Source organism: Variovorax brevis, assembly GCF_030317105.1.
In the GTDB taxonomy this organism is placed as follows: Bacteria; Pseudomonadota; Gammaproteobacteria; order Burkholderiales; family Burkholderiaceae_C; genus Variovorax; species Variovorax brevis.
This window is the reverse complement of sequence record NZ_JASZYG010000002.1, coordinates 114,088-229,430: the sequence shown is the minus strand read 5'-3', so window position 1 is coordinate 229,430 and position 115,343 is coordinate 114,088. Positions and strand designations below refer to the sequence as shown.

Genomic DNA, 115,343 nt, shown 5'->3' with positions numbered 1-115,343 from the left:
TACGGCGAAGCCGGATTGATCATGAAGGCGATCGATCAAGTCTGCCTCATGTACGGCGTGGATCGAACACGCATCGCAGTGGCGGGACTCTCGGCCGGCGCCAGCATGGCGGCCTTGCTGGTGACCAGGCACCCGGAGCGCTTCGGCGCGGTCGTGATGCACTCGGGAATTCCGCCGTGGTCTGCGCGCTCAGCCCTCTCGGCGCTGGGTGCCATGCACGGCCATCGCTCCACCAAGCCCGTGCCGGTCACGCTCGCGACCATCACCGCCGCGTGGCCGCCCTTGATGGTGATTCACGGCGCCCTCGACAGGGTGGTCGTGGCGTCCAACGGCAATGCTGCAGCCCAGGCGTGGGCCGACGCGGCGGGGGCGACATCCAACACCGTGCGCAGTGTGCAGCGCGGGAATCGGTATCCGACGAGCGTGACCGATTTCAAGCGCAGGGGCAAAACCGTCGCGACCCTGGTGGAGGTTGACCGGCTGGGGCACGCGTGGAGCGGCGGCGCGGCGCAGGCCTTCAGCGACGGCAAGGGGCCGGATGCGTCACGGATGGTGTGGGCGTTCGCTGCGAAGCAGTTTCGCAAATGAGCTGCGTGATGCGGCATGAAGACATTCAACGTGCCGCACCGGCAACTTACGAAGCAGCCTCCTGCTGCTTGAACGTCAGCGCCACGAAATCAACAAACGCCCGCACCCGCGCCGCCAACTGATGCCGTTGCGGATACACCGCATGGATGTCCGCATCCGGCGTGAAGTATTGAGGCAACACCTGCACGAGCCGGCCGTTGCGCAGGTAGCGTTCGATGTCCCACTCCGCACGCATCAGGATGCCGTGGCCATCGAGCGCCCAGTTCACCGCGATCTCGCCGTCGTTCGTGGCGAGGTTGCCGCGCGTCTTGACGGCTTCGACGCTGGCGGTGCGGCCGCGCCCGCTGGACAGGCGCCACACGCCGTAGGCTTCTTCGCCTTGGCGGATGCCGATGCAGTTGTGCTTCGTGAGGTCGTTGGGCACCTTGGGGATGCCGTGCCTGGCCAGGTAGGCCGGCGCCGCGCTGAGCAGCCGTCGATTGGCCGCGATGTACCGCGCGATCACGCGCGAATCCGGCGGCGCGCCAAATCGGATGCACACGTCGAACGAATCCTCCGTCAAGGGCGGAGGGTTGACCGACAACTGCAACTGCACCTCGACCTGCGGGTACTTGCGAACGAACTTCGAAATCAGCGGCGCCACATGGCTGCGACCAAAGCCGAGTGTTGCGTTGACGCGCAGCAAGCCCTTCGGCGTCGCCCTCGACGCGCCCAGCAACTCGCCCATGCTGTCGATGTCGCTGAGGATGCGGCGCGCGTGTTCGAGGTACAGCTCGCCCTCGGGCGTGAGGCTCATGCGCCGTGTGGTCCGGTTGATCAGCGACACGCCGATGCGCGACTCCATCAGCGCCAGGTGCTTGCTCACCGCCGGCGTGGTCACGCCCAGCTCGCGCGCCGCCGCGCTCAGGCTGCCGGCACTGGCCAGCGTCGAGAAGAAGCCGAGGTCGACCGGCTGCACTTCAGCGGACTTCGTCGTCGTCATTGTTGAATCCAGGTTAACGGTGGATTCACTTTAGGCCCGGTTGGAAAGGATGTCGAGTTCTTACATTTACTCCACCCCCAACCACCCGGAGACACACACCATGAAGACGTACAAGATCGCAACCATCCCTGGCGACGGCATCGGCAAGGAAGTCGTTCCTGCCGGCCAGCAGGTGCTCGAAGCCCTGGCCGCAGGCAGCGGCAACTTCAAGTTCGAATTCGAAAACTTCGACTGGGGCGGCGACTACTTCCGCGAGCACGGCGTGATGATGCCCGACGACGGCCTGAACGCACTGCGCGACAAGGACGCGATCCTGTTCGGCTCGGCCGGCGACCCGCACATCCCCGACCACATCACCCTCTGGGGCCTGCGCCTGAAAATCTGCCAAGGCTTCGACCAGTACGCCAACGTGCGCCCGACGCGCATCCTGCCCGGCATCGATGGCCCGCTGAAGCGCTGCGGCCCGGATGACCTCAACTGGGTCATCGTGCGCGAGAACTCGGAAGGCGAATACTCCGGCGTCGGCGGCCGCGTGCATCAGGGCCATCCAATCGAGGCCGCCACCGACGTGTCGATGATGACCCGCGCCGGTGTCGAACGCATCATGCGTTTTGCCTTCAAGCTGGCCCAGTCGCGTCCCCGCAAGCTGCTGACCGTCATCACCAAGAGCAACGCCCAGCGCCATGCGATGGTGATGTGGGACGAGATCGCGCTGCAGATCAGCAAGGAGTTCCCGGACGTCAAGTGGGACAAGGAACTGGTCGATGCATCGACGGCCCGCATGATCAACAACCCGGCCTCGCTCGACACCATCGTCGCGACCAACCTGCATGCCGACATCCTGAGCGACCTGGCCGCAGCACTGGCGGGCAGCCTGGGCATCGCACCCACCGGCAACATCGACCCCGAGCATCGCTATCCCTCGATGTTCGAGCCCATCCACGGCTCGGCCTTCGACATCATGGGCAAGGGCCTGGCCAATCCGGTGGGCACCTTCTGGTCGGTCGTGATGCTGCTGGAGCACCTCGGTGAAACGGAAGCCGCGCAACGCGTGATGGCCGCCATCGAGAAGGTCACCGCCGACAAGACGCTGCACACGCGTGACCTGGGCGGCACGGCCACCACGGCCGACGTCACCAAGGCGGTGTGCGGCCAGGTCGCCGCCAGCGGCCAGCGCAAAGCTGCCTGACCCGACCTGCCCCAAGGCCTGACGCCGGGGCTTTCAACCTTTCCTGAAGAGGCCGGTGCCGCGCGCCGCGCCTCGACCCGAAGCGGCCGCCAAGCGCCGCAGGGGCCTGCTCGCGCCAACACCCCCTCATCCGGAGACAAATCATGCGCCGCTTCCTTGGAAAACTTTACGTGCAAGTGCTCATCGGCGTGTTCGCCGGCGTGCTGCTTGGCGTCTTCATGCCCAACATCGCGAGCGACTTCAAACCGCTCGGCGATGTGTTCATCAAGCTCATCAAGATGGTCTTCGCACCGATCATCTTCGCGACGGTGGTGCTCGGCATCGCCCGCATGGAGAACATGAAAGAGCTCGGCCGCGTCGGCGTTCGGGCGCTCATCTATTTCGAGGTGCTGTCGACCTTTGCGCTGTTGCTCGGCCTGGTCGTCGTCAACGTGTTCCAGCCCGGTCACGGCATGAACATCGATGCCACGCAGCTCGACACCAAGGCCATCGCGAGCTACACGGCTGCCGCCGCCAAGCCCGAAGGCTTCATCGAGTTCGTGCTGCACCTGGTGCCGACCAGCATCGTCGATGCGCTGGCCAAGAACGACATCCTGCAGATCCTCGTGTTCGCCACGATGTTCGGCGTGGCGCTCTCGCACATCGGGCCGCGTGCCAAGCCGGTGGTGGACTTCCTGGACTCCTTCACGCACGGCGTGTTCTCGGTGGTCGGCATGATCATGCGGCTCGCACCGCTCGCCGCTTTCGGCGCGATGGCCTTCACCGTGGGCAAGTACGGCCTCGGCTCGGTGCTGTCGCTGGGCAAGCTCATGGGCACGATGTACCTCACCTGCTTCCTGTTCGTGACGCTGGTGCTCGGTGCCATCTCCAAGATCTCCGGCTTCAGCCTGTGGAAGTTCCTCAAGTACATCAAGGACGAACTCTTCACCGTGCTCGGCACGAGCTCATCGGAATCTGTGGTGCCGCAACTGATGCGCAAGCTCGAGCATGCGGGCGTGTCGAAGCCGGTCGTGGGCCTGGTCGTGCCGGCCGGCCTGACCTTCAACCCCGACGGCCAGTGCATCTACTACACGATGGCCGCGATCTTCATCGCCCAAGCCACCAACACGCCGCTGACGATGACCGACCAGTTCGTCGTGCTGGGTGTGCTGCTGCTGACCTCCAAGGGCTCGGCGGGCGTCACCGGCTCCGGCTTCATCACGCTGGCCGCGACGCTGGCCTCGATGGGCAAGATCCCGGTCGCCGGCATGGTGCTGCTGCTGGGTGTCGACCGCTTCATGTCCGAGGCCCGCGCCATCACCAACACGATCGGCAATGCCGTGGGCACCGTCGCCATCGCCCGCTGGGTGGGCGCCGTCGACCGCGAAAAGCTCACGCAAGTGCTGGACGGCAAGAGCGACCCCGAAGACCTGCACGAGCTCTACGAAGGCGATGACGACGACAAGGTGCGCCCGCTGCTCGCGCCGGCCGAAGCGGCGAACCCGTCCGCTGTCCGCATCGCAGCCTGAAGCCGGCCCAAGGATCCGCGCCATGAACGCCGCCGAGACACGAAGCCTGCTGCGCGCCATGTTCGACGCCGCGGTGGCCGCCGCGCAGCCCGCGCTGTGCGTGCCGCGCCACCTGCCGGCCGCCCCCAAGGGCCGGCTGGTGGTGATCGGCGCCGGCAAGGCTTCGGCCGCAATGGCCCGCGCCGTCGAGGATCACTGGCAAGGCCCGCTCAGCGGCCTGGTGGTCACGCGATACGGCTACGCCGTGCCCTGCGAACGCATCGAGATCGTCGAAGCCGCGCACCCGGTGCCCGACGCAGCCGGCGAGACGGCCGCACGGCGGGTGCTGGACCGGGTCCAGGGGCTGACGGCCGATGACCTGGTGCTGTGCCTGATTTCCGGCGGCGGCTCTTCACTGCTGCCGCTCGCGCTGCCGGGCCTCACGCTCGCCGACAAGCAGGCGCTCAACCGCGCGCTGCTGGCCAGCGGCGCCAGCATCACCGAGATGAACTGCGTGCGCCGGCACCTGTCGGCCATCAAGGGCGGACGGCTTGCGGCGGCCTGCCATCCGGCGCGCGTGGTCAACCTGCTGCTGTCGGATGTGCCGGGCGACGATCCCATCGACATCGCCTCCGGCCCGACGGTGCCGGACCCGACCACTTGCGCCGACGCGCTGCAGATCCTGAAGCGCTACGGCATCGACGTGCCGCCGCGCGCATTGGCGCTGCTCGAAAGCGGGGAGGGCGAAACGCTGAAGGCCGGCGACCCGCGCCTGCCGCCCATCGAAACGCATTTCATCGCCACGCCGCAAATGGCGCTGGAGGCGGCAGCGCGGGTGGCACGCGATGCCGGGGTGCAGCCTTTCATCCTGGGCGATGCCATCGAAGGCGAGGCACGGGAGGTGGCCAGGACGCTGGCCGGCATCGCCCTGCAGGTGGCACGCCGCGGGCAACCCGTCGCGCCGCCCTGCGTGCTGCTCTCGGGCGGCGAAACGACGGTGACGCTGCGCGGCAAGGGCCGGGGCGGACGCAACGTCGAGTTCCTGCTCGCGCTCGGCATCGCGCTGAACGGCGAGCCGGGCATCCACGCACTGGCCGGCGACACCGACGGCGTCGACGGCCAGGAAGAGATTGCCGGCGCATGGCTGGCACCCGACACGCTGGCCCGCGCCTGGGCGCAGGGCCTGAGGCCGCGTGAGCGCCTCGACGACAACGACGGGCACGGCTTCTTCGAGGCGCTCGGCGACTCGGTGATCACCGGCCCGACCTTGACCAACGTAAACGACTTCCGCGCCATCGTGATCACCGACGGCGCCCATTGAAAGAACCGACATGCGCAGAAGCAAGCAAGCCAAGATCGTCGCGACCCTCGGGCCGGCGAGCGACGACTACCAGACCATCCAGGCGCTCTTCGACGCCGGCGCCGACGTGTTCCGGCTGAACTTCAGCCACGGCAAGCACGAAGACCACAAGCGCCGGCTCGAGCTGATCCGCGAGGTCGAGCGTGAGAGGGGCAGGCCCATCGGCGTGCTGCTGGACCTGCAAGGGCCCAAGCTGCGCATCGGCACCTTTGCGCAAGGGCCGGTGACGCTGGTCGAAGGCGCGGCCTTCCGGCTCGATCTCGACGCGAAGACGCCCGGCAATGTGGAGCGCGTCGCCTTGCCTCACCCGGAAATCTTTGCCGCACTGGAAACCGGCACCGACCTGCTGCTCGACGATGGCCGGCTGCGCCTGCGCGTCGAGAAATTCGGCAAGGACTTTGCCGACACCCGCGTGGTGAACGGCGGCAACCTGTCCGAGCGCAAGGGCGTGAACGTGCCGGGCGTGGTGCTGCCATTGTCGGCCCTGACCGAGAAGGACCGCACAGACCTGGCCTACGGACTGACGCTCGGCATCGATTGGGTGGCGCTCTCGTTCGTGCAGCGCGCCGAAGACATCATCGAGGTGCGCGATCTTGTCGGTGGCCGTGCCGGCATCGTGGCCAAGCTGGAGAAGCCGGCCGCCATTGCGTCGCTCGATGCGATCGTGGCCGAGACGGATGCCGTCATGGTGGCCCGCGGCGACCTCGGCGTCGAGATGCCGGCAGAGCAGGTGCCATCGATCCAGAAGCGGATCATTCGCGCCTGCCGACGTGCAGGCAAGCCGGTCATCGTCGCCACGCAGATGCTGGAGTCGATGGTCGCCGCGCCGGTGCCCACGCGCGCCGAGGCCTCGGACGTCGCCACCGCGATCTACGAAGGCGCCGATGCGGTGATGCTGTCCGCCGAATCGGCCAGCGGCCGCTACCCGGTCGAGGCGGTCAAGATGATGAGCAGCATCATTACGCACACCGAGAGCGATGCGAACTACCGCACCGCGATCGACTCCTCGCGTGCCGCGCCCTTGTCGCACGCGGCCGATGCCATCGGCTGCGCGATGCGCGACATCACGGGCCTGCTCAATGCGGCCGCCACCGTGGCCTACACCAGCTCGGGCTACTCGGCGCTGCGCATGGCGCGCGAACGGCCACGCGCGCCCATCATCGGCATGACGCCGCGCCTGGCCACGGCCCGGCGCCTGGCCCTTGCCTGGGGCGTGCATGCGGTGCTGTGCCACGAAGTCGTCGACGTGCCGGAGATGAGCGAGCTGGCCAGCCGCACCGCGCTGAAAGAAGGCTTCGGCGAGGCCGGACAGACCATCGTCATTTCGGCCGGCATGCCCTTCGGCACTTCCGGCACCACCAACCTCCTGCGCATCGCGCAGATCTGAACGGACGCTTCACACATGACGACAACGATTCAACAGGTTCGAGGCTTCGAGCTGCTCGACTCGCGCGGCAATCCCACGGTCGCCGCGGAAGTGCTGCTGTCCGATGGCTCGCGTGGGTTCGCGGCCTCACCCTCCGGCGCATCCACCGGCGCACGCGAAGCGATCGAGCTGCGCGACGGTGATCCGAAGCGCTACTTCGGCAAGGGCGTGACGAAGGCGGTGGGCCACGTCAACCACGAACTGCACCAGGCGCTGGTGGGCCGCGTCGCGCACGACCAGGCCGCCATCGACGGCGCGATGATCGCGCTCGACGGCACGCCGACGAAGGCGCGCCTGGGTGCCAACGCCATCCTCGCCGTGTCGCTGGCGCTGGCCAAGGCCTCGGCCGCGTCGAGCGGGCAAGCGCTGTATCGCCAGCTGGGTGGCGCGCGCGCACCGGTCCTGCCGATGCCGATGATGAACATCATCAACGGCGGTGCGCATGCCGACAACAACGTCGACATGCAGGAGTTCATGATCGTGCCGGTCGGCGCGCCGCGCTTTTCCGAAGCCATGCGCTGGGGCGTCGAGGTCTTTCATTCGCTCAAGGCGCTGCTCAAGAGCCGCGGCCTGTCCACCGCGGTGGGCGACGAAGGCGGCTTTGCGCCCGACCTTCCCTCGAACGAGGCGGCCATCGAAGTGATCCTGGGCGCCATCGAGCTTGCCGGGTTCAAGGCCGGGCAGGACATCGCGCTGGGCCTGGACGTTGCCAGTTCGGAGTTCCACAAGAACGGCTTCTACGAACTCGCGTCCGAGGGCAAGCGCTTCGATTCCGCCGCGTTCGCGGACTACCTCGGCAAATGGGTCGACGCGTACCCGATCGTCACCATCGAGGACGGCATGGCCGAGGCCGACTGGGACGGATGGGAACTGCTGACCGCCAGGCTGGGTCGCCGCGTGCAACTGGTTGGCGACGACCTGTTCGTCACCAACACCGGGATCCTGCAGCAAGGCATTGCGCGCGGCGCGGCCAACTCGATCCTGATCAAGCCGAACCAGATCGGCACGCTGACGGAGACGCTGGCGGCCATCGCGATGGCGCAGGAGGCGGGCTATTCCTCGGTGGTGTCGCATCGCTCGGGTGAGACCGAGGACACGACGATTGCCGACCTCAGCGTGTGCACCGCGGCGACGCAGATCAAGACGGGGTCGCTGTGCCGCTCGGACCGCATGGCCAAGTACAACCGGCTGCTGCTGATCGAGGCGGAGTTGGGGGAGGCGGCCGCGTTTGCGGGGCGTGCGGCGCTGGCGCTTGTACGGTCCTGAACGCCGGGGAGACCCTCGACCCAAACGCGAGATGGAGGTTGGGGCGCGTGCCGAGGCCCCCGGGTATTCCCCTCCGCGAATGTCCCCCGCCTTCGGCTCCTCCTTGATTTCGCTGCGGGGAACACCCGATGCCCTCGTCCCCGGACACGCCGCGTTGTGCGGGTAGATCAACCACTGCGCGTCCGGATCAGGCCGGCGGTGTGCTCCACGCAGCGAAATCAAGGAGGAGCCGGCAGCCGCGGGCTGACGGCGGGGGACATTCGCGGAGGGGAGTACACCGTCGGCGTGATCTCGCCCAAGGCGCCCAGCCCATGTCTTTTTGACGGCGAGAAGCCAAACCCTTGATCGTCGAGACAGTTTCATATCGAAAGGAAAGATCTCGACTCCTGGCATGCCGTTTGCAACGAAGCGACGGCCGCTTGGCAGCAACTTGTATAGACAGCATAATGGTGCACTTTCCTAATGGCGGCGCACCGAAAGCGCACACAGGGCTTACCCTGTATAGACAAGTTGAGGCAAGCGGACACAATCCGCTCACTTTCTAGTCAGAACCCAGGAGATTCCATGGTCAAAACGGTTTTTTTCAAAGTTGCCACCCTTCTTGCCGCGGGCCTGTGCGCCGCGGGCGCCGTGCACGCGCAAGAGACAAAGATTGCGCTCGGCATGTCCGGCTGGACGGGCTTTGCGCCCCTCACGCTGGCCGACAAGGCAGGCATCTTCAAGAAGAACGGCCTGGACGTGGAACTCAAGATGATTCCGCAAAAAGACCGCCACCTGGCCCTGGCGTCGGAAGCCATCCAGTGCGCCGCGACCACGGTTGAAACGCACGTCGCCTGGAACGCCAACGGCGTGCCCATCGTGCAGATCTTCCAGATGGACAAGTCCTACGGCGCCGACGGTCTGGCCGTGCGCAATGACGTCAAGACCTTCGCCGACCTGAAGGGCAAGGCGATCGGCGTCAGCGCCCCCGGCACCGCGCCGTATTTCGGCCTGGCCTGGATGCTGAGCAAGAACGGCATGTCGCTCAAGGACGTGAAGCTGGTTTCGCTGGAACCGCAACCCGCCGCCACCGCCTTCGTCGCCGGCCAGAACGACGCGGCGATGACCTACGAGCCCTATCTTTCCACCGTGCGCGCCAACCCGGACGCGGGCAAGATCCTTGCGACCACGCTCGACTACCCGATGGTGATGGACACGGTGGGCTGCGCGCCGACCTGGCTCAAGGCCAACCCGAAGGCGGCGCAGGCGCTGACCAATTCGTACTTCGAGGCGCTGGACATGATCAAGGCCGACCCGGCCAAGGCGAATGAAATCATGGGCTCGGCCGTGAAGCAGAGCGGCGAGCAGTTCGCCAAGTCGTCGGCCTACCTGCGCTGGCAGGACAAGGCGGCCAACCAGAAGTTCTTCGCGGGCGAACTCACGGCCTTCATGAAGGATGCCGAGAAGATCCTGCTGGAGGCAGGGGTGATCCGCAAGGCACCGGACAACCTCGCGGCGACATACGACGCCTCATTCATCAAGTAAGGAAAGCCGCGAGTCTTTCTACTGCGGCCGCCGATCTCGGGCCTGCGGTGCTCACCGTACTGGAGTACGGCTCCGCTCCTCGACCCGACCTCGGCGCCCTCGCTACGAAATCCTCACGACTTCCTCCACGCCCATGAATACCACTACTGCCATGAAGCCGCCCGTTCAGGCGTCCGCCCCCGCCATCGCCGTACGCCGCCGCCGGCCGGTGGCACCTCTGGAGCCCGTCAGCAGCCGCGCACGCTGGGTGCTCGGCATCGGCTTCTTCGTGCTGTTCGTCGCCGTGTGGGCCGTTGCCACGCTGGGCGGCTTCGTCAAGCCGACCTTCCTCGCGAGCCCGGTGACGATGGTGAAAGAGGGCTATCTGCTCTTCACCGAGTTCAACTTCATCCACGACATCGGCATGACGGTGTGGCGGGTGTTCGGCGGCTTCGTGCTGGCCGCGATCATCGCGGTGCCGCTGGGCATCGCGATGGGGGCGTGGAAGCCGGTGGAGGCTTTTTTCGAGCCCTTCGTTTCGTTCTGCCGCTACCTGCCGGCGTCGGCTTTCATTCCGCTGCTGATCTTGTGGGCGGGCATCGGCGAGACGCAGAAGCTGCTCGTCATCTTCATCGGCTCGGTGTTCCAGATCATCCTGATGGTGGCCGTCATCGTCGGCGGTGCGCGCAAGGACCTGGTGGAGGCGGCGTACACGCTGGGCGCCAACAGCAGCGGCATCGTCAAGCGCGTGCTGATTCCGGGCGCCGCGCCGGGCATCGCGGAGACGCTGCGGCTGGTGCTGGGCTGGGCGTGGACCTATGTGATCGTGGCGGAGCTGATCGGCTCGTCCTCGGGCATCGGGCACATGATCACGGACAGCCAGGCGCTGCTGAACACGGGGCAGATCATCTTCGGGATCATCGTGATCGGGGTCATTGGTCTCGTCTCCGACTTTGCGTTCAAGGCGCTCAACCGCCGCCTGTTTGCATGGAGCACGATATGAGCGCGTTTGAATTTACTCCCTCCCCTCTCGGGGGAGGGTTGGGGTGGGGGCACGCAGCCTTTGCAATCGCACTGCCCGCACTAACCGCCCATGCCCCCATCCCAACCCCACGTGCCAGCGCCAGAGGCGCAGGCCCTTCCAGCCGTCCAAGCCCGCGCGGGCGGGCTTGGAGCCGCGGCTCTCAGCCCCGGAGGGGGAAGGAGCAAGACGAAAGCGTCGTATGAGCATCAACCAACTCTCCATCCAGGGCGTCTCCCGCGTCTTCGAAGGCACCAAGGGCCAGCGCACGCAGGCGCTTCTTCCCATCGACTTCGAAGTCAAGGAAAACGACTTCGTCACCATCCTCGGCCCCTCGGGCTGCGGCAAGTCCACGCTGTTGCGCATCGTCGCCGGCCTCGACTTCCCGACCACCGGCCAGGTGCTGCTCGACGGCCAACCCATCGACGGCCCCGGTGCGGACCGCGGCGTGGTGTTCCAGAGCTACACGCTGTTCCCCTGGCTCACCATCGCGCAGAACATCCGCTTCGGCCTGCGCGAGCGCGGCATGAGCGAGGCTGAGCAGAAGGAGCGCAGCGAATTCTTCATTGCCAAGGTGGGCTTGCGTGGTTTCGAGAACCACTTTCCCAAGCAGTTGTCGGGCGGCATGCAGCAACGCACCGCCATCGCACGGGCCTTGGCCAACGACCCCAAGATGCTGCTGCTCGACGAGCCCTTCGGCGCGCTCGACAACCAGACCCGCGTGCTGATGCAGGAACTGCTGCTCGGCATCTGGGAGTCAGCGCAGAAGACAGTGCTTTTCGTCACGCACGACATTGACGAAGCCATCTTCATGGCCAACCGCGTGGCCGTTTTCAGCGCGCGCCCGGGCCGCATCAAGACCGAGATCGCGGTGGACTTTCCGCATCCGCGCCACTACACCATCAAGACCTCGCCGGAGTTCATGGAAATCAAGGCGCGGCTGACCGAGGAAATCCGCGCCGAATCGATGGCCGCGGCGGAGCATTGACCATGAAACGCGATTTGCCGGCGCTCGCCCTGTACGAACAGGTCAAGCAGCACATCACCCGCAAGATCCAGGACGGCTCGTGGCCCGCGGGCCATCGCCTGCCCTCGGAGAACGAGTTGGTGACGCAGTTCGGCATTTCGCGCATGACGGCCAACCGTGCATTGCGCGAACTGGTGGAGCAGGGCCGCATCGTGCGCGTGGCCGGCGTGGGCAGTTTCGTCGCGGAAGACAAGCCGCAATCGACGCTGCTGCAGATCGCCAACATCGCCAGCGAGATCCGCGCGCGGGGGCATGACTACGGCTACCAACTCGTGACGTCGGAGCGCATCGCTGCGTCAACGGACGTGGCGGCGTGGCTGGACGTGCGCGCCGGCGAGTCGGTGTTCCACACCGTGTGCCTGCATCTGGAAGACGGCGTGCCGGTGCAACTGGAAGACCGGTACGTGAATCCGCGCGTCGTGCCCGACTTCATGGAGCAGAACCTCGCGACGACGCCGCCAAGCGAATACCTCGTGCGGCACGTGCCGTTTGACCAGATCGAGCATCTGGTCGATGCTGTGTTGCCGACGGTCGAGCAGGCCCTGCGCCTCGCGATGCCGGCTGCCGAACCCTGCCTTCTGCTCACGCGCCGCACCTGGACGCGCACGGTGCCGGTGACGCTGGTGCGTTGCCTGCATCCTGCATCGCGCTACCGGCTGGGCAGCCGGTTTCGTGCGGATGGCAATCCGACTTCGGGGTGACGCAGTGACGAAAGCCCGCAGATCTTTTTTCTTTCTCCTTCCCCCTCCGGGGGAAGGTTGGGATGGGGGCATGCGGCCGTTGAACACCGTGCACCTTCACAACCGCCCCGTGCCCCCACCCCAACCCTCCCCCGGAAGGGGAGGGAGCTAAACCACGCGCCGCGTTCTTTCGTGCCGCCCTACCTGTATAGACAGCCTATGACCACCATCACCCTCACCCCCGGAAAAGTCGACCTCGCCCTCCTTCGCCGCATCCACGCCGGCGGCGTCACGCTGGCGCTCGATCCTTCCACCCTCCCTGGCATGACCGCAGCCCAAGCCGCCGTCCAGCACATCGTCGACAACGACGAAGTCGTCTACGGCATCAACACCGGCTTCGGCAAGCTCGCGAGCACGCGCATCGGCAACGACCATCTGGCCGAACTGCAACGCAACCTCGTGCTCTCGCACAGCGTCGGCACGGGCACGCCGCTGGATTCAGCCGTGGTGCGTCTCGTGCTCGCGACCAAGGCGGTGAGCCTGGCGCGCGGGCATTCGGGCGTGCGGCCTGCCTTGGTCGAGGCGCTGCTGGCGCTGTTCAACGCCGGCATCACGCCGAGCATTCCGTGCAAGGGTTCGGTCGGCGCATCGGGCGACCTCGCGCCGCTGGCGCACATGGCCTGCGTGCTGATTGGTGAGGGCGAAGCCGTCACCGCCGAAGGCAAGACGGTGAGCGGTGCCGAGGCGATGCGCCTCGTCGGCCTCGAACCCTTCGTGCTGCGACCGAAGGAAGGGCTGGCGCTGCTCAACGGCACGCAGGTGTCGACCGCACTCGCACTCACCGGCCTCTTCGGCGCGGAGAATGTTTTTGCATCGGCCTTGATGTCGGGCGCACTGTCGCTCGAAGCAATCCAGGGTTCCATCAAGCCCTTCGACGCACGCATCCACGCCGCGCGCGGCCAGCCCGGGCAAATCGCCGTGGCCGGCGCCGTGCGCACCCTGCTCGACGGCAGCGAGATCGTGCCTTCGCACCCCGACTGCGGCCGCGTGCAAGACCCGTATTCGATCCGCTGCATCCCGCAGGTCATGGGCGCGTGCCTGGACAACCTCACGCACGCGGCACGCGTGCTGGTGATCGAGGCGAATGCCGCGTCGGACAACCCGCTGGTCTTCACCGACACGGGCGAAGTCATCTCGGGCGGCAACTTCCACGCGGAGCCGGTGGCTTTCGCGGCCGACATCATTGCGCTGGCCATCTCGGAGATCGGCGCCATTTCGGAGCGCCGCCTGGCGCTGATGCTCGACACGGGCTTGTCGGGCCTGCCGCCTTTCCTCGTGCACGAGGGCGGCCTCAACTCCGGCTTCATGATTGCGCAGGTCACGGCCGCGGCGCTCGCCTCGGAGAACAAGTCGATGGCGCATCCGGGCAGCGTCGACAGCTTGCCTACTTCCGCCAATCAGGAAGACCACGTGTCGATGGCGACCTACGCGGCGCGCCGGCTGGGCGACATGGTGAACAACACGGCGGTGGTCGTTGGCATCGAAGCCATGGCTGCAGCGCAAGGCATCGAGCTCAAGCGCGGGCTGAAAAGCTCAGCGCTCGTCGAAGCCGAATTCGCAACCATCCGCACGAAGGTCGCCTACCTCGAACGCGACCGCTACCTCGCACCCGACATCGAAGCCATGCGCCTGTGGGCCCTGGAAGCCGCGATGCCCGCCGCACTGCTGGACATCCTGCCCAGCCACGCCGGCTGAGCGGAGCGCATCGCTCTCAAGTCGACGTGGCTCGGCCATCTCCGACTTGAGACTTCGCAAGAAGCGAGCCGGCCAAGTCCCGGCCGCGCCGGCTCAAAAACTCCCGGTGAACTGGTAGCGCGAAGCCGGATGCCAGAGCGCCGACACCGTGGCGACCTGACCCTGAGACAGCGTCTTGCGCCGCAGCACCAGGCAGGGCTCCATGGCCGCCATGTGCAGTTGCTCGGCCACTTCGGCGGGCGGCAGGCAAGCCTCGATCGAGAACTCCACGCCCTGCAAGGGCGCCACGCGCATCAGGTAGGCATTGGGCGTCTGGCTGGAGAAGTCCTGCGCCATGTAGTCCGCCGCCACGGCCGGGTTGACATACCGGTCTTCCAGCTGGATCGGCACGTTGTTCTCGAAGTGAATCACCACCGAATGGAAGAGCGCCGGATGCCCCGGCAGGTTGAACTGGCGCGCCAGCGCGGGATCGGCCTTGCAGCGCTCCAGCCGTTGAAGTTCGCCCCGGTGCACGTGGCCGCGCGCCGCGATCTCCTCGGCGATGTTGCGCAACTGGATCAGCGTGGCCTGGTACTTCTGCTGCGCCACGAAGGTGCCCGACCCCTGCACGCGCACCAGCGTCTGGTCGTCGCTCAACTCGCGCAGCGCGCGGTTCACCGTCATGCGCGACACGCCGAACTGCCTGGCCAGCATCGCCTCGCTCGGAATGGCCTGCCCCTCGACCCACTGCCCCGTATGGATCTGGTGAAGCACGTGGTCCTTGATGCGCTGGAACGCGGGCACGCCGGCATCGGCGTCCGCTGCGGAAGGCGTCGAAACGATGGTGTTCATAGGGTTTACCTGAGGGTTTGGCGTCGGCAAACGTATTGACGTCTGCGAGAGTAAACCACACAATTGGTATATACAACTTAGACAAGTAAATCGCCAAGTTGTACAGTCCAGCAACCGGGGGGACAAGGAAAGCACCACATGCACATCGAAGCGGAATCGCCCCTCGGCGGCGTTGAAACCCGAACCATCGACATGGTTCCCGAGCACGAGCGCCACGGCGCGCCGCGCAGCCAGTTCACCCTCTGGTTCGGCGCCAACATGCAGATCACGGCCGTGGTCGACGGCGCGCTGGCCATCGTGTTCGGCGCGGAGGCGCTCACGGCCATCATCGGATTGCTGATCGGCAACGTGCTCGGCGGCATCGTGATGGCGCTGCATTCGGCGCAAGGCCCGCGCCTGGGCCTGCCGCAAATGATCTCCAGCCGCGTGCAGTTCGGCGTGCGCGGCGCGGCCTTGCCGCTGGTGCTGGTCATCCTGATGTACCTGGGCTTTGCCGCCACCGGCACCGTGCTGTCGGGGCAGGCGATCAACCGCATCTTCGGCGTCAGCGCGCCGGAGTTCGGCATCCTGGTGTTCGGCTCGCTCACCGCGCTGGTAGCGGTGGTGGGCTACCGGCTGATCCACGTGGTCGGCCGCATCGCCACCGTGGTCGGCATCCTGGGCTTCGGCTACCTGGCGTTCCAGCTGTTCGCGCAGCACGACGTTGCCAGCGCCTTCGGCCAGAAGCCGTTCACGGTGTCGACCCTGCTGCTGACCATCGCGCTGTCGGCCGGCTGGCAGATGACCTTCGCGCCCTACGTGGCCGACTACTCGCGCTACCTGCCGACGCGCACCACCATCGCCTCGACCTTCTGGACCACCTTCTCGGGCAGCGTCATCGGCGCGCAGCTGGCCATGACCTTCGGCGTGCTGGTCGCAGCCCTGGGCGGCAACTTCCTGAAGAACCAGGTCGGATTCATGGGCGACCTGGCCGGTCCCACGGTCGCGGTGCTGATCTACGTGGTCATCGTCACCGGCAAGCTCACGGTCAACTGCCTGAATGCCTACGGCGGCTTCATGACCATCCTCACCACGGTGAGCGCCTTCAACAACAAGTCGCAGATTTCGTCGCGTGCCCGCATGCTCTACATCGTCGGCTTCGTGCTGGTGTCGATGGGCGTCGCGCTGCTGGCCAGTGCCGACTTCCTCAACAACTTCAAGAACTTCGTGCTGCTGCTGCTGGCGGTCTTCGTGCCCTGGAGCGCGGTGAACCTGGTCGACTACTACCTGGTCTCGAAGGAAAAGGTGGACATTCCCGCCCTGTACGACTGCAATGGCCGCTACGGCGCCTACAACCCGGTGGCGCTGGGCTGCTACGTGCTGGGGGTGGTGGTGCAGATTCCGTTCCTGAACCAGGCGATGTACAAAGGCCCGATCGCCACGATGCTCGGCGGCGCCGACGTGTCCTGGATCGTGAGCCTGGTCGTCACCTGCCTCGTGTACTACCCGCTGGCCAAGCGAACGATGAAGGTTCCGGCCAGCATGATCTATCCCACCGACGCGGCAATGCCTGGCAGCGCTGCGATCCGCCCGGCGGCAACCGCCATCGCAGGCGATGCGCGTCAACCGGCCTGACATCGCCACACGCAATATTTGCCACCCCACATCAAGACTTCTTCCAAGGACATCACCATGAACGCACCCGACAAGTTCCTCGCCAAGACCGCAGCGCTGAGCGACCCGCGCCATGACGCCAGCCGCGTGATCCGCGCCCCGCGCGGCAGCGAACTGAGCTGCAAGAGCTGGCTCACCGAAGCTGCCTACCGCATGCTCCAGAACAACCTCGACCCCGAAGTGGCCGAGCGCCCGCAAGACCTGGTGGTGTACGGCGGCATCGGCCGCGCGGCGCGCAACTGGGAATGCTTCGACCAGATCCTCGCGTCGCTCAAGGAACTCAACGATGACGAGACGCTGCTGATCCAGTCGGGCAAGCCGGTCGGTGTGTTCAAGACGCACGCGAACGCACCGCGCGTGCTGCTGGCCAACTCCAACCTCGTGCCCAAGTGGGCCAACTGGGAGCACTTCAACGAGCTCGACCAGAAGGGCCTCTTCATGTACGGCCAGATGACGGCCGGCAGCTGGATCTACATCGGCAGCCAGGGCATCGTGCAGGGCACCTTCGAGACTTTCGTCGAAGCGGGTCGCCAGCACTACAACGACGATCTGTCGGGCAAGTGGATCCTCACGGCCGGTCTCGGCGGCATGGGCGGCGCGCAACCATTGGCTGCCACGCTGGCGGGCGCGGTGTCGCTCAACATCGAATGCCAGCAGTCGAGCATCGACTTCCGCCTGCGCACGCGCTACGTCGACAAGCAGGCGCGCGACATCGACCACGCGCTGGAACTAATCGCGCAGCACACCGCCGCGAAAGAGGCCGTGTCGATCGCGCTGCTGGGCAACGCGGCCGACATCCTTCCGGAACTCGTGAAGCGCGCGAAGGCCGGCGGCATCAAGCCCGATCTCGTGACCGACCAGACCTCGGCGCACGACCTCATCAACGGCTACCTGCCCAGCGGCTGGACCGTGCCGCAATGGCAAGCCGCGATGAAGGACCCGTCGCAGCACGCCGCGCTGACGGCTGCTGCCGCGAAGTCCTGCGCCGTGCACGTGCAGGCCATGCTCGACTTCCAGTCGATGGGCATCCCGACCGTGGACTACGGCAACAACATCCGCCAGGTCGCGTTCGACGAAGGCGTGAAGAACGCCTTCGACTTCCCCGGCTTCGTGCCCGCGTACATCCGGCCGCTGTTCTGCGAAGGCAAGGGACCGTTCCGCTGGGTGGCGCTCTCGGGCGACCCGGAAGACATCTACAAGACCGACCAGAAGATCAAGGAGCTGTTCCCCGAGAACAAGCACACGCACCGCTGGCTCGACATGGCGCGCGAGCGCATCAGCTTCCAGGGCCTGCCGGCGCGCATCTGCTGGCTGGGTCTGGGCGAGCGCGACAAGGCCGGTCTGGCGTTCAACGAGATGGTGAAGAACGGCGAGTTGAAGGGCCCGATCGTGATTGGTCGTGACCACCTGGACACGGGTTCCGTTGCGAGCCCGAACCGCGAGACCGAATCGATGAAGGACGGCACCGATGCGGTGAGTGACTGGCCGTTGCTGAATGCGTTGCTCAACACTTCGGGCGGCGCGACCTGGGTGAGCCTGCACCACGGCGGTGGCGTGGGCATGGGCTACTCGCAGCACTCGGGCATGGTGATCGTGGCCGATGGCACTGATGCGGCGGCTGAGCGTTTGGCGCGCGTGCTGGTGAACGACTGCGGCTCGGGTGTGATGCGGCATGCGGATGCGGGTTATGACGTTGCCGTCGCCACGGCGAAGAAGCACGGCCTGAAGCTGCCGATGATCAAGTGACTCCGACTTCTCTTTCCCCTCTCCCTCCGGGAGAGGGCAGGGTGAGGGCACTCGGCGATGGATCGGGCGATGGTCTCAGCCAAGGCCCGGTGCCCTCACCCCAACCCTCTCCCGGAGGGAGAGGGAGTGAAGACCTATGACTGCACACCATCGCTTCTCCGTCGCGAGCCTGCCCTCCACCCCTTGGAAGAACGGCGGCGGCACCACGCGCGAGATCGCGTGCTGGCCACCAGGCGCAGGCATCGAGCACTTCGACTGGCGCGTGAGCATCGCGACCATCGCCGCGAGCGGACCGTTCTCGATCTTCGCGGGGGTGGACCGGACGATCATGTTGCTCGACGGCGATGGGGTGCGACTGCATTCCAACGACCACATCGACCATCGCCTCGACAAGCCCCATGAACCCTTCGCATTCAGCGGCGACGTGGCGCTCGATTGCACCTTGCTCGGCGGCGCATCGAGCGACTTCAACGTCATGAGCCGGCGTGCGACGTGTGCTGCTGATGTGCGAGTGATCCGGAGTCCGCAAACGCTGGATGCCGCACGCGATGGCCTGCTGATGTGCCTCGATGGCCAATGGCGTGCAGGTGACGAAACGCTGCACAAAGACGAAGGCCTGTGGTGGGCGCAAAGCCCTCTTGCGTGGACGCTGGAGCCCCTGACGGCTGGCGCCACCCTCGTAGCAGTGCGCTGGTCGCACTATCCGAAGAAGAGCTGATCCGATGAACATGAAACCGTTCAACTCGCTTCCCTCTGCCGATGGCCTGTGGACTGGCCTGCGCGACACGGCCGGCACCGACACCGCCATCGTGGTGGAGCAGGGCGTCGTCCGATGGGTCGGCGAGCGCGCAGCCACGCCAGCGTCAGACGCCCACCTGCAGGCGCATCACGGCGGCGGCGCACTCGTCACGCCGGGACTCGTCGATTGCCACACCCACCTCGTCTACGGCGGCCAACGCGCCAACGAATTTGCGATGCGCCTGGCCGGCGCAAGCTACGAAGAAGTCGCGAAAGCCGGCGGCGGCATCGTCTCCACCGTGCGCGCGACCCGCGAGGCCAGCGAAGACGACCTCTTCGAAAGCGCCGCAGCGCGCCTCGTCAACCTGCTGGCCGAAGGCGTCTGCGCCATCGAGATCAAGTCCGGCTACGGCCTTGCCCTGGAGCACGAACGCAAGCAGTTGCGCGTCGCGCGTCGCCTGGGTGAGCATTTCGGCGTGACGGTGCGCACCACCTTCCTCGGTGCGCACGCATTGCCGCCGGAATATGCGGGCCGCAGCAGCGAGTACATTGACCTTGTCTGCACCGGGATGCTGCCCGCGCTCGCCGCGGAAGGCCTCGTCGATGCCGTCGACGTGTTCTGCGAACGCATCGCCTTCACACTCGATGAAACAGAGCGCGTCTTCAAGGCTGCGCAACAACTCGGCTTGCCCGTCAAGCTGCACGCAGAGCAACTGTCCGACATGGGAGGCGCTGCATTGGCCGCGCGCTATGGGGCGCTGTCCTGCGACCACATCGAATACCTGTCGCAAAAGGGCATCGACGCCATGCGCGAAGCCGGCACCGTTGCGACCCTTTTGCCCGGCGCCTACTACACGCTGCGCGACACCCATCTGCCGCCCATCGAAGCGCTGCGCGCAGCCGGCGTGCCGATGGCCGTGTCCACCGACCACAACCCCGGCACCTCGCCAACGCTGAGTCTCTTGCTGATGATGAACATGGCCTGCACGCTGTTCCGCCTGACGGTGCCCGAGGTGCTGGATGGCGTCACCGTTCACGCCGCGCGCGCCTTGGGACTTCAGCAGACGCACGGCACGATCGCTGTCGGACAGCCCGCCAACTTCGTGCTGTGGAAGGTGCGCGAAGCGGCCGAGCTGGCGTACTGGTTCGGGCAGCGGCCCGTGCGCGCCGTCGTGCGCCAGGGCCGCATCGCCGAGGGCAGCGTATGACGCGCGGCAGCCTCTTCGCCAAGGATGCGTTGCTGCCGCAAGGCTGGCGGCGGAACGTCCTGCTGCAGTGGAACGAATCGGGCCAACTCACCCACGTGCAACCCGACGCCGATGCACCCGCAGGCACAACCGTCGTCAACGGCCCCGTGATCCCCGGCATGCCCAACCTGCACTCCCACGCCTTTCAGCGTGCGATCGCAGGCCTCACGGAGTTCCGCGGCGAGGCGCAGGACAGCTTCTGGAGCTGGCGCACGCTGATGTACCGCTTCGCCTCGCGCCTTGACCCGACCCAACTCGAAGCCATTGCGCTGGCCTTGTATGTCGAGATGATCGAAGCGGGCTACACGTCGGTCTGCGAATTCCACTACGTGCACCACGACGTCGACGGGCGCCCCTATGCCGATGACGCCACGCTCGCGCACGCCCTATTGCGCGCCGCGCAACGTGCCGGCATCGGCATGACTTTGCTGCCCGTGCTCTACCAGACCAGCGGCTTCGGCGGCCTGCCGCCGAACGACGGCCAGAAGCGCTTCATCCGCTCCACCGATTCGATGCTGCGCCTGCTCGAACGCCTCAAGCCCGCCTGCGATGAGCAAGGCGCACGCCTCGGCTTGGCGCCGCATTCGTTGCGCGCCGTGCCGCCCGAAGGCCTGCGCGAGGCACTCGCAGGCTTGAACGCCATCGACGTCAGCGCGCCCATCCACATCCACATCGCCGAGCAGACCAAGGAGGTCGACGACTGCGTCGGCTGGAGCGGTCAGCGCCCGGTCGCATGGCTGCTCGATCATGCGGACGTCGATGCACGCTGGTGCCTCGTGCACGCGACCCACATGGACGCCGACGAATACCGCCGCGGCGCAGCGAGTGGCGCCGTCGCCGGCTTGTGCCCGACCACCGAAGCCAACCTCGGCGATGGCATCTTCGACCTGCCGCGCTGGGAAGGCGCATGGGGCGTGGGCTCGGACAGCCACATCTGCGTCAACGCGGCCGAGGAGTTGCTGATGCTCGAATACAGCCAGCGCCTGGGCACGCGCCAGCGCAACGTCGCGGCCAGTGCGGCGCATCCGCAGGTCGCCACATCGATGACGCTGGCGGCCGTGCAGGGCGGTGCGCAGGCCGCGGGCCGCCCTGTCGCCGGCCTCGCCGTGGGACAGCAGGCGGACTTCGTCGCGCTCGACGCGAATCACCCCGCGCTCGCGGGACTCGATGCGAGCAACATGCTGTCCTCGCACGTCTTTGCGAGCCACCGCACCAGCGCGATCGACGGTGTGTGGACTGCCGGACGCCACCGCGTTGTCGCAGGACGCCATCCGCTTCACGACAGCGCGGCCGCCGGCTTCGTCGCCGCACGCCGCCAATTGCTTGAGAACAAGGCATGACTTCCATGAGCCTCTTCGACACCACCGAGCCGCCTTTCCGCTTTCATCAGGGCACGCGCCCCTTGCTGATCTCGATGCCGCATGTCGGCACGCACGTTCCTGCGGCGCTGGCGGCACGGCTGACCGATGAAGCGCGCCATGTGCCCGACACCGATTGGCACCTCGACAAGCTCTACGACTTTGCAGTGAAGGAGCTCGGTGCCTCGGTGCTCATGGCCACGCACTCGCGCTATGTGATCGATCTCAACCGTCCGCCCGATGGCGCGAGCCTGTATCCCGGCCAAAGCGTGACGGGCCTGTGCCCGGTCGACACCTTCGACGACACACCGCTGTATGCCAACGGCGACGTGCCGGGCGAAGAAGAAATCGCCGCACGCCGCGAAGCCATCTGGCGGCCGTATCACGCGAAGCTGGCAGAAGAACTCGTACGCATCAAGGCGCAGCATGGCGTTGCGGCGCTGTGGGACGCACATTCGATCCGCTCCGTGCTGCCGCGTTTTTTCGAGGGCAAGTTGCCCGACCTCAACCTCGGCACCGCCGATGGCGCAAGCTGCGACCCGGCGCTGGCCGCGCAACTCTTGGCGATCGCGAAAGAAGCGACGGGCTACACCGGCGTTCTCAACGGCCGCTTCAAGGGCGGCCACATCACGCGCCACTACGGCCAGCCGGGGCAGGGCGTGCATGCGGTGCAACTGGAGATGACGCAGTGCAGCTACATGCAGGAGCAGTTGCCCTTCGACTACCTGCCTGAGGTGGCGGCCGGTGTGCGGCCGCATGTGCGGCGAATGCTGGAGGCGGTGCTGGGCTTCGTCGAGAGGCGCTGAAGCGAGTGCGGCAATCGCGGCCGCAGCAAAACGGGGCCAGTCGCCGCACAATGCGCGCCATGCCCCAGCACATCGGAATCGTCGCCTGTTCCGCCGAAGGCGCGGCGCTTTGCTACCAGACCATCTGCGTCGAGGGTGCGGCGCTGCTCGGACCGCACGCCCATCCAGAAGTGTCGATGCACACGCCCTCGCTCGCAGACTACATGGGCCGCATCTACCGCAACGACTGGCAGGGCGTGGGCGAACTCATGCTGCGTTCGGCCGACAAGCTGGCGCGCAGTGGCGCCGACTTCCTGATCTGCCCCGACAACACCATCCACCAGGCCTTCGACTTCGTGATGCCGCGCTCGCCGCTGCCGTGGCTGCACATCGCGCAGGAAGTGGCGGCCGATGCGGCGCGGCGTGGTCTCAGGCGCATCGGCGTGACGGGCACACGATGGCTGGTCGACAGCGAGGTCTACCCCGACAAACTGGAAGAACTCGGCCTCGACTTCGTTCGCCCCAGCGACGCGGAGCGTGATGAAATCAACCGCATCATCATGGACGAACTGGTCTGCGGCATCTTCAAGCCCGACGCCATCGTGACCTTCCGCCGCGTGTTCGGGCGCATGAAGGACGCTGGGTGCGATGCCGTGGTGTTGGGCTGCACCGAGATCCCGCTCATCATGAACGACACCAACTCGCCGCTGCCCACGCTCGATTCCACGCGGCTGCTGGCGCGTGCGGCATTGCGGCGCGCCGTAAGCAAACAAACGCCAACTTTCTGACCGATGCCAGGAAGTCAGCTCAACTAGTACATCGTTCCGTTAAAACATTTACGTAACTGTGATCATGTGCGATCATGCGTGCCCAGCGATTCCTTTTGGAGGCTGGCATGGCACGACGGACTGGGCGAGCAGCGTTGACGCTGAGCGAGGAGCACAAAGCGATGCTCGAGGAGCTTGCGGGCTCGCGCACGGCGCCGGCGCGCGAAGTCGAACGAGCCCGGGTGCTGCTGGCGTATGCCGATGGGCAATCGCCCACCCAGATACAGCGCGCGCTGGGCACGTCCCGGCCGACGATCTACAAGTGCATCGACAAGGCCCTGGCAACGGGTGTGGCGACGGGGTTGCGGGATCGCTACCACCGACCGCACCCGCCGCAAATCACCGATGACGCTCGCGCCTGGGTGGTGGACCTGGCCTGTAGCAAGCCCAAGGACTTGGGCTACGCCGCGGAGCTTTGGACGCTGTCGGCGTTGGCCGCGCACGTCAGCGCGTACGCGCACAGCGCGGGCTTCGAGCGACTGGCTCGGGCGGGCAAGACCACGGTATGGCGCATCCTTGACGCCCATGAGCTCAAGCCGCACCGGGTGCGCTACTACCTCGAGCGGCGCGACGCGCAGTTCGAGCGCAAGATGGCCGAAGTGCTGATGGTCTATCGCGACGTGAACCTATATCGCGTCGATGCGGCCCACGACGCGCGTCCCACGGCGATCTATACCGTCAGCGTCGATGAGAAGCCGGGCGTGCAGGCACTGGGCGTGACAGCGCCGGATCTACCGCCGGTGCCCAGTGCGCACCCCGGGGTGGGGCGTGATCACGAATACGTACGCCATGGCACCTTGTCGATCATTGCGGCACTGGACCTGCATAGCGGCGAGATCATCGCCAACGTCGAGGCGCGCCATCGCAGCCGCGAGTTCATCGCACTGCTCGAACGCTTGCATGCGCACTACCCGAGCGAGGCAGTCATCCGCATCGTGCTGGACAACCATAGTGCCCACATCTCCAAGGAGACGATGGCCTACTTGGCCAGCCGCCCGGGACGCTTCGAGTACGTGCACACCCCAAAGCACGGCTCTTGGCTCAATCTCGTCGAGTCGGCCTTCTCGAAGATGGCTCGGTCGTTCCTGCGTCACATCCGGGTTGCCTCAGTCGACGAACTCAAGCAACGCATCCTCAAAGGCATCGACGAGATGAACGCCCAGCCCGTTCGCTTCCAGTGGAAGAGCTTCGACTTCCAGATGACAGAAACGTAAAGCTTTTACAGGAACGGAGTACTAGGTAGGTGAGCCAAGCAGCCAAAAACCATCAGGTTGTTTGATAAACGTGTAGGTATCGTTCGAACTTTCGCCGCTCGCATCCGAGGTGTAGACCGCACGGAACTGAAGTGCATTTTTCGCCTGCATGCGCCATCCATCAAGTCTTGTCACCGTCAGGCACTGACTCTTCGGGTGGTAACGCATTGTCCCGGCAGGGGGCGGGTACAGGGTCACATTGGCGCCCGGCGCCGCCATTGAATTCAAGTAACGCTGGGGATATTCGCCTTGTGGCGTGCACGACATGATTCTGAGCAGCTTTGAAATGTTGGATGAAGCTTCTCTTCGCGCTTCTGCAATGGCCCGGTCTCCTATTGCTGTATTCAAGTTGGAATCAACCGCCGCCGCTTGTGCCGGACTTGGCTGTCGTCCACCGATCCCCAATTGACCGCTGGAAGTTTGCGGGTTGCTTATGGCTGCAAGTGCCTGATTGACCTGCTTTACCTGTTCCAACTGCTGCGCACAGCCGCTCAAAAGCGCCGCGCCTGCAAGCGCAGAAATCAATCCAATATTGCGCACGATCTTCTCCCTGATAGTTTGTTGTGAGCAAGGCGCCCGTGCTGACCGCCTGCTGTACCTATTGTTGCGCAACCGACGTGCACCTACCGGCGCCAGCCGTAAGGTGAGTGCATCCTTTGCCGAAAATAAACCTTGCGCCCACCGGCCAAAGCCCGCTTTCTACAATCGAGGCATGAAGCCCATCGCCTACACCCGCGGCCAGGCCCTGCCTGCCATCCTCGCCTCCCGCATCGCCATCCTCGACGGCGCCATGGGCACGATGATCCAGCGCTTCAAGCTCACGGAAGAGCAGTACCGTGGCGAGCGCTTCAAGGACTTCGAACGCGACGTCAAGGGCAACAACGAGTTGCTCTCGCTCACCCGCCCCGACGTCATCCGCGACATCCATGAAGGCTACCTCGCGGCCGGTGCGGACCTCATCGAAACCAACACCTTCGGCGCGACCCGCATCGCGCAGGAAGACTACAAGATGGCCGATCTGGCGCGCGAGATGAACCTCGAATCCGCCAGGCTCGCACGCGCGGCCTGCGACAAGTTCAGCACGCCTGACAAGCCCCGCTTCGTCGCCGGCGCCTTGGGCCCGACGCCCAAGACCGCCAGCATCAGCCCCGACGTGAACGACCCCGGTGCGCGCAACGTCAGCTTCGAAGAACTGCGCGCGTCCTACTACGAGCAGGTCGAGGCACTCGTGGAAGGCGGCGCCGACGTGATCCTGGTCGAGACCATCTTCGACACGCTCAATTCCAAGGCCGCACTCTTCGCCGTCGACGAATACTTCGAGGCCAGCGGCGAGCGATTGCCGATCATCATCAGCGGCACCGTCACCGATGCGTCGGGCCGCATCCTGAGCGGACAGACCGTGACCGCGTTCTGGCACAGCGTGCGCCACGCGCAACCGCTGGCCGTCGGCCTGAACTGCGCCCTGGGCGCTGCGCTGATGCGCCCCTACATCCAGGAACTGGCGCGCGTGGCGGGCGACACCTTCATCAGTTGCTACCCCAACGCCGGCTTGCCCAATCCGATGAGCGAAACGGGTTTTGACGAAACGCCCGACGTGACCTCGCGCCTGCTGCACGAGTTCGCATCCGACGGCCTCGTGAACATCGTTGGTGGCTGCTGCGGCACCACGCCGGAGCACATCGCCGCCATCGGCGCGGCCGTGTCGCCACTGCCCGGCCGCAGCTTGAGCCGCCAACCCTTCTACCGCGAAGCGGCCTGAAGCAGGGCTTAAATCTCCGTGAAGGCGCTGTAAATCCCCGACACGGAATGTTGCCCGCGTGCACCTCGCGGTCAACATTGGCGTTGCATGGATAACGACGCCAGATCGCTGACAGTTCTGGCGCCAGTCGCCCGTTGGTCCGGGCTCACTCGTACTGGAGATTCAATGCAGCAGCAGCAACAAGAACAACAGCACCGGCCCGGCTGGCTTCGCGCCGGCGTGGTGACCCTGGCGCTTGCCGTGCCGATCCTGGCGTCGGCGCAGCAGGCCATCACGCGGGGCGGCAACCTGCGCGCCGGTCCGGGCGGCGGCTATCCGGTGGTGGCGGTGCTGGGCGCGGGTCAGCCCCTCAATGTGGTGGGCTGCACGCGCGGCTATGGATGGTGCGACGTCATCCTGCCCGACGGCCTGCGGGGATGGCTCTACGCGTCCAACCTCGATTTTCCGTACCAGGGCACGACCGTGCCGCTCTTGAGCTACGGCGCCATCATCGGCGTGCCGATCATCGGCTTCACCATCGGCAACTACTGGGGCAACTATTACCGCGACCGGCCTTGGTACAACGAGCCGCGCTGGTGGGGTGGGCGGCCCCCGCCGCCACCACCGCATGCCGGCTGGCGTCCACCGCCCCCGCCGATGCCGGGGTGGCAGCCGCGTCCGCCGCCGCCGAATTTCCGTCCCCCGCCGCCCGGCGGATGGCATGGCAACCATCCCCCGGGATTCGCGCCCAATCCGGGCTTCAGGCCGCCTCGCGATCCGGGCATGCGACCGCCGGGGGATGGTGGCCGGCCACCCGGGCAGGGCGGGCGTCCGCCGGGTGCTGGAGGGGGCGGCGGGAACCACGGGGATGGTGATCGGCATGGCGGGGGTGGAGGTGGTGGACACGGCGGTGGCGGACACGGCGGGGGTGGTGGCCATCGCGGCGGCGACGGTCATTAGCGTTGGCTCGAACGCCCTCTCGCTCCGGGAGGGTCGGGGATAGGGAACGGGGCGGTAGGCAAGTCGCAGGGTATCCAGCGCCCGTCCCCTCAGGGAGCAAAAGCGCTGGCTCCAACAATTGCGGCGATCTGGTGCCACGGCCATGCGCCTCCGGCCAATAACCTGCGTGCATCGCATCGAAACACGCACGGAGACACCGCATGACCCCGCCCGACAACACCCGACCCGACGCCGCATTCCTGCGCGCATTTGCAGATGCCTGGAACGCCCACGACATCGACGCACTGATGTCCTTCATGGCCGACACCTGCGAGTTCCACGCGGTGGGTGGCCCCGACGTACTCGGCCGCAGCTTCATCGGCCGCCAGGCCGTTCGCGAAGGCTTCGAGCTCGCGTGGAAGAACTTCCCCGACGCCGCCTGGCTGGACGGCGACCACTTCGTCAGCGGCGACCGCGGCGTGTCGGAATCGACCTTCCGTGGCACCAGGGCCGACGGCTCGCGCATCGAGGCGCGCATGGTCGACGTCTTCACCTTCCGCGATGGCCGCATCGCCGTGAAGAACGCCTACCGCAAGGATCGCCCGGCCGTCGCGGCCGTCGCGGTCGTCCAGGCCGTACCGGCCGCGTGACCGCCAGGAGCCCATCATGGAAATGAGCGCGCGGCACCTCTCGCCCCTGAACCCCTACGACCCGCAGTACGACCCGCTGGTCGCGCCCAACCCCGGCCGCGGCCGCGACTACGCGCCGACCTACTGGGTCGGCACGGCCGGAACGCCCCCGCCGGACGACGGCCCCATCCTCGCCGACACCGATGCCGACGTGGTCATCGTGGGCTCGGGCTTCACGGGCCTGGCCACCGCGCTCTTCCTGGCGCGCGAGCATGGCATTCGCGCCACGGTGCTGGAAGCCAACCAGAGCATCTGGGGCTGCACCAGCCGCAACGGCGGCCAGGGCCAGAACGCGAGCGGGCGGCTGTACCGTTCGCAATGGATCGAGCGCTGGGGCAAGAAGACCGCGCTCGCACTCGACGCGGAGATCCGCGCTGGCTACGAGACCTTCAAGAGCCTGGTGGCCGAAGTGCCGTGCGACGCTCAGCCCGGCGGCCACTTCTACGTCGCGCACCGCGAGAAGAAGATGGAGTTCCTGCGCCAGGAGGCCAAGGTGATGCGCTGGGTTTTCGGCTACGACACACGCATGCTCAGCGCCGAGGAACTGCGCAGCAACCACTTCAATGAAGCCGAGGCGTGCGGCGCGATGCTCGAGCCCGACGGCATCGGCGTGCACCCGCTCAAGCTCGCGCACGGCTACCTGCGCATGGCGCGCGCCCTCGGCGTCAAGGTGCATCCGGCCAGCCCGGTGCTCGGCATGGAAACGCGCAACGGCGTGCACTACCTGAAGACCCCCGGCGGCACGGTGCGTGCCCGCGCCGTGGGCCTGGCGACCGGCGGCTACACCAGCAACGGCCTGCACAAGAGCCTGGATTCCAAGATCATGCCGATCCTGTCGAATTCGCTGGTGACGCGCCCGCTCACGGCCGAAGAGCTGGAAGCGACCAACTTCCGCACCACCACCTTCATCACCGACACGCGCACGCTGCGCTTCTACTACCGCAAGCTGCCGGACAACCGCGTGCAGATCGGCAGCCGCAGCGCCATCACCGGCGCCGACGCGCCCGATCCGCGCCACATGCAAATGTTGGTCGCTGGCCTGCACCGCAAGTTTCCGGCGCTCAAGGGCATCGACATCGACTACTCCTGGTGGGGCTGGGTGGACGTGAGCCACGACATGATGCCGCGCGTCATGCAGCCGGACCCGAAGGAAAGCGTGTTCTACGCCCTGGGCTACGGCGGCAACGGCGTGAGCTTTTCCGCGCACGCCGGACGCCGGATGGCCGAGCGCATCGCCGGCAAGAAGAGCAAGGTTTTCGACCTGCCGATCTACAACTCGCCGCTGCCTTATCCGAACGTGCTCAACCTGGTCGAGTCGCGTGCCTTTGCACCGTTTCGCCGGCTCGGCCAGCGCGCGCTCTATCACTGGTACCACGCCCGCGACGAGCGGCGATAGATGGGCACCGGGGCCGACGCCGGCCCCCCACAGCCTCCACGGCCGGCCGCACCAAGGCCTCACAGCCGCAAGAGGGTCCCTGGCATATTCGGCAGGCGGAGCGCATCATTGTGCGGCGCCGTCCTGCACCCGACATGAAACGCAAGCAGGAGACATCCATGCAACCGCACAAAGATTCGACGTCTTCCTCGGGGCTGCAGTGCAGCCTCAAGCAAAGACACATGACGATGATCGCCCTGGGCGGCGTCATCGGCGCCGGCCTGTTCGTCGGCAGCTCGGTCGTCATCCAGTCGGCTGGACCGGCCGCCATCCTCTCGTTCCTGATCACCGGCGGGCTCGTCGTGCTGGTCATGCGCATGCTGGGTGAAATGGCGGTGGCCATGCCGGCCGTCGGCTCCTTCTACGAGTACGCGCGGCTCGCCTTTGCCGACCGGCGCGGCGGCGGTGCGCTGGCCGGCTTTCTCACCGGGTGGATGTACTGGTATTTCTGGGTCATCGTGGTGGCGGTCGAGACGGTGGCCGGCGCCAAGCTGGTGTCCTTCTGGCTGCCGGACGTGCCGCAGTGGATGCTGGGGCTGGGCCTGATCGTGCTGCTCACCATGACCAACCTGGTCTCCGTGAAGTCCTACGGCGAGTTCGAGTTCTGGTTCGCCTCGATCAAGGTCGCGGCGATCATCGTGTTCCTCTTTTTGGCCACGCTCTTCGTGCTGGGCCTGTGGCCGACGACCGTCACCGGCACCGTGTCGCCCGGCTTCGTCAACTTCACGGCGCATGGCGGCTTTGCGCCGAATGGCATCGTGCCGATCCTCACCGGCGCGGTGGCGGCCACGGGTTTCTACTTCGGCGCGGAGATCGTGACCATCGCAGCCGCCGAAGCGGCGGAGCCCGAGAAGGCGGTCGCCAAGGCCACCAATTCGGTCATCACCCGCGTGCTGGTGTTCTACGTCGGTTCGATCCTGCTGGTGGTGGCCATCGTGCCGTGGAACTCCAGCGCCATCACGACGCCCTACGTCAGCGCCTTGGCTGCCATGGGCATTCCCGGCGCGGCCACGGTGATGAACGCCATCGTGCTCACGGCCGTGCTCTCGGCATTGAACTCCGGCCTCTACGCTTCGTCGCGGATGCTGTTCGCGCTGACCAAGCGCGGCGATGCGCCCAAGAGCCTGACCAAGCTCAGCCGCAATGGCGTGCCGGTGCGCGCCATCCTGGTCGGCACCTTGTTCGGCTATGCCTCCGTCGTCATGTCGTACGTGTCGCCGGATCGGGTCTTCCAGTTCCTGGTCGACTCCTACGGCACCGTGGCCATCTTCGTCTACGTGCTGATCGCCGTGTCGCAGTTGCGCCTTCGCGCCAAGCTCGAACGCGAGAGCCCGGAACGCCTGCGCGTTCGCATGTGGTGCTACCCCTACCTGACCTGGGTCGCGATCGTCGGCATGGTCGGCATCGTGGTGGCCATGGCCTTCATTCCCGAGCAGCGCCAGCCCCTGTTGCTGGGTGTCGCGAGCCTCGGCGTGCTGCTCGTTGCCTACGGCGTGCGAGCCCTCTTCGGACGCCGGTCCACCGCGGCCGTGCCGATCGCCACAGCGCTCGAGCGCTGAAACGCCCAGGGCCGCCACCGGCCTTGGCTCCATCGAAGGTTGCGCCCTGGATCCACAGCGCCAGGGGAGGCCTTCATAGCATTCAGGAACCCACCCGCGCTTCCCATTCCTGGCGCGTCAGGCGCCGCTTTTTTCCCTTTCGACCACCAGACCATTTGGAGACTTCAACATGACCAAGCAAGCACCCCGTGTCGACATCCGCAGCGTTGCTGTCGGCCCCCAGAAAATGACCCCGTCCGAGGCCTTCGTCGAGACGATGGTGGCCAACGGCGTGACCGACATGTTCGGCATCATGGGTTCGGCCTTCATGGACGCGATGGACATCTTCGCGCCGGCCGGCATCCGCCTGATCCCCGTGGTGCACGAGCAGGGCGCCGGCCACATGGCCGATGGCTATGCACGCGTCAGCGGCCGCCACGGCATGGTCATCGGCCAGAACGGCCCCGGCATCAGCAACTGCGTGACGGCCATCGCCGCAGCCTACTGGGCACACAGCCCGGTGGTCATCGTCACGCCCGAGACCGGCACCATGGGCATGGGCCTGGGCGGCTTCCAGGAGTGCAACCAGCTGCCGATGTTCCAGGAGTTCACCAAGTACCAGGGCCACGTGACGCACCCGGCCCGCATGGCCGAGTACACCGGCCGCTGCTTCGACCGCGCCATGTCCGAGATGGGCCCGACGCAACTCAACATTCCGCGCGACTACTTCTACGGTGAGATCACCGCCGAGATCCCGAAGCCCCAGCGCCTGGACCGCGGTCCCGGCGGCGAGAAGACGCTGAACGAGGCCGCCGAGCTGCTGGCCACGGCCAAATTCCCCGTCATCATTTCCGGCGGCGGCGTGGTGATGGCCGATGCGGTCGAAGCGTGCAAGGCCTTGGCAGAGCGCCTGGGCGCACCGGTGGTCAACAGCTACCTGCACAACGACTCCTTCCCCGCGAGCCATCCGCTGTGGTGCGGCCCGCTGGGCTACCAGGGCTCCAAGGCTGCCATGAAGCTCATCGCGCAGGCCGACGTGGTGGTGGCGCTCGGCTCGCGCCTAGGCCCCTTCGGCACGCTGCCGCAGCACGGCATGGACTACTGGCCCAAGACCGCGAAGATCATCCAGATCGACGCCGACAACAAGATGCTCGGCCTGGTCAAGAAGATCTCCGTGGGCATCTGCGGTGACGCAAAAGCGGCAGCCATCGCGCTGACGGAGCGCCTGCAAGGCAAGACGCTGGCCTGCGACGCCACCAAGGCCGAGCGCGCCGACAAGATCGCCAGCGAGAAGGCCGCGTGGGAGAAGGAGCTCGACGAATGGACCCACGAAAAGGATGCCTTCAGCCTCGACATGATCGAAGAGCAGTCGAAGGAAAAGACGCCCTTCGGCGGCCACTACCTGCACCCGCGCCAGGTGCTGCGCGAGCTGGAAAAGGCGATGCCCGAGGACGTGATGGTGTCCACCGACATCGGCAACATCAACTCGGTGGCCAACAGCTACCTGCGCTTCGAGAAGCCCCGCAGCTTCTTCGCCGCGATGAGCTTCGGCAACTGCGGCTACGCCTTCCCGACCATCATCGGCGCGAAGGTGGCGGCGCCACATCGGCCCGCGGTGTCCTATGCCGGCGACGGCGCCTGGGGCATGAGCCTGATGGAGACGATGACCTGCGTGCGCCACAACATCCCGGTGACGGCGGTGGTGTTCCACAACCGCCAGTGGGGCGCGGAAAAGAAGAACCAGGTCGACTTCTACAACCGCCGCTTCGTGGCGGGCGAACTCGACAACCAGAGCTTTGCGGAGATCGCTCGCGCCATGGGCGCCGAGGGCATTACCGTCGACAAGCTGGAAGACGTGGGCCCGGCCCTCAAGAAGGCCATCGACATGCAGATGAACGAAGGCAAGACCTGCATCGTCGAGATCATGTGCACGCGCGAACTGGGCGACCCGTTCCGTCGCGACGCGCTGGCCAAGCCCGTGCGTTTGCTGGAGAAGTACAAGGACTACGTCTGAGCGCGTAGCTGCCCCGGGCCCGGGCGGTGAAAGCAGATGCTGCTTCCATCGCCCGACGCCTTGACCGCCTGGTCTGAAAGCCTTCTGCGCGGAGAGGGCAGGGAGGGGCTTTGCCCGCCGCTTCCTTCCAGGCTCCCTCGCCCTTCCTTTGTCGGCACTCAACGAAGCCCAAGATGTTCAATTCCTACCTTCTGGACAGCGCAGCCGAGTCTTCACCGGCTACGGCGGCGTCACCCGCCCATCCGCATCTCGCGGCGCTCGTTGCACAGGCGCGTGCACGCGGCCCCATCGCGGTGGCGGTGGCCTATCCGTGCGACGTCGCATCGATCGAAGCGGCGCATGCTGCCGCGCAGGCGGGGCTGATCGAGCCGCTGCTGGTCGGCCCGCGCGCCCGCATCGAGGCGGCAGCCGCCACGGCCGGCGTCTCGATTGCCGGCTACGTGCTGCACGACACCATCGACGATCCCAACGTGGCCGCCACCCGTGCGGCGCACCTGTGCCGCGACGGCCGCGCCGCGGCGCTCATGAAAGGCGCGCTGCACAGCGATGAACTGCTGGGCGCGGCCGTCAGCCGCGACGCGGGACTGCGCTCCGGCCGCCGCGCGAGCCATGTGTTCGTCATGGACGTGCCCGGCCTTGCGAGGCCGTTGTTGATGACGGACTGCGTGGTCAACATCGCCCCCACGCTGATGGACAAGCGCGACATCGCGCAGAACGCCATCGACCTCGCCATCGCGCTGGGCATCGAGCTGCCGCGCGTGGCGATCCTGTCGGCGGTGGAAACGGTGAACCCCGCCATCCCTGGAACCATCGACGCAGCGGCGCTGTGCAAGATGGCCGATCGCGGCCAGATCCGCGGTGGCCTCGTCGACGGGCCACTCGCTTTCGACAACGCCATCTCGCTGGAGTCGGCGCGCAACAAGGGCATCGCCTCGCAGGTCGCGGGCCGGCCTGACGTGCTGCTTGTGCCCAACCTGGAGGCGGGCAACATGATCTACAAGGAACTCGTTTACCTGGCCGGCGCCGAATGCGCGGGCCTGGTGCTGGGCATGCGCGTGCCCATCGTGCTGACAAGCCGCTCCGATTCCGTGGCCAGCCGCGTCGCCTCGTGCGCGCTGGCGGTGTTGATGAGCAGCGAGTCGGCACCCAACCGCCTGGCGTTGATGGAGACAGCCCAATGACCACCGCATCCATTGCCCTGGAGCGCCAAGGCGTTCTTCGCCGCGCGACCAACCTCACGCCGGGCATTGCGCTCGCAGGCGTGGTGGCGATGGCGGCGACCTTCGTCTCCACGATGCATGGCGGGCCGCAGTTTCTCTATGCGCTTTTCTTCGGCGTCGCCTTTCACTACCTGAGCCAGGATGTGAAGGCCAAGCCGGGCATCGACTTCTGCTCGCGCGGCGTGCTGCGCCTGGGCGTCGGCCTGCTGGGCGCGCGCATCACCGCGGCGCAGATTGCAGGGCTTGGATGGAGTACCGCGCTCATCGTCATTGCGGCGGTCGTCACCACGCTGATGTGCGGCGTGCTGCTGGGCAAGAAGCTGGGGCTGACGCGCGCGCAGAGCGTGCTCTCCGGTGGCGCAGTCGCCATCTGCGGTGCCTCCGCCGCCTTGGCCATCTCGGCCGTGCTGCCGCGAGAAAAAGAAGGCGACCGCTTCACGCTGATGGTCGTGGTCACCGTCACGGTGCTTTCCACGTTGGCGATGGTGATCTACCCGCTCATCGCCAAGCTGCTGCACCTGTCGCCGGCGCTCGCGGGCCTGTTCATCGGCGGCACCATCCATGACGTGGCGCAGGTGGTGGGCGCGGGCTACACGCTCGGCCATGAAGCGGGTGACTACGCAACCATCGTCAAGCTGTTCCGCGTCGCGATGCTGACCGTGGTGGTGGTTGTGGTTTCCAGCGTCTTCAAGAAGCAACGCGAAGTCGCGCAAGCGCAGCAAGCCGCCGGCCGCGCACCCGCCAGGCAGGCGCTGGTGCCGTGGTTCCTGTGGCTCTTCGTCGCGATGGTGGCGCTCAATTCGCTCAACCTGATGCCACCGATCGTTCTGAACGGCATCAACGATGCTTCGCGTGCTTGCCTGGTGCTGGCCATCGCGGCGCTGGGCATCAAGACTTCTTTCGCGCAACTGGCGCGTGCGGGGTGGAAGCCCTTCGTGCTGCTGCTAGTGGAGACGGTGTGGATGGCGGCCTTCGTGCTGGCGGCCGTCATGCTGCGCCCGGCATGAACGCGGAAACCATGCGGCACGGCATGGACGGCGACTCGCCGGCGATGCGCCTCATCTCGCTGCTGGAAGTCATCGCTTCGCGGGAGCGGCTCTTCTCGCGGCAGGAGTTGGTGAAGGCCACCGGCCTTCCCGCGGCCACGTTGCACCGCATGCTTGCGCAACTCGAGGGCGCAGGTCTGCTGCAACGTAGCGCCGACGGGCGCCGCTACGACAAGGGCGTGCGCCTGCGGCAGTTTGCGGAAAGCCTGCTGCTCAACGATGCCCGTCAGGGCGCGCAGCGTGCGGTGTTGTGCGCCTTGGCCGCGCAAGTGGGCGAGAGCTGCAAGCTCACGGCGCTGTCGGGCAGCGAGGTGCTCTACCTGGACCGCGTCGAAGGCGCGACGCCGCTGCGCTTTCATCTGCGTGCGGGCTCGCGCGTGCCGTGGCATTGCTCGGCCAGCGGCAAACTTCTGCTGGCGCAGATGACGGCCGCGCAACGCAGACGTTTGATCGAACACGCGCCGTTGCGGGCGCACACCGGGCGAACGTTGACCGACGTCGCGTCGATCGATGCGGAGGTCACGCGCGCCGGCCGGGAAGGCTTCGCGCTGGACAACGAGGAGTTCCTGCCCGGCATGCTTTCCATCGCCGTGCTCGTGCCCTCGCCGGGCGGCGGGCGCTCCAACCTGTGCGTCGCGGCGCAAGCGCCTGTGATGCGACTGCCGCCCGACAAGGCGATGGCATTCCTGCCATCGCTTCACCGTGCCGCCGAGGCGCTCGGCAGGATCGAACTGCAGGCCGCGCGCCAGTCTGACTGCACATCCGCCTGAACCCATTTTTGGGAAACCCACCATGACCGAATTGAGCGCCGCCCGACCCGACCGAATGATCTCCGTGCGCGAGGTGTTCGGCATCGACACCGACCTGCGCGTGCCGGCCTTCGCCGAGGGCGAGGAGCACGTGCCCGAAGTGGACCGCGCGTACCGCTTCAACCCCGACGTCACGCTGGCGCTGCTCGCCGGCTTCTCGCGGGACCGGCGCGTGATGGTGCAGGGGCTGCACGGCACGGGCAAGTCCAGCCACATCGAACAGGTGGCGGCGCGGTTGAACTGGCCGTGCGTGCGCGTCAACCTCGACGGCCACGTGAGCCGGCTCGATCTGGTGGGCAAGGACGCGGTCGTGCTGCGCGACGGACAGCAGGTCACGGAGTTCCAGGAAGGCATCGTGCCGTGGGCCTTGCAGCGGCCGGTGGCGTTGATCTTCGACGAATACGACGCCGGCCGGCCCGACGTGATGTTCGTCATCCAGCGCATCCTTGAGCGCGACGGCAAGCTGACGCTGATGGACCAGAACCGCGTCATCAGCCCGCATCCGGGATTCAGGCTCTTTGCGACGGCCAACACGGTGGGCCTGGGCAACCTGAGCGGCATGTACCACGGTGCGCAGCGGCTCAACCATGCGCAGATCGACCGCTGGAACATCGTCGCGGTGCTGAACTATTTGCCGCGTGCCGAAGAGATCGCCATCGTGCAGGCCCGCGTGCCGAAGTTCGCCGACGCTGCGGGCCGCAAGCTCATCGATTCGATGGTGGCGGTGGCCGACCTGACGCGCAAGGGCTTTGCCGCGGGCGATCTCTCGACGCTGATGTCGCCGCGCACCGTCATCACCTGGGCGGAGAACATCGAGATCTTCCGCGACCCGGCGCTGGCGTTCCGGCTCTCCTTCGTCAACAAGTGCGATGACGCGGAGCGGGCCATCGTGGCCGAGTACTTCCAGCGCTGCTTTGATTGCGAGCTTGATGAGTCGCATCAGTTGGCAGCACAGGCGCAGTGATGGGCAGCACGCAGGCCGCCGCCGCACGGCACCAGCAGAAGGTCGATGAGCTCTGCGCGGCCTCGATCCGTGCGGTGAGCGGTGATGCAGCGTTGCACTTTCGCGGGCGACGGTTGTTTCGTGATCGGCGTGTCTTGCCGGTGCATGCGGCGCATCTGCATCCCTCGCCGGAGCGCGACGACTTCAGCTCCTTTCGTGGCGCGGCAGATGGCATGGCGTTGCGCATCCGCTTGTCCGACGCTGCGTTGCACAAGCGCCTGTGTCCGGTCGATCCGATCGCGCGCATGGTGTTTGAGCTGCTGGAGCAGATACGCGTGGAGTCGTTGGCACCTGCGGAGATGATTGGCCTGGTGCGCAACCTGCGGCATCGCCATGAGCAGTGGTCGCTGGCCTTTCACGAGAGCGGGCTGACCGAGACTGCGAAGGGCATCCTGCTGTACACCGTCGCACAGGTCTGCCGGGCGCGCGTGACGGCGCAGCCGGTGGTCGACGCCACGGAGGGCGTGATCGAGGCCACGCGCATGGCCCTGGCGCCGTTGCTGGGCCATGACCTCGCGGGCCTTCGACGTCAGCGCAACGACCAGTCGGCGTACGCACAGCATGCGCTGGCGATTGCAGGCGCCGTCGCGCAGGCCATCCATGAAGCGCAGGCCGGTGACGACGAAAGCGACACTTCCGGTGACGACGACGGAGAAGCAGATCGCAAGCTCTTCAGCCTGTGGATGGACGTTGACGCCGAGCCGGACGATGGCGTGGCCGCCGCGAGCAGTGGTCACAGCCGCGTGCTCGACGAAGCGGACGATGGCTATCGCGTCTTCACCACCGCCTACGACGTCGAAGTGAAGGCTGCGACGCTGGTGCGTGTCGCGTTGTTGAAGGAATACCGTGAGCGGCTCGATCGGCGCATCGTGGGGCAGGGCATCAACATCGCGCGCCTGGCACGCCAACTCAAGGCCGCGCTTGCCGTGCCCGCGCGCAACGAATGGGAAGGCTCGCAGGAAGAGGGCAGCATCGACGGGCGGCGGCTGTCGCAACTGATCGCCTCGCCGACAGAGCGGCGGCTCTTTCGCATCGAGCGGCAGGAACTGGCCGCCGATTGCGTCGTGGGTTTTCTCATCGACTGTTCGGGCTCGATGAAGCAGCACATCGAATCGGTCGCCATGCTGGTCGACGTGTTCGCGCGTGCGCTCGAACAGGCGGGTGTTTGCAGTGAAGTGCTGGGCTTCACCACCGGCGCGTGGAACGGTGGACGTGCATTGCGCGATTGGCAGCGCGCGCGTCGGCCGGCGCATCCCGGGCGGCTCAACGAGGCGTGCCACATGGTCTTCAAGGAAGCCGATACGCCGTGGCGCCGCGCGCGGCCGGACATTGCGGCGCTCTTGAAGTCCGACCTCTTTCGCGAAGGCATCGACGGTGAGGCCGTCGATTGGGCCTGCGCGCGATTGCAGGGCCGCAGCGAGGGCCGGCGCCTGCTGATCGTGATCTCCGATGGCAGCCCGATGGACAGCGCGACCCAACTGGCCAACGACGCGCACTACCTCGACCACCATCTGCGCGAGGTCGTCGCGCGGCATGAGCAGCAGGGCGCGGTGGAGATCTGCGGCGTGGGTGTCGGTCTGGACTTGAGTCCCTACTACCGTCGCAGCCGTGTGATCGATTTGTCGGCCGGCCTTCGCAATGAAGTGTTCCACGAAATCGTCGCAATGATCCCCCGCTGACCTCGGTCCCGCTTTGTCCCCTCTCCCTCCGGGAGAGGGCCAGGGTGAGGGCACCGGGCGGTGGAAGAGCCGCATCGCATCCATCGCCCATGCCCCTCACCCCAACCCTCTCCCCGGAGGGGCGAGGGAGAAATACCCAGAGCAAGAATCAGCGCTTGTGCTCGAAGCCGCGTACCAGTTCAGCCAGCAGCTTCACCCCCGGCTCGATCGCCGCAGGCACGATCGACGAATAGCCCATCCGGAAGTGCTGCTGCGGCCGTGGATCCGCCATGAAGAACACTTCCCCCGGCTCGATCAGCACGCCCCGCTCACGCGCCTGCGCCGCCAGTTCGGAGGCGTCGAAGCGCTGCGGCAACGACACCCAGCACGATCCACCGCCCGAGGCCGGCATGACCGTGCATTGCGGCATGTACTGCGCCAGCGCCGCACGCAGCAGGTCGGAGCGCTCCCTTTGCGCCGTGGTGAGCCGCCGCTGCAACGCGTCGTAATGGCCCAGCGAAAGAAACAGCGCAAACGCCCTCTGGATCAACGCTGGCGGATGCCGCAGCATCAGCCGCCGCAGCGCCCGCAGTTCGGCGATCAGCTCGGCCGGCCCCACCACATAGCCCATGCGCAGTCCCGGTGCCAGCGTCTTCGACAAGCTGCCCACATAAATGACGCGGTTGCTGCGGTCCAGGCTCTTGAGCGCAGGAATCGGCTCGCCGTCGAAGCGGTTCTCGCTCTCGTAGTCGTCCTCGATGATGATGAAGTCGGCATCGTCGGCCATCTTCAGCAGCGCCTCGCGACGTTCGAGCGGCATCGTCACCGTGCTGGGGCATTGGTGGTTGGGCGTCGTGTAGACGAAATCCAGGTCGCGCAACGCCTCCGTCACCGGCAGGCCTTCCGCATCGACCGCCAGAGGCATCAGTTGCGAGGTACGGCTCGCGAAAATATTGCGCGCATCGGGATAACCGGGCTCCTCCATGCCCACGCGTGTGCCTTCGCGCACGAGCAGGTCGGCAATCATGTAGAGCGCATGCTGCGCGCCGACCGTGATGACGATTTCGTCGGCCGACGCCCACACGCCGCGGCGTGGCAGCACGCGGGTGCGGATCTGCTGCACCAGCGATTCGTCGTCGCGCGAAATCTGGTCGGGTGCCCAGTCGCGGATGTCGAGCACGCTCAGGCTCTTGATGCAGCACTCGCGCCAGTCGGCGGTCGGGAAGAGGGCGGCGTCGAACTGCCCGTACAGGAAGGGATGCGGGTACTTCTGCCAGTCAGAGGGCTTGACGATGCTGCGTTGCTGCGACGGACGCAGCCGGAAGCGACCCGCCCAGTCCGTTGCCTTGGTGTCGTCCTGCGTCGGCCGCGATCGCAAGCCCAGTCGTTGCGCCACCATGTCGGTGTTGACGAAATGGCCGCTGCGCTGGCGCGACACCAGGTAGCCTTCGTCGGCCAGTTGCTGGTAGGCCAGCACGACCGTGTTGCGCGCGACGCCGAGCTGCTCCGCCATCTCGCGGCTCGACGGAATCGGCACTCCGGCCGGCAGTTGCCCGTCGAGGATCGCCGCCACCAGCATCTCGCGGATCTGCCCCTGCAGGCTCATGTTCTCGCGTGCCGAGCGTTGCAGCAGCTGCTTCCACATCACGTCTTTCAGGTGTTGTGCCATTCATGCGTCCCAGGTTCGTGAATCTCTGAACTCCTGACTTTCCCTGATGTCTGCGCGGCGGAGGGTGCCTTGGTCTCAGCGATTAAGCGCATCTGGCACCACTGGCCGCAAGCCCCCGTGAAGACACTGCCGTTGAACCACCCACCACAACGGAGACATCGATGCGAACCTTCAAGCAACTTTTCAGCCGGTGCGCCCTCGCATTCGGCATGGTATCGGCAGTGAGCGGCGCAGGAAATGCGCTTGCGCAGACCCGCGAAGTGACTGTTGCCTACCAGCAGATCGCCGGGCCGATGATCGTCGCCATGACCAGCGGCACGATCGAGAAATCGACCGGCTACAAGATCAACTGGCGCCAGTTCGAATCGGGCGCCAAGGTGGCCACCGCCATGGCCTCTGGCGACGTGCACATCGGCGTGATCGGCTCCAGCCCGCTGGCCGCCGCAGTGAGCCGCGGGCTGGACCTGCAGCTCTTCTGGATCCTCGACGACATCAACGAGGCTGAAGCGCTGGTCGTGCGCAATGGCGCGGGCATCGACAAGCCGGCCGACCTGAAGGGCAAGAAGCTCGGCGTGCCCTTCGTGTCGACCACGCACTTTCACACCATGTTCGCGCTCGAGCAATGGGGACTCAAGCCGACGGAAGTGCAGTTGCTGAACATGCAGCCCAACCAGGTCGCAGCGGCCTGGGAGCGCGGCGACATTGACGCGGCCTTCGTGTGGGACCCGGCGCTCGCGCGCATCAAGCAGACCGGCAAGGTGCTCATCACCTCGGGCGAGCTGAGCAAGAAGGGCAAGGCGACCTTCGACGGCATGGCCGTGAGTCGCCCCTTTGCGGAAGCGAACGCGGACTTCATGGCGAAGTTCGTCAAGGCCGTGGCCGATGCGGATGCCGCCTACCGCGCCAACCCGGCGGCTTGGGGGCCTGACTCTGCGCCCGCCAAGGCCATCGCCGGCAAGATCGGCGGCGACCCCAAGGCCAGCTCCGATGCCCTCAAGCTCTATGCCTACCCCAGCGCCGAGCAGCAGGCCTCGCCCGCATGGCTCGGCGGTGGCCAGGCCAGCGGCGCCGCCAAGGCCTTGAAAGCCACGGCTGACTTCCTGCTCGAGCAAAAGCGCATCGATGCGGTGTCTGCCGACTACAGCAAGTTCGTCACCGCGAAATACGCCGAAGCGGCGCTGCGCCTGAAGTAAGCCAAGGAGAACCTCATGGCATTGGAACAACTCCAGGTCAAGAACGTGAGCGTCACCTACCCGGGGCGCACGCCCACGGAGCAGGTGCACGCACTCGACCACATCGACCTGACCATCAACCGCGGCGATTTCGTCGTCGCGCTCGGCGCATCGGGCTGCGGCAAGACCACGCTGCTGAGCCTGATGGCGGGCTTCATCTCTGCATCGAGCGGCGACTTGCTGCTCGGCGGCAAGGCCATCCAGGGACCGGGCTCGGACCGCGGCGTCGTCTTCCAGAAGCACGCGCTGCTGCCCTGGCTCAGCGTGATGGAGAACACCGAGTTCGGCCTCAAGCTGCAAGGTGTTCCGAAGGCCGAGCGGCGCGACCGGGCGGCGAAGAACTTGGCGCTCGTCGGACTGCAGGACTTCCACAAGCACATGATCTACCAGCTCTCGGGCGGCATGCAGCAACGCGTGGGCATTGCGCGCGCCCTGACCTGCAACCCGGCCATGCTGCTGATGGACGAACCCATGGCCGCACTCGATGCGCTGACGCGCGAGACCATCCAGGAACTGCTGCTGGACGTTTGGCAGAAGACGCAGAAGATGTTCTTCTTCATCACCCACAGCGTGGAAGAAGCCCTGTTCCTCGCCAGCCACCTGATCGTGATGTCGCCGCGACCCGGTCGCATCACGCACCGCTACGAACTCGACTTCAACAAGCGCTTCCTGCAAACGCGCGACGCGCGGGCGGTGAAGTCCAGCCCGGACTTCATCCAGATGCGCGAGAAGGTCCTCAACATCATCTACGGCGACGAACGTGCCGGTGAAGCACACAAGGAGTTGAGCCATGTCTGACATCGCCATCAAGGCGCCGCAGGGCGGCAGCTTCATCACGCGCACCTTCGCCAAGCGTTCGGTGCGGCCGGGCGAGCAGTTCGGCGCGCCGGGGCAGGGCCGGGCCGGCGCCATCGCCACGGGCACGGTGATCTTCACGCTGGCGCTGTGGGTGCTCGTCACCAACATGGGCTGGGTCAAGCCGCTCTTCCTGCCGTCGCCGCAGGCGGTGTTCGCGAAATTCATCCAGGTGGCCACCGAAGGCTTTGCCGGCGCGACACTGTTCGAGCACACGTGGACCAGCCTGTACCGCGTGTTCGGCGCCTTCTCGCTCGCCTGCGCCACGGCGATTCCGATCGGCGTGATGATGGGCGTGAGCCGGGTGGCGCGCGGCATCTTCGATCCGCTGATCGAGTTCTACCGGCCACTGCCGCCGCTGGCCTATCTGCCGATGGTCATCATCTGGTTCGGCATCGGCGAGTTCTCCAAGCTCTACCTGATCTTCCTGGCGATCTTCGCGCCGATGGCGATTGCCGCCCGCTCGGGCGTACGTTCGGTGTCCACCGAGCAGATCCACGCGGCCTACTCGATGGGCGCGACACGCTCGCAGGTGATCTGGCATGTGATCCTGAAATCGGCGCTGCCCGAGATTTTCACCGGCATGCGCATCGGCATCGGCGTGGGCTGGACCACGCTGGTGGCCGGCGAGATGGTGGCGTCGAACCGCGGGCTGGGCTTCATGGTGCTGAACGCGGCGGAGTTCCTGGCAAGCGACGTGGTCATCATGGGGATCATCGTGATCGGCCTGTTCGCCTTCAGCTTCGACGCGCTGATGCGGCATCTGGAGAAGGTGCTGGTGCCCTGGAAGGGCAAGGTCTAGGCAACGTCGGCAACGCAAGAAGAAGCGCAGGAACGAAAAGCATCATGAACGCGTGGCAGGTGGTCTCGTTCCTGGCTTGCGTGGGTGTCGCCACCTGCGCGCAGTCGCTCACCGGCTTTGCCTTCGGCTTGATCCTGCTGGGGCTGGTCGGGGTGCTGCACCTGGCGCCGCTGGCCGATGCGGCCAACGTCGCCAGCGTGCTGACGCTGGTGCAGGCGGCGGTAGTGCTCAAGGGATCGCGCAAGGCCATCGACTTGCCGACGCTGCGCGACACGGCGCTGGGCAGCGGCATCGGGGTGGTGGGCGGCGTGGTCCTGCTCGGCTGGCTGAGCGGCAATGTCGTGCTGCTGCTGCGCGTGTTGCTGGGGCTCACGATCCTGGCCTGCGCGACGGTGCTGGTCGCGCGTTCGGCGCCCTTGCCCCAACGCTCCTCGCGTGGCAGCTTTCGCGCCTTCGGCTTGGCGTCAGGCCTGATGAGCGGGCTTTTTTCCAGTGCCGGACCGCCGCTGGTCTACCAGTTCTACCGCCAGCCGATGAACGCGCTGGCCGTGCGGCAAACGCTCGTGATGGTGTTTGCCTTCAATGCCTTGTTGCGGCTCATGCTCACGGTCCCCACGGGCCAGTTCAGCCTGCACGCAGTGGGGCTCAGCCTGCTCGCCTTGCCGATGGTGCTGGGGCTCACATGGTTGATGAAACGCCATCCCCCCGATTGGTCGCCGCGCACGGTACGCGGCGTGGTGTGTGGGTTGCTGGTGCTCGCGGGCCTCAGCCTCGTGGTGCCGGTGGCCGCGAGCTACGCCCACGGCGGGATCTGATCTGCTTCAGGCGCGCGCCATCAGCGCCACGAAGCGCTGCGCACCCAAGCCCAGCGGTCGCTCCTTGGACCAGACGACGTCCACCCACAGGTCCAGCCCGTTGGACAGGTTCTCGAACTCGATCTCGACCAGCGCGCCCGCCTGCACATGCGGCAGCGCAAAGTTGCGCGGCAGCCAGCCCCAGCCGAGCCCGGCGGTGATCATGCTCAGGGCGGCCAGCGCGTTGTCGGTGCGCCAGGCATGGCGCGCGAAGACGAAGCGCGGATCGCTGGTGGCCAAGTCGCGGCCGGCAACGACGATCTGGCGCGTGTTGGTCAGGTGCTGCTCGCGAAGACGCCCGCCCGCGGCCAGCAAGACCGGATGCGTCGGCGCGATAACGCTCACCATCATTTCGGTGGCGACCTCCTGGAATCCTTCGCGCCCGTCCAGGCTTGGACGCTCGAAGACCAGCGCAAGCTGCGCGCGGCCCGTGTGCAGCATCGACAGCGCATCGGCCTGGGGCGCCGCCAGCACTTCGACTTCGAGCAATGGATGCTCCGCCGCCAGCGTAGCCAGCGCGCCGCTCCAGGGTGCCGAGAGCAACTCGGGCGCGATCGCCAGCGTGAGCCGCGATTCAAGCCCCTGCGTCAGGCCGAGCGCTTGGACCTGCAGCGCCTTGAACTGCGCGTCCAGCAGTCGCGCCTGCGGCTCCAGCGAGCGCGCCGCTTCCGTCGGACGCGGCTCGCGACCCGTCCGGTCGAACAGCGGCAGGTCGAGTTCGGCCTCCAGATTGGCGATGGTCATGCTCACCGCCGACGGCACGCGCCCCAGCGACCGCGCCGCCGCAGAAAACGATCCGTGGTCCAGCACCGCCAAAAACACCTGCAAGTTGTCGCTCGAAAAGCTCATGTCTTTGCCTTCCTCCTTCCCCCTCCGGGGGAAGGCCGGGATGGGGGCACGCCCGCTTCCCACGCCCCCACCTATCAATAAACCTGAAAGAACATGACTTTTTATATCAGCAAAACAAACATAAAGTCCAGCCTTAAGTCATCAACCAACCCATCCCGGACCCAACGTCATGCAGGGCATCAAGCGCAAAGTGATCTACATCAGCCTCTACGAGGGGTTGGCGATCGTCGCCGCCAGTGCGGGCTTGTCGCTGATGTCGGGCGAGGGGCTGGACAAATCGGGCCCGCTGGCCATCGCCTCGTCGGTGGTGGCCATCCTGTGGAACCTTGGATTCAACACCTTGTTCGAGCGCTGGGAGTCCACACAAGCCACCAAGGGCCGCAGCTTGATGCGCCGCATCGTCCACGCGATCGGCTTCGAAGGTGGACTGGCCGCGATCCTGGTGCCGCTGTTCGCGTGGGTGCTGAAGGTGTCGCTGTTCGAGGCGCTGGTCATGGACCTGGGCCTGCTGCTTTTCTTCCTCGTCTACACCTTTGCCTTCAACTGGGGTTTTGACCGGGTGTTCGGCTTGCCTCGCTCGGCGATGGCGTCGACCCAGCCTGCGTAAGGCGGCTCGACCGCAGGGCCAGCGCAGCGTCGATGCGCATGCGCTCGTTCTCGTCGAACAGCGACTGGCGCAGCTGTTCCTGCTCAGCGGCCGGGGCGTTGGCGTACTGGTCCAGGCGCTGGTTCCATTCCTGGTTTTCGCGATCGAGGTTGGCGAGGTTCGTGGCGGCTTGGCTGCCGTAGAGCGCGCTGCGCGCCGCAAAACGCTCTTGCGCGCTGGCGCCGCGCGCTTCCAGTTCGTCGGTTTGCCGTTGAACGTCGACGTGGGCCATGGTTTCGCGCCGCTCCTTGCGCTGTTCTTCCGTCAGCCAGGCGGTTTCGGTGCTTTCGAGCGCCGCCTGACGCTGCGCCGGCGTGAGTGAAGCGTTGTGAATGATCTCCAGCTTCTCGGCCATGTAGTTGTCCTGGCGAATCTCATCGCCGAACATCCCCTCGACTTCTTCTGGCGAGAAGTACCGCCGGCGCACTTCCGCGCGCGCCTCGAGGGCGCGACGCATGGACGCGGCATCGTTGGGATCGGGTTGCGCGACCGATCGCATCGCCTCCTGCATGTCGATGTAGCGCTCGAGCAAGCCGAGCGCCCGCACGCGCAACTCGGCCGGCAAGTGCTTTTCCAGCAGCGCGGGCGCCATGGCCATGAACGCCGCCTTGCTGGTGGCTTGCGCCTCTGACAGCACGCTGTCGAAAATGCGAAGCAAGGCCGGATTCAGCATGTGGTCGGGTCCGGTGGTGACGATGCTGGCCGGCCGCAGTGGCTGCGACGCCGCCACCGCCACTGCAACGCGCTCGCCGCCGGGCGATGCGGCTGCAGCCGCCGAGTCATCCGGCTGCGCAGGCTCGGCCACCAGCCACCATCCTCCCAGCGCGACCACGGCCGCGCCGACCACCATGCTGATCCGTCGTGCCTGCATGTTGCGCTCCGTCAGAGTCCCACGCCCTTCAGGCGGGCGGCCTGGTCCAGATAGAGCTGGATGGGCTTCTTCTCGAACAGGCTCCACAGGCTTGCATCCGTGAGGCCGAACACCTGGTTGATCTCGTCGAGGTGGTTCTGGCGATAGTCGCCCAGGTGTTGGCCCAGCCGGCTGTCGCACGCGCCTACCAGACCGTCATTGGCGACGCCCGGATAGGCGAGGGCGCCCAGGGCACCCATCGGCGCGTCGCTGATGTCCAGCAGGTTGGTGGTGGGGGCGATGCCAGTCCACGAGTAGTAGCGGATTCCATTGACCACAGCCGGGCCGCTGGTGACTGCGCAGGAAGATCCGGCCGGGCGCAGGCCCTGCGGGAATTTGGCGTTGAAGGCGTTCGAGCCAGGCGTGCTCAGGGTGTACAGCGAGCTGAGAGGCGCTTCCGGCAGCTGGTCGGGATCCTTGCCCGACAAAGCGCCGATCACCTGTGCCAAGAACTTCGTTGCGCTTGCGATGGCCGTTTGCGCGAATCCGCCGTTGGGCAGTCGGGCCAGCATGTCGGCCACCTTCGATCCGCCATTGGCACCGCCCACAGAGGTGACCGAAGCGACCAGGTCAGGCGCAACCGCCGCAACGTAGCGCGAGGTGGGCGATCCTTGCGAGTGGCCGATCAGGTTGAACTTGAGCGTCGGGTTGCCGGTCAGGGCCCGGATGTTCTTGAGCTCCCGGATGAGCTGCTCGCCGCGCACTTCAGACGTGTTGAGCGCCGATACCTGCGCCACGTACACCTTGGCCCCGGCGCCGGCCAAGCTCTGCGGGACCTTGTAGAAGTAGTCCACGCCCAGGACGTTGTCGAAGCCCATCAAGCCGTGCACGAGCACGATGGGGTGTTTGGTCTGTGCGGTGGTCGATGTCACCCATGCGGTGACTTGTTGCGCCCCACCCGCGGCCGCCTGCGTGATGGGCGCGACGGCCAACATGCAGCAAAGCGCCATGGCGCGCAGCGGCTTGGTCGCTGGACGCGACCGGAAATTTGACTCTTTGGTCATTCTGACTCCCTGAATATTTAAAACGAACGTTCGTTCTATGACGAACTGCGGGCGATTCTCTGGGGCTCGCCCGACTCACGAACCTGGGGCTTTCCCGAGCGCCCGCCTGAAACGACCTAAAATGCACCCCTCCCAAGGAGCGTTGCAGCGAGTCACCCCCAATGGATTCGTCAGGCTTGGGATCTCAACAACGACGCTCGCCTGTTAAGAACCATTGCACAGGTGAGCCCATGGCCCAAGCCCCTCAAACCGTCGTCCCCCCCATGAAGCTGTCCGGCCTGGAGCCGGTGCAGATCGGCGAAGGCACGCTCTTCGTCAACATCGGCGAACGCACCAACGTCACCGGCTCCAAGGCCTTCGCGCGGATGATCCTGAACGGTCAGTTCGAAGAGGCCCTGGCCGTGGCGCGCCAGCAAGTGGAGAACGGCGCGCAAGTCATCGACGTGAACATGGACGAGGCCATGCTCGACAGCAAGGCCGCGATGGTGCGCTTCCTGAACCTGATCGCCAGCGAGCCCGACATCGCGCGCGTGCCGATCATGATCGACAGCTCCAAGTGGGAAGTCATCGAGGCGGGCCTGCGCTGCATACAGGGCAAGGGCATCGTCAACTCGATCTCGATGAAGGAGGGCGTGGAGCAGTTCAAGCACCACGCCAAGTTGCTGCGCCGCTATGGCGCTGCGGCGGTGGTCATGGCCTTTGATGAAAAGGGCCAGGCCGACACCTATGAACGCAAGATCGAGATCTGCGAACGGGCTTACCGCATCCTGGTCGACGAGATCGACTTTCCGGCGGAAGACATCATCTTCGACCCGAACATCTTCGCGGTGGCCACGGGCATCGAGGAGCACAACAACTACGCGGTCGACTTCATCAACGCCACGCGCTGGATCAAGCAGAACCTGCCGGGCGCGAAGGTGTCGGGCGGCGTGAGCAACGTGAGCTTTTCCTTCCGCGGCAACGACCCGGTGCGGGAAGCCATCCACACCGTGTTCCTGTACCACGCGATCAAGGCGGGCATGGACATGGGCATCGTCAACGCCGGCATGGTCGGCGTGTACGACGACCTGGAGGCGACGCTGCGCGAGCGCGTGGAAGACGTGATCCTTAATCGCCGTCCCGATGCCGGCGAGCGACTGGTCGAAGTGGCGGAGACCGCCAAGAGCGGTGCCAAGGACGAGAGCAAGAAGCTCGAATGGCGCGGCACGCCCGAGGCGCCGCAGACCGTCGGGCAGCGCCTGAGCCACGCGCTGGTGCACGGCATCACCGACTTCATCGTCGAGGACACCGAAGAGGCGTATCAGGAGATCCTCGCGAAGGGCGGCCGCCCACTGCACGTGATCGAAGGCCCGTTGATGGACGGCATGAACATCGTCGGCGACCTGTTCGGCCAAGGGAAGATGTTCCTGCCGCAGGTGGTGAAGTCCGCGCGCGTGATGAAGCAGGCCGTGGCCCACCTCATTCCCTACATCGAGGAAGAAAAGAAGCGCGACGAAGCGGCCGGCCGCGACGTGCGCACCAAGGGCAAGATCATCATCGCCACGGTGAAGGGCGACGTGCACGACATTGGCAAGAACATCGTCACCGTCGTGCTCCAGTGCAACAACTTCGAAGTGGTGAACATGGGCGTGATGGTGCCCTGCCACGAGATCCTGGCGCGTGCCAAGGTCGAGGGCGCGGACATCGTGGGGCTCTCCGGCCTCATCACGCCAAGCCTGGAAGAGATGCAATACGTCGCCGGCGAGATGCAGAAGGACGAGCATTTCCGCGTCAAGAAGATCCCGCTGATGATCGGCGGCGCCACCACGAGCCGCGTGCACACGGCCGTGAAGATTGCGCCGCACTACGAAGGCCCGGTGATCTACGTGCCCGACGCCTCGCGCAGCGTGAGCGTGGCGCAAAGCCTGCTGAGCGAGCAGGCCACGAAGTTCATCGACGAAGTCAACGCAGACTACGACAAGGTGCGCCTGCAGCACGCCAACAAGAAGCAGGTTCCGCTGTGGCCGCTGGCCAAAGCGCGCGCCAACAAGACGCCCGTCGACTGGTCGAACTACACGCCGCCGCAGCCCAAGTTCATCGGCCGGCGCGAGTTTCGCAACTACGACCTGACCGAGTTGGCGAAGTACATCGACTGGGGACCGTTCTTCCAGACCTGGGACCTTGCGGGCCCGTTCCCGGCGATCCTGAAAGACGAAGTCGTCGGCACCGAGGCGGTGCGCGTGTATGCCGATGGCCAGCGCATGCTCAAGCGCCTGATCGAAGGGCGTTGGTTGACTGCAAGCGGCGTGATCGGCTTCTGGCCGGCGAACACGGAAAACGATGACGACATCGCGCTCTACGCGGACGAGTCGCGAGAACGCAAGATCCTCACGTGGTACGGCATGCGCCAGCAAACCGAGAAGCACGTGATTGACGGCGTGACGCGTCCGAGCCGCTGCCTGTCCGACTTCGTGGCGCCGCGCGGGAGTGGCCTGAAAGACTACGTCGGCATGTTCGCCGTCACGGCCGGCCTGGGTGTCGAGAAGAAGGAGAAGTACTTCGTCGACGACCTGGACGACTACTCGGCCATCATGCTCAAGGCGCTGGCCGACCGGCTGGCCGAAGCGTTTGCCGAAGCGATGCACCACCGCGTGCGCACCGACCTGTGGGGCTACGCGGCTTCAGAGTCCTTGACCAACGAGGACATGATCCACGAGAAGTACAAGGGCATCCGCCCCGCGCCGGGGTATCCGGCATGCCCGGACCACAGCGTGAAGCGCGCGATGTTCGACGTGCTGCAATGCGCGGACATCGGCATGGGTGTGACGGAGAGTTTGGCGATGACGCCGGCTGCGAGCGTCAGCGGGTTCTATCTGAGTCACCCGGATTCGACGTACTTCAATGTCGGCAAGATCGGGCATGACCAGTTGGTGGATCAGGCTTTGCGGCGTAATCAGAGTGAAGCGGAGTTGGAGCGGTTGCTGGCGCCTAATCTTTGATGGGGGCTGTGTGTGTGTTGGCGCGGCGTGTGTGGGGGGTGGCGTCGGCGGGCGGTGTGCCTGTGGTCGGCTGACGCCTCGGGTCCTTCGGACTTCGCTGCTGCTCCTCAGGAAAGGCGGGGTCCGCAGAACTCGCTGCACTTCGTTCCGCTCAAACCGCTGCGGCCCTCTTTCCGCCTTTCCTTGCGGTGCTCGCCCGAGGCTCAACAGCCGCCCACAGGCATACCGCCCGCCGACGCTGGACACGGTGGGGGTGAACTGTCCGCCGCACAGGGTGGGGGTGAACAGGACGTTTCGACGGTCGTGCTCCAGCAAAGAATGCGCGCGCCGCTAACTCTTGCGCGCGGACGGATCAACGCGCAGGTTCGATGGAAGCGCCCACACCGTTGGCGCCTCCCCGGAGGCCGGTATGCGATGGCCGCTGGGCGCCGCCTCTGTGGCGCTGAGCAGCGCAGCGTTTCGCGGGATCAGGCTCGCAGCTGTTTGACCGGAGCGAAGCGCAGGGAGTTCTGCGAGACCCCGCGAAACGCGAGCAGCGCAAGGCAGTCGCGAAGCGACCGCCACAGTGAAGGCGCCCAGGGGCCATCGCATGCCGGGCGGCCCCCGCAGCGAACATGAATGCGTTCGGCCATCGCATGCAGGCCGTTCCCTGAAGAAAGCGCTAACCGCCACTCACCACAACAGGAATCTCCGTAGCAGGCGGCGTGTTGCGACTGCGCCCACAGCGGACGATCCCGTCGATCATGACCATGCCGACGCCCGGGATGTCGCCCAGCTGAACGCTTTCGAGCAGCCCCGGCGCAGGCGAATGCTGAGCCTTGTCCATGAACACGAAATCCGCATCACGGCCTACTTCGATCAACCCGCAGTTGAGCTTGCGAATGCGCGCCGTGTTGCCGGTCGCAAAGCAGAACACCAGCTCGGCCGGGATGTTCGCGATGGACGACAGCATCGACACCATGCGCAGGATGCCCAGCGGCTGGACGCCTGAACCCGCGGGGCCGTCCGTGCCCAGAATCACCCGATGCGGGCACTTCAGATCCAGCGCCGCCCTGGCCGCGGCAATGGCGACCTTCTCGTTGCCGTTGTGCACGATCTCGATGGCGCGCGACGACTTCTCGCACAGTTCGCACACATGCGCCTCGGGCAGCGAGGTGTGGCCGCCGTTGATGTGGCCGATGATGTCCGCGTCGGCTTCGAGCACCACGTCCTTGTCGATCAGGCCCGAGCCGGGAATGGACGGCCCGCCCGTGTGGATGGTGCTCTGGATGCCGTACTTGCGCGCCCACGCCACCATCTCCCTGGCCTCGTAACCCGCCTTCACCGAGCCGAGTCCGACTTCGCCCAGCAGTCCCACTCCGGCCTCGGCCAGATCCTTGAAGTCGCTCTCGACCATGCCCTTTTCAATGACGGGCGCACCGGCCAGCACCTTCACGCCACTGGGCCGGAAGTTGTCGAATGCACGTTGCGCCGTGATGGCCAGCGCCTTCAGGCCGACGATGTCCTTCGGGCGCCCGGGCAGATGTACTTCGCCCGCCGAGATCATCGTCGTCACGCCGCCGTTCATCGTCGAATCGATCCAGCCGATCTGTCCCTGCCGCGGCGTCCAGTCGCCGAACACCGGGTGCACGTGGCTGTCGATGAGGCCGGGCGCGACGCAGGTCTTCTTCACGTCGATGACCGTCTTCGCGCCTTCGACGTCGCAGTCCTTTTCCTTGCCGACCGCCACGATCAGCCCGTCGTTCACCACGATGGTGTCCGCGTCGAGGATGGGGCGGTCGATGTCGCCCGAGAGCAGCAGCCCTATGTTCCGGATGACGACCTTGCCCGACTTGGCGCCGGCTGCGACTTCTGCCATATCTTGACTCCGTGGGGTGTGGGTGTGTCTTCTTCTGGAGGAGGGCCCGCGTCGACCGTGCGCAGCACCGTCTCGATCACGAAGTCTTCCCAATGCGCGACCGCCTCGGGCGTCTCCAGCGGCTCGCCGAGGAAGGCCGTGAGCGTGTGCCGGTTCGAGGTGTAGAAGTAGCCGGTGGAAGCGATCAGCAGATACAGGTCGCGCGCCGCGATGTTGTTGCGAAACAGCCCCTGCGCCACGCCGCTGTCGATGATGTTGCGGATGATGGTGATGGCGTGCGACGAATACTCGCGTGCCCGCAGCGACTTGGCAATGTGCTTGCCCTTGTGCAGGTTCTCGGTGTTGAGCAGCGTGACGAACTCGGGGTTGCGGCGGTAGTAGCCGAGCACGAAACGGATGATGGCGGTGAGCGCCTCGACGGGGCGCGAGGTGTCGAGTTCGATGGCCGCCTCGGCCTCGTCCATGCGCCGGTAGATTCCCTCCAGCACCGCAATGAAGAGGCCTTCCTTGCTGCCGAAGTAGTAGTAGATCATCCGGTCGTACGAGTTGGCGGCCTTCGAGATCTTCTCGACGCTGCCGCCGTCGTAGCCGTACTTCGCGAACACCTTGGTCGCTGCGCGCAGGATGCTCTCGCGCGTGGCCTGCGCCGCCGCTTCGCGCACGCCGGTTCCACGCGTGGGACTCTTGCGCGCTGGCTTGGCGTCCGTCATCTTCAAAAGCGGGTGATGCGGCCGCCGCCGGGCCGCCCCAAGGCGAGCCGCGCCCCCTCCCCGGGAGGTGGCGAAGCACACGAAGTGGCAAGCCGGGAGGCCAACATTTACTTTTCCGCGAAGGCGCGTTCGACCACGAAGTCGCCCGGCGTCGACGTGTTGCCTTCCTTGAACCCACGCCCTTCGAGGATGTGCTTCAAGTCCACCAGCAAGCCGGGGCTGCCGCAAAGCATCACGCGGTCGTGCGCCGCATCGAGCGGGGGTAGGCCCAGGTCGTCCGTCAGCTTGTTGGTCGAGATCAGGTCGGTGATGCGGCCCATGTTGCGGAACTCTTCGCGCGTCACGGTCGGGTAGTAGAGCAACTGTTTCTCGATCATCTCGCCCAGCACTTCGTGCTTGGGCAGGTGGTCGGTCACCAGGTCGTGATAGGCCAGCTCGTCGATCTGGCGCACGCCGTGCACCAGGATGACCTGCTCGAACTTCTCGAAGGTCTCCGGGTCGCGGATGATGCTCATGAAGGGCGCCAGGCCCGTGCCCGTGCCGAACAGATACAGGCGCTTGCCCGGCAGCGTGTAGTCGATCAGCAGCGTGCCCGTGGGTTTGCGGCCAACGATGATGGTGTCGCCCACCTGGATGTGCTGCAACTTCGACGTGAGCGGGCCTTCCTCGACCTTGATGCTCAGGAACTCGAGGTGCTCTTCGTAGTTGGGGCTCACGATGCTGTACGCGCGCAGCAACGGCTTGTTGTTGACCTTCAGGCCAATCATCGTGAAGTGGCCGTTGGAAAAGCGCAGGGCCGGGTCGCGTGTGGTGGTGAAAGTGAAAAGGCGGTCCGTCCAGTGATGGACGCTCAGGACTTTTTCTTCGCTGAAGGCACTCATACGGAAATCAGGTCAGTTGGTGGATGAATGGGGGCGCCGGACGCACCTGCCGGCACCGAACCCTCGATTGTCGCGCCTTCGCGCGAACTGGATGAAATCACCATTGCATGCCCCCGATCTGTTTGCTACATTGCAGTTTGATGTAGTGAACACAACATGAAATTGTAGTGAATGCTACACAGCCTGACAGCGCCGCGCAAGCCCGACTTTCATTCGAGATCGCCCCCGATGACAGAACACACCAAAACTGACGGCCTTCCCGGCATGGACATGCCGATGCGCGCCGACGCCGACCTGCGCTCGGCCCCGCGCAACGAGCGCATGAGCACGAGCAAGATCGAGTGCAATGCGTGCCCGGTGCTGTGCCAGATCTCCGACGGGCGCACCGGTGCGTGCGACCGGTATGCGAACCGGGGCGGGGCGCTCGTGCGGGTCGATCCGGTGGTGCTGCTGCGACGGGAGCTGGCCAGTCCTTCGCCGGCGCTCGTAGCGTTTTCTCGCACGGCAGACGGCGCAACTATTGCCAGCGGCGGCGATAGCGACGCCGCCACGGCATCCGTCGATCCCGACTGGAACGGCGACTTGCTGCATTCGGATGAAGTCTTCGTCACCGGCGTCGGCTCCTCCACCACCTACCCCGACTACAAGCCCGCGCCTTTCATCGTCGGTTCGAAGGCGCAGGGCGTGGACATGGTCACCGTGGTCACCGAGGGCATCTTCAGCTACTGCAGCTTCAAGGTGAAGATCGACACCGACCGCTTCCTGGGCGCGGAACAGGCCAACGTGCGCTATCGCGGCGAGGTGGTCGGCCACGTCACCACAGCGGAATACGGCTCGCAGATGCTCTCACTGGGCGGCGTGCATCACCTCACCGGCGGCAGCAAGAAGGAAGGCCGCATGACGGTCGAACTCATGCAACTGCTGGGCAACAAGCAGCCGGTGGAATGCACCATCGATGGTGGTGCGAGCATCGTCGTGCAGGCGGGCAAGGCGCCCATCGTCAACGGTGTAGAAGAACAACGGATGCGCGTGGGTTGCGGCTCGGCGGCGGTCGGCATCTTTGCGCGCCAGCTCTTCGGCCATGCGGATGAAGTCGTGGTGGTCGACGATCACATCACCGGCGTGCTCACGGAGCATCAGGCCGGCCGCTGCCTGGACATGAAGCCTTCGGGCATCCAGATGCGCGGGCGCAAGTCGACGCCGGGCCGCTACTTCCAGGTGGCCAATCCGGGCAACGGTTGGGGCGGCACCGACATCGCCGATCCGCTGTCGATCATCGAAGGCTGGGAAGAGGGTGTGGCCAAGCCGGGCCTGCGCCTGCTCATGACCTCCACCACCGGCGAGCACGCGCAATGGTATGTGCTCGACGATGCGCTGCAGCCGGTCGAGCAACCCATGCCCGAGGACGTGCGTCGCGTGGTCGATCGCATCGGCGAGAACTGCGAGCCGTCGCTGTGCACGGTGCTCTTCCTCGGCGGGGCGGGGGGCAGCCTGCGCGCGGGCGTCACGGAAAACCCGGTGCTGCTCACACGTGCCATCAAGCGCGCGCTGGTCAACGTGACCTGCGGCGGCGCGCCGGCCTATGTGTGGCCCGGCGGCGGCATCACGGTGATGGCCGATGTGATGCGCATGCCGGACAACAGCTTTGGCACCGTGCCCACGCCGGCCATCGTCGCGCCCATCGAATTCAGCATGCGACAGGCGGACTACGCTGCCCTGGGCGGCCACATGGAGCATGTGTTCTCGCTCGAAGAGGCGCTGGCGCGCGGCGCGTGGCACAACGACGGGGCGCCGCAGTCGCGTCGATGGATGGCGCTCGATCCAGCAAATCCCTGGCCGCTGGGCCAACCGCCGATGCTTGGTTAGATATGTTTGCCTGCCGGCTTGCCACTTCGTGCGCTTCGCCACCTCCCGAGGAGGAGGAGAGGCTCGCCTTGGCGCGGCCCGGCGGCGGCCGCATCGCCATGGATTCAGCACCGTGAGCGCGCAACGCACCCTCCTCGATGGCGGCCGCTGGCATTGGAACCACGGCCCGATCGACATCGTCGCGCAGGCCGACGGCGACGCGGCGACCGTGCAGCGGGCGCACGAAGATGCGTGGCTTCGCTTTCGCGGCATCCTCGATGAACTGGTGGCCGAGTTGCCCCTGTTGCGCCAGCCCGTGGGCGCGCAGCACGCACTCGCTGGCCCCATCGCTCGACGCATGTGGGAGGCCTGCGCAGAAGTCCGTGCGGCGGCCGGCTCGCCCTTCATGACGCCCATGGCAGCCGTGGCCGGCTCGGTCGCGCAGGAATTGATTGCATGCTACGCGCGACCCGGCATCGAACGCGCGTGGATCAACAACGGCGGCGACATTGCAATGCATTTGGCGGCAGGAACGTCGGCGCGCGTGGGCGTGTTCTCCGACCTGGCGCGCTTCGACTGGCGCGACGCCGGCCCCGTCGTCACCGACGGCCAGTTCGACATCGCCGCACACGTGCCGGTGCGTGGCGTGGCCACCAGCGGCTGGCGTGGACGCAGTTTTTCGCTGGGCATTGCCGACAGCGTCACCGTCCTCGCCGCGACGGCCGCGCTGGCCGACGCGGCAGCAACCGTTGTCGCGAACGCCGTCAACGTCGACGATCCCGCCATCCACCGCTTGCCCGCCAACGAATGCAAGGACGACAGCGACCTCGGCGACATCCCGGTCACCGTGGACGTCGGCGCATTGGAGGCAGCACAGGTGCATCGCGCACTCGACGCCGGCGCAGCGAGCGCACGGTGCTTGCAGCGTGCCGGACTGGTGTGGTCGGTGGCGCTGGTGTGCCAAGGCCAATGGCGCGTCATCGAACCCTTATGCTCGACGACTGCCGATGGTGCTGCGTTGGTCCGGACGACGCAGCGCACCGCAATTGGTTCGGTATTTGCTTAACGAAAAGCAAGGCTTCAATCCATGATCGAAATCCGTCGCGTGTTCACCCAGGTCGAACACATCCATCACGAATTCGGACCGCGCGCCGGGAAGCCGCTGGTGCGCGGTGCCATCGGCGCGGTGCTGACCAACCCTTACGCGGGCCGCTACGAGGCCGACATCCTGCCGATGATGACCCTGCTCGACCCGGTGGGCGTCGACATGGCGCATCGCCTGCATGCCGCGATGGACGTGCCCGTCGAAGACATCGCCACCTACGGCAAAGGCGCCATCGTGGGCGCGGCCGGCGAACTGGAGCATGGCGCGCTGTGGCACGTGCCCGGCGGCTATGCCATGCGCGAACTGCTTGGATGGAAGGGCGATCGCAACGCCTACCGGCAGGGCAAGGCCGAAGAGAAGAAAGCAGGGCAGCCCGGCAACGCCCTGTCCATCGTGCCCTCCACCAAGAAGGTGGGTGCGCCCGGCACGACGCTCGACGTGCCACTGACCAACATCAACGCCAGCTACGTGCGCGGCCAGTTCGACGCCATCGAAGTGCGCGTGCCGGGTGCGCCGGCCGCGGACGAGATCGTGTTCATCCTGGCGATGAGCACGGGCTACCGGATTCATGCGCGCGTGGGTGGCCTGCGCGCGGAAGACATTTCAAAGTGGGACGGCCTGCGCTGAGGCGCGCCACGGCAAAGGAGAACTGATGAAATCGAACATTCGCAAACTGGTGGTGCAGGTGGACGAGACGCGCATGGAGATGGGACAAGCCATCGATCCGCCCACGCGCCGTGCCGTGGCCATTGCCGTCATCGAGAACCCTTATGCGGGTCGCTACAGCGAGAACCTCGACGAGTTGATCGCCATCGGCGAAGAACTCGGCGGCCTGCTGGGCGACAAGTGCATCAAGGCGCTGGGCATCGAGCGCGGCGCCGCGCAAAGCTACGGCAAGGCGGCGATCGTGGGTGAGTCGGGCGAGCTGGAACACGCCGCGGCGATCCTGCATCCGAAGCTCGGCGCGCCCTTGCGCGTTGCAGTGGAGAAGGGCGCGGCGCTCGTGCCCTCGGCCAAGAAGCGCGGCACGCTCGGCACCGCCATCGACGTGCCGCTCGGCCACAAGGATGCGGCCTTCGTGCGCAGCCATTTCGATGCGATCGAAGCGCGTGTGTCCGATGCACCGCGCGCCAATGAGATCGTCGTCGCCGTCGCAGTCACCGACAGCGGACGGCCGTTGCCGCGCATCGGCGGCCTGCAAGTCAGCGAGATCAAGGGCGAAGATGGCTTGCGATAGCCATCGCTCCAACTCACAATTTTTTCAGTAGTCCCCCAGGAGTCTTTCAATGAATCCATTGCGTCAAGTCTTCACCGCGACGGCTGTTGTCTCGCTTGCCACCGCCCTCGTTCCCGCGCATGCGCAGGGCGTGATCAAGATCGGCGAGGTAAACAGCTACAAGGCGCAACCCGCCTTTCTCGAGCCCTACAAGAAGGGGATGGAGCTGGCCGTCGAGGAAATCAATGCCAAGGGCGGCGTCAACGGCAAGAAGATCGAGCTGATCACGCGCGATGACAACGCCAACCCCGGCGACGCCGTGCGCGTGGCCGAAGAACTGGTGGCACGCGAGAAGATCGACGTGCTCACCGGCACCTTCCTGTCCAACACCGGCCTTGCAGTGGCGGACTTTGCCAAGCAGAAGAAGTTCTTCTTCCTGGCCGGCGAGCCGCTCACCGACAAGATGACCTGGCAGGGCGGCAACGCCTACACCTTCCGCCTGCGCCCGGGCACCTACATGCAGGCCGCAATGCTGGTTCCTGAAGCGGTCAAGCTCAAGAAGAAGCGCTGGGCCATCGTGTACCCCAACTACGAATATGGCCAGTCGGCCGTGGCCGCGTTCAAGGCGCTGCTGAAGGCGGCGCAGCCGGACGTCGAGTTCGTGGCCGAGCAGGCCCCGCCGCTGGGCAAGGTCGATGCGGGTGCGGTCGCGCAGGCGCTGGCCGACGCCAAGCCCGATGCCATCTTCAACGTGCTCTTCGGCGCCGACCTCTCGAAGTTCGTGCGCGAAGGCAACACGCGCGGCTTGTTCAAGGACCGCGCCGTCGTCAGCGTGCTGACGGGTGAACCGGAGTACCTCGACCCGCTGAAGGATGAGACGCCCAACGGCTGGATCGTGACCGGCTACCCGTGGTACGGCATCCAGACGCCCGAGCACAAGGCCTTCTTCCTGGCGTACCACGAGAAGTTCAAGGACTATCCGCGCCTGGGTTCGGTGGTGGGCTATTCGATGATCAAGTCTGTCGCGGCCGGCATCACCAAGGCCAAGAGCACCGAGACGCCGAAGCTGGTGGAAGCCTTCAAGGGCCTGCAGGTGGACACGCCCTTCGGCAAGATCAGCTACCGCGCGCAGGACCATCAATCGACCATGGGCGCCTTCGTCGGCAAGACGAAGAATGACGGCGGCAAGGGCGTGATGGTGGACTACGTGTACCTCGATGGCGCGAAGTTCCAGCCGACCGACGCGGAGATCAAGAAGGTCCGCGCGGATTGAGGCTCGCCCCCGGGCTGCGCGACACTTCGTGTCGCTCCGCCAACCCCCTGCAGGGGGCAACACCAGCGGCCCGGCAAAGCCGGTTCCGCGGTGTTTCCCGAACAGGCGCCGCGTTCGCGGCGGCCCTTGACTGAATCACAACCACGAACGACGCTGCGAGGGATTCCTGAATGAGCTTTTCCGGGTTTATCGTTCAGTTGCTCAATGGGCTTGCTGGCGCGTCGTCGATGTTCCTGGTGGCGGCGGGCCTTTCATTGATTTTCGGTGTCACGCGCATCGTCAACTTTGCCCATGGGTCGTTCTTCATGGTGGGCATTTATGTGGCCTACACGATGGTGGAACGGCTGGGCACGGGGCTGGGGTTCTGGCCCGCGCTGCTGCTGTCGGCGGTGGCGGTGGGCATCCTTGGCGCGTTGATCGAGATGACGCTGCTGCGGCGCATCTACAAGGCGCCGGAGCTGTTCCAGCTGCTCGCCACCTTTGCGCTGGTGCTGGTCATCAAGGACGCGGTGCTCTACCTGTGGGGGCCGGATGAACTGCTGGGGCCGCGGGCGCCGGGGCTGTCGGGCTCGGTCGAAATTCTCGGACGGCAATTCCCGGCCTATGACCTGTTCCTGATCGTCGTCGGCCCCGTGGTGCTCGGCCTCTTGTGGCTGCTGCTCACGCGCACGCGCTGGGGCACGCTGGTGCGGGCGGCGACGCAAGACCGCGAAATGGTCAGTGCGCTCGGCGTCAACCAGGCCTGGCTTTTCACGGCGGTGTTTGCCTTGGGCGCTCTGCTGGCGGGGCTGGGCGGTGCGCTGCAACTGCCGCGCGAGCCCGCCACGCTGGAGATGGACCTCAACACCATCGGCGCCGCTTTCGTCGTCGTGGTCGTCGGTGGCATGGGTTCCATTCCGGGTGCCTATGCGGCGGCGCTGCTCATCGCGGAGATCAAGGCGGTGTGCATCTGGCTGGGCGTGGTGGAGGTGTTCGGCTTCACCATCTCCTTTTCCAAGCTCACGCTGGTGGTCGAGTTCCTGGTGATGGCGGTCGTTCTGGTCGTGCGGCCCTGGGGCCTGTTTGGCCGGCCGCAGGCGCCCAGTCGCTACGTGGGCATGCAGGAAGAGCCGCTGCGCAAACCGGGCCGGGCCTACCTCGCGGCGGCCACGGCGCTGGTCATTGCGTTGGCCGCGTTGCCGTCGCTCACGGTCGATTCGCCGTACACCGTGGTGCTGGCCATCGACCTGCTGATCGCGGCGCTCTTTGCCGCGAGCCTGCACTTCATCATGGGGCCGGCCGGCATGCACTCCTTCGGGCATGCGGCCTACTTCGGGCTGGGCGCCTACGGCTCGGCGCTGCTGGTGCGCGCGAGCGGAATGCCGATGGAACTCGCGCTCATCGTCGCGCCCTTCGTGGCCGCGGTGGGCGCGTTGATCTTCGGCTGGTTCGCGGTGCGGCTGTCGGGCGTGTATCTCGCGATGCTCACGCTGGCCTTTGCGCAGATCACCTGGGCCATCACCTATCAATGGGACAGCTTCACTGGCGGCAGCAACGGGCTGACCGGTGTGTGGCCGTCGACCTGGTTGTCGGACAAGAGCGCCTATTACTACCTCACGCTGGTGCTCGTGTGCATCGGCATCTTGTGGCTGCGGCGCGTGCTGTTCTCGCCCTTTGGCTACACGCTGCGTGCGGGGCGCGATTCGTTCTTGCGCGCTGACGCCATCGGCATCGACGTGAAGCGCATGCAGTGGTCGGCCTTCGTCATCGCGGGTGCCGCGGCGGGCTTGGCGGGTGCGCTTTATGCCTTCTCCAAGGGAAGCATCTCGCCGGAGTCACTGAGCGTGGGCAAGTCGGTCGACGGGTTGGTGATGGTGCTGCTCGGCGGCATCCAGACGCTCGCGGGGCCGGTGGTGGGTGCCGTCACCTTCACCTGGCTGCACGACACCGTGGCGCGCAACACCGACTACTGGCGCGCGATGCTGGGCGCGATCATCCTGATTCTGGTGCTGCTGTTCCCGCAGGGCATTGCGGGCTTCGCCAAGCAGCTGTTCGACAGGCGCCGCGCCGATCCTGCGGTGCCGGCGGCCAAGGAGGTGGCGCCATGAACCAGCCGCTCCTCCAGGTCGACAACCTCGGCAAGTCCTTCGGCGGCGTCAAGGCCGTGGACGGCATCACCTTCGACCTCGCCGCGGGCGAACTGCTGGCGCTCATCGGGCCCAACGGCGCGGGCAAGTCGACCACCTTCAACATGGTCAACGGCCAGCTCAAGGCGGATCAGGGTTCGATCCGCCTCGGCGGCGATGAACTCGTGGGCCGCAAGCCACGCGAGATCTGGCGCAAGGGTGTTGGGCGCACCTTCCAGATCGCGGAGACCTTTGCATCGCTCACGGTCGTGGAGAACGTGCAGATGGCCTTGCTGTCGCATGACCACAAGCTCTTCTCGACCTGGCGGCGCGCAGCCGACCACAAGCGCGACGAAGCGATCGCGCTGCTCGACCAGGTCGGCATGAAAGCGCAGGCCGACCGGCCCTGCAGCGTGCTCGCGTACGGCGACGTCAAGCGCGTGGAGCTGGCCATCGCGATGGCCAATTCACCCAAGCTGTTGCTGATGGACGAACCCACCGCCGGCATGGCGCCGAAGGAGCGCAATTCGCTCATGGCGCTCACCAAGCAACTGGTGATCGAGCGCGGCATGGCGGTGCTGTTCACCGAGCACAGCATGGACGTCGTCTTTGCCTACGCCGACCGCATGATCGTGCTGGCGCGAGGCAGGCTCATCGCGCAAGGCAAGCCGCTGGAGATTCGCGACCATCCCAAGGTGCAGGAGGTCTATTTCGGAACGGGCAAGACCTTCGAGCCCAAGCCTGTGGGAGCGTTGGCATGAATCAAGGCACCCTCCTCGAAGCCAAGTCGCTGTGCGCGTGGTACGGCGCCGCGCAGATCCTGTACGACGTCGATCTGGAAGTGCGACGCGGCGAAGTGGTTGCGCTCATGGGCCGCAACGGTGCGGGCAAGTCGACCACGCTCAAGGCCATCATCGGCATGCTCGCCAAGCGGCGCGGCGCGATCCGCTTCCTGGGCCACGACATTTCGAAGAGCGAACCGCATGTGGCCGCGCGACTGGGCCTCGGATTCGTGCCGGAAGACCGCCGCGTGTTCACGGACCTCACCGTCACCGAGAACCTCGAAGTCGGCCGGCAGGCCGCGCGCCACTGGGCCGATGGCAGCGCCGCGCCGCTGTGGACGCCGGAGCGCCTGTACAAGCTCTTTCCCAACCTCGGCGAAATGCCCAACCGCCCGGGGGGCCGCATGAGCGGCGGCGAGCAACAGATGCTCACCGTGGCGCGCACGCTCATGGGCAACCCCTACCTCGTGCTGCTCGACGAGCCTTCCGAAGGCGTGGCGCCTGTCATCGTCGAGCAGATGGCCAACATGATCATCGAGCTGAAGGCGCAGGGCGTGAGCATCCTCTTGTCGGAGCAGAACATGCACTTTGCCGAGCTGGTGTCCGACCGCGCCTATGTGCTTGAAAAAGGGCAGATCCGTTATCAGGCATCGATGACCGAACTGGCGGCCAATGACGAAGTGCGCCGCAACTACCTGAGCGTCTAGGACATGGCGGCGCTTGCAATGGTTGTCAACGCACGAGCGGTCGATCTGGACGTTCCGCGCGAAGCCAGCCTGCTCCACATCCTGCGCAACGACCTGCAACTCAACGGCCCGAAGTTCGGCTGCGGCCTGGGCCAGTGCGGTGCGTGCACGGTGTGGGTCGATGGCGTGGCGGCGCGCGCCTGTGTGATTCCCGCGCACGGCGTCGCGGGCCGCGAGATCACCACGCTCGAAGGCCTTGGCACGCGCGAGCGCTGGCATCCCGTGCAGCAGGCCTTCGAAGACGCGCAGGCAGCGCAGTGCGGCTATTGCCTCAATGGCATGGTGATGCAGGCCGCCGCGCTGCTGGCGCGCGATCCGCATCCGGGCCTGCAGAAGATCCGGGACGAACTGTCTGGCAACCTGTGCCGTTGCGGCACGCACATCGAGATCCTGAAGGCGGTCGAGGCTGCCGCTGCCTCGGTCGGCGGAGACCGTCCCACTTGACGACGCAACGCGCCCACCTGCCACGCACCCGCGCCGAATTCCTCGGGGCCGATGGCGTGTTGCTGGTGGTGCGTGAAACGCCCGTCGCCCCGCCTCCCGCCAAAGGGCAACCGCAGTTCATTGCGGCCGATCCAGCGGAGGGCCCGGAGATCCTGCTGGCCGTCTGGAGCGACGGCCGCGTCACGGCCCTCAACGGCCATGTCGACCTTGGCACGGGGCTGCGCACGGCGGTGTCGCAGATCGTCGCGGAAGAACTCGACGTGCCGCTCGCGCAAGTCGACATGGTGCTGGGCGACACGGCACGCGTGCCCAACCAGGGCGCCACGATTGCGAGTGCGTCGATCCAGATCCACGCCGGCCCGTTGCGTTTGGCGGCCGCGCAGGCGCGCGCCTGGCTCATCGAGCGTGCGGCCGAGCAACTCGGCATCCAGCCTTCGCTGCTGAAGGCGAGCGATGGCCGCGTTCACGCCGATGGCGACGGCGCCCACGGCATCGACTTCGGCGCACTGGTCGCGGGCCAACGCACCGTGCTGCAACTGGCGACGGAGACGCCCGTCAAGCCGCCCGATCAATACCAGGTCGTCGGCACCTCAGCGCCGCGCGTGGACATTCCTGCCAAGCTCGCCGGCGAACTGGTGTTCGTGCACGACATGCGCGTGCCCGGCATGCTGCACGGCCGCGTGGTGCGTCCGCCCTATGCGGGCGCGGACCACGGCGAGTTCATCGGCAACACGCTGGAATCGGTGGACGAATCGTCCATTGCGCACATCCCCGGGATTCGCGCCGTTGTCGTGATCCGCGACTTCGTGGGCGTGGTGGCCGAGCGCGAGGAGCACGCAGAGCAGGCCATGCGTGAATTGCGCGTGGTGTGGAGGCCATGGCCCGGCATGACCGCGCTCGGCGATGTCGAAGCCGCGCTGCGCGCCAACCCATCGACGCAGCGGCTCCTGGTGGACGAAGGTGACGTGGACGGCGCGTTGCGCGGTGCCGATCAATCGATGCCACGCACCTACGTGTGGCCTTACCAAATGCATGCATCCATCGGCCCGTCGTGCGCGCTGGCCGACTGGCTTGGCGATGACGGCGCAGAGGGCGTGCACGTGCGCGTCTGGGCCGGATCGCAAAGTCCCCACGTGCTTCGCAACGATCTCGCGCGCCTGCTGGCGCTGGAAGACGTCGAGGTCGACGTCATCCGCATGGAAGCCGCCGGCTGCTACGGACGCAACGGCGCCGACGATGTCGCTGCCGACGCGGCGCTGCTGGCACGCGCCGTCCGCGCGCCGGTGCGCGTGCAACTCACGCGCGAGCAGGAGCACGCGTGGGAGCCCAAGGGCACGGCGCAACTGATGCAAGTCAACGGGGGACTGCGCGCAGACGGCAGCGTGGCCGCCTACGACTTCGAGACCTCGTACCCGTCGAACGGCGCGCCGACGCTGGCCTTGCTGCTCACGCGCACCATCGAGCCGGTGGCGCAGGCTTTCGAGATGGGCGACCGCACGGCCCGCCCGCCGTACGCGTACGAGAACCTGCGCGTCAAGGTCAACGACATGGCGCCCATCGTGCGGGCGTCGTGGCTGCGCGGCGTGTCGGCGCTGCCGAATTCGTTCGCGCACGAGTCCTATGTGGATGAACTGGCGACGGCCGCGGGTGTCGATCCCGTCGCGTTTCGCTTGCGGCATTTGCATGATCCGCGCGCCGCCGAACTGGTGCAGGCCACGGCGCAAAAGGCCGGCTGGCGCATGCGCACCGGCCCGCAGGAAAACGCCGATGGCGGATTGGGTCCGGGCGGCGACATCCTGTTCGGCCAGGGCTTTGCCTATGCGCGCTACGTGCACAGCAAATGGCCGGGTTTCGGGGCCTCGTGGGCGGCGTGGGCGGCAGACGTCGAAGTCAACAAGAAGACCGGCGAAGTGCATGTGAGGCGCGTGGTCGTCGGGCATGACGCGGGGCTCACCATCAACCCGTTGGGTGTCGAGCATCAGGTCCACGGCAACGTGGTGCAGACGACCAGCCGCGCGTTGAAGGAGCAGGTGCAGTTTGCGCCGGCATCGCCATCCGGCGGAGGCGCGCAGTTGCCTGGCGTGCTGCCGACGGGCGTGGTGGCGAGCCGTGAATGGGGCAGTTATCCGATCATCGATTTCCGGGAAGTGCCGGTCATCGAGGTGCTGCAGATGCCGCGGCCCGGCGAGCCGCCGCTGGGGGCGGGGGAGTCGGCTTCGGTGCCCGGGACGGCGGCGATTGCCAACGCGATTTTCGATGCGACGGGCGTGCGGTTCCGCAGTCCGCCGTTCACGCCCGAAGTCGTTCGCGCCGCCCTGAATTCACTCCCTCCCCCTCCGGGGGAGGGCGGGGGTGGGGGCACGCAGCGCTCAGATGGTGACGCCGTCGTGCCCCCATCCCAACCTTCCCCCGGAGGGGGAAGGAGCAATTCGCCAGCCTGGCCAAAGCGCCGCGGCCTTTGGGCAGGCGCCACGGCCCTGCTCCTGGGCTCGCTCGGCGCCATCGCCGGCCTGCTCGGCTGGCGCCCCTCCATCGCCCCCGTGTCCCTCACCGCCCCCGTCTACAGCGAAGCCACCATCGATCGCGGCCGCGTGCTCGCCGCCATGGGCGATTGCGCCGTCTGCCACACCGCGCCCGGCGGCGCAGCCAACGCCGGCGGCCGTGCGATGGAAACGCCCTTCGGGACCCTCTACAGCACCAACCTCACGCCCGACGCCCAGACCGGCATCGGCCAATGGTCCTTCAGCGCCTTCCAGCGCGCGATGCGCGAAGGCGTCTCGCGCGACGGCCATCGCCTGTATCCCGCCTTTCCGTACACGGCTTTTGCCAAAACCAGCGACGACGACCTGACGGCGCTGTACGCCTACTTCATGTCCCAGGCGGCCGTGCGCTTCGAAACGCCGCCCTCGCAACTGCGCTTTCCGTTCAGCGTTCGCCCGCTGATGGGTTTCTGGAACGCGATGTTCCACGACGCCAGCGTGTACGAGAACGTGCCAACGCAAAGCGCTGAATGGAACCGCGGCGCTTACCTTGTCAATGGACTGGGCCACTGCGGCGCCTGCCACACGCCGCGCAATGCCATGGGCGCGGAGCAGGGGGGCAAGGCCTTCCTGACGGGCGCCATGGTCGAAGGCTGGGAAGCGCCTGCGCTCACCGCGCGCTCGACGGCGGCGGTGTCGTGGACGGGCGAAGACTTCTACCGCTATCTGCGCAACGGCCACAGCCCCCGCCACGGCATCGCCGGCGGTCCGATGGCGGAGGTGGTGCGCGAACTGGCGGCGGTGCCGGATGCAGATATCCGTGCCATCGCGACCTATCTCGCGTCTTTCAACGCGCCTGTGACGCAGGCCGATGTGGAGGAGCAGGCGCGTCGGGCCATTGAGAACGCGCAGAAGCTGCAGCCCGCGCCAGGCCCCGCGCAACGCCTGTTCGACGGCGCGTGCTCCGCCTGCCATCACGACGGCAAGGGGCCCACGCTGCTGGGGGTCAACACGCCGCTGGCGCTCAACAGCAATCTGACGAGTGGGCGGCCGGACAACCTGCTGCGGACCATCCTGGACGGCGTGCGCGAACCTGCGTCGCGTGAGGTCGGGTTCATGCCTGCGTTCCGCGACGCGCTGGATGATCGGCAGATTGCGGACCTCGCGCGCTACATGCGTGCCCGCTTCGCGCCGCAGGAACCTGCATGGCGCGACCTTGAACAAAGCGTTCGCGCCATGCGCGCACAAGGGCCCTTGGCGGGCCACCAGCGCCACGGCGAGTAGCCATCCGCCCAGCCTGTTTTCCCGCGCCGCCTGCGCAGCGGCGCCAGAAAAGTCACGCCGGTTGACATTTCACTTCCACACACCATAATTCTCTTCATGAGATTTTTGTCTCATGAACGTGAGCCCTCCCTTCCGCCAAGAAAGGACCCGCCATGCCACTCACCCCTCATGAAATGGACCGCAAGCTCGACGAGCATTTCGCCTTCGAGGCGCGCGACGACGTCACCGGCGTGCTGGCCACGCTGACGCCCGACGTCGAGCACGACGTTGTCGGCTGGCCCACCGGCCCCAGCCAGGGGCGCGAGGGTGCGCAGCCCTTCTACGAAGCCTTGTTCGCCGATCTCGCCCACGGCGAGGTCAAGTCCCTGCGCCGGCTCTATGGCCACAACTTCATGGTCGACGACTCGCTCTGGAGCGGCACGGCGCCCGGACAGCCCTTCGGTCTCCAGGGGCAAGGCCGGCCCTTGAGTTTTCGCCTCCTTCACGTCATCGAGTTCACCGACGCAGGCCAGATCCGCCGCGAGAACGTGTGGGTCGACATGGCCGCTGTCATGCAGCAGCTTCCGCCGCCACAGCCGGCGACCGCCGCCGCGCCATGACGCAGCCGGATCTGCGTCACCAGCAGAAGCAGCGCACGCGCCAGGCCATGCTGCATGCGGCGGCAGAACTCATGCGGCAGGGCGGCAAGCCCACGCTCGAAGAGGTGGCCGCGCAGGCGATGGTGTCGCGCGCCACCGCCTATCGCTATTTCCCCAAGGTCGAGACGCTGTACCTGGAGGCGTCGATCGACGTCGATACGCCGCATGCGGACCAGATCCTGTCCGGCGTGCCCGCCAACAACCCTGTCGCGCGGCTGGAGCGTGTCGACGACGCCTTGCACGCCATGACGCTGGCCAACGAAGTGCCGCTGCGCATGATGCTGGCGCAGTCGCTGGAACGCAGCGCGCGCGGCGAGGTCGACGACCAGTTGCCCGCGCGCCAGAACCGCCGCTCGCCGCTCATCGACGCGGCGCTCGGCCCCTCGATCGATCGCTTCACGCCCGCGGCGCTCAAGAACCTCAAGCATTCGCTGGCGCTGGTCATGGGCCCCGAAGCCATGATCGTCTTCAAGGACGTGCTGCGCCTGGACGACGGCCAGGCACGCAAGGTCCGCCGCTGGGCCATTCGCGCCCTGGTCAACGCTGCTTTGCCAACCACCAAAGAGGAGAAGTCGCCATGATGAACAAGCCCCCGAAAGCCATCGCCGCACTGCTGCTGCTCATGGGCGCAGCGACAGCGGCCTTCGCCCAATCCGCTGCGGTCAGCAAGCCGCCCGCCAAGCAGTTGGAGCGCGGCCGATACCTGGTCCAGATCGCCGGCTGCAACGACTGCCACACCCCCAACTACGCGCCGCAGAACGGCAAGGTCGACGAAAAGCTCTGGCTCACGGGCGACGCCGTGGGCTGGGCCGGCCCGTGGGGCACGACCTATCCCACCAATCTGCGCATCCTGCTGGCCGGCATGAGCGAGCAGCAATGGCTCCATCACGCGCGCAATATGGAACCGCGCCCGCCCATGCCGTGGTTCAACGTCCGTGCGATGAGCGATGCCGACCTGAAGGCCATCTACGCGTTCACGCGTTCGCTGGGCACGGCGGGCGCGCCGGCACCGGCCTACGTGCCGCCGGGCACCAAGGCGGCCGGTCCCGTGATCCAGTTTCCGCAATGAACTGAACAGCATCCTCGAAACCCCTTAGCCTATGTACCCTCTTGCATAGGCTATCGTGTACTGCATGTCCGTTCGTGAACCCGCAGATGTCCTGGGTGCCGCCGCACGACCCACGCTCGACGTGGCCGTGGTCATGCGGCGCGAGCGCATCCACGGCCCCGCCAGCCGCTGGCAGCCGTGGCGCTGGGTGCTCGACAGCGTGGTGCGCGACGAAGCAGCCTTCGGCCGCGACATCCGCCTGCTCACGCAGGACGACGAAGCGCAGCGCTGGCTGCATCCCGGCCATCAGGTGCAACTGTTTCGCGATGACCTCGAAGGCTATTACCTCAACGCGACAACGCCCGCGCCCTGCTGGTTCGTGCTGTGGCGCATGGACGAAACGCCCACGCTGGCCGAGGAGCCCCTTGCGCGCCCGGTGGCGGTGAGCCTGAGCTACCACGACGCCGGCCGCTGGCTCGACGCACAGGAGTTTGTCGACCAGGTGCCCGCGCCGCCGGAAATCATTGGCTGGATGGGTGAGTTCGTCGATGCGAACTACATCGTCGAGCCCAAGCGCCGGCGCCGTCCGGAAAGCTTCAGGCCGCTGGTCGACCGCTTCGGCAATGCGGCGAGCGTGACGACCGAAAAGCCCAAGGGCAAGGGAGCCGGCGATGTCTGAAGACGAGAGCTTCTTCAAGCGCTGGTCCCGCCGCAAGCAGGAGGTGGCTGCGGAATCTGAACCTCTCCCTACCCCTCCGGAGGAGGGTCGGGGTGGGGGCACGACGGCGCTGGTTGATCCCACCAGCCCCCGTCCCGGCCTTCCCCCGGAGGGGGAAGGAGAAAAGCAGGAGCCCTCGCCCCTCACCCTTGCCGACACCGAGTCGCTCACCCTCGACTCCGACTTCAAGCCCTTCCTCGCCAGCAACGTCGCGCCCGAAGTCAAGAACGCAGCGTTCAGGAAGCTCTTCGCCGATCCGCACTTCAACGTCATGGACCGGCTGGACATCTACATCGACGACTACTCGAAGCCCTCTCCCTTGTCCGAGGCCACCCTGCGCCAGATGGCGAGCGCCCGCTTCCTGAAGCTCTTCGACGACGACGAAGAAGACGACAAGAAGAAAGATCAGACTCCCCCGGCGTCCCCCGACGCGAAGGCCGAAGAGGCCCATGCCAGCCAGCCGGTTGCCAGCGCAGCAGAAGAAGCGCAGCAACTCGCCAGCCAACCTCACGATGACCCAGAAAACGCTGATCTGCGACTGCAACCAGACGATGCCGCTCGAGCCGAAGACGCTCGGCGCCGCGCTGGCTGAACCTCTCACGCTCCATTCCGGCCTGTGCCGTCGCGAGGCGCCCGCCTTTCAGCGGGCGCTGGCGGGCGGCGGCGGCCTCGTTGTTGCCTGCACGCAGGAAAAACGCCTCTTCACCGAAATCGCAGAGCAAACGCCCGGCGCTGCCGAAGCCGGCGCGGTGGTGCGCTTCGTCAACATCCGCGAGACCGGCGGCTGGAGCCGCGACGCCAAAAGCGCGATGCCCAAGATCGCGGCGCTGCTCGCCGCCGCGCACCTGCCCGAGCCGGAGCCGGCGCCCACCGTCAGCTACGCGAGCCAGGGCCGGCTGCTGATCGTCGGCCCGCTCGATGCCGCCGAGCACGCCGCGGCGCTGGTGGGCGATGCGCTCGCCGTGACCATCTTCTCGCAAGGCCCCGGCGCCACCGGCGGCATGCAGGAGCGGCGCTATCCGGTCATGGCCGGGCGGATTGCATCGCTCACCGGCTGGCTGGGTGCCTTCAAGCTCGGCTGGTCGCGCAGCAATGCGATCGACCTCGACCTGTGCACGCGCTGCAACGCCTGCCTTGTCGCATGCCCGGAGCAGGCCATCGGCCTCGACTACCAGATCGATGAAAACAAGTGCACCTCGCACCGCGACTGCGAACGCGCCTGCGGCGTGGCCGGCGCGATCCGATTCGACCGGCCCGTCGAATCGCTGGACGCGGACTTTGACCTCGTGCTCGACCTTGGCGCCGCGCCGCTCATCGACTGGCATGCGCCGCCACAGGGCTACTTCCATTTGCCGGGCGGCTTGGCGAACGCCCAGGGCGCGCAAACCTTGCTGCGCCTACGCGAACTGGTGGGCGAGTTCGACAAGCCGAAGTTCTTCGACTACAAGCAAAAGCTCTGCGCCCACAGCCGCAACGAAGTGGTCGGCTGCAATGCCTGCGTGGAGGTTTGCTCGGCCCACGCCATCAGCAGCGACAAGGAACGCCAGCGCATCGTCGTCAACCCCAACCTCTGCGTGGGTTGCGGCGCCTGCACCACCGTGTGCCCGAGCGGCGCGCTGGGCTACACCTGGCCGCCGGCAACCCACCAGGGGCGCAAGCTGCGCACGCTGCTGTCGACCTACGAGAAGGCCGGCGGCCGCGACGCCACGCTGCTGCTGCACAGCGAGGAGCAGGGGCAGGCGCTGATCGGCGAACTGGGCCGCGCCGCGCAATTGGGTCGCGCACACGGCGTGCCCGCCCACGTCATTCCGCTGGCGCTGATGCACGTCGCGAGCACGGGCATCGACCTGTGGCTGAGCGCCATCGCCTGGGGCGCGTCGCGCGTCGTCGTGCTCGCCACGGGCGAGGAAGCGCCGCAGTACCTTGCTGCCCTGCGGCGTCAGATGGACGTGGCGCAAGCCCTGTTGCAAGGCCTTGGCTATGAGGGCACGCACTTCTGCCTGATCGAGGCCAACGCGCCCGACAGGCTCGACGCTGCGCTTGCCAGCCTTCCCACGGCGGTCACTCGCCGCCCCGCGCAGGCCGCGCGTTTCGCCGTCTCTTCCGACAAACGCGGCACGCTTGAATTCGTGATCGACCACTTCATCGAGCATGCGCCGGCGTTGAAGTCCGCACCGCCCTCGTTCGCCGTGCCGCTGCCTGCTGGCGCACCCTACGGCGCCGTCGCTGTCGACAAGGACGCCTGCACCTTGTGCCTGGCCTGCGTCGGCGCCTGCCCCGCCGGTGCGCTGCTGGACAACCCCGACGCGCCGCAACTGCGCTTCATCGAAAAGAACTGCGTGCAGTGTGGGCTTTGCGAAAGCACATGCCCTGAGAACGCGATCTCGCTCGTGCCTCGCCTCTTGGCGTCGCCCGAGCGGCAGCAGCGCGTGGTGCTCAACGAAGCCAAACCGTGGAGCTGTGTGCGCTGCAGCAAACCCTTTGGCACGCAGAAGGCCATCGAGGCCATGCTCGGCCGCCTCGCCGGCCACTCGATGTTTCAGGGCGAAGCACTGGAGCGCCTGAAGATGTGCAGTGACTGCCGCGTGATCGACCTGTACAGCGCGCAGAACGAATTGAAGATCACCGACCTATGAACGCGATTCCCGTTGCCTCCTCCGCGCTCGACGAAGAACTGGCGCGCGCCGAGTTGTACGGCGTTCTGGCGCGTTTGTGGTTCGCACCGCCCGATGCCGAGTTGCTCGATGCGCTGCGCGTGGCAGTGACCGAGGCGCCCGCCGCCGGCGCGTACCTCGAAGAGCCGTGGCGCGAACTCGTCGGCGCCGCGCGCGACCTCACGGTGGACAGCGCACGCAAGGAATACGACGCGCTCTTCGGCGGTGTCGGCAAGCCCGCCGTCATGCTCTACGGCTCGCACTACCTGAGTGGCTTCCTCAACGACAAGCCGCTCGCGCAGTTGCGCACGGACCTGGCAAGGCTCGGACTGGCGCGCGACGAATCCCTCGGCGAGACCGAAGACCACGTCGCCTGCCTCTGCGAAGTGATGCGCTACCTCATCGCCGGAGAGGACGTGGCGGTGGCCAATCTCAAGGAGCAGCAGGCCTTCTTCGCGCGGCATATGCAGCCGTGGGTGCCGGCCATGTGTGATGCTGTGGTGCAGCATCCATCGGCTGTTTTCTACGCATCGCTGGCGCGCTTCACGCAGGCCTTTGTCGGTGTGGAAGCACAGGGCTTCGACATGCTCGAATGAGCAGTCATGCAAAGCCGCAATCGTGATATCGGATAAGGGTCTGAACTAGTATTCAGACCTATGCAAATCGGTTCATATCGAATGTGAACCAAGCCATTCGGGGGTCTTCGTCATGCCGAACAGCCAACTCGCCGGTGCCGTTGCACCGGCCTCGCGCAGGAAGTTTTTTGCAGGTGCTGCAGCCGTCGGTGCTGCCACTGTCGCCGTCACGGTCTTGCCCGGCATGACCGAAGCGCCTGCCGACACACAGGCCGCTCCCGCGCTGCCGCCGGCGCCAGCCAATGGCGGTGGGTACTCGCTCAGCGAGCACGTCAAGCGCTACTACAAGTCCACCGCGGCCTGACGAGGACACACCATGCTGCTCACCCCCCGAAAGAACGGCTCCACCGCGCGTGCCGTTGCCACCAATTCGCCTTTCATCCACAGCCTGCATCGCGGCCTGTCCAACGCGCTGCCCACCATGGACCGTCGCGCCTTCCTGCGCCGCTCGGGCTTGGGCGTCGGTGTCGGCCTTGCGGCTGGCCAGCTCACGCTGATGCGCAAGGCCAATGCCGCCGACGGCGCACGGCCGACCGCGGTCGGTGCCGGCAAGGTCGAGGTGCGCCGCACCGTGTGCTCGCATTGCTCGGTCGGCTGCGCATCCGATGCCGTCGTCGAGAACGGCGTGTGGGTTCGTCAGGAGCCGGTGTTCGATTCGCCCATCAACCTCGGCGCGCATTGCGCAAAGGGTGCTGCACTGCGCGAGCACGGCCATGGCGAGTACCGCCTGCGCTATCCCATGAAGCTGGTCAACGGCAAGTACGAGCGCATCAGCTGGGACCAGGCGCTCGATGAAGTCACGGCCAAGCTCAAGGAGTTGCGCCAGGCCAGCGGCCCCGACTCGGTCTACTGGATCGGCTCGTCCAAGCACAGCAACGAGCAGTCCTATCTGATGCGCAAGTTCGTGAGCTTCTTCGGCTCCAACAACTGCGACCACCAGGCCCGCATCTGCCACTCGACCACGGTGGCCGGCGTTGCGAACACATGGGGCTACGGCGCCATGACCAATTCGTACAACGACATGCGCAACGCCAAGGTGGCGCTGTACATCGGATCCAACGCCGCCGAGGCGCATCCGGTGAGCATGCTGCACATGCTGCATGCCAAGGAAAACGGCTGCAAGATGATCGTGGTCGATCCGCGCTTCACCCGCACGGCGGCCAAGGCCGACGAATACGTGCGCATCCGCTCGGGCTCCGACATTCCCTTCCTGTTCGGCATCCTGTATCACATCTTCAAGAACGGCTGGGAAGACAAGAAGTACATCAACGACCGCGTCTTCGGCATGGACAAGGTCCGCGAAGACGTGCTCGCCAAATGGACGCCCGACAAGGTCGAGGAGGCCTGTGGCGTCAAGGAAGCGCAGGTGCTCAAGTGCGCCACCTGGCTCAATGAAAACCGCCCCGGCACCATCGTCTGGTGCATGGGCCAGACGCAGCACACTATCGGCAATGCCATGGTGCGCGCGTCGTGCATCCTGCAACTGGCGCTGGGAAACGTGGGCAAGAGCGGCGGCGGCACCAACATCTTCCGCGGCCACGACAACGTGCAGGGCGCCACCGACGTCGGCCCCAACCCCGATTCCTTGCCCGGCTACTACGGCATCGTCGAAGGCTCGTGGAAGCACTTCGCCAATGCGTGGGGCGTGGACTTCGAGTGGATCAAGAAGCAGTTTGCGTCGCCCGCCATGATGAGCAAGCCCGGCATCACGGTGTCGCGCTGGATCGACGGCGTGCTCGAAAAGAACGAGCTGATCGACCAGGACTCGAACCTGCGCGGCGTCGTCTACTGGGGCCACGCGCCCAACTCGCAGACGCGCGGCCTGGAGATGAAGAAGGCGATGGACAAGCTCGACCTGCTGGTCGTGATCGATCCTTACCCTTCAGCGACGGCGGCCATGGCGGCGATGCCCGGCACGGACGTCAACCCCAAGCGCGCCGTGTACCTGCTGCCGGCCTGTACGCAGTTCGAAACCAGCGGCTCCGTCACCGCGTCGAACCGCTCGCTGCAATGGCGCGAGAAGGTCATCGAGCCGCTGTGGGAAAGCCGCAGCGACCACATGCTGATGTACCAGTTGGCGCAAAAGCTCGGCTTCGGCGCGGAACTGGTCAAGAACTACAAGATGCAGAAGGTCAAGGGCATGGATGAACCCGTGCCCGATGACATCCTGCGCGAGATCAACAAGTGCTGCTGGACCATCGGGTACACCGGTCAGAGCCCCGAGCGCCTGCAGGCGCACATGCGCAACATGGGCGCCTTCGACGTTCGCACGCTCAAGGCCAAGGGTCCACTGAAAGACAAGGTCAACGGCTACGACATCGGCGGCGACTATTTCGGTCTGCCCTGGCCATGCTACGGAACACCGGAACTCAAGCACCCGGGATCGGCCAACCTCTACGACACGAGCAAGCACGTCATGGACGGCGGCGGCAACTTCCGCGCGAACTTCGGCGTGGAGCGCGGCGGCGTCAACTTGCTCTCCGAAGACGGCTCGCATTCGCTGGGCGCCGACATCACCACCGGCTACCCCGAACTCGACCACCTGCTGCTCAAGAAGCTCGGCTGGTGGGACGAACTCAGCGAGCCCGAGAAGAAGGCGGCTGAAGGCAAGAACTGGAAGACCGACCCTTCGGGCGGCATGATCCGCGTGTTCATGAAGAACCACGGCTGCCATCCCTTCGGCAATGCCAAGGCGCGTGCGGTGGTCTGGAACTTCCCGGATGCGATTCCCCAGCATCGCGAGCCGCTCTATGGCATCCGGCCCGACCTCGTGGCCAAGTACCCGGCGCACGACGACAAGGCCGCGTTCTGGCGCCTGCCCACGCTGTACAAGTCGGTGCAGCAAAAGAACATCGCGGACAAGCTGCACGAGAAGTTCCCGCTCATCATGACCTCGGGGCGCCTGGTCGAGTACGAGGGCGGCGGCGAGGAAACCCGCTCCAACCCGTGGCTGGCCGAGTTGCAGCAGGAGATGTTCGTCGAGATCAACCCCAAGGTGGCGGCGGAGAAGGGCATCCGCAACGGCGAGCGCGCCTGGGTGCACACGCCGACCGGCGCCAAGCTCAACGTGCAGGCGCTGGTCACCGAGCGCGTGGGGCCCGACACGGTGTTCCTGCCCTTCCACTTCTCGGGGCGCTGGCAGGGCGCGGACATGCTGGCTTACTACCCCACGGGCGCGGCGCCGGTGGTGCGCGGCGAGGCCATCAACACGGCCACGACCTACGGCTATGACAGCGTCACCATGATGCAAGAGACCAAGACCACCGTCTGCAACATCGAAAAAGCCTGAGGAAACCGACATGGCACGAATGAAGTTTGTCTGCGATTCCGAGCGCTGCATCGAGTGCAACGGTTGCGTCACGGCCTGCAAGAACGAGAACGAGGTGCCGTGGGGCGTGAACCGCCGCCGCGTGGTCACGCTCAACGACGGCGTGCCGGGCGAGAAGTCGATCTCGGTGGCCTGCATGCACTGCTCCGACGCCCCCTGCATGGCGGTGTGCCCGGTGCAATGCTTCTATCGCACCGACGAAGGTGTGGTGCTGCACGACAAGGACGTGTGCATCGGCTGCGGCTACTGCTCCTATGCCTGCCCCTTCGGCGCGCCGCAGTTCCCGTCGCAAGGCACCTTCGGCATGCGCGGCAAGATGGACAAGTGCACCTTCTGCGCCGGTGGCCCGGAAGCCAACGGCTCCGAAGCCGAGTTTGAAAAGTACGGGCGCAACCGCTTGGCCGAAGGCAAGCTTCCCGCCTGCGCTGAAATGTGCTCGACCAAGGCCCTGATCGCCGGTGACGGCGACGTGGTGGCCGATATCTTCCGCACCCGCGTCGTGCAGCGCGGCAAGGGCGCTGAAGTGTGGGGCTGGGGCACGGCCTACGGCTCGAAGGTGGCCGGCGAGGCGCCGACGAACGGAGTCAAGAAATGAGCGCCGTTGCGAGCGTGGGGGCACGCATGCGCCGCGGGGGCTTGCTTTTTGTCGTGCTCGCGGCGGTTGCCCTGGTCGCGTGCTCTGAAAAGCCGCAGACCAATGCCGGAGGCGTGAAGCAGGATGCCCCGCCGTGGACCGGCACCGGCGGCACCGCCACTTCAGGCGTCAACCCGGCGCCTGGCACGCCGTTCAGTGCGCCCGGATGGAAGGGCGGCGACAAGCTGGCTTGGGAGCAGCAGCTCAAGGCCCGCGCGCAGAACGGGCAGAACGAATACAACAAAGAGAACTGAGCGGGAGGCCTTCGCATGTCCAGAGCCTTCTCCGCAGTTCTCCTGACGATGGCCCTGCTGGGCTTTGGGTCCGCGTCCGCGCAGGCCCCGGCGGCGCCGCCTTCCGGGCCCGTTGCGGCGGGCGCGATCCAGAGCCAGAACATCTTCGAGGTCAAGCCCGAAGCCAGCGCCGACCCGCACTACCTCCAGCAAAGCAACGGCGAGCGCAACAAGGTCCAGCCCGGCAACAACGCACCCATGTGGCGGCAGGTGGCGGGCGGCGTCACCGGCTACAGCAGCCTGCCGACAAGCGAGGCGCCCGAGGCCGGCAACCTGATCCAGGGCTTTGTGCAGTACCCCGGCTCGCGCTACACCAACGCCGGCGAAGCCTGGCGCCAGGTGCGCAACGACTGGTTGATTCCCTACGGCGCCGCGCTGCTGTTCGTCGTGCTGCTGGCGCTCGCGATCTTCTATTTCACGCGCGGCCCCATCGGGTTGCACGGCCATGAGACGGGCAGAAAGATCGAGCGCTTCACGCCCTTCGAGCGGGCCACGCACTGGTCCAACGCCATCGCCTTCGTCACGCTGGCCGTCAGCGGCATCGTGATGGCCTTCGGCAAGTTCTTCCTGCTGCCGGTCATGGGCGGCGCATTGTTCGGCTGGCTCACCTACGCGCTCAAGAACATCCACAACTTCGTGGGGCCGTTGTTCGTGGTGACCACGGTCTTCATGATCGTCACCTTCATCCGCAGCAACTGGCTGCGCAAGGACGACTGGCTTTGGCTCAAGAAGGGCGGCGGCCTGTTCGGTGGCGGCCACGAGCCGGCGTCGCACCGCTTCAATGCGGGGGAAAAGGCGGTGTTCTGGGGCGGGGTGCTGTTCCTGGGCAGCATCGTGATTGGCTCGGGCCTGTTCCTGGACAAGCTGATTCCGGGCGTTGCCTACGTGCGCGGCAACATGCAGATCGCCCACATGATCCACGCCGCCGCCACGCTGCTCATGATGGCGCTGATCATGGGCCACATCTACATCGGCACGCTCGGCATGAAGGGCGCCTACAAGGCCATGCGCACCGGCTACGTCGACGAGACCTGGGCACGCGAGCACCACGAGCTCTGGTACGACGACATCGCCGCCGGCAAGATCCCGGCGCAACGCTCCAGCCCACAGCCCGGCGCGCCGCGCGCGTCGCAACCGGTGCCTGCCGAAGGATCGACCTCATGATGAAGAACATGCTGCTGCGCCTGCTTGCATCGGTTTCCGTGGCCACTCTGGCGTCCACAGCGTTCGCCAAATTGCCCACGCCTGACCCCACCCCCGAAGCCAAGGCCAAGGCCGCCGAGACGGCTGCGCGCACGGCGTGGACGGGCAAGGTCGATGCCTACCAGCTGTGCGTCGTGCAGGACAAGGTGGCGGCCAAATACCGCGAGGGCGCGACGGCGGCCGGCAAGTCGGTGCCCGCGGCAGTGACCACGCCGCCCTGCACCGATCCGGGGCCGTTCGCGTTCGCCGCGCCTCCACCGGCGCCAGCAGCCCCAGCGGCCCCAGCGGCCGAGGCGGCCAAGCCGATCGAAGCCGCCGGCGCGCATTCGCCGGCGCCCACGGCGACGTCGCCGCCGAGCGGCACGCAACCGGCGGCCGTCACCAATCCGACGCCGAAGCCGTGACGCCCTGAGACTTGACGCCACGCAGGCGGGAGTCGTCAACCAAGAGATCAATGGGGCGCCGCGTTGCGGGCGCAGGATGGCTCTTGAATGGGCGTCGCCTTTGCACACCAAGCGTGACGCGAGCAAATTCGCGCGCCCTCAACGCCGCTTGGTGTCGATAGGTGCAACGGTTTTCGCGCCGTTCAGCCGGGCTGGACGATCGGCTGGCGCCGCCTGCGCATCGCGCAGCGCCGCGTCGATCAGCGCATCGGCCATCCACAGCGCCGTGCGCTCGACCTCGCGATCCTTCAGGCCCCAGATGTCCTTGAGGATCACGTAGGGCTCGATGCCGTAGACGATCGACAGGGCGTGGTGCAGCCTGTCCCGCACGGCCGGCTGCATCAGCGGCGCCAGCGGCTCGATGGCGTGCTCGAGGATGCGCACGCGATGGCCGCGCCGATAAGGCTCCTCTTCCAGCAGCCCCGCGCGCTCCAGCCCCCATTGCTCCAGCGACAGCTGCGCCGCGGCACGCATCTGCGCCTCGAATTCCTTGAAGCGCGGAAAGGTGCGCAGGAACAATTCATGGACCCGCTCGCGCCCGTTCGGGTTGTCCGACGCCAGTTTGCGAATCGGCCCCAGCGAGCTGTCGATCACCGCCGTCACCAGCGCGCTGCGGCTCGGAAAATAGCGGTACGCCGTGGCGCGCGACACCTTCGACTGCGCCGCCGCCTCGGCCACCGAGGGGATGTGGCCGCTGTCCTGGATGATCTTCATCGCCGTGTCGAGCAGCAGCCGGTAGGTGGCCGCGCGCACGCCGCGCTCGGGAGGAGTGGGAGCCTCGCTCAGCTTGTGTTTCAGTCGCGCCATCGGGTTTGTACGGGGCTTGGGAGCCCCTGGCATCTATTGTGAATAACTGTGGCCGACTCGTATGATGCAGCCATCCCGATTTGAGACGCAAGTCTCAAACATGACTTCCGAGATCCTGCGACAGCCGGTTCAAGTCTGGCCAGATCGCGGGGCGACATGGAGACAAAGTCAATGCGCCTGGCCAGTTGGAATTGGGGTGGACGTGATGTCGTGGGCACGATCTCGCCGGACGGGCGTGAAGCCACGCCGCTGGCCGTGCGCGACCCCTCGCTGGGCGTGCTGCCGCTGATCCAGGCGCTGGCGCGCGACGAACCCTTGCCTGCGCCTTCGGGCACGCGACTTCCCGTCGAACTGATCAGCCTGCGTGCGCCATTGCCGCGCCCCTTGCGCAGCCTGTTCTGCGTGGGCCGCAACTACCGCGCGCACGCCACAGAACTGGCGGGCACGGTGTTTCGCCAGACCATGCCGGAGAGCGACCCGTGGCCCATCGTGTTCGGCAAGCTGGGCGAATGCGTGGTGGGGCCGCACGACACGGTGTACCTGCCATCGCCTTCCGTGTCGGTGCAGATCGACTACGAATCGGAGTTGGCGGTGGTCATCGGCCGTGGCGGGCGCGACATTCCGCGATCGCGTGCGATGAACCATGTGTTCGGCTACACGGTGGTGAACGACGTCACCGCGCGCGACGTGCAGATGCGCCACCAGCAGTGGGACCTGGGCAAGAGCTTCGACCACTTCTGCCCGATGGGCCCGTGGATCGTGAGCGCCAACGAAGTCGACGGCCGCGCGACGCGCGTGCGCGGCTGGGTCAATGGCGCGCTGCGCCAGGACGGGCAGACGCGCGACATGATCTTCGACATCCCGACGCTGATCGAAACCTGCTCGCGCGGCATCACGCTGCACCCCGGCGACGTGATCGCGACGGGCACGCCGGCGGGTGTCGGCATGGGCATGGACCCGCCGCAATGGCTCAAGTCCGGCGACGTGGTGCGCATCGAGATCGATGGCGTGGGCGTCATCGAGAACCGCTTCGAGTGAAAGGCTTGTCATGGGCTTTCAATTGATCGACCGCATCGCGGTGGAAGAAGAGGGCGAAGGCCCGGCCATCGTCTGCGTGCATGGGCTGGGCGGCAGCTCGAACACCTTCACGCCGCTGATGCCGGCGATGGCACGGCATCGCGTGGTGCGCCTGGACCTGCCGGGCAGCGGACGTTCGCAACGCGCCGAAGGGCCGCTCACCATCGAGCGCTATGTTGCGACGGTGCTCGACACCTGCGACCGGCTCAAGGTGATGCGCGCCCATTGGGTCGGACATTCGATGGGCAACATCATCCTGCAGCACATCGCGGCGGCGCATCCGAAGCGCGTGGCGAGCCTTGCCTTGTTCGGGCCGCTGATCACGCCGCCCGATGCGGCGCGCACGGCCATCAAGGCGCGAGCCGCGAAAGCGCGTGAAGGCGCGGCCGGCATGCAGGAGATCGCGCAGGCCTTGCTGCAAGCGTCCATCTCCGCCGACACGCGCGAGCGCTTGCCGATTGCCGTGGCTTACGTGCGCGAAAGCCTGATGCGTCAGGACGGCGAAGCCTATGCGCGCAGCTGCGAGGCGCTGGCCGCGGCACAGCCCGCAGCCGTCGAGAACATCGAAGCGCCGGTGCTGCTGGTCACCGGCGATGAGGACGGCGTTGCGCCGCCGCAAGCCGTGCGCGCGATGGCCGACCGGCTGCATCGCGCCGCCAGCAAGCGCGTTGTCGTGTTGCCGAAATGCGGGCACTGGACGCCGGTGGAGCGGCCCGAGGAATGCCAGCGCGAGTTGCGTGAATTTCTGGCTGCCAACGCAAGGAGCTAGCATGGCCGATGTGATGTTCACCAACGTGAAGATCTTCGATGGCGGTGGCGAAGCGCCGTTCATGGGCGACGTGCTGGTGCAGGGCAACCGCATCTCGCGGGTGGTGAAGACTTCGTATGGGGCGCGCTCGGTGCCCGTGTCGGGCGCACAGGTCATCGATGGCGCGGGCGCCTTCCTGATGCCCGGCATGGTCGAGGCGCACACGCATTTCTCGTGGAACGACCAGCCCAGCCTGGATGCCATCCAGCGCATGCCGCCGGAGGAGCACATCCTGTGGTGCGCCGAAGTGGCGGAGCGCTATCTGGACATGGGCTGGACCAGTTGCGTCGGCGCCGCCACCGCCAAGCCGCGGCTCGACGTGGTGATCCGCAACGCGATCAACGACGGCACCATCATCGGGCCGCGCTACCTGGCGGCCAGCCAGGAGATCACGGTGCCCGGAGGCTTGGGCGACACCACGCAACCACACCTGCCGCAACCGGAGTTCGCCTTTGGCGCCATCGTGAGCGGTGCGGAGGAGATGCGTCGCTGCGTGCGCATGTTCTGCAAGTACGGTGTGGATTCGCTCAAGATCAACCTGTCGGGCGAGTCGATCACCGGCATGCCGAGCGAATCGAGCCAGTTCACCGAAGAGGAAGTGCGCGTCTGCGTCGAGGAGGCGAAGAACTGGGGCAAGCGCGTGGCGGCGCATGCGCGTTCGACCTGGTCGATCAAGCAGTGCGTCAAGCAGGGCATCGAGGTGATCTACCACGCGAGCTTCACCGACGAAGAGGCGCTGGACATGCTGGAGGCGCACAAGACCGAGCACTTCATCGCGCCGGGGCTGGCGTGGCTCATCAACACTTCGTATCACGCAAGCCAGTGGGGATTGACGCCGGAGGTGACGCGCAAGATGGGCTATCACCGGGAGCTGGAAGCCGCGGTCGAGAGCATGCGCGCGATGCGCAAGCGCGGCATCCGCATCCTGCCGGGCGGTGACTATGGCTTTGCGTGGACACCTCATGGTACGAATGCGAAGGACCTGGAGTACTTCGTGAAGTACGTGGGCATGAGCACGATGGAAGCGCTGCTGTCGGCGACCGCGTGGGGCGGGCCGATGATGCGGATGGGAAAGGTGCTGGGGTATATCCGCGAGGGGTATCTGGCGGACATCCTGCTGGTGGATGGGGATCCGCTGGCGGACATCACGGTGCTGCAGGACAAGGCGCGGATCCTGGCGGTGATGAAGGATGGCGAGTTTCATCGCGCGCCGCCGGTGCGGCGCTCTGCGCAGATGACGCGGTGGGCGGCGTGACATGAGCTTCTGGTTTTTGTCTTATCCCCTCTCGGTGTCTTGTCCCCTCTCCCTCCGGGAGAGGGCCAGGGTGAGGGCACCGGGCGTATCCACCGCCCCGCCTCATCAAAGACCCGGAGCCCTCACCCCAACCCTCTCCCGGAGGGAGAGGGAGCAATACCCGGCATCTGGTCTTTGCCCCCTTTCGCTCCGGGAGGAGCAAGACCTGGCATTTGGTCTTTGTCCCCTCTCCCTCCGGGAGAGGGCTAGGGTGAGGGCACCGGGCGTATCCACTGCCTCACCTCATCAAAGGCCCGGCGCCCTCACCCCAACCCTCTCCCGGAGGGAGAGGGAGCAATACCTCGCGCTTGGACTGAGTCCCCTCTCCCGGAGGGAGAGGGAGCAAGACACTCGCGCAGCGAGCGCGGTTCTGCAAGGAGAAGCACATGGCTGATGTCGTCTTCACCAACGTCCGCATCCTCGACGGCACAGGCCAGAACCCCTATTCCGGCAGCGTGCTCGTGCGCGGCAACCGCATCCGCCAAGTGGGCCGCAGCACCGCCCCCATCTCCCCCGGCGGCGCGCAAGTCATCGACGGCGCCGGCGCCACCCTGATGCCCGGGATGTGCGAAGCCCACACACACTTCTCGTGGAACGACGCCGCAACGCTCGCCGCCATCCAGACCATGCCGCTCGAAGAGCATGTGCTGTGGTGCGCCAAGGTCGCCAAGCGCTACCTGCAAGCCGGCTTCACCTCCTGCGTCGGCGCCGCGTGCGCCAAGCCGCGCCTCGACGTGGTGATCCGCAATGCCATCAACGCCGGCCAGATCCCCGGCCCGCGCTACCTCGCCGCCAGCCAAGAGATCACCGTGCTCGGCGCACTCGGCGACGAGACATTGCCCCACCTGCCTTTCCCCGAATTCAGCTTCGGCGTGAACATCAGCGGCGCGGACGAAATGCGCAAGGCCGTGCGCCTGTTCCTCAAGTACGGCGTGGACTCCATCAAGCTCAACCTCTCGGGCGACAACTTCACGCCGCAGTCGCCCGCCGAGACCGCATGGATGCTCGACGAGGAAGTCGCCGCCGCCATGCGCGAGGTCAAGATCCGCGGCAAGCGCGGCGTGGCGCATGCGCGCTCATCGGAAAGCGTGAAGCAGGCGCTGCGCCACGGCATCGACCTGATCTACCACGCGAGCTTCATCGATGACGAGGCGCTCGACATGCTCGAAGCCGCGAAAGACCGCGTGTTCGTCGCGCCCGGCATTGCCATCCTCTACGCGATGCTCTACGAGGCCGAGCCTTGGGGCATCACGCATGCGATGGCCTGCGACATGGGATACCAGATCGAATGGGACGCCGCTTGCGTTTCGCTCTCGAAGATGCACAGGCGCGGCATCCGCGTGCTGCCGGGCGGTGACTACGGCTTTGCCTTCACGCCGCATTGCCAGAACGCGCGCGACCTGGAGTTCTTCGTCAAGTACCTCGGCTTCACGCCGATGGAAGCGATCCGCTGCACCACGCTCTATGGCGGCCAGATCATGATGAAGCCCGACGAACTCGGCGTCATCAAGGAAGGTTACCTCGCCGACATGCTGCTGGTCGACGGCGACCCGCTCGCCAACCTGTCGATCCTGCGCGACCCCAAACGCCTCCTCGCCGTGATGAAGGATGGCGAATTCGCCAAGGCGCCGGAGATCGCGACGCAACGTACGTGGGAGCGGGTTGCGTGATCGCCGCACGCGAAGTGGCAAGCCGCAGGGGAGCAAATTGACCCGGAAAAGCTGGGCCCTCTGGCTGTTGTTCGGCATCCCGATCGCGGTGTTCGTGGTCTGGGCCATCGTCGACAACTACACGCTGTTCTTCAAGACTTTTCTCAACGGGCTGACGCTCGCGTCGCTCTATTTCCTGGTGGCGAGCGGCTTCACGCTCGTGTTCGGTCTGATGCGCAACGTCAACCTCGCGCACGGCTCGCTCTATCTGATCGGTGCGTACATCGGCTGGTACGTGGGCGAGCACACGGGGTCGTGGGTGCTCGCGGTCATCGCAGGATTTCTCTCCGCTGCGGTGCTCGGCCTCTTGATGCAGGTGCTCGTGTTTCGCCACATGCAGGGGCAGGACCTGCGCCAGACGCTGGTGACCATCGGACTGTCGATCGTGCTGGCCGATCTCGCGCTGTGGATCTGGGGCGCGGAGATCTACACCTTCGATCCGCCGGCGTGGATCTACGGCTCGACCACGCTGCCGCTGGTCAACAAGTTTCCGACCTTCCGCATCTTTGTCTTCGTCGCGTCAGTGGTGATCGGCGTGGGCCTGTGGCTGATGCTCACCCGAACGCGCATCGGCATGATGATCCGAGCCGGTGTGGACGACCGCGGCATGCTCGCGGCGTCGGGCGTGAACGTGCAACTCGTCTTCGCGCTGACCTTTGCGATCGGGGCGGGGCTGGCCGGACTGGCGGGCGTGGTGGGCGGCACGGCCTTGTCGATCTCGCCGGGAGAAGACACGCGCTACCTGCTGGCCTCGCTGGTCGTGGTGATCGTCGGCGGCATGGGCAGCGTCGTCGGCGCGGCCATTGGCGCGCTGCTGATTGGCCTCGCCGAGCAATTCGGGCTGGCCTATGCGCCGACCTACAGCGTCGTCTTCACTTTCGTGATCATGGTCATCGCGCTGGCATTCAAGCCGCGTGGGCTGATGGGGAAGAACACGTGAGGGCGTTGTCATGAGCGCGGCGAAATGGCGGCGTGCCATGAATTCGTCGGCGGCGGCCGCGGACATGGCACGGGGCGGTCGGCGCGCGGCGGTCGTGCATCCACTCGCAAGATCATCCGGCACCACGAGCGATGCAGCCCCGCATGAAGCATGGTCCCGCTGGCGTTCCGCTTTGCATGCCATCCGCTGGCGCCACGCCATCGTGCTCGCCTTCGTCATTGCCTACCCCTTCTTCGCCACGAACTTCTTCACCTTCCAGATCGGTGCGCAGTCGCTCGCACTGGGCCTCATCGCGCTCTCCCTCACATTTCTCGGCGGCTATGGCGGCATGGTGTCGCTGGCCCAGATGACGGTCGCGGGCTTTGCCGCCTACATGCTCGCCATCTTCGGCACCAGCAGCAACCTGGCGATCAGCCTCGGCTGGCCGTGGTGGCTCGCGCTCATCGTCGCGATCGCGCTGGCCACGCTCGTGGCGGCGGCCATCGGTTGGCTGTCGGTGCGCACCGAAGGCATCTACACCATCATGATCACGCTCGCGGTGGGCGTGGCCTTCTTCTATCTGGCGCAGCAGAACTACACGCTGTTCAACGGCTTCCAGGGTTTCAGCCGCATTGCGCCGCCGACCATCGGCGATGTGAACCTGCACGACCCCGTGCCCTTTTATTTCCTCACACTGGCCTGTGCGCTGGCCGGCTACTTCTTCGTCAAGCACCTGATCCGCGCGCCCTTCGGCATCGCGATGCAAGGCATCCGCGACAACCCGCGGCGCATGCAGGCGCTGGGCTTCAACGTGACGGCGCACCGCGTGGCGGCCTATGCGGTCACGGGCTTGCTCGCGGCGGTCGGCGGCATCCTGATGGTCTGGTACAACGGCCGCATCTCGCCCGGCACCGTGGGCACCGGCGCGATGATCAACATCCTCATCATCGCCGTGCTCGGCGGCATGAAGCATCCCATCGGCGCGTTCATCGGCGCGATCGTCTTCGTGCTCTTGCAGAACTTCGCCATTGACCTGGTGGACCGCGAACGCTTCAACCTCGTGATCGGCGGCGTGTTCCTCGCGATCGTTCTCTTTTCCCCCGACGGACTGCTGGGCCTGTGGCAGCACCTGCGCAACCGCTTCGGGCGTGGCAACGCTTTCACCCACCGCGGCCTTGGCCGCATTCATCGATGACAAGAAGGAGCGAGACATGAGCGAAGGCAAGCGTTTGATGGTCGGGCGCAGCATCGTGGCTGCGGCGGCGTTGATGTCGATCGGCGGCGCCGCGTATGCGCAGGAGACCTTGAAGATCGGCCTGCTGGCCACCCTGGAGGGACCGTTCGCCGCGCCCGGCCAGGACAGCATGCGTGGCGCGGACCTGGCGCTGAAAGACCATGGCGGCATGGCCGGCGGCAAGAAGATCGAATTCGTCAAGGTGTCGTCCGACGCGACGCCCGACAAGGCCGTGAACGCCACGCGCAAGGCGGTGGAGCAGGACAAGGTGCAGATCATGATCGGCCCGCTGTCGGGCGACGAGGGCATCGCCGTCAAGAACTACGCGAAGACGCAGCCGAACATCACCTTCATCAACGGTTCTTCAGGCGCGCAGGCGACCACGCTGCAAGACCCCGCGCCCAACTTCTACCGCTTCAACACCGAAGGCGCGCAGTGGATGGTCGGACTGGGCGAGCATGCCTTGTCCAAGGGCTACAAGAAGACCTTCCTGGTGGCGGAGGACTACGGCTTTCCGTACTCGCAGGTGCAGGGCTTCATGGCCAGCTATTGCGCCAAGGGCGGCAAGGTGGTCGACAAGGCCTGGGTGCCGCTGGGCACCAAGGACTATGCCTCGGTGATCGCGAAAATCCCGAAGGACGTCGACGCGCTGGTCGTGGTGCTCGGTGGATCGGACGCGGTCAACTTCCTCACGCAGTACGAACAGGCCGGTGGCGACAAGCCGATGATCGGTGGCTCCATCACGGTCGACCAGACGGTGCTCAACTTCAAGGGCAAGCGCCGCGAATCGCTGCTGGGCACCATGTCCGCGGGGCCGATGGCCGATTCGATCGACACGGCGGAATGGAAGAAATTCGTGGCCGACTACAAGGCCACGTTCAAGGACGGCTTCCCGAGCCCGTCGCTGTTCGCGTACCTGTACTACATCAACACCAAGGCGACGCTGGACGCGCTCGACGCGGTGAAGGGCGACTTGTCGAACGGGCAGAAGGCGTACCGCGAAGCGCTGCAGAAGACGGACTTCAAGGGCCCGGCCGGGCAGGTGAAGATCGATGCCAACCGCAACGGCGTTGGTCCGACCTACATCACGGAAGTGACCAAGGCGCCCGACGGTTCGTTCTACAACAAGGTCATCAAGACGGTGCCCGACATCTCGCAGACGCTGGGCCTGCCGGAGGCTGAGTTCAAGAAGATGGGGCTGGGCACGCGCGACATTCCGGACTGCCGCAAATGACGCGCGAATAGCTGACCAAGCGATGGCCACGATCACCCCCTTGCGCCCGGCCGCTTTGCGCGCGGCAGCATCGCATGTGAGCAGCGCCGGCGCGCAGTTGCTGTCCGGCGACGCGCTGCGGTTGGAGGGGGTGACGCGTGCCTTCGGCGCGCTGCGTGCGGTGGATGACATCTCGCTCACCGTCACGGCCGGGCAGAAGTACGCCATCCTGGGCTCGAACGGCGCCGGCAAGACGACGCTGTTCAACGCCATCACGGGCGACTTTCCGCCCACGGCCGGGCGCATTCATTTCTTTGGCGAGGACATCACGGACCTGCCGCCGCACGAGCGCATCCGCAAGGGGCTGCGGCGCACGTACCAGTCTTCGCTGCTGTTTCGCGACCTGACGGTGCGCGACAACCTTTTTCTGGCGGTGCGCGGCGTGGCCAGCGGCCGCTTCAGCTTTCTGCGTGCGCGTGCCGGCCACGCGTCGACCCGGGCCACGAACGATCTGCTCGAACGCACGCGGCTCACGCACATTGCCGACGAGCGCGTGGCGAACCTCGCGCATGGGCAGCAGCGGCAACTGGAGATCGGCATGGCGCTGGCCGGTGCACCGCGGCTCATCCTGTTCGACGAGCCGGCCGCGGGCCTGTCGCCTGCGGAGCGACGTGAACTGGTCGCGCTGCTGGGCTCGCTGCCCGCACACATGAGCTTCGTGCTGATCGAGCACGACCTCGACATCGCACTGCGCGTGGTCGACCGCGTCACCGTGATGCACAACGGCCGCGAACTGCGCACCGGCTCGCCCGACGAGATCGAGAACGACGCGCAGGTGCAGGCGATCTACATGGGGAGCAGGCACTGATGGCGTGGTTTCATCGTCAGGAAGAAAGTCGCGTGGTCGCCAGCGGCGTGCCTGTCCTCGCCGTGGACGGGCTCGACGTGTTCTACGGCCGCGCCCACGCGCTGCAAGGCGTGAGCTTGGTGCTGGAGCGCGGCGTGCTCGGCATCGTGGGGCGCAACGGCATGGGCAAGACGACGCTGTGCAACGCCATCACCGGGCTGGTGCCGGCACGCGGCAGCGTGCGTCTGGCCGGTGAAGAGATCCTCGGCCACATGCCCAATGAGATCACCAACCGCGGCATCGCCTATGTCCCGCAAGGGCGGCGCGTGTGGCCGTCGCTCTCGGTCGACGAGACGCTGCGCCTGGTGGCGAGCAAGCGTCGCGAAGTCGATCGCGTCTATGCCATGTTCCCGCGGCTGGCGGAGCGACGTGGTCACGGTGGCGCGCAGCTCTCCGGCGGCGAGCAACAGATGCTCGCCATCGGCCGCGCGCTGCTGCTCAATCCGCGCTTGCTGGTGATGGACGAGCCCACTGAAGGCCTTGCCCCGGTGATCGTCGAACAGGTGGCGCAGGCGCTTCGCGATCTGGCGTCGGAAGGCAAGATTGCCGTGCTGCTGATCGAGCAGAACCTTGGCGTGGCGATCTCGGTGGCGGACCGGATCGGATTGATGGTCAATGGCCAGATCGCGCGCATGATGCCTGCCGCCGAGTTGGCTGCGGATCGCGCATTGCAGGAGCGCTTGCTGGGTGTGCGATCAGGCGGAGACGAGGACGTCGAGGCGCTCGCATCGGCCACCGCCGTGCAGGCGCCTGTTCCCACGCATGTCTTCACCGTGCGGCGCGCGCATGGCGACGGCGCGCCATCGCTGGACGATGTGGCACCGGGTACCGTGCGCGGCTTCACGCGATGGAATGCGGGAGGCACAGCTGCAGCGGTGACGGACATTCCGCGCGGCGCCGCTGCAGCACCGCCACCTTCAGCACCCACCACGCCACCGCCCTCCGCCAGTGCGCCGCGCGTCTTCGAATTTCCCGTGGCCGCCAGCAGCGCGCGATCGGCCTACGTCGCCGGCACCTTCGACACCAAGGGCCGCGAGCTGTCCTTCATTCGCCAGTGCCTCGAAAAACTCGGCATGCGCGTCGTCACCGTGGACCTCTCGACATCCGGCAAGCCTTCGCCCGCCAGCGTGCATCCGCGCGAGGTGGCCCGGCATCACCCGCAGGGCGAATCGGCGGTGTTCAGCGATGACCGCGGCAACGCAATGGCCGGCATGGCCATCGCCTTCGAGGCCTTTCTGCTCACGCGACGCGACTTGGGCGGCATCATTTCCGCGGGCGGTTCCGGCGGCACCTCGATGGCAACGCGCGGCATGCGCGCCTTGCCCATCGGCCTGCCCAAGATGATGGTCTCGACCATGGCCAGCGGCGACACGCGCCCCTACGTCGGGCCGAGCGACATCTGCATGATGTATTCGGTCACGGACGTGCAGGGCATCCACCGCATCAGCGAACTGGTGCTGTCGAATGCGGCGAATGCGCTGGCAGGGATGATGGCGCATCCGCCCGTCACGTCCGACGTCACGAAGACGGCCATCGGCCTCACCATGTTCGGCGTGACGACGCCTTGCGTGCAGGCCGTGACGAAGCAGCTGGAGGAGCAGTACGACTGCCTCGTGTTCCACGCGACCGGCGTCGGCGGCCAGTCGATGGAAAAGCTCGCCGACTCGGGGCTGATCGTCGGCGCCATCGATGTGTCGACCACCGAGATCGCGGACGAAATCGTCGGCGGCACGCTCTCCGCTGGACCCACGCGGCTCGATGTATTTGCGCGCCACACGCTGCCCTACGTCGGCTCTTGCGGGGCATTGGATATGGTGAACTTCGGCGCGATGGAAACGGTGCCCGAGCGCTTCAAGAATCGCCGGCTCTATCGCCACAACCCGACCGTGACCCTGATGCGCACGACGGCCGACGAGTGCCGGCAAATCGGCGAGTTCATCGCGACCAAGCTGAACGCCATGCGCGGTCCGGTGCGCTTCCTGATCCCCGAGGGCGGCGTCTCCGCCATCGACAAGCCCGGCCAGCCTTTTCACGACCCGGATGCCGACCGCGCGCTGTTCACCGCCATCGAAAGCGGCTTTCGCGCTGGCCCCGATCGCAAGCTGCAACGCCTGCCGTTGCACATCAACGACGAGGCCTTTGCCGATGCGCTGGTGCGCGCATGGCAGGACGTTTCGCGGCCCCATTAGAAAGAAGACACCCAAGCGAGGAGAACCCACCCATGCCCCGCATTGCAAGAAGCACACTGCTCGAACGCTTCCGCGCCAAGATCGCGGCCGGCCAGCCCATCATCGGCGGTGGTGCCGGCACGGGTCTGTCGGCCAAGTGCGAAGAGGCGGGCGGCATCGACCTGATCGTCATCTACAACTCGGGCCGCTACCGCATGGCGGGCCGCGGCTCGCTCGCGGGCCTGATGGCCTATGGCAACGCCAACGAGATCGTCTGCGAGATGGCGCACGAGGTGCTGCCGGTGGTCAAGCACACGCCGGTGCTGGCGGGCGTGAACGGCACCGACCCCTTCATGATCGTCGACGAGTTCCTGCAACGCATCATCTCGCTGGGCTTCTCGGGCATCCAGAACTTCCCGACGGTGGGGCTCATCGACGGCATCATGCGGGCCAATCTTGAAGAGACGGGCATGAGCTACCAGCTCGAGGTCGACCTCATCGCGCGCGCCCGAAAGCTCGACCTGCTGACCACGCCTTACGTGTTTTGCGAAGACGAGGCGCGCGCCATGGCGGGGGCGGGCGCGGACATCGTCGTGTGCCATCTGGGCCTGACGACGGGCGGCGTCATCGGTGCCGGCACGGCGCTGAAACTGGAGGACTGCGTGCCGCGCATCAATGCTTGGGCGCGTGCGGCGCGCGAGGTCAACCCCGAGGTCATCGTGCTCTTCCACGGCGGGCCGATCGCCACGCCAGAAGACGCGCAATATGTGCTCGCACGCTGCCCGCAGTGCGACGGCTTCTACGGCGCCAGTTCCATGGAGCGGCTGCCCACCGAGGTGGCGCTCACCGAGACCACGCGACGCTTCGTTCAGATCACGCGATAGGAGACGATTCTTATGTCAGGCGCTCAATTCGGAAGCTTCATCCTCGCCCTGATCGTGGTCGCGATCGTCGTCGCCATCGCGGTGTGGCTGCTGAACTGGCTCTACCTGCGCAGCTCCAAGGAGCGCGCTTTCGTGCGCACAGGGCTGGGCGGGCAGAAGGTGGTGCTCGGCGGCGGCGCCTTCGTGCTGCCGATCGTGCACGACGTCATTCCCGTCAACATGAACACGCTGCGTCTCGAAGTGAGCCGTGGCCGCGACAAGGCGCTCATCACGCGCGACCGCATGCGCGTCGATGTGATCGCGGAGTTCTATGTGCGTGTCGCCACCAGCGAGGAAGCCGTGGCCGCCGCAGCGCAGACACTGGGCCTGCGCACCATGGAGCCCGAGCAGCTGAAGGAACTGGTGGAAGGCAAGTTCGTCGACGCCCTGCGCACGGCGGCCGCCGAAATGACGATGGAAGAGCTGCATGAAAAGCGCGGTGCCTATGTCAAGCGCGTGCGCGACGCGGTGGCCGGCGACCTGACGAAGAACGGCCTGGAGCTCGAAGCCGCATCGCTCACGCAACTGGACCAGACGGGCATGGAGTTCTTCAACCCCAGCAACGCCTTCGACGCCGAAGGCCTCACGCGCCTGACGGAGCAGATCGAGCACCGCAAGAAGCAGCGCAACGACGTGGAGCAGGACACGCTCATCGCCATCCGCAACAAGAACCTCGAAGCGGAAAAACTGTCGCTGAACATCGACCGTGAAGGCGAGCATGCGCGGCTCGCGCAGCAGCGCGAACTGGAAATCGCGCGCGCCCGGCAGCGCGCCGAAGTGGCCGCAGAGCGCGCCCAGCGCGAGCAGGACGCCGAGGGCGCGCAGATCGTCGCCAAACAGAGCATCGACGCTGCGCGCATCCGCTCCGAGCAGACCATCGAGGAGGAGCGCATCGCCAAGGAGCGCGCCATCCAGAGCGCGGAGATCGAGCGGCGCACCTCGCTCGAACTGGCCGAGCAGCAGCGCGCCATTGCCGTGGCGCGCGAGAGCAAGGCGCAGAGCGAAGCCGTGGCCGAGGCTGAAACCGCACGCGCGCTGGCCGTGTCGGCCGAAGAGAAAGTTTTCACGGCCCGCGAGGTCGAGATGGCCGAGCGCAAGAAGGCCATCGAACTCATCGTGGCCGCGCAGTCGGCCGAGCGCGATGCCTTGCGCCTGACTTCGTCCGCGAAAGCCGAGCACGATGCGAGCGCGGCACGCGGCGCTGCGATCCGCGCGCAGGCCGAGGCCGATGCGGATGCCGACAAGATCCGTTCGATGGCGATCAAGGTGCGCGCCGAAATCGAGGCCGAGGCGGCGCGCTTGATGAACGAGTCGCACAACATGCTCTCGCCCGAAGCGCGCATGTCGGCGCTTCGCATGAAGCTGGTGGAAAAGGCCGAGGCCATCATCCGCGAATCGGTGCGCCCGATGGAGCGCATTGACAGCATCAAGATCATGCACGTCGACGGGCTCGGCGGCGGCTCGGGCGAGCTGCGCAATGGCGAGGGTGGCGGCTTTGCCGATGGCCTGGTGAATTCGGCGCTGCGCTTCCGCGCGCAGGCGCCGCTGGTCGATCAACTGTTGCGAGAGATCGGCATCGAGGGCGGCGACATCCAGCGCCTGGTCGGTGACGCGAGCGGATCGCATGCAGCCTTGCCCGCCGCCAAGAAGGAATAGGGCATGGTCAACGTCTACACCTCCAGCGTCATCGATGCCAGCGCCGACAACGTGTGGTCGCGCATCCGCGACTTCAACGGCCTGCCGCAGTGGCATCCGCTGATTGCCGACAGTCGCATCGAGAACGGTCAGCCGGCTGACCGCGTCGGATGCATCCGCCACTTTCACCTGAAAGACGGCGGCATGATCCGGGAGAAGCTGCTCGCCCTGTCGGATTACGAATACAGCTGCACCTATTCGATCCTCGAAAGCCCGATGGGCGTGGCCAACTACGTTGCCACGCTCAAGCTCACGCCGGTCACCGATGGCGCGCGTTGCTTTGCTGAATGGAGCGCTGAGTTCGAATGCGATGAGGCGCGCGAGCGTGAACTCACGGAATCCATCGGCAACGGTGTCTTCCAGGCGGGCTTTGACGCGTTGAAGCGATCCGTGCGCTGAAGCCGGGTGCGCGATGCTCCAGAAAGTCGTTCGCTCCACCATCATCGACGCGCCCATCGAGCGCGTGTGGGCCGTGCTGCGCGACTTCAACAGCCACGCGCAGTGGCACAGCGCCATCGAGGCGAGCCGCATCGAGGGCGACGAGCGCAGCGACCAGGTGGGTTGCGTGCGCAGCTTCACGCTCAAGGACGGCAACCGCGTTCGCGAGCAACTTCTGACGCTGTCGGAAACCGATCACCAGAGCACCTACTGCATCGTCGAGGCGACCTTGCCGCTGCAACGCTACGTGGCCACGGTGACACTCAAGCCGGTGACGGACGGCAAGCGTACGTTCTGGCACTGGGCGTCGAGCTTTGCGACGCCGCCGGGCATGGAGCGCGAGTTGCGCGAGGTGGTGGCCAAGGGCGTCTATGAAACGGGCTTCGAGGATCTGCGCCGACATTTGCGTGCCGGTGGCGACCAGCGAGCGCAAGGCGGCGCGCCGATGCCGCGAGCCCTGTCGATGCCCGCGCGCTGCATCGCGATCGCGCGCTACGGCGACGCGGACGAACTGCGCCCGCAAGACTTCGAGGCCCCGGCCCCGCGGGCCGGCGAAGTGCGCATCCGCCAGCGGGCGATCGGCGTCAATTTCATCGACGTGTACCTGCGGCGTGGTTGGGTGCCGCAGATGCTGCCGGTCTCCGCTACATCACCGGGCGTGCCCGGCATGGAAGCGGCAGGCGGCGTACTGGATGTGGGGCCGCAGGTGTCGGGCTTCCTGCCCGGCGACCGCGTCGCGTACCTCGGCCCCGTGCCGGGTGCGTATTGCAGCGTGCGAAGCGTGCCGGCCGATTGGGTCGTGCGCTTGCCGGCCGCGGTCGAAGACGACGTGGCCGCGGCGCTGCTGCTCAAGGGCATCACCGCCGACTATCTGCTGCACGACCTCGGCCGCGTGCAGCGCGGCACGCGGCTGCTGGTGCATGCAGCGGCGGGCGGGGTCGGCCTTCTTGTCTGCGCATGGGCGCGCCGGCTGGGCGCTGTCGTGATTGGCACGGTATCAAGCGAAGAGAAGGCGCGCGTGGCACGCGAATACGGCTGCGAGCACGTCATCGTCACGCGCGATTACCGCTTCGCCGATGCAGTGCAACGCGCCTGCGGCGGTGCCGATGTCGTCATCGACGGCTTGGGTGACGCGGCGCGCGATGAAAACCTCGCAGCCCTCGCACGGCGCGGCCACTGGATCAGCCTCGGCCAGGCCAGCGGTTCGTTGACCCCCTTGGCGCCCGATGCGCTCGTCGCCAAGTCGCTGAGCTTTTCGCGACCCGTCGTGTTCGACTATGTGTCGACGCAGGCGCAACTCGCCGAACGGGCGCAGCGCGTATGGAACGGCCTGGCCGACGGCGCGATCCGCCTTCCTCCCATCGAGCGCTTTTCGCTGGACGCTGCGGCGCGGGCGCATGCGCGCCTCGAATCGCGTGGCACCATCGGCCCCCTCGTCCTTGTGCCCTGAATTGAACGCAACACCCACCGGAGACGCACCATGATCGTCGGCATGAACCACTTCACCGTCACCGCCGAGGACGAGAAAAAGACGCTGGACTTCTACACCGGCCTGCTCGGCCTCAAGGTGGGCCATCGGCCGGACCTCGGTTTTCCCGGTGCGTGGCTCTATGGCAGCGGGCCGCAGGCCGTGTTGCACCTGTACTTTGGCCGTCCCGTGCCCGCGCAGCGCACCGGCGTCATCGACCACATGGCGTTCACGGCGCAAGGCCTGCGTGCGGTGAAGGCCCGCTTTGACGAAAGCGGCGTCAAGTACGACCTGCGCCAGCAGGCCGGCGCCGGCACCTGGCAACTGTTTTGCCACGACCCCAACGGCGCCAAGGTGGAACTGGACTTCGACGCGTCGGAGCAGCCGTGATGGCACATCAGCCCGGCAGCGACACCTCGCCGACCCTGTGACGCACGCCATGGATTGATCCCGCACCTTGTACGCACGCAATCAAGCACAGCGCCGGTGGCTGCCATGATGGTGGCGCACCTCGTCGATCAGTACGGCTATGCAGCCGTGTTCGTCGGCAGCCTGCTCGAAGGGGAAACGGTGCTGCTGCTCGGCGGCGTGGCGGCGCATCACGGATACCTTTCCTTTGCCGTCGTCGTGCTGCTGGCCTTCTGCGGCGGAACGCTGGGCGACCAGATCCTGTTCCAGATGGGACGCCACTTCGGCACCCGACTGCTGAAGCGCTCACCTTCACTGGCCGCGCGCTCGCGCACCGTACTGGGCGTGATCCAGCGCTACGAGGCGCCGTTCATCGTCGGCGTGCGCTTCATGTATGGCCTTCGCCTCATCGGCCCGTTTGCCATCGGCATGAGCAAGGTGTCGAGCGTGCGCTTCGCGCTGCTCAACATGCTGGGCGCCGCCATCTGGGCACCGCTGATCGTCACGCTGGGCTACCTCTTCGGCCACGCCCTGCGATGGCTCTTCAGCGACCTTGACCGCTATGAGGGGCTGGCGATGTTGCTGGTGATCGGGCTTGCGCTGATTGTCTGGTTGGTGCACCGGGTGCTCGCCCGCAGGCGCGACCGGTCGCTCTGACTGTCAGCGCACGGCCCGGATGAGGCTGGCCGGTGCCGCCGTCTCAGTCGTCGCCAGCACAGACGCCACGAAGCTCACGAAGGCCTGCGCTTTCGCACTGACGATGCGCCCGCTCGGAAACACCGCCCACAGGTCGATGGGCGGCAGTTCCCAGTCTGGCAACAGTTGCCGCACCGTGCCGTCGGCCAGTTCGGGCGCGAACATCCACTCGAGCGCGAGCGCGATGCCAAAGTCGGCCAGCACCGCCGCTCGCACGCCTTCCGAAGCGCTCGATTGCAGTCGTCCGTACAAGGCCACGGGCATGTCGATGTCGCCCTTCCGGAATGGCCACGTCGCCAGACGCGGCGGGCTGTAGGTCACGACTTCATGGGCCAGCAGATCCTGCGGCGAACGCGGGTCGCCCAACCCGGCGCGCGCCAGGTAGGCCGGTGTCGCGACGAGAATGCGCCGACCTTGGGCAATGTGCCGCGTGGTGGTCGAGGCATCGGCCAGGGTGCCCATGCGCAGGGCCACGTCGGCGCCCGATTCGAGCAGGTCGGTGTTGCGGTCGTCCAGGATGGCATCGACCGACAGGTCAGGATGCGCGCTCATGAATTCCGGCAGGCGCGGCATCACGTGCAGCCGCGCAAAGGTCACGCCGGCGCAAAAGCGCAGCCGGCCCGACAGGCCCATTCCGGCGCCGCGCGCCAGTTCCTCGGCCTTGTCGACCTCGTCGACCGCACGGCGTGCGTGCTCGAAATATTTGCGTCCTGCCTCGGTCAGCGCCAAGCCATGCGAAGAGCGCAACAGCAGGCGCGCGCCCAGCTTTTCTTCCATGTGCGCGATGGACTTGGAGACGATGGCCTGACCGACTTTCAGGTGCCGCGCAGCGGCTGAAAAGGAGCCCGCCTCGACGGCGGCGACGAAAATTTCCATCGAGGCAAGGCGGTCCATCGCGTTGGACGCGATGGCATCGTATGAGGCGCTGGTCGCCACGATTCAGGGTGCTTTGAAGGGTGACTTGGAGGTCGGCGTGGCGACGACGACCGGCGGCTTCTTGAAGTCGCCAATGACGCTTTTCAAGGGGCAAATTGAAAAGGCCGGGCATCTTTTGCAACCGACCGCAACGGCAACGGGGCACAGGGTCATGGGACCCTCCATGTGTTGGACTGCGAGCGAGGGCACTTTCATCGTGAGCTCAATGTACTCCGATGTGAGTCCGTACACACGCAAATATTGTGTCAGGGCCGTGTTCTGCCGTCGGGCTGCTGCGGTGCTGGCCTTGGCAGCAGCCCTGCGAATCATGCCCGCTTCTTGAAAAGCGCCGACGCCCCGCTGGCGTGCGCGACATCTTCTGCCGTGGCCATCAGCACCGGCCCCAGCGCCAACATCCGCTCTTCGGTGAGCCGAACCAGCGGACCTGCAATGGTGACCACACCGATGGCGGCGCCGTTGCCCGTTCGCACCGGCGCCGCCATGGCCGTCATGGCAGGCGCAAACACCTCGTTGATCATGCTGAAGCCACGCTTGCGCGCTGCACGCACGTAGGCGAGGACGGCCTTGATGGTGGTCGGCGCCTTCGGGCCGAACTCGCCCGGCTTGCCAAGGCCTTGCCTTGCAATGATTTCGAGGGCGCGATCTTCGCTCATTGTCGACAGCCAGGCGTGGCCTGCCGAACTGCATGAAAGGTTGACCGACAGGCCCATGTCCGGGTCGTAGCGCAAGCCGCGCGTCGCGCCCTGCGCCTTGGCGACGAACGTGAGTTCGTCGCCATCGACCACGGCAAGCCGCACCAGTTCGCCCGATTCCGCCGCCAGGCGGTCGAGCAAGGGCTGCGCCACATCGACGATGCCGCTGTTGCTCAGGAAGCTCAGACCCAGCGACACGAGCTTGATGGTCAGCGTGTAGTCGCCATGGCTCTGGTCCTGGCGCACATAGCCGCAACGCACCAGCTCCGCCAGCAGGCGGTGCGTGGCGCTCAGCGGCAGGCCGAGGTCCGTGGCCAGCGCAGAGAGTTGGCGCCCCTCCGGATGGGCGACGAGGTGCTCCATCAATTTGAAGCTGCGTTCGAGTATTGCGGTCATTTTTTCGCGGTGAGGGCCAGTCTAAATGCCGTGAGCCACGCGTGGCGGCGGCGTGCACGCGATTCGCGCGCCTGAACTTCAAGCCTTCAATGTACTGCGAAAGCGGAAAGTGTTTCTACTTATGGAAACGTTTTCCAAAAAACCTTAGCATCGCGCCACTTCAGGTTTCGGGCTGCCCGAAGTGCTGCCCGCTGATTGCTTCAAATCCCCTTTTTCTTTGGAGTCTGCTTTGAGAACCCTCATGCGTCGCACGCTGGTTGCCGCCGGCATTTCCCTCGCCCTGATCGGCACCGCTATTGCGCAAGACGCGCAGGAACGCGTGATCCGCTTTGGTCACTTGAACAACGCCGACCACCCGGTGAGCTTCGGCGTCAAGCGCTTCGCGGAACTGCTGGCCACCAAGAGCGGCGGGAAGATGAAGGTGCAGGAATTCCCGGCATCGCAACTGGGCAACGAACTGCAGCAGCAGTCCGCACTGCAAGGCGGGGTGCAGCAGATGTCGGCCCCGGCCACGACCTCGCTGGCCGGCATCGTCAAGGAATTCGGCCTGGTCGACTTTCCGTTTGCGGTCGCCAACTTCGCGCAGGCTGATGCACTGCTCGACGGCCCGCTGGGACAGGCACTCATCGCCAAGCTGCCGGAGAAGGGCCTCATTGCGCTGGGCTACTGGGACCTGGGCTTTCGCAACGTCACGAACAGCAAGCGACCCATCGCGAAGGCCGAAGACCTCGATGGCCTGAAGATCCGTGTGATTCCCAACCCGGTGTTCCTCGAGACCTTCAAGGCCTTCAAGGCGAACCCGGTGCCGATGCCCTTCGCGGAGCTGTATGGCGCGCTGGAAGCCAAGGCCGTCGATGGCCAGGAGAACCCGTACTCGGTGATCCTGTCGAACAAGATGTTCGAAGTGCAGAAGTACCTGAGCGCGACGAACCACGTCTATGCCGCCAACATCGTGCTGGTCAGCAAGAAGTTCTGGGATGGCCTCTCGCCCACCGAACAGAAGTGGATGACGGAAGCCGCCAACGAAGCACGCGGCTACCAGCGCCAGGTGAGCCGTGCCGCCGCGCAGAAGTCCGTGGGCGACCTGCAGTCCAGGGGCATGACCTTCAACGAAGTGGCGCCTGCCGAACAGGCTCGCATGCGCCAGATCGCCAAGCCGGTGATCGACAAGTTCGCCGCCAGCTATGACCCGGCCATCGTCAAGCTCTACAACGACGAACTCGCGCGCATCCGCAAGTGACCCCTCACACAAGGCAAGCCATGAAGATCCTCGTCCTGCACGGACCCAACCTCAACCTCTTCGGGCGTCGCGAGCCGCACATCTACGGCCACACGACGCTGGCGCAGATCAACGAGCGCCTGGAGAAGCTCGCGGCCGAACTCGGCGTGACGCTCGACATCATCCAGTCGAACCACGAAGGCGCCCTGATCGACTTCCTGCACAAGAACATCGACGAGGCGCAGGGCGCGCTGGTCAATCCGGCCGGCCTCACGCAGCATGGCGTTCCCCTGCATGACGCGATCAAGGCCATGCCCTTCCCGGTGCTGGAAGTGCACATGTCGAACATCGCGGCACGCGAGACATGGCGTGCGCACTCGATCATCTCGCCGGCGGTGAAGGCCACGGTGCAGGGCCTGGGTCCGATCTCGTACCTCGCGGCCCTGCGGGGCCTGGTCGACACCTTGCGCGAAACGCAGGCCTGAAGGCAACATCCGCTCGTTCACATGGCAAGAGACACAACAACATGAACCAATGGATCGACCGATGCTGCAAGGGCATTGAAGCCATCATTGCCTTCTTCCTGGCGGTGATGGTGGTGCTGGTGTTCGGCAACGTAGTGCTGCGCTACGGCTTCAACTCCGGCATCACGGTGTCGGAAGAAGTCTCGCGCTGGCTCTTCATCTGGGTGACTTTCCTGGGCGCCGTGGTGGCACTGAAGGAGCATGGCCACCTCGGCATGGACATGGTGGTGCAAAAGTTGCCAGCCATCGGCAAGAAGTTCTGCGCCGTCGCCGGGCACGTGGTCATGCTCTACATCACCTGGCTGCTTTTCCAGGGGAGCCTGGCGCAAACGAAGATCAACTGGGACGTGACGGCGCCGGTGACGGGGGCCTCGATGGCCATCGTCTACGGCGTGGGCATCGTGTTTGCCGTGCTGGCCGGGTTGATCCTGGCGCTCGATCTTTATCGGCTGCTGAGCGGGCAAATTGCCGATGAGGACCTGGTGATGATCCAGGAATCCGAAGAGTCGGTGCAACTTCAACAAATTCTCGGACAGGGCCCAGCCCACGGGGGCAAGCCATGACCATTCTCGTTTTCGTCGGATCGCTGTTGCTCGCCATGGCGATGGGCATTCCCATCGCCTTCTCGCTGCTGGCCAGCGGCGTGGCGCTCATGTGGCACCTGGACCTGTTCGATGCGCAGATCCTGGCGCAGAACGTCATTGGCGGCGCGGACAGCTTTCCGCTGCTCGCGGTTCCCTTCTTCATGCTGGCCGGCGAGATCATGAACGTCGGCGGGCTCTCCAGGCGCATCGTCGATTTCGCGATGGCGCTGGTGGGCCACGTGAAGGGGGGCCTGGGTTACGTGACCATCCTCGCTGGATGCCTGTTGTCGGCGCTCTCGGGCTCGGCGGTGGCCGATGCTGCAGCGCTCACCGCGCTGCTGCTGCCGATGATGGTAAAGGCGGGCCATGACAAGGCACGCTCCGGTGGTCTCATCGCGGCGACCGGTGTGATCGGGCCGGTCATTCCGCCCAGCATCGGGCTGGTGATTTTCGGAGTGGCGGCGAACGTCTCGATTTCGAAGCTCTTCCTGGCCGCCATCGTGCCGGGCCTGCTGATTGGCGCCGCGCTCTGGCTGACGTGGGCGTGGCTGGTGCGCAAGGAAAAGATCATCCCGCCGCCGCGCAAGTCGGGCGCGGAAATCGCACGCGCCTTCCGCAATGCGCTGTGGGCGCTGTTCCTGCCGGTCATCATCCTGGTGGGCTTGCGCATGGGCGTGTTCACGCCGACGGAAGCGGCGGTTGTCGCGGCCGTGTACGCGCTCTTCGTGTCGATGGTGATCTACCGCGAGATCACGTTCAAGGACCTGTACGGCATCTTCGTTAGCGCCGCCAAGACCAGCGCCATCGTGATGTTCCTCATCGCCGCGGCGATGGTGAGCGCCTGGCTGATCACCGTCGCCGACTTGCCCTCGAAAGTGGTCGGCCTGCTGCAGCCTTTCATGGGCAACAAGATCCTGCTGATGTTCGCGATCATGGTGCTGGTGATGATCGTCGGCACTGCCATGGACATGACGCCAACCATCCTGATCCTCACGCCGGTGCTGATGCCGATCGTGAAGGCGGCGGGCATCGACCCGGTTTACTTCGGCGTGCTTTTCATCATCAACAACTCGATCGGCCTGGTCACGCCGCCGGTGGGCACGGTGCTCAACGTGGTGGCGGGGGTGGGGAAGATATCGATGGACGACGTGACCAAGGGCGTGGTGCCATTCATGATTGCGGAGTTCCTGATCATGTTCGTGATGGTCCTGTTCCCGCAGCTCGTCATCTGGCCAGCCCGTTTGTTCAGCGGCTGACATCGGTTTCGCCATTGATTTCTCATAAGTACAGGAGACTTGGACCATGAAAATTCGAATCTGGAAGACCCTCGTGGCAGCAGCAGCCCTGGTCGCCATGACCGCAGCGGGCGCGCAGGTGAAAGAGCGCACACTCAAGTTCGCGTTCCAGAACCAGACGGGCCACCCGCAGGCTCAAGGTGCGCAGAAGTTCGCCGAACTGGTGGCCGCCAAGTCGGAGAACAAGATCTCCGTCAAGCTGTTCCCTGGCGGATCGCTCGGCGGAGACTTGCAGACGGTGTCGGCCTTGCAGGGCGGCACGATCGAGATCACGGTGCTGAACGCTGGCATCCTGAGCGCGCAGGTCAAGGAGTTCGCGGCCTACGACTTCCCCTTCCTGTTCAACAACGGGCAGGAAGCCGACGCAGTGACCGACGGCCCCTTCGGCCAGAAGCTCATGGGCACGCTGGAAGAAAAAGGCCTGCATGGCCTGGGCTACTGGGACCTGGGTTTTCGAAACCTCACCAACAGCAAGCGCCCGATCGCCAAGGCAGAAGACATCGCGGGCCTGAAGATCCGCGTGATCCAGTCGCCAATCTACGTCGACCTGTTCAACACGCTGGGCGCCAACGCGACGCCGCTGCCTTTCCCCGAGCTGTATTCGGCGCTGGACCAGAAGGCGGTCGACGGCCAGGAGAACCCCAACACGGTGATCTTGTCGTCCAAGTTCGCGGAAGTGCAGAAGTACATCACGCAGACGCGCCACATCTACAACCCGCAGGCGCTGATCATCAGCAAGAAGACCTGGGACGGCATGAGCGACCAGGAGAAGAAGATCATCACCGACTCGGCCAACGAGGCGACGAAGTTCCAGCGCCAGGTGTCGCGCGGCGCGGCGGACAGTGCGCTGGAAGCGCTCAAGACGGCCGGCATGACGGTGACCGAACTGCCGCCGGCGGAGATGGCCAAGCTGCGTGAAAAGGTCAAGCCGGTGATCGACAAGTACAGCGCGAACGTCGGTGAAGCCACGGTCAAGGAACTGATGGCCGAGATCGCGAAGGTGCGCAAGTAAGTCGTACCGCGGCCGGAAGAGAGCGGAAGAGGGCGCGCATTTTGCGCGCATCCCGTACGATCGGCGCCACGCGGCGAATCCGCCCTTGCAGGCGGTGCCGCATGGCCTGCACGCACCTTACGGAGACCTCATGAACGCGACCCTCTCTCCCGCCCAGACCCTCCCGCGCGACGCCGATCGCGCCACGCTCATCGGCCGCATCTGGCAACCCGATGTCGGGCCGACCCCGGTGGCGGTGCATCAGGGTGGGCTGCACGACTTGTCAGCCATCGCGCCCACCGCCAGCCAACTCCTGGAATCCAGCGACGCGGCGACGCGCGTGCGGTCTGCGCTGAAAGACGGCAAGGCACCGTGCATCGCTTCGCTCGACGAAGTGCTGGCCAACAGCGACGAGACCACGCGCGACACCTCGAAGGCCTGGCTGCTCGCGCCCTGCGACTTGCAGGTCATCAAGGCCAGCGGCGTGACCTTCGTCGAAAGCCTGCTCGAGCGCGTGATCGAAGAGCAATCGCGCGGCGAGGCCTCGAAGGCCGAGGCGATCCGCACCGCCCTGAGCGGCGTGCTGGGCGACAACCTGGCCGGCATCGTGCCCGGCTCGCCGCAGGCCGCCAAGGTCAAGGACGTGCTCATCGCGCAAGGCGCCTGGTCGCAGTACCTCGAAGTGGGCATCGGCCCGGACGCAGAGATTTTCACCAAGGCGCCGGTGCTCTCGTCCGTGGGCTGGGGAGCGGACGTGGGCATCCACGCCAAGTCGGTGTGGAACAACCCCGAGCCCGAGGTCGTGCTGGCCGTCAACAGCCGCGGCGAAACCCTCGGCGCGGCGCTGGGCAACGACGTGAACCTGCGCGACTTCGAAGGCCGCAGCGCGCTCCTGCTCGGCAAGGCGAAGGACAACAACGCGTCGTGTTCCATCGGGCCGTTCATCCGACTGTTCGACGAGCACTTCGGCATCGACGATGTGCGGCGCGTCACGGTCGCGCTGAACGTGACGGGGCCCGAGGGCTTCGTGCTCGAAGGATCGAGTTCGCTGTCGAAGATCAGCCGCGATCCGCTGGACATCGTCACGCACGCCATCGGACCGCATCATGCGTATCCGGACGGCTTCATGCTCTTCCTGGGCACCATGTTCGCGCCCACGCAAGACCGGCATGGACCGGGGCAGGGCTTCACGCACGTGGTGGGCGACCGCGTGGTGATCGCGGCACCTGAACTGGGTGCGCTGGTCAATCGCGTGGTGCATTCCGACCAGGCCGCGCGCTGGGAGTTCGGCATCGGCGCGCTGATGCGCAACCTGGCGAAACGCGGGCTGCTCTGAAAAGGGCTTCGGTCACGCTGAAGAAGGGGAAACGCCATGCACGCGATCTGGGGATTCGTGAAGACCACCTTCATCGGCGGAGTGCTGGTGCTGCTGCCCATCTACCTGGCCGTGCTGCTGCTGGCCAAGGCCATGCAAGGCATGGTGGCACTGGTGAAGCCGATCGTGTCGCTCGTGCCGGTCGAGGCAGGGCACCACAACATCGTGGCGATCGCGTTGGTGCTGCTGGCGAGCTTTCTCGTCGGGCTGGCAATGCGCACCTGGGCGGGCAAGCGCTTGGGGCACTGGGTCAATGTCACCTTGCTCGAGCGCATTCCCGGGTATTCATTCATCCGCAGTGTCATGCGCCGCAGCTTTGGCGATGAGACCGCTGAATTCGAAGTGGCGCTCGTCGAGTTCGACGACCAGGCCTTGATCGCCTTTGTCGTCGAGCAGCATGACGATGGCCGCTACACCATCTTCGTGCCCGGCTCGCCGACCCCGCTTTCCGGTGCGGTCTATGTCGTCGCACCGCAGCGTGTGCGGGTGCTCGACGCGAGCCTCGTCCAGGCCTTGCAGGCCATGGGCAAGTGGGGCGCAGGCACGCGTGATCTGCTCAAGGCGATGCGACCTCTCGAGGCCAGCACGATTCACGGTGCACCGGCCGTTCCACCGGCCTGAGCGCACCCGAATATCCATCAAGAGGGTGCAGCGGTCACCCTCAGGCTTTACTACTTGGGAGTCAAGCCCATCGCCGCAAGGAAGTCGCCGCGCAGGATGAGATAACGCAGCCGTGACATCAACAGCCGCTGCCCTTCATCGGCGCGCCGTTGCTGCGCGACATAGCGGCTTTCAAGCACCTGCACGAGTTGCGTCAGGCTCCGGCGCCCGGCCTGGAACTGCAGGTCACCCGCGCGAACCAGGTCGTTGTACTGGATCACCTGGCTGTCGAGTTGCTCGATGGCTCTTTCGCTTTGCGCCATCCGCGGTGGCAGGGTCGCGAGTTCGGCCTGCACGGTGCGCAGCACGCGGTCCGCCTCGGCTTGGGCCGCCTCGGCGCGCTTCACGCCTTCAGCGCGACGCGCCTGGTTTTCGCCGCCCAGCGGAAGATCCCAGCGTGCAACCACCTGCCAGCCGCTCAGTTGCGTGGGGTCGCTGCCGGGCGAGGTTCGATTGCTCAGTTGCTTGTCGTACTGGAAGTCGATGCGCGGTGCGATGCTGGAAAGCCAGGGCAGCACGCGCTCGTCGGCCGCGTCGGCGCGCAGCTGTGCGGCTGCAACGAGGCCTGAGGCGCCCGATGCGGGACTGATCAGGTAGCTGACCGGCAACTTCACCGGCTTGGTGGGGCGCAAGTCGTCGCCGGTCAGGATGACCATGCGGCTTTGGGCGGCACGCATGTCCGCCATCAGTTGCCCGTGGGCGACCTGGGCGTCCAGCAAAGCGGCCTGTGCCTGGCTGGCATCGACGTCCGCCAGCTTGCCCAGTTCGTTGGCGCGCTTGACCTGATCGACGAGACGCTTGGCCTCGCGCATGCGCTCGAGCGAATGCGGAATCAGTTCTTCGTGGCGCAACAGCTCGGCGTAGGCGCTGGCAATACGTTCGCCGATTTCCTCGCGCGCGCGGCGAACGTCTTGCTGCGCGGCGGCCACGTCTTGCGTGGAGCCATTGAACTCGGCCACATCGTTGCCTGCGTTGAAGAGGTTCCAGCGCAGCGATGCGGATGATTGATCGGTCTTTCCGTCCACTGTGCGACCCAGCACGCTTTCCCTCGATTTGCCATACGAGCCTTGCACATTGAGCACCGGGGCCAGGCGAGATCGTGCCTGCACGCGGCGTTCTTCGGAAACGCCGAGCAAGGCGTTGGACACCTGCAGCTGCGGGTCTTGCTCGAGCGTGCGTGTCAGCAGGTCTTGCAAGGACTCGGGCGCGCCGCGCGGCACCAGCACTTCCGACGGATGCGTGCTGGATACGGCAGCCGGCAGGGAGACCACGGGCGGCGCGGCACGCTCGGCGAAGGCAGGCAAGGACGCGCCCAGGAGACAAGCCAGGAAGAGGGAGCCCGACAGGCGTCCAGGCGGAAAGTGTTGGGAGATCATGGCGTGGAGTGATGGATGAAACGGCGCTCTTCAGCGTTCTTGCAAGGCGCCTTGCACGCCGCGCAACACGGGCTTGAGCAAGTACTGCATGACACTGCGCTCACCCGTCAGGATGCTCACGTCCAGCGGCATGCCGGCGCTGATGGCCAGTGGCTTGCCGTGAAGCTTGAGTTGGTCGCGCGCGGCTGAGAGCTGAACCTCGAAATAGGACTCTCCCTTTTCGTCGGTGATGGCGTCCGCGCCGATGCGATCGAGCGTTGCGTCCATCTGGCCGTAGGTTGCGGAGTCATAGGCCAGCACGCGCACGTGCGCGGCTTGGCCGGGGCGCAAGAAACCGACGTCGACGGGCAACACGCGCGCCGACATCTGCAGCATCGACTCTTCCGGCACGATCTCGAGGATCGGCTTGCCCGGCTGCGCGACGCCGTTTCGGGTCGGAATCAGCACGCGGTTGACCACGCCATCCACCGGCGACGTCAACTCGCGTCGCGCGACCTTGTCTTCGTGGCCTTCGAGCGTGGCGGCAATGCTCGTCACCTTGGTTTCGAATTCCGAGCGCTCGGCGCCCCACTGGGCACGCAGTCTCGACGTGGCTTGTGCGGCCTGCGCGTCGGCTTCCGCCAAGCCGGCCCGCAGACGCGGGATCGATTGGCGCAGCGCGTCGAGCTCGGCCTTCTGGCCCAGCAACTTCTGCTGTGCACCCAGGTAGTCGGCGCGCGCACCCGCGCCTTCTTTGAACAGGTTTTCTTCGATGGCGAAGCTCTCTTCGCCCACCTTGATGGCCGGCGCGAGCGACTGGATGCGCGCCTGCGCCTCGCGCAACTCGGCGCTGCGACGCACCGACCCTTCACGCGCCGCATCGACGGTGGCGCGGAACTCGCGCAAGCCGTCGCGCCACAACTGCGTTTCCTTTTCGATCAGGTCCGGCGCTTCCGCGCGCCACGAAGAAGCGAACAGGGGCTCGCCGCCATTGAGCAACGCGTCGGTTCGCGCGCGGCCTGCCAGCGCGGCCAGATAGCGTTGTCGACTTTCACCACGCCCGGAGGTGTATTGCGCCGTGTCCAGGCGCACCAGCAACTGGCCTTTCTTGACCTTTTCGCCAGGCGCCACCAGCATCTCCTCGACGATGCCGCCTTCCAGGCTCTGCACTTCCTGCAGCTTGCTGGGCGGTGTCACCACGCCCTTGACCTGTACGGCGACGTCCAGGTTGGCCACGCTGGCCCAGACAATCGCGACCAGCAGGAAGACACCAACCAGACCCACCATGGCGAGCACGGTGCGTTGGGGGCCTCGATCGGGGTCCGGATGGGCCGTCGGAAGCGGCCGGGCTTTGAGTTCGTCAGTCACTTTGCAACCTGCATTTCGTTGGAGGCGTCTTGAGGCGCGGGCGACGCCGCGGGCTTGGCGTCGCTGGTGGTGGGGCGCTGGGCCAGCGCCTTGAGAACTTCGTCGCGCGGGCCGTCGGCCACGATGCGGCCACGGTCCATCACGATCAGGCGATCGATCAATGCGAGCATGGCCATGCGGTGCGTGACCAGCACGACGGTCGTGCGGGGCAGCGCGCGCATACGGGCGATGAGCTTTTGCTCGGTGGTCGGGTCGACCATGCTGCTGGGCTCGTCGAGCAAGAGCAGCGGAGGCGAGGTCAGCAAGGCGCGCGCAATCGCGACCAGTTGGCGCTGGCCGCCGGAAAGCCGCTCGCCGCGCTCGCCGACGGGCGTCGCGACGCCCTGCGGCAACTGTGTGACGATTTCGTCGAGGCAGGAGTTGCGCATGGCCTCGAGCAACGCGTTGTCGTCGCCCTGCACGCGGCCGATCTCGATGTTCTCGCGCATGGTGCCGTGGAACAGCGTGACGTCTTGCGGCACGTACCCGATCTGGCGACGCAGCGACAAGGGCTCGATCTGCGTGGTCACGATGTCGTCGACCAGCACAGCGCCGGTTTCCGGTGCGTACTGGTTCAGGATCAGCTTGAGCAGCGTGCTCTTGCCCGAACCCAGCTTGCCGATGATGCCGACGCGCTCGCCCGCGCGAATGCGTATGTTCAGGCGTTCGACGGTGGGCGGCTGCTTCGGATAGGCAAAGCTCATGTCGCGGAATTCGAGCGTGCCGCTCAGCGGTGGTGCCTGCAGGCTCGAGGCCGCTTCATCGGTCGGTGCCGACATGATCTTGTTGAGCGCCGCGTAGCTCAGCTTGGTCTGTTCCCAGCGCAGCACCAGGCCCGCGATCTGGCTGACCGGCGACAGCGCGCGAGCGGTCAGCATGCTCACCGCGATGATCTGGCCCAGGCTCAACGAATGCGCGCTCATCATGACGGCGCCGACGGCGACCACTGCAACGGCCGCCAGGCCCAGCACCGCCGTATTGGCGTAGTTCATGCGAGCAGTGATCTCGCGCGTCTCGAGGCTGTTTTGCGCAATCGCTTGTGTCAGCGATTCCCACTTGCGGCGGCTCCAGGCTTCGGCGCCGAGGGCCTTCACCGTGTCCAGGCCGTTCATGGTCTCGAACAGGTGCGCGGTGCGCTGCGAGCTTTCCTGCATCGAATCGTTGACCTTGCGCGCCAAGGGCTTGCGAGCGGCGAACGAGATGCCCAGCAGGATGGGAATGCAGATCAGCGGAACGAACACGAGAGGCCCGCCCACCAGCGCAATGACGGCCAGGTACAGGAACATGAAAGGCAAATCGCCCAGCACGGTCAGCGTGCTGGTGGCGAAAAATTCGCGCACCGATTCGAAGTCGCGCACGGTGTTGGCCAACACGCCGCCGGAAGCCGGACGGTCCGCAGCACGCATGCGCAGGCATTGCGCAAACACCTTGGACGAAAGGGCCACGTCCATGCGCCGCGCTGCCGTTTCGAGCAGATTGCTGCGCAGCAAGCGCATCGTGAATTCGAACCCGGTGAGCAGCACAACTGCAGTGGTCAACACGCCCAGGCTGTTGAGCGCGTTGTGCGGAATCACGCGGTCGTACACCGCCATGCTGTAGAACGGGATCAGTGCGCCAAAGACATTCAGCACCACGGTGCCCAGCAGGGCCCAGGCGAACATCCAGCGATTGCGCTGGAAGGTGTCCCAGAACCAGCGGCCGACTTGCGGCAAGGTGTAGAGCAGGCTGCGCTGGTCGAAATGCAGCTGGGGCCGTGCGGCGAGCCAGCGCGCGTTGGGTGCTTCACGCTCGATGGCTTCGAGGTCGAGCCAGCTCGTGCCTTCGATGCCCGGTGAATGACATTCCATCTGCCCGTCTTTGAGCGAGAGCACGACAAGGCATCGTCCGTTTTCGCCGAGCACCAACGCTGGCAATTCGGTGTGACGGCGGCGCTGACCGCTTCGCAATGGCGTGCCTGCCAGTCCGGCATGACCCAGCAACTGGGACATGGCCTCGTCTTCGGGAATGTGACGGTGGTCTTGCTCGTGCGCGGCCAGGCTGTCGCGCAGGCGCTCGACCTGGATGGGTGTGCCGAAGAAGCGTGCAAGAAAGACGATGCTTTCCTGCAGCGGAGACTGAGGCAACAGCGTTGCCGTCGTCGGCTCGGCCGACCCTGAGGAAGAAATTTTGTCGATCATGAGGTTGCCCAATGGGATGGCGCTGCACGAGCTTTCATGCAGCGCCCGGGGTGCCAGCAGGCGTGTGGTTAATCAGGGAGGCTTCTTGCGCGAACGATTCATCGCGACCAAAACCTGACCCTTACTGACGAATGCGATGATCCGTTCTGGACTGTCAGGAAGCATTGCGAAAGGGCCGGGATTGCGCCGGCATCGGCCTACAGTTGAGTGCGAAGGTGACTGGGCCAAGCCGGCCCAGTGACCTTTGTCACATCAGGCCGCCATTGCGTGCGACTCGTTGCCTTGATGCATCGCGGCGCTCAGCTTGCGCAGCAGTTCGGCTGCCTCGCTGACGTCAACAGCTGGCTCCACGTCGTTGGCTGCCACCGTTGTGGCAGGTGCAACGCTGCCGAGCACGCCGTCCAGCGACTCATGTCCGAGCAACTCGGCCATGCTGGGGCCCGATACGCCCGCTGCCTTGGCGTCCTCGCCCGAGACCGCGAAGTACACGTCCGTCATGGCGACTTCCTGGCCGCCGGCCAGCGTGGCGCTGCTGCGCTCGAGGTGCAGGTTGCCCTGCGCATCGACTTCAGGCACGTCCGTGTGCGCGACCTTCAGGCTGTCGACACCGGCCTGGGCCAGCGTCATCAACTCGCCCGCATCGGTCGCATGGTTGCCGTTGGCATCGCGCCAGACCGTCAGGTCCTTGAACGCTGCATCCTTGGCGTCCACCAGGCCATCGCCATTGCTGTCGAAGCTGGCCAGCTTGGCAAAGCCTGCCCCCTTGGAAGTGCCGCCGAACAGTTCGGACACGCTGTCGATGCTGCCGTTGTGGTTGCTGTCCACCGCCAGGAAGGCGTCGCCCGAGGAGATCCAGCCCGATTCCACAGCCGTGCCGTCGCCAAACAGGTCGAAGCTGCCGGTTGAGTCGAAGCGGCTCACCGTCTGGATGCCGTTGGCATCCAGGTCCAGCACGATCGGCGTGATGCCGGCGTCCCAGGTCAGGTCCGTCTGGCCCTGGTTCAGGTGGAAGTACGGCGTGTACGCGATCTTTGTCGTGCTGTAGGCGTCGGCATCGATCAGGTCGTTGTTGCCGACGTCCGCACGCGCCCATTGGCCTGCGCCCTCGTTCTCGAACACCACCCGATAGTCGCCTTCATCCAGGTTGGTGAACAGGTACTTGCCCGAGGTATCGGTGCGCGTCGTCGCAATGGTGTTGCCCTGGCTGTCCTGCAGCGAAACCTTGATGTTCGTGAAGCCCGGCTCGTAGTAGCCGCCGTCCTGGATGCCATTGTGATTGGCGTCCCACCAGACGAAGTCGCCGACCTTGCCATGGGTTGCCACGACGATCCCGGCATCGATGGTCTTGTTCTGCTGGCCAGTGGCCAAGCTGATGACATCGGTCATGCCGGTGTAGATGTTGGCGTCCGAGTCAGCCGCGTCATTTCCACCGCTGTCGCGAGAGGTCCATTCATAGCCTTCCTTGTTCACGAAACGCACCTGGTACAGGCCTGCATCGAGGTCGAAGAAGCCGTAGTTTCCGTTGGCGTCGGTGGTCGTCGTCGCGATGACTTGGACTTGTTTCCCGCCCCCCGGGCCGACATTCGGTGCCTTGGTCGGATCAATGAGTTGCACGGTCATCCCGGCCACGCCCGCTTCGCCCGCGTCCTGGACGCCATTGCCATTGGTGTCGTACCAGACCCGATCTCCAAGGAAAGCTTTTGCCGCACGCAGCCCGGCGTCGACATCGGTGCGATCTTGTCCCGCGGCGAGCGTGATCGTGTCCGTGGTGCCGTTGAACCGGTTGGCGTCGTTGTCGGTCGTGTCGGCTCCCACGTTCGCCAAGGTGAACTCAGTGCCGGCAGCCTGGCCGAATTGCACTTGGTAGTTGCCCGCGGTGAGGCCCGTGAACAGGTACTTGCCGCTGATATCGGTCGTCTTCGTTTGCAAGACCACGTCATCCGCCGTGCCGAAGATGCCGTCCGCACCAGCGGACTTGAGCTGGACAGTCACGCCGCCCACGCCGGTGTTGCCATCGTTCTGCACGCCATCGCGATTGGTATCCATCCAGACCGTGTCGCCGATGCTGCCCAGTCGGCCAGTGACGCCGATGTCCACGGTGGTGTTGTCCTGGCCGCTGCGCAGCGTGACGGCGTCGGTAAAGCCGCTGATGCGATTGGCGGCCAGTGTCGACGCGTCGGAGTCGCTTGCATCGTTGCTCCCGGCATTGGCGATGGTGATTTCCTCGCTGGCTGCGTTCAGGCCTGTGCCCACGACCTTCACGGTATAGGTGTCGGGCACGAGGCCGGTGAACTTGTAGTTGCCGTTGGCGTCCGTGGTTTGCTGGGCGACGTAGACGTCATCCGCCGTGCCGGCCACACCGTCGGCACCGACCTTGTACAGCTGAAGCACCACGTTGGCCTTGCCGGCTTCCCCTGCGTCCTGGATGCCGTTTCGGTTGGTGTCGAGCCAGACCTTGTCACCCAGGCTGAAGCCGCCCGCCAGCACGTCGGAGTCGAATGCGTCATCGCCGATGTTGGCCGTGCTGAGCACCGTGCCGTCCGTGCTCGTGAACTGCACGATGTATTGACCGGCAGGCAGGTTCACGAAGCGGTAGTTGCCGTTGGCATCGGTGACCGTGGAGCCAACGGCGGCCGTGGGCACGCCGCCACTGCAAACGAACAAGTTGACCAGCACGCCCGCCTTGCCCGTCTCGCCCGCATCCTGGATGCCGTTGGCATTGGTGTCGTTCCACACGCGATCGCCAATGGCCGCCAGCTGGTAGAAGCCAGCGTCCGCCGAGGTGTTGGCGGTGCCCGATGCAAGGGTGTAGCAGCCCGTGAAGCCATTGGTGCCGGCGTCGGAGTCGACCAGGTCGCTGCTGCCCACGTTGGCCGTGCTCAGCAGCGAGCCGTCGTTGGCGATGAACTTGAGCATGTAGTCGCCGGGTTTGAGGCCCGCGAAGCTGTAGTTGCCGTTGGCATCCGTGGTCCTGGTGGCCACCAGCGTGCCCGGCGCGTTGTTCACGCAGGTGTACAGCTGCACCGTCACGCCGGCCTTGCCGGCCTCGCCCGCGTCCTGCACGCCGTTGCGGTTGGTGTCGTTCCACACCTTGTCGCCGATGCTGGTCGCCATTGAGGTCCAGCGCAATGGGCGTGGCGATCGTCGTGCAAACGTTGTTCGACATGACCGAGCCGTCATGACACGCTGCGTTCTGAACGGTGCCCGAGTCCTTGTAGTGCCAGCTCAGGTTGTATGCGACATAGGCAGTCGTGAATTCGAGCACGAGCTTGCCTGCCTGAACGTCGGCGACGGGGATCTCGTATTCCATCCCTCCAGTGAAGTTCAGCGCGACTCCGTTGTACTTGATCACGCCACCGGCGCGGTCAAGTCCGGAGACGACGATGGATTGGGCAACGTCGACGTCATTGGCAACGCCATTGTTGTAGGTGCCGAACTGTTGCAGCTGATCCTTCGCATCGGAGAACGATCCGAAGTCACTCATCTTGTAGACGTGCGCCCAGCCATTGGCAAAGGCGTACGCCCAGCCGCCTGGGTGATATGACGCGCCCGCACCGGCTGTCGGCGCATCCGACACTGCGTGTACCGTGACGTTCGCCGTTTGTTGATACAGCGCGCCGGTCGTCTGATCTTGAACGGTGTACACCAGCTTGTCGAAGCCGTAGTAGTCGGTCATGCCCTTGTAGGTGACCTGGCCATCGGCCGTGAAGCTCAGCGAGCCGCCGCGCGACGTGAAATTCGATTGAAGTGCTGCCGATTCGTGGGACACGCCGACAAGCTTCAGGTTCTGGCCAAAGTCGTTGGCGAGTACGTTGAAGGTTGTTGAACGATCTTCGCAAACGGTGAACTGGTCCGGATTCAGTACAGGTGACAGGAAATGGAAGCCGGCATCAACCGTGGTGTTGGCGGCGCCCGACGCCAGCGTGTAGCAGCCGGTGAAGCCGTTGGTGCCCGCATCGGAGTCCAGTGCATCGCTGCCCACGTTGGCGGTGCTCAGTACCGAGCCATCGGAAGCGACGAACTTCACCATGTAGTCACCTGGCTTGAGGCCGGTGAAGCTGTAGTTGCCGTTGGCATCGGTCGTCCTCGTGGCCACAAGCGTGCCGGTCGCGTTGTTCACGCAGGTGTACAGCTGCACGGTGACGCCGGCCTTGCCTGCCTCGCCCGCGTCCTGGATGCCGTTGGCGTTGGTGTCGTTCCACACGCGGTCCCCGAGCGTGGCACCGTTGTAGAAGCCTGCATCCACGGTGGTGTTCGTCGTGCCCGAGCCCAGCGTGTAGCAACCCGTGAAGCCGTTGGCGAGCGCATCGGAGTCGAGCATGTCGTTGCCGACGTTGGCCGTGGTCAATACGGAGCCGTCGGCCGCGATGAACTTGAGCATGTAGTTGCCGGGCTTGAGTCCGGCAAAGCTGTAGTTGCCGCTTGCGTCGGTGTTGGTCGTTGACACCAAGGTCCCGGGCGAGTTGTTCACGCAGGTGTACAGCTGCACCGTGACGCCGGCCTTGCCCGTCTCGCCCGCATCCTGCACGCCATTGGCGTTGGTGTCGTTCCATACCCGGTCGCCAACGCTGGCCGCCTTGTAGAAGCCCGCATCCACCGTGTTGTTGGTCTCGCCAGCAGCCAGCATGTAGCAGCCCGTGAAGCCGCCTGCCAGCACGTCGGAATCAAACGCGTCGTCGCCCACATTGGCCGTGCTCAGCACCGTGCCATCGACCGCAGTGAACTGGACGATGTACTGTCCGGCTTCCAGATTGTTGAAGCGGTAGTTGCCGTTGGCGTCCGTCACCGTGGAGCCAACGGAAGCCGTGGGCGTGCCGTCGCTGCATGCGAAGAGATTGACCAGCACTCCGGCCTTGCCCGTCTCGCCGGCATCCTGCACGCCATTGGCGTTCGTGTCGTTCCAGGCGCGATCGCCGATACTCGCTTTCTTGTAGAAGCCCGCGTCCACCGTGGTGTTGGACGCGCCGGAGGCGAGCGTGTAGCAACCGGTGAACCCGTTGACGCCCGCATCCGAGTCGAGCGCGTCGCTGCCCAC

98 protein-coding genes, 2 pseudogenes and 1 riboswitch (2 of these 101 only partly in view) are annotated in these 115,343 nt (G+C 65.9%); of the genes and pseudogenes, 82 read left to right on the top strand and 18 right to left on the bottom strand.

Features of this window, described 5'->3' with window-relative positions; all coding sequences use genetic code 11:
- A protein-coding gene (locus tag QTI66_RS05700; RefSeq protein WP_286558050.1) for an extracellular catalytic domain type 1 short-chain-length polyhydroxyalkanoate depolymerase crosses the window boundary here: on the top strand, positions 1–588 show its 3' portion. The gene continues 417 nt to the left of window position 1, outside the view; only the last 588 of its 1,005 coding nucleotides appear in the window; its start codon lies off the left edge, out of view; its stop codon occupies positions 586–588.
- 46 nt (positions 589–634) lie between these two features.
- Here QTI66_RS05700 and QTI66_RS05695 read toward each other — a convergent pair whose 3' ends face one another.
- Positions 635–1,570 (bottom strand): LysR family transcriptional regulator, encoded by a 936-nt coding sequence (locus QTI66_RS05695; RefSeq protein WP_286558049.1) that lies wholly within the window; start codon positions 1,568–1,570, stop codon positions 635–637.
- A 100-nt stretch (positions 1,571–1,670) separates the two neighbouring features.
- Here QTI66_RS05695 and QTI66_RS05690 point away from each other — a divergent pair, with 100 nt between their 5' ends.
- The 10 genes from QTI66_RS05690 (at position 1,671) to hutH (ending at position 14,284) form a co-directional block, all read left to right on the top strand.
- Positions 1,671–2,759: a tartrate dehydrogenase gene (locus tag QTI66_RS05690; RefSeq protein ID WP_286558047.1), complete on the top strand. Its 1,089-nt coding sequence runs from the start codon at positions 1,671–1,673 to the stop codon at positions 2,757–2,759.
- 140 nt (positions 2,760–2,899) lie between these two features.
- Positions 2,900–4,267, top strand: coding sequence for a dicarboxylate/amino acid:cation symporter (locus tag QTI66_RS05685; RefSeq protein ID WP_286559018.1), 1,368 nt, complete (start codon positions 2,900–2,902; stop codon positions 4,265–4,267).
- 22 nt (positions 4,268–4,289) lie between these two features.
- Positions 4,290–5,567, top strand: a complete 1,278-nt coding sequence (locus QTI66_RS05680) for a glycerate kinase type-2 family protein (RefSeq protein ID WP_286558046.1) — start codon at positions 4,290–4,292, stop codon at positions 5,565–5,567.
- Between the two features lie 10 nt (positions 5,568–5,577).
- Entirely contained in the window at positions 5,578–6,993 is a 1,416-nt protein-coding gene (gene pyk / locus QTI66_RS05675; protein WP_286558045.1) for a pyruvate kinase, read from the top strand.
- Positions 6,994–7,008: 15 nt separating this feature from the next.
- Positions 7,009–8,298: a phosphopyruvate hydratase gene (eno, locus tag QTI66_RS05670; protein WP_286558044.1), complete on the top strand. Its 1,290-nt coding sequence runs from the start codon at positions 7,009–7,011 to the stop codon at positions 8,296–8,298.
- A gap of 564 nt (positions 8,299–8,862) precedes the next feature.
- Positions 8,863–9,822: an ABC transporter substrate-binding protein gene (locus QTI66_RS05665; protein ID WP_286558043.1), complete on the top strand. Its 960-nt coding sequence runs from the start codon at positions 8,863–8,865 to the stop codon at positions 9,820–9,822.
- Positions 9,823–9,955: 133 nt separating this feature from the next.
- Complete coding sequence (locus QTI66_RS05660) at positions 9,956–10,804, top strand: ABC transporter permease (protein ID WP_444814951.1); 849 nt, start codon at positions 9,956–9,958, stop codon at positions 10,802–10,804.
- A 226-nt stretch (positions 10,805–11,030) separates the two neighbouring features.
- A complete protein-coding gene (locus QTI66_RS05655) occupies positions 11,031–11,810 on the top strand; it encodes an ABC transporter ATP-binding protein (protein ID WP_286559015.1) in 780 nt (259 codons plus the stop codon).
- Positions 11,811–11,812: 2 nt separating this feature from the next.
- The gene (gene hutC / locus QTI66_RS05650) at positions 11,813–12,550 is read left to right on the top strand and encodes a histidine utilization transcriptional repressor HutC (protein WP_286558040.1); all 738 of its coding nucleotides are present in this window, start codon (positions 11,813–11,815) and stop codon (positions 12,548–12,550) included.
- A 198-nt stretch (positions 12,551–12,748) separates the two neighbouring features.
- Positions 12,749–14,284: a histidine ammonia-lyase gene (hutH, locus tag QTI66_RS05645; protein WP_286558039.1), complete on the top strand. Its 1,536-nt coding sequence runs from the start codon at positions 12,749–12,751 to the stop codon at positions 14,282–14,284.
- 93 nt (positions 14,285–14,377) lie between these two features.
- Here the strand turns inward: hutH and hutC (QTI66_RS05640) are convergent, their stop codons facing one another.
- Complete coding sequence (gene hutC / locus QTI66_RS05640) at positions 14,378–15,115, bottom strand: histidine utilization transcriptional repressor HutC (RefSeq protein ID WP_286558038.1); 738 nt, start codon at positions 15,113–15,115, stop codon at positions 14,378–14,380.
- 138 nt (positions 15,116–15,253) lie between these two features.
- Here hutC (QTI66_RS05640) and QTI66_RS05635 point away from each other — a divergent pair, with 138 nt between their 5' ends.
- The 8 genes from QTI66_RS05635 (at position 15,254) to QTI66_RS05600 (ending at position 24,683) form a co-directional block, all read left to right on the top strand.
- A complete protein-coding gene (locus QTI66_RS05635; protein ID WP_286558036.1) occupies positions 15,254–16,729 on the top strand; it encodes a purine-cytosine permease family protein in 1,476 nt (491 codons plus the stop codon).
- Between the two features lie 57 nt (positions 16,730–16,786).
- The gene (hutU, locus tag QTI66_RS05630) at positions 16,787–18,514 is read left to right on the top strand and encodes a urocanate hydratase (RefSeq protein WP_286558034.1); all 1,728 of its coding nucleotides are present in this window, start codon (positions 16,787–16,789) and stop codon (positions 18,512–18,514) included.
- Positions 18,515–18,650: 136 nt separating this feature from the next.
- Positions 18,651–19,232: a HutD/Ves family protein gene (locus tag QTI66_RS05625; RefSeq protein WP_286558033.1), complete on the top strand. Its 582-nt coding sequence runs from the start codon at positions 18,651–18,653 to the stop codon at positions 19,230–19,232.
- 4 nt (positions 19,233–19,236) lie between these two features.
- Positions 19,237–20,460 carry an imidazolonepropionase gene (gene hutI / locus QTI66_RS05620; protein WP_444814950.1) on the top strand — a complete coding sequence of 408 codons (1,224 nt, stop codon included), beginning with the start codon at positions 19,237–19,239 and terminating at the stop codon, positions 20,458–20,460.
- A complete protein-coding gene (locus QTI66_RS05615; RefSeq protein WP_286558032.1) occupies positions 20,457–21,839 on the top strand; it encodes a formimidoylglutamate deiminase in 1,383 nt (460 codons plus the stop codon). The genes hutI and QTI66_RS05615 overlap by 4 nt, the downstream gene beginning before the upstream one ends.
- Positions 21,836–22,663, top strand: coding sequence for an N-formylglutamate deformylase (hutG, locus tag QTI66_RS05610; RefSeq protein ID WP_444814949.1), 828 nt, complete (start codon positions 21,836–21,838; stop codon positions 22,661–22,663). The genes QTI66_RS05615 and hutG overlap by 4 nt, the downstream gene beginning before the upstream one ends.
- A gap of 59 nt (positions 22,664–22,722) precedes the next feature.
- Positions 22,723–23,430, top strand: a complete 708-nt coding sequence (locus QTI66_RS05605; protein WP_286558031.1) for an aspartate/glutamate racemase family protein — start codon at positions 22,723–22,725, stop codon at positions 23,428–23,430.
- Between the two features lie 107 nt (positions 23,431–23,537).
- Entirely contained in the window at positions 23,538–24,683 is a 1,146-nt protein-coding gene (locus tag QTI66_RS05600) for an IS630 family transposase (RefSeq protein WP_286558030.1), read from the top strand.
- 21 nt (positions 24,684–24,704) lie between these two features.
- Here QTI66_RS05600 and QTI66_RS05595 read toward each other — a convergent pair whose 3' ends face one another.
- A complete protein-coding gene (locus tag QTI66_RS05595) occupies positions 24,705–25,262 on the bottom strand; it encodes a YceB family lipoprotein (protein ID WP_286558029.1) in 558 nt (185 codons plus the stop codon).
- 172 nt (positions 25,263–25,434) lie between these two features.
- Between QTI66_RS05595 and QTI66_RS05590 the strand changes: the two genes are divergently transcribed.
- The 11 genes from QTI66_RS05590 (at position 25,435) to QTI66_RS05540 (ending at position 38,832) form a co-directional block, all read left to right on the top strand.
- On the top strand, positions 25,435–26,481 hold the full coding sequence (locus QTI66_RS05590) for a homocysteine S-methyltransferase family protein (RefSeq protein ID WP_286558028.1): 1,047 nt from the start codon (positions 25,435–25,437) through the stop codon (positions 26,479–26,481).
- Between the two features lie 165 nt (positions 26,482–26,646).
- Positions 26,647–27,420 carry an SH3 domain-containing protein gene (locus tag QTI66_RS05585; RefSeq protein WP_286558027.1) on the top strand — a complete coding sequence of 258 codons (774 nt, stop codon included), beginning with the start codon at positions 26,647–26,649 and terminating at the stop codon, positions 27,418–27,420.
- A 200-nt stretch (positions 27,421–27,620) separates the two neighbouring features.
- A complete protein-coding gene (locus QTI66_RS05580) occupies positions 27,621–28,049 on the top strand; it encodes a nuclear transport factor 2 family protein (RefSeq protein ID WP_286558025.1) in 429 nt (142 codons plus the stop codon).
- 22 nt (positions 28,050–28,071) lie between these two features.
- Complete coding sequence (locus QTI66_RS05575) at positions 28,072–29,484, top strand: NAD(P)/FAD-dependent oxidoreductase (RefSeq protein WP_286559009.1); 1,413 nt, start codon at positions 28,072–28,074, stop codon at positions 29,482–29,484.
- Positions 29,485–29,642: 158 nt separating this feature from the next.
- Complete coding sequence (locus tag QTI66_RS05570) at positions 29,643–31,082, top strand: amino acid permease (RefSeq protein WP_286558024.1); 1,440 nt, start codon at positions 29,643–29,645, stop codon at positions 31,080–31,082.
- Positions 31,083–31,251: 169 nt separating this feature from the next.
- Positions 31,252–33,075 (top strand): sulfoacetaldehyde acetyltransferase, encoded by a 1,824-nt coding sequence (gene xsc, locus QTI66_RS05565; protein WP_286558022.1) that lies wholly within the window; start codon positions 31,252–31,254, stop codon positions 33,073–33,075.
- Between the two features lie 173 nt (positions 33,076–33,248).
- Complete coding sequence (locus tag QTI66_RS05560; RefSeq protein ID WP_286558021.1) at positions 33,249–34,256, top strand: bifunctional enoyl-CoA hydratase/phosphate acetyltransferase; 1,008 nt, start codon at positions 33,249–33,251, stop codon at positions 34,254–34,256.
- On the top strand, positions 34,253–35,302 hold the full coding sequence (locus tag QTI66_RS05555) for a YeiH family protein (protein ID WP_286558020.1): 1,050 nt from the start codon (positions 34,253–34,255) through the stop codon (positions 35,300–35,302). Before QTI66_RS05560 ends, QTI66_RS05555 begins: the two co-directional genes overlap by 4 nt.
- A complete protein-coding gene (locus QTI66_RS05550) occupies positions 35,299–36,111 on the top strand; it encodes an IclR family transcriptional regulator (RefSeq protein WP_286558019.1) in 813 nt (270 codons plus the stop codon). The genes QTI66_RS05555 and QTI66_RS05550 overlap by 4 nt, the downstream gene beginning before the upstream one ends.
- 22 nt (positions 36,112–36,133) lie before the next feature.
- Positions 36,134–37,114, top strand: a complete 981-nt coding sequence (locus QTI66_RS05545; RefSeq protein ID WP_286558017.1) for an AAA family ATPase — start codon at positions 36,134–36,136, stop codon at positions 37,112–37,114.
- The gene (locus QTI66_RS05540) at positions 37,114–38,832 is read left to right on the top strand and encodes a cobaltochelatase CobT-related protein (protein ID WP_286558014.1); all 1,719 of its coding nucleotides are present in this window, start codon (positions 37,114–37,116) and stop codon (positions 38,830–38,832) included. The genes QTI66_RS05545 and QTI66_RS05540 overlap by 1 nt, the downstream gene beginning before the upstream one ends.
- 148 nt (positions 38,833–38,980) lie before the next feature.
- Here the strand turns inward: QTI66_RS05540 and pdxR are convergent, their stop codons facing one another.
- Positions 38,981–40,480, bottom strand: a complete 1,500-nt coding sequence (gene pdxR / locus QTI66_RS05535) for a MocR-like pyridoxine biosynthesis transcription factor PdxR (RefSeq protein WP_286558012.1) — start codon at positions 40,478–40,480, stop codon at positions 38,981–38,983.
- 161 nt (positions 40,481–40,641) lie between these two features.
- On the opposite strand from pdxR, the gene tauA reads away from it, so the two are divergent.
- From tauA to QTI66_RS05515, 4 genes are read left to right on the top strand one after another with little or no spacing between them, the layout of a single operon-like run.
- Positions 40,642–41,673: a taurine ABC transporter substrate-binding protein gene (tauA, locus tag QTI66_RS05530; protein ID WP_286558011.1), complete on the top strand. Its 1,032-nt coding sequence runs from the start codon at positions 40,642–40,644 to the stop codon at positions 41,671–41,673.
- Positions 41,674–41,688: 15 nt separating this feature from the next.
- Positions 41,689–42,510: a taurine ABC transporter ATP-binding protein gene (locus QTI66_RS05525; RefSeq protein ID WP_286558009.1), complete on the top strand. Its 822-nt coding sequence runs from the start codon at positions 41,689–41,691 to the stop codon at positions 42,508–42,510.
- Positions 42,503–43,369 carry an ABC transporter permease subunit gene (locus QTI66_RS05520; protein ID WP_286558008.1) on the top strand — a complete coding sequence of 289 codons (867 nt, stop codon included), beginning with the start codon at positions 42,503–42,505 and terminating at the stop codon, positions 43,367–43,369. The genes QTI66_RS05525 and QTI66_RS05520 overlap by 8 nt, the downstream gene beginning before the upstream one ends.
- 44 nt (positions 43,370–43,413) lie before the next feature.
- Complete coding sequence (locus tag QTI66_RS05515) at positions 43,414–44,184, top strand: TSUP family transporter (RefSeq protein WP_286558006.1); 771 nt, start codon at positions 43,414–43,416, stop codon at positions 44,182–44,184.
- Between the two features lie 6 nt (positions 44,185–44,190).
- Here QTI66_RS05515 and QTI66_RS05510 read toward each other — a convergent pair whose 3' ends face one another.
- The gene (locus QTI66_RS05510) at positions 44,191–45,072 is read right to left on the bottom strand and encodes a LysR family transcriptional regulator (protein ID WP_286558004.1); all 882 of its coding nucleotides are present in this window, start codon (positions 45,070–45,072) and stop codon (positions 44,191–44,193) included.
- 169 nt (positions 45,073–45,241) lie between these two features.
- Between QTI66_RS05510 and QTI66_RS05505 the strand changes: the two genes are divergently transcribed.
- Positions 45,242–45,679 carry a PACE efflux transporter gene (locus QTI66_RS05505; RefSeq protein WP_286558003.1) on the top strand — a complete coding sequence of 146 codons (438 nt, stop codon included), beginning with the start codon at positions 45,242–45,244 and terminating at the stop codon, positions 45,677–45,679.
- On the opposite strand, the gene QTI66_RS05500 is transcribed toward QTI66_RS05505, so the two are convergent.
- The gene (locus QTI66_RS05500; RefSeq protein WP_286558001.1) at positions 45,612–46,589 is read right to left on the bottom strand and encodes a lipase secretion chaperone; all 978 of its coding nucleotides are present in this window, start codon (positions 46,587–46,589) and stop codon (positions 45,612–45,614) included. The two genes, QTI66_RS05505 and QTI66_RS05500, sit on opposite strands and share 68 nt — an antisense overlap.
- An 11-nt stretch (positions 46,590–46,600) precedes the next feature.
- Positions 46,601–47,632 (bottom strand): esterase/lipase family protein, encoded by a 1,032-nt coding sequence (locus QTI66_RS05495; protein WP_286558000.1) that lies wholly within the window; start codon positions 47,630–47,632, stop codon positions 46,601–46,603.
- Between the two features lie 128 nt (positions 47,633–47,760).
- A riboswitch (S-adenosyl-L-homocysteine riboswitch) is annotated at positions 47,761–47,838 on the top strand.
- A gap of 57 nt (positions 47,839–47,895) precedes the next feature.
- Here QTI66_RS05495 and metH point away from each other — a divergent pair.
- Positions 47,896–50,610, top strand: coding sequence for a methionine synthase (gene metH, locus QTI66_RS05490; RefSeq protein WP_444814966.1), 2,715 nt, complete (start codon positions 47,896–47,898; stop codon positions 50,608–50,610).
- A 661-nt stretch (positions 50,611–51,271) separates the two neighbouring features.
- Here metH and QTI66_RS05485 read toward each other — a convergent pair.
- The 3 genes from QTI66_RS05485 to QTI66_RS05475 form a co-directional block, all read right to left on the bottom strand.
- Positions 51,272–52,468 (bottom strand): amidohydrolase family protein, encoded by a 1,197-nt coding sequence (locus tag QTI66_RS05485; RefSeq protein WP_286557997.1) that lies wholly within the window; start codon positions 52,466–52,468, stop codon positions 51,272–51,274.
- On the bottom strand, positions 52,414–53,178 hold the full coding sequence (locus QTI66_RS05480) for a TetR family transcriptional regulator (protein WP_286557995.1): 765 nt from the start codon (positions 53,176–53,178) through the stop codon (positions 52,414–52,416). The genes QTI66_RS05485 and QTI66_RS05480 overlap by 55 nt, the downstream gene beginning before the upstream one ends.
- A 107-nt stretch (positions 53,179–53,285) precedes the next feature.
- Positions 53,286–54,059, bottom strand: coding sequence for a ferredoxin--NADP reductase (locus QTI66_RS05475; protein ID WP_286557994.1), 774 nt, complete (start codon positions 54,057–54,059; stop codon positions 53,286–53,288).
- Between the two features lie 228 nt (positions 54,060–54,287).
- Between QTI66_RS05475 and QTI66_RS05470 the strand changes: the two genes are divergently transcribed.
- From QTI66_RS05470 to QTI66_RS05360, 23 genes are all read left to right on the top strand, one after another.
- On the top strand, positions 54,288–55,925 hold the full coding sequence (locus QTI66_RS05470) for a 6-hydroxynicotinate reductase (protein ID WP_286557991.1): 1,638 nt from the start codon (positions 54,288–54,290) through the stop codon (positions 55,923–55,925).
- Positions 55,926–56,037: 112 nt separating this feature from the next.
- Entirely contained in the window at positions 56,038–56,970 is a 933-nt protein-coding gene (locus QTI66_RS05465; protein ID WP_286557990.1) for a UPF0280 family protein, read from the top strand.
- 21 nt (positions 56,971–56,991) lie between these two features.
- The gene (locus QTI66_RS05460) at positions 56,992–57,636 is read left to right on the top strand and encodes an amino acid synthesis family protein (RefSeq protein WP_286557989.1); all 645 of its coding nucleotides are present in this window, start codon (positions 56,992–56,994) and stop codon (positions 57,634–57,636) included.
- 25 nt (positions 57,637–57,661) lie between these two features.
- On the top strand, positions 57,662–58,246 hold the full coding sequence (locus QTI66_RS05455) for an amino acid synthesis family protein (RefSeq protein ID WP_286557987.1): 585 nt from the start codon (positions 57,662–57,664) through the stop codon (positions 58,244–58,246).
- 49 nt (positions 58,247–58,295) lie between these two features.
- On the top strand, positions 58,296–59,498 hold the full coding sequence (locus tag QTI66_RS05450; protein ID WP_286557985.1) for an ABC transporter substrate-binding protein: 1,203 nt from the start codon (positions 58,296–58,298) through the stop codon (positions 59,496–59,498).
- Between the two features lie 170 nt (positions 59,499–59,668).
- Positions 59,669–61,585, top strand: coding sequence for an ABC transporter permease (locus QTI66_RS05445; RefSeq protein WP_286557983.1), 1,917 nt, complete (start codon positions 59,669–59,671; stop codon positions 61,583–61,585).
- The gene (locus QTI66_RS05440; protein WP_286557981.1) at positions 61,582–62,364 is read left to right on the top strand and encodes an ABC transporter ATP-binding protein; all 783 of its coding nucleotides are present in this window, start codon (positions 61,582–61,584) and stop codon (positions 62,362–62,364) included. The genes QTI66_RS05445 and QTI66_RS05440 overlap by 4 nt, the downstream gene beginning before the upstream one ends.
- Positions 62,361–63,092: an ABC transporter ATP-binding protein gene (locus QTI66_RS05435; RefSeq protein WP_286557979.1), complete on the top strand. Its 732-nt coding sequence runs from the start codon at positions 62,361–62,363 to the stop codon at positions 63,090–63,092. The genes QTI66_RS05440 and QTI66_RS05435 overlap by 4 nt, the downstream gene beginning before the upstream one ends.
- An 18-nt stretch (positions 63,093–63,110) precedes the next feature.
- Positions 63,111–63,575, top strand: coding sequence for a (2Fe-2S)-binding protein (locus QTI66_RS05430; RefSeq protein ID WP_286557977.1), 465 nt, complete (start codon positions 63,111–63,113; stop codon positions 63,573–63,575).
- Positions 63,572–67,339, top strand: coding sequence for a molybdopterin cofactor-binding domain-containing protein (locus QTI66_RS05425; protein ID WP_286557975.1), 3,768 nt, complete (start codon positions 63,572–63,574; stop codon positions 67,337–67,339). Before QTI66_RS05430 ends, QTI66_RS05425 begins: the two co-directional genes overlap by 4 nt.
- A gap of 152 nt (positions 67,340–67,491) precedes the next feature.
- Positions 67,492–67,938, top strand: coding sequence for an ester cyclase (locus tag QTI66_RS05420; protein WP_286557974.1), 447 nt, complete (start codon positions 67,492–67,494; stop codon positions 67,936–67,938).
- A complete protein-coding gene (locus QTI66_RS05415; protein WP_286557972.1) occupies positions 67,935–68,558 on the top strand; it encodes a TetR/AcrR family transcriptional regulator in 624 nt (207 codons plus the stop codon). The genes QTI66_RS05420 and QTI66_RS05415 overlap by 4 nt, the downstream gene beginning before the upstream one ends.
- Positions 68,555–69,046, top strand: coding sequence for a c-type cytochrome (locus tag QTI66_RS05410; RefSeq protein ID WP_286557971.1), 492 nt, complete (start codon positions 68,555–68,557; stop codon positions 69,044–69,046). Before QTI66_RS05415 ends, QTI66_RS05410 begins: the two co-directional genes overlap by 4 nt.
- A 64-nt stretch (positions 69,047–69,110) precedes the next feature.
- Positions 69,111–69,704: a DUF3305 domain-containing protein gene (locus QTI66_RS05405; protein ID WP_286557969.1), complete on the top strand. Its 594-nt coding sequence runs from the start codon at positions 69,111–69,113 to the stop codon at positions 69,702–69,704.
- Positions 69,697–70,335, top strand: coding sequence for a DUF3306 domain-containing protein (locus QTI66_RS05400; protein WP_286557968.1), 639 nt, complete (start codon positions 69,697–69,699; stop codon positions 70,333–70,335). The genes QTI66_RS05405 and QTI66_RS05400 overlap by 8 nt, the downstream gene beginning before the upstream one ends.
- Positions 70,295–72,379 carry a 4Fe-4S dicluster domain-containing protein gene (locus QTI66_RS05395; protein ID WP_286559007.1) on the top strand — a complete coding sequence of 695 codons (2,085 nt, stop codon included), beginning with the start codon at positions 70,295–70,297 and terminating at the stop codon, positions 72,377–72,379. The genes QTI66_RS05400 and QTI66_RS05395 overlap by 41 nt, the downstream gene beginning before the upstream one ends.
- The gene (locus QTI66_RS05390; RefSeq protein WP_286557966.1) at positions 72,376–72,993 is read left to right on the top strand and encodes a TorD/DmsD family molecular chaperone; all 618 of its coding nucleotides are present in this window, start codon (positions 72,376–72,378) and stop codon (positions 72,991–72,993) included. Before QTI66_RS05395 ends, QTI66_RS05390 begins: the two co-directional genes overlap by 4 nt.
- Positions 72,994–73,105: 112 nt before the next feature.
- Positions 73,106–73,336, top strand: coding sequence for a formate dehydrogenase (locus QTI66_RS05385; protein WP_286557964.1), 231 nt, complete (start codon positions 73,106–73,108; stop codon positions 73,334–73,336).
- A gap of 12 nt (positions 73,337–73,348) precedes the next feature.
- Positions 73,349–76,321 (top strand): formate dehydrogenase subunit alpha, encoded by a 2,973-nt coding sequence (locus QTI66_RS05380; protein WP_286557961.1) that lies wholly within the window; start codon positions 73,349–73,351, stop codon positions 76,319–76,321.
- Between the two features lie 10 nt (positions 76,322–76,331).
- Complete coding sequence (gene fdh3B / locus QTI66_RS05375; protein WP_286557960.1) at positions 76,332–76,955, top strand: formate dehydrogenase FDH3 subunit beta; 624 nt, start codon at positions 76,332–76,334, stop codon at positions 76,953–76,955.
- Complete coding sequence (locus QTI66_RS05370; protein WP_444814948.1) at positions 76,952–77,248, top strand: hypothetical protein; 297 nt, start codon at positions 76,952–76,954, stop codon at positions 77,246–77,248. Before fdh3B ends, QTI66_RS05370 begins: the two co-directional genes overlap by 4 nt.
- A gap of 15 nt (positions 77,249–77,263) precedes the next feature.
- Positions 77,264–78,451: a formate dehydrogenase subunit gamma gene (locus tag QTI66_RS05365; protein WP_286557958.1), complete on the top strand. Its 1,188-nt coding sequence runs from the start codon at positions 77,264–77,266 to the stop codon at positions 78,449–78,451.
- Positions 78,451–78,894 carry a hypothetical protein gene (locus QTI66_RS05360; RefSeq protein ID WP_286559003.1) on the top strand — a complete coding sequence of 148 codons (444 nt, stop codon included), beginning with the start codon at positions 78,451–78,453 and terminating at the stop codon, positions 78,892–78,894. Before QTI66_RS05365 ends, QTI66_RS05360 begins: the two co-directional genes overlap by 1 nt.
- A gap of 138 nt (positions 78,895–79,032) precedes the next feature.
- Here QTI66_RS05360 and QTI66_RS05355 read toward each other — a convergent pair whose 3' ends face one another.
- The gene (locus QTI66_RS05355; protein ID WP_286557955.1) at positions 79,033–79,740 is read right to left on the bottom strand and encodes a TetR/AcrR family transcriptional regulator; all 708 of its coding nucleotides are present in this window, start codon (positions 79,738–79,740) and stop codon (positions 79,033–79,035) included.
- A gap of 171 nt (positions 79,741–79,911) precedes the next feature.
- Here QTI66_RS05355 and QTI66_RS05350 point away from each other — a divergent pair, with 171 nt between their 5' ends.
- The 16 genes and pseudogenes from QTI66_RS05350 to QTI66_RS05280 all read left to right on the top strand — a co-directional run bounded on the left by QTI66_RS05350 (position 79,912) and on the right by QTI66_RS05280 (position 96,658).
- Entirely contained in the window at positions 79,912–80,778 is an 867-nt protein-coding gene (locus QTI66_RS05350; RefSeq protein ID WP_286557954.1) for a fumarylacetoacetate hydrolase family protein, read from the top strand.
- A 10-nt stretch (positions 80,779–80,788) separates the two neighbouring features.
- The gene (locus QTI66_RS05345) at positions 80,789–81,586 is read left to right on the top strand and encodes an alpha/beta fold hydrolase (protein WP_286557952.1); all 798 of its coding nucleotides are present in this window, start codon (positions 80,789–80,791) and stop codon (positions 81,584–81,586) included.
- A gap of 1 nt (position 81,587) precedes the next feature.
- On the top strand, positions 81,588–82,880 hold the full coding sequence (locus QTI66_RS05340) for a metal-dependent hydrolase family protein (protein ID WP_286557951.1): 1,293 nt from the start codon (positions 81,588–81,590) through the stop codon (positions 82,878–82,880).
- A gap of 425 nt (positions 82,881–83,305) precedes the next feature.
- On the top strand, positions 83,306–84,589 hold the full coding sequence (locus QTI66_RS05335; protein WP_286557950.1) for a metal-dependent hydrolase family protein: 1,284 nt from the start codon (positions 83,306–83,308) through the stop codon (positions 84,587–84,589).
- Between the two features lie 37 nt (positions 84,590–84,626).
- Positions 84,627–85,568: a branched-chain amino acid ABC transporter permease gene (locus QTI66_RS05330; RefSeq protein ID WP_286557949.1), complete on the top strand. Its 942-nt coding sequence runs from the start codon at positions 84,627–84,629 to the stop codon at positions 85,566–85,568.
- A gap of 37 nt (positions 85,569–85,605) precedes the next feature.
- Entirely contained in the window at positions 85,606–86,742 is a 1,137-nt protein-coding gene (locus QTI66_RS05325; protein ID WP_286557948.1) for a branched-chain amino acid ABC transporter permease, read from the top strand.
- 16 nt (positions 86,743–86,758) lie between these two features.
- Positions 86,759–88,015, top strand: a complete 1,257-nt coding sequence (locus tag QTI66_RS05320) for an ABC transporter substrate-binding protein (protein ID WP_286557947.1) — start codon at positions 86,759–86,761, stop codon at positions 88,013–88,015.
- 22 nt (positions 88,016–88,037) lie between these two features.
- Complete coding sequence (locus QTI66_RS05315) at positions 88,038–88,862, top strand: ABC transporter ATP-binding protein (protein WP_286557946.1); 825 nt, start codon at positions 88,038–88,040, stop codon at positions 88,860–88,862.
- A pseudogene (locus QTI66_RS39545) lies at positions 88,862–89,362 on the top strand (ABC transporter ATP-binding protein); the annotation flags it as partial. The gene QTI66_RS05315 and the pseudogene QTI66_RS39545, both read left to right, overlap by 1 nt.
- Before the next feature lie 513 nt (positions 89,363–89,875).
- Positions 89,876–91,090, top strand: a complete 1,215-nt coding sequence (locus QTI66_RS39540; RefSeq protein WP_353506185.1) for a Tm-1-like ATP-binding domain-containing protein — start codon at positions 89,876–89,878, stop codon at positions 91,088–91,090.
- A gap of 32 nt (positions 91,091–91,122) precedes the next feature.
- Positions 91,123–91,953 carry a phosphoenolpyruvate hydrolase family protein gene (locus QTI66_RS05305; RefSeq protein ID WP_286557944.1) on the top strand — a complete coding sequence of 277 codons (831 nt, stop codon included), beginning with the start codon at positions 91,123–91,125 and terminating at the stop codon, positions 91,951–91,953.
- Positions 91,954–91,965: 12 nt separating this feature from the next.
- Positions 91,966–93,648, top strand: coding sequence for a flotillin family protein (locus QTI66_RS05300; RefSeq protein WP_286557943.1), 1,683 nt, complete (start codon positions 91,966–91,968; stop codon positions 93,646–93,648).
- Positions 93,649–93,651: 3 nt separating this feature from the next.
- Positions 93,652–94,086: an SRPBCC family protein gene (locus tag QTI66_RS05295; RefSeq protein WP_286557942.1), complete on the top strand. Its 435-nt coding sequence runs from the start codon at positions 93,652–93,654 to the stop codon at positions 94,084–94,086.
- Positions 94,087–94,099: 13 nt separating this feature from the next.
- Positions 94,100–95,575, top strand: a complete 1,476-nt coding sequence (locus QTI66_RS05290; protein ID WP_286557940.1) for an SRPBCC family protein — start codon at positions 94,100–94,102, stop codon at positions 95,573–95,575.
- 30 nt (positions 95,576–95,605) lie between these two features.
- Positions 95,606–95,983 (top strand): VOC family protein, encoded by a 378-nt coding sequence (locus QTI66_RS05285; RefSeq protein ID WP_286557939.1) that lies wholly within the window; start codon positions 95,606–95,608, stop codon positions 95,981–95,983.
- A 105-nt stretch (positions 95,984–96,088) separates the two neighbouring features.
- Positions 96,089–96,658, top strand: coding sequence for a DedA family protein (locus QTI66_RS05280; protein WP_286559001.1), 570 nt, complete (start codon positions 96,089–96,091; stop codon positions 96,656–96,658).
- Between the two features lie 3 nt (positions 96,659–96,661).
- Here QTI66_RS05280 and QTI66_RS05275 read toward each other — a convergent pair whose 3' ends face one another.
- Together QTI66_RS05275 and QTI66_RS05270 are read right to left on the bottom strand one after the other, a co-directional pair.
- Positions 96,662–97,591 carry a LysR family transcriptional regulator gene (locus tag QTI66_RS05275; RefSeq protein WP_286558999.1) on the bottom strand — a complete coding sequence of 310 codons (930 nt, stop codon included), beginning with the start codon at positions 97,589–97,591 and terminating at the stop codon, positions 96,662–96,664.
- Positions 97,592–97,938: 347 nt separating this feature from the next.
- Positions 97,939–98,721 (bottom strand): IclR family transcriptional regulator, encoded by a 783-nt coding sequence (locus tag QTI66_RS05270; protein WP_286557937.1) that lies wholly within the window; start codon positions 98,719–98,721, stop codon positions 97,939–97,941.
- A gap of 241 nt (positions 98,722–98,962) precedes the next feature.
- Between QTI66_RS05270 and QTI66_RS05265 the strand changes: the two genes are divergently transcribed.
- The 7 genes from QTI66_RS05265 (at position 98,963) to QTI66_RS05235 (ending at position 105,330) form a co-directional block, all read left to right on the top strand.
- Positions 98,963–99,961, top strand: a complete 999-nt coding sequence (locus tag QTI66_RS05265) for a TRAP transporter substrate-binding protein (RefSeq protein ID WP_286557936.1) — start codon at positions 98,963–98,965, stop codon at positions 99,959–99,961.
- A gap of 20 nt (positions 99,962–99,981) precedes the next feature.
- Complete coding sequence (locus QTI66_RS05260; RefSeq protein WP_286557935.1) at positions 99,982–100,425, top strand: type II 3-dehydroquinate dehydratase; 444 nt, start codon at positions 99,982–99,984, stop codon at positions 100,423–100,425.
- A 41-nt stretch (positions 100,426–100,466) separates the two neighbouring features.
- Positions 100,467–101,027: a TRAP transporter small permease gene (locus tag QTI66_RS05255; RefSeq protein WP_286557933.1), complete on the top strand. Its 561-nt coding sequence runs from the start codon at positions 100,467–100,469 to the stop codon at positions 101,025–101,027.
- On the top strand, positions 101,024–102,304 hold the full coding sequence (locus tag QTI66_RS05250) for a TRAP transporter large permease (protein WP_286557932.1): 1,281 nt from the start codon (positions 101,024–101,026) through the stop codon (positions 102,302–102,304). The genes QTI66_RS05255 and QTI66_RS05250 overlap by 4 nt, the downstream gene beginning before the upstream one ends.
- A 46-nt stretch (positions 102,305–102,350) precedes the next feature.
- On the top strand, positions 102,351–103,355 hold the full coding sequence (locus QTI66_RS05245) for a TRAP transporter substrate-binding protein (RefSeq protein WP_286557930.1): 1,005 nt from the start codon (positions 102,351–102,353) through the stop codon (positions 103,353–103,355).
- Between the two features lie 130 nt (positions 103,356–103,485).
- Positions 103,486–104,670 carry a fumarylacetoacetate hydrolase family protein gene (locus QTI66_RS05240; protein ID WP_286557929.1) on the top strand — a complete coding sequence of 395 codons (1,185 nt, stop codon included), beginning with the start codon at positions 103,486–103,488 and terminating at the stop codon, positions 104,668–104,670.
- A 36-nt stretch (positions 104,671–104,706) separates the two neighbouring features.
- Complete coding sequence (locus tag QTI66_RS05235) at positions 104,707–105,330, top strand: DUF502 domain-containing protein (protein ID WP_286557928.1); 624 nt, start codon at positions 104,707–104,709, stop codon at positions 105,328–105,330.
- Between the two features lie 50 nt (positions 105,331–105,380).
- Here QTI66_RS05235 and QTI66_RS05230 read toward each other — a convergent pair whose 3' ends face one another.
- From QTI66_RS05230 to QTI66_RS05210, 5 genes and pseudogenes are all read right to left on the bottom strand, one after another.
- The gene (locus tag QTI66_RS05230) at positions 105,381–106,745 is read right to left on the bottom strand and encodes a TolC family protein (protein WP_286557927.1); all 1,365 of its coding nucleotides are present in this window, start codon (positions 106,743–106,745) and stop codon (positions 105,381–105,383) included.
- A 30-nt stretch (positions 106,746–106,775) separates the two neighbouring features.
- Complete coding sequence (locus tag QTI66_RS05225) at positions 106,776–108,092, bottom strand: HlyD family type I secretion periplasmic adaptor subunit (RefSeq protein WP_286557926.1); 1,317 nt, start codon at positions 108,090–108,092, stop codon at positions 106,776–106,778.
- Entirely contained in the window at positions 108,089–110,308 is a 2,220-nt protein-coding gene (locus tag QTI66_RS05220; RefSeq protein WP_286557925.1) for a type I secretion system permease/ATPase, read from the bottom strand. Before QTI66_RS05220 ends, QTI66_RS05225 begins: the two co-directional genes overlap by 4 nt.
- A gap of 252 nt (positions 110,309–110,560) precedes the next feature.
- Entirely contained in the window at positions 110,561–113,422 is a 2,862-nt protein-coding gene (locus tag QTI66_RS05215) for an SdrD B-like domain-containing protein (RefSeq protein ID WP_286557924.1), read from the bottom strand.
- A gap of 484 nt (positions 113,423–113,906) precedes the next feature.
- Positions 113,907–115,343, bottom strand: a pseudogene (locus QTI66_RS05210) (SdrD B-like domain-containing protein); its annotated part runs 1,464 nt beyond the window's last position; the annotation flags it as partial.

What these genes read in the sequence shown, in the direction of transcription:
- QTI66_RS05580 (WP_286558025.1), top strand. Translation starts at nt 27,621, where the DNA reads ATGACCCCGCCCGACAACACCCGACCCGACGCCGCATTCCTGCGCGCA.
- QTI66_RS05300 (WP_286557943.1), top strand. Translation starts at nt 91,966, where the DNA reads ATGTCAGGCGCTCAATTCGGAAGCTTCATCCTCGCCCTGATCGTGGTC.
- QTI66_RS05340 (WP_286557951.1), top strand. Translation starts at nt 81,588, where the DNA reads ATGGCCGATGTGATGTTCACCAACGTGAAGATCTTCGATGGCGGTGGC.
- QTI66_RS05690 (WP_286558047.1), top strand. Translation starts at nt 1,671, where the DNA reads ATGAAGACGTACAAGATCGCAACCATCCCTGGCGACGGCATCGGCAAG.
- hutG (WP_444814949.1), top strand. Translation starts at nt 21,836, where the DNA reads ATGACTTCCATGAGCCTCTTCGACACCACCGAGCCGCCTTTCCGCTTT.
- pdxR (WP_286558012.1), bottom strand. Translation starts at nt 40,480, where the DNA reads ATGGCACAACACCTGAAAGACGTGATGTGGAAGCAGCTGCTGCAACGC.
- QTI66_RS05495 (WP_286558000.1), bottom strand. Translation starts at nt 47,632, where the DNA reads ATGACCAAAGAGTCAAATTTCCGGTCGCGTCCAGCGACCAAGCCGCTG.
- QTI66_RS05270 (WP_286557937.1), bottom strand. Translation starts at nt 98,721, where the DNA reads ATGACCGCAATACTCGAACGCAGCTTCAAATTGATGGAGCACCTCGTC.
- QTI66_RS05215 (WP_286557924.1), bottom strand. Translation starts at nt 113,422, where the DNA reads ATGGCGACCAGCATCGGCGACAAGGTGTGGAACGACACCAACCGCAAC.
- QTI66_RS05295 (WP_286557942.1), top strand. Translation starts at nt 93,652, where the DNA reads ATGGTCAACGTCTACACCTCCAGCGTCATCGATGCCAGCGCCGACAAC.
- xsc (WP_286558022.1), top strand. Translation starts at nt 31,252, where the DNA reads ATGACCAAGCAAGCACCCCGTGTCGACATCCGCAGCGTTGCTGTCGGC.
- QTI66_RS05480 (WP_286557995.1), bottom strand. Translation starts at nt 53,178, where the DNA reads ATGACGGACGCCAAGCCAGCGCGCAAGAGTCCCACGCGTGGAACCGGC.
- QTI66_RS05230 (WP_286557927.1), bottom strand. Translation starts at nt 106,745, where the DNA reads ATGATCTCCCAACACTTTCCGCCTGGACGCCTGTCGGGCTCCCTCTTC.
- QTI66_RS05520 (WP_286558008.1), top strand. Translation starts at nt 42,503, where the DNA reads ATGTCTGACATCGCCATCAAGGCGCCGCAGGGCGGCAGCTTCATCACG.
- QTI66_RS05560 (WP_286558021.1), top strand. Translation starts at nt 33,249, where the DNA reads ATGTTCAATTCCTACCTTCTGGACAGCGCAGCCGAGTCTTCACCGGCT.
- QTI66_RS05510 (WP_286558004.1), bottom strand. Translation starts at nt 45,072, where the DNA reads ATGAGCTTTTCGAGCGACAACTTGCAGGTGTTTTTGGCGGTGCTGGAC.
- QTI66_RS05585 (WP_286558027.1), top strand. Translation starts at nt 26,647, where the DNA reads ATGCAGCAGCAGCAACAAGAACAACAGCACCGGCCCGGCTGGCTTCGC.
- QTI66_RS05280 (WP_286559001.1), top strand. Translation starts at nt 96,089, where the DNA reads ATGATGGTGGCGCACCTCGTCGATCAGTACGGCTATGCAGCCGTGTTC.
- hutC (WP_286558038.1), bottom strand. Translation starts at nt 15,115, where the DNA reads ATGAACACCATCGTTTCGACGCCTTCCGCAGCGGACGCCGATGCCGGC.
- QTI66_RS05405 (WP_286557969.1), top strand. Translation starts at nt 69,111, where the DNA reads ATGTCCGTTCGTGAACCCGCAGATGTCCTGGGTGCCGCCGCACGACCC.
- QTI66_RS05265 (WP_286557936.1), top strand. Translation starts at nt 98,963, where the DNA reads ATGCGTCGCACGCTGGTTGCCGCCGGCATTTCCCTCGCCCTGATCGGC.
- QTI66_RS05260 (WP_286557935.1), top strand. Translation starts at nt 99,982, where the DNA reads ATGAAGATCCTCGTCCTGCACGGACCCAACCTCAACCTCTTCGGGCGT.
- hutH (WP_286558039.1), top strand. Translation starts at nt 12,749, where the DNA reads ATGACCACCATCACCCTCACCCCCGGAAAAGTCGACCTCGCCCTCCTT.
- QTI66_RS05515 (WP_286558006.1), top strand. Translation starts at nt 43,414, where the DNA reads ATGAACGCGTGGCAGGTGGTCTCGTTCCTGGCTTGCGTGGGTGTCGCC.
- QTI66_RS05550 (WP_286558019.1), top strand. Translation starts at nt 35,299, where the DNA reads ATGAACGCGGAAACCATGCGGCACGGCATGGACGGCGACTCGCCGGCG.
- QTI66_RS05415 (WP_286557972.1), top strand. Translation starts at nt 67,935, where the DNA reads ATGACGCAGCCGGATCTGCGTCACCAGCAGAAGCAGCGCACGCGCCAG.
- QTI66_RS05500 (WP_286558001.1), bottom strand. Translation starts at nt 46,589, where the DNA reads ATGCAGGCACGACGGATCAGCATGGTGGTCGGCGCGGCCGTGGTCGCG.
- QTI66_RS05615 (WP_286558032.1), top strand. Translation starts at nt 20,457, where the DNA reads ATGACGCGCGGCAGCCTCTTCGCCAAGGATGCGTTGCTGCCGCAAGGC.
- hutC (WP_286558040.1), top strand. Translation starts at nt 11,813, where the DNA reads ATGAAACGCGATTTGCCGGCGCTCGCCCTGTACGAACAGGTCAAGCAG.
- QTI66_RS05575 (WP_286559009.1), top strand. Translation starts at nt 28,072, where the DNA reads ATGAGCGCGCGGCACCTCTCGCCCCTGAACCCCTACGACCCGCAGTAC.
- QTI66_RS05440 (WP_286557981.1), top strand. Translation starts at nt 61,582, where the DNA reads ATGAACCAGCCGCTCCTCCAGGTCGACAACCTCGGCAAGTCCTTCGGC.
- QTI66_RS05505 (WP_286558003.1), top strand. Translation starts at nt 45,242, where the DNA reads ATGCAGGGCATCAAGCGCAAAGTGATCTACATCAGCCTCTACGAGGGG.
- QTI66_RS05540 (WP_286558014.1), top strand. Translation starts at nt 37,114, where the DNA reads ATGGGCAGCACGCAGGCCGCCGCCGCACGGCACCAGCAGAAGGTCGAT.
- QTI66_RS05285 (WP_286557939.1), top strand. Translation starts at nt 95,606, where the DNA reads ATGATCGTCGGCATGAACCACTTCACCGTCACCGCCGAGGACGAGAAA.
- QTI66_RS05430 (WP_286557977.1), top strand. Translation starts at nt 63,111, where the DNA reads ATGGTTGTCAACGCACGAGCGGTCGATCTGGACGTTCCGCGCGAAGCC.
- tauA (WP_286558011.1), top strand. Translation starts at nt 40,642, where the DNA reads ATGCGAACCTTCAAGCAACTTTTCAGCCGGTGCGCCCTCGCATTCGGC.
- QTI66_RS05525 (WP_286558009.1), top strand. Translation starts at nt 41,689, where the DNA reads ATGGCATTGGAACAACTCCAGGTCAAGAACGTGAGCGTCACCTACCCG.
- hutU (WP_286558034.1), top strand. Translation starts at nt 16,787, where the DNA reads ATGAACGCACCCGACAAGTTCCTCGCCAAGACCGCAGCGCTGAGCGAC.
- QTI66_RS05385 (WP_286557964.1), top strand. Translation starts at nt 73,106, where the DNA reads ATGCCGAACAGCCAACTCGCCGGTGCCGTTGCACCGGCCTCGCGCAGG.
- hutI (WP_444814950.1), top strand. Translation starts at nt 19,237, where the DNA reads ATGAACATGAAACCGTTCAACTCGCTTCCCTCTGCCGATGGCCTGTGG.
- QTI66_RS05255 (WP_286557933.1), top strand. Translation starts at nt 100,467, where the DNA reads ATGAACCAATGGATCGACCGATGCTGCAAGGGCATTGAAGCCATCATT.
- QTI66_RS05365 (WP_286557958.1), top strand. Translation starts at nt 77,264, where the DNA reads ATGTCCAGAGCCTTCTCCGCAGTTCTCCTGACGATGGCCCTGCTGGGC.
- QTI66_RS05335 (WP_286557950.1), top strand. Translation starts at nt 83,306, where the DNA reads ATGGCTGATGTCGTCTTCACCAACGTCCGCATCCTCGACGGCACAGGC.
- QTI66_RS05450 (WP_286557985.1), top strand. Translation starts at nt 58,296, where the DNA reads ATGAATCCATTGCGTCAAGTCTTCACCGCGACGGCTGTTGTCTCGCTT.
- QTI66_RS05475 (WP_286557994.1), bottom strand. Translation starts at nt 54,059, where the DNA reads ATGAGTGCCTTCAGCGAAGAAAAAGTCCTGAGCGTCCATCACTGGACG.
- QTI66_RS05370 (WP_444814948.1), top strand. Translation starts at nt 76,952, where the DNA reads ATGAGCGCCGTTGCGAGCGTGGGGGCACGCATGCGCCGCGGGGGCTTG.
- QTI66_RS05470 (WP_286557991.1), top strand. Translation starts at nt 54,288, where the DNA reads ATGACAGAACACACCAAAACTGACGGCCTTCCCGGCATGGACATGCCG.
- QTI66_RS05245 (WP_286557930.1), top strand. Translation starts at nt 102,351, where the DNA reads ATGAAAATTCGAATCTGGAAGACCCTCGTGGCAGCAGCAGCCCTGGTC.
- QTI66_RS05395 (WP_286559007.1), top strand. Translation starts at nt 70,295, where the DNA reads ATGCCGCTCGAGCCGAAGACGCTCGGCGCCGCGCTGGCTGAACCTCTC.
- QTI66_RS05320 (WP_286557947.1), top strand. Translation starts at nt 86,759, where the DNA reads ATGAGCGAAGGCAAGCGTTTGATGGTCGGGCGCAGCATCGTGGCTGCG.
- QTI66_RS05680 (WP_286558046.1), top strand. Translation starts at nt 4,290, where the DNA reads ATGAACGCCGCCGAGACACGAAGCCTGCTGCGCGCCATGTTCGACGCC.
- QTI66_RS05605 (WP_286558031.1), top strand. Translation starts at nt 22,723, where the DNA reads ATGCCCCAGCACATCGGAATCGTCGCCTGTTCCGCCGAAGGCGCGGCG.
- QTI66_RS05410 (WP_286557971.1), top strand. Translation starts at nt 68,555, where the DNA reads ATGATGAACAAGCCCCCGAAAGCCATCGCCGCACTGCTGCTGCTCATG.
- QTI66_RS05240 (WP_286557929.1), top strand. Translation starts at nt 103,486, where the DNA reads ATGAACGCGACCCTCTCTCCCGCCCAGACCCTCCCGCGCGACGCCGAT.
- QTI66_RS05325 (WP_286557948.1), top strand. Translation starts at nt 85,606, where the DNA reads ATGAATTCGTCGGCGGCGGCCGCGGACATGGCACGGGGCGGTCGGCGC.
- QTI66_RS05570 (WP_286558024.1), top strand. Translation starts at nt 29,643, where the DNA reads ATGCAACCGCACAAAGATTCGACGTCTTCCTCGGGGCTGCAGTGCAGC.
- QTI66_RS05305 (WP_286557944.1), top strand. Translation starts at nt 91,123, where the DNA reads ATGCCCCGCATTGCAAGAAGCACACTGCTCGAACGCTTCCGCGCCAAG.
- QTI66_RS05485 (WP_286557997.1), bottom strand. Translation starts at nt 52,468, where the DNA reads ATGGCAGAAGTCGCAGCCGGCGCCAAGTCGGGCAAGGTCGTCATCCGG.
- QTI66_RS05625 (WP_286558033.1), top strand. Translation starts at nt 18,651, where the DNA reads ATGACTGCACACCATCGCTTCTCCGTCGCGAGCCTGCCCTCCACCCCT.
- QTI66_RS05545 (WP_286558017.1), top strand. Translation starts at nt 36,134, where the DNA reads ATGACCGAATTGAGCGCCGCCCGACCCGACCGAATGATCTCCGTGCGC.
- metH (WP_444814966.1), top strand. Translation starts at nt 47,896, where the DNA reads ATGAAGCTGTCCGGCCTGGAGCCGGTGCAGATCGGCGAAGGCACGCTC.
- QTI66_RS05360 (WP_286559003.1), top strand. Translation starts at nt 78,451, where the DNA reads ATGAAGAACATGCTGCTGCGCCTGCTTGCATCGGTTTCCGTGGCCACT.
- QTI66_RS05590 (WP_286558028.1), top strand. Translation starts at nt 25,435, where the DNA reads ATGAAGCCCATCGCCTACACCCGCGGCCAGGCCCTGCCTGCCATCCTC.
- eno (WP_286558044.1), top strand. Translation starts at nt 7,009, where the DNA reads ATGACGACAACGATTCAACAGGTTCGAGGCTTCGAGCTGCTCGACTCG.
- QTI66_RS05455 (WP_286557987.1), top strand. Translation starts at nt 57,662, where the DNA reads ATGAAATCGAACATTCGCAAACTGGTGGTGCAGGTGGACGAGACGCGC.
- QTI66_RS05445 (WP_286557983.1), top strand. Translation starts at nt 59,669, where the DNA reads ATGAGCTTTTCCGGGTTTATCGTTCAGTTGCTCAATGGGCTTGCTGGC.
- QTI66_RS05345 (WP_286557952.1), top strand. Translation starts at nt 80,789, where the DNA reads ATGGGCTTTCAATTGATCGACCGCATCGCGGTGGAAGAAGAGGGCGAA.
- QTI66_RS05350 (WP_286557954.1), top strand. Translation starts at nt 79,912, where the DNA reads ATGCGCCTGGCCAGTTGGAATTGGGGTGGACGTGATGTCGTGGGCACG.
- QTI66_RS05390 (WP_286557966.1), top strand. Translation starts at nt 72,376, where the DNA reads ATGAACGCGATTCCCGTTGCCTCCTCCGCGCTCGACGAAGAACTGGCG.
- QTI66_RS05315 (WP_286557946.1), top strand. Translation starts at nt 88,038, where the DNA reads ATGGCCACGATCACCCCCTTGCGCCCGGCCGCTTTGCGCGCGGCAGCA.
- QTI66_RS05380 (WP_286557961.1), top strand. Translation starts at nt 73,349, where the DNA reads ATGCTGCTCACCCCCCGAAAGAACGGCTCCACCGCGCGTGCCGTTGCC.
- QTI66_RS05555 (WP_286558020.1), top strand. Translation starts at nt 34,253, where the DNA reads ATGACCACCGCATCCATTGCCCTGGAGCGCCAAGGCGTTCTTCGCCGC.
- QTI66_RS05435 (WP_286557979.1), top strand. Translation starts at nt 62,361, where the DNA reads ATGAATCAAGGCACCCTCCTCGAAGCCAAGTCGCTGTGCGCGTGGTAC.
- QTI66_RS05220 (WP_286557925.1), bottom strand. Translation starts at nt 110,308, where the DNA reads ATGATCGACAAAATTTCTTCCTCAGGGTCGGCCGAGCCGACGACGGCA.
- QTI66_RS05355 (WP_286557955.1), bottom strand. Translation starts at nt 79,740, where the DNA reads ATGGCGCGACTGAAACACAAGCTGAGCGAGGCTCCCACTCCTCCCGAG.
- fdh3B (WP_286557960.1), top strand. Translation starts at nt 76,332, where the DNA reads ATGGCACGAATGAAGTTTGTCTGCGATTCCGAGCGCTGCATCGAGTGC.
- pyk (WP_286558045.1), top strand. Translation starts at nt 5,578, where the DNA reads ATGCGCAGAAGCAAGCAAGCCAAGATCGTCGCGACCCTCGGGCCGGCG.
- QTI66_RS05250 (WP_286557932.1), top strand. Translation starts at nt 101,024, where the DNA reads ATGACCATTCTCGTTTTCGTCGGATCGCTGTTGCTCGCCATGGCGATG.
- QTI66_RS05665 (WP_286558043.1), top strand. Translation starts at nt 8,863, where the DNA reads ATGGTCAAAACGGTTTTTTTCAAAGTTGCCACCCTTCTTGCCGCGGGC.
- QTI66_RS05635 (WP_286558036.1), top strand. Translation starts at nt 15,254, where the DNA reads ATGCACATCGAAGCGGAATCGCCCCTCGGCGGCGTTGAAACCCGAACC.
- QTI66_RS05460 (WP_286557989.1), top strand. Translation starts at nt 56,992, where the DNA reads ATGATCGAAATCCGTCGCGTGTTCACCCAGGTCGAACACATCCATCAC.
- QTI66_RS05695 (WP_286558049.1), bottom strand. Translation starts at nt 1,570, where the DNA reads ATGACGACGACGAAGTCCGCTGAAGTGCAGCCGGTCGACCTCGGCTTC.
- QTI66_RS05290 (WP_286557940.1), top strand. Translation starts at nt 94,100, where the DNA reads ATGCTCCAGAAAGTCGTTCGCTCCACCATCATCGACGCGCCCATCGAG.
- QTI66_RS05235 (WP_286557928.1), top strand. Translation starts at nt 104,707, where the DNA reads ATGCACGCGATCTGGGGATTCGTGAAGACCACCTTCATCGGCGGAGTG.
- QTI66_RS05275 (WP_286558999.1), bottom strand. Translation starts at nt 97,591, where the DNA reads ATGGACCGCCTTGCCTCGATGGAAATTTTCGTCGCCGCCGTCGAGGCG.
- QTI66_RS05420 (WP_286557974.1), top strand. Translation starts at nt 67,492, where the DNA reads ATGCCACTCACCCCTCATGAAATGGACCGCAAGCTCGACGAGCATTTC.
- QTI66_RS05400 (WP_286557968.1), top strand. Translation starts at nt 69,697, where the DNA reads ATGTCTGAAGACGAGAGCTTCTTCAAGCGCTGGTCCCGCCGCAAGCAG.
- QTI66_RS05660 (WP_444814951.1), top strand. Translation starts at nt 9,956, where the DNA reads ATGAATACCACTACTGCCATGAAGCCGCCCGTTCAGGCGTCCGCCCCC.
- QTI66_RS05600 (WP_286558030.1), top strand. Translation starts at nt 23,538, where the DNA reads ATGGCACGACGGACTGGGCGAGCAGCGTTGACGCTGAGCGAGGAGCAC.